119 protein-coding genes, 1 pseudogene and 1 riboswitch (2 of these 121 cut by a window edge) are annotated in these 111,821 nt (G+C 72.2%); of the genes and pseudogenes, 43 read left to right on the forward strand and 77 right to left on the reverse strand.

Annotated features, from left to right (window positions below; translation table 11 throughout):
- The 3 genes in view from ACRAKI_RS29105 to ACRAKI_RS29115 are tightly spaced (at most 30 nt apart) and all read left to right on the forward strand, a layout consistent with a single transcriptional unit that may run on beyond the window.
- Window positions 1-682 carry the 3' portion of a ParA family protein gene (locus ACRAKI_RS29105; protein WP_447003682.1) on the forward strand. It extends 155 nt beyond the left edge of the window, so only the last 682 of its 837 coding nucleotides appear in the window; its start codon lies beyond the left edge, outside the window; it ends in the stop codon at window positions 680-682.
- A 30-nt stretch (window positions 683-712) separates the two neighbouring features.
- Window positions 713-1,507, forward strand: a complete 795-nt coding sequence (locus ACRAKI_RS29110) for a DNA-formamidopyrimidine glycosylase family protein (protein ID WP_447003683.1) — start codon at window positions 713-715, stop codon at window positions 1,505-1,507.
- 9 nt (window positions 1,508-1,516) lie between these two features.
- The gene (locus ACRAKI_RS29115) at window positions 1,517-2,539 is read left to right on the forward strand and encodes a quinone-dependent dihydroorotate dehydrogenase (protein ID WP_447003684.1); all 1,023 of its coding nucleotides are present in this window, start codon (window positions 1,517-1,519) and stop codon (window positions 2,537-2,539) included.
- On the opposite strand, the gene ACRAKI_RS29120 is transcribed toward ACRAKI_RS29115, so the two are convergent.
- The 7 genes from ACRAKI_RS29120 to rimO form a co-directional block, all read right to left on the reverse strand.
- On the reverse strand, window positions 2,540-3,784 hold the full coding sequence (locus tag ACRAKI_RS29120; RefSeq protein WP_447003685.1) for a uracil-xanthine permease family protein: 1,245 nt from the start codon (window positions 3,782-3,784) through the stop codon (window positions 2,540-2,542).
- 201 nt (window positions 3,785-3,985) lie between these two features.
- Window positions 3,986-4,780 carry a phage shock envelope stress response protein PspM gene (gene pspM, locus ACRAKI_RS29125; RefSeq protein WP_447003686.1) on the reverse strand — a complete coding sequence of 265 codons (795 nt, stop codon included), beginning with the start codon at window positions 4,778-4,780 and terminating at the stop codon, window positions 3,986-3,988.
- Window positions 4,781-4,796: 16 nt separating this feature from the next.
- Window positions 4,797-5,660, reverse strand: a complete 864-nt coding sequence (locus tag ACRAKI_RS29130; RefSeq protein WP_447003687.1) for a PspA/IM30 family protein — start codon at window positions 5,658-5,660, stop codon at window positions 4,797-4,799.
- Between the two features lie 297 nt (window positions 5,661-5,957).
- A complete protein-coding gene (locus ACRAKI_RS29135) occupies window positions 5,958-6,380 on the reverse strand; it encodes a helix-turn-helix domain-containing protein (protein WP_447003688.1) in 423 nt (140 codons plus the stop codon).
- Between the two features lie 156 nt (window positions 6,381-6,536).
- Entirely contained in the window at window positions 6,537-7,010 is a 474-nt protein-coding gene (locus ACRAKI_RS29140) for a CinA family protein (RefSeq protein ID WP_447003689.1), read from the reverse strand.
- Window positions 7,007-7,540 (reverse strand): CDP-diacylglycerol--glycerol-3-phosphate 3-phosphatidyltransferase, encoded by a 534-nt coding sequence (gene pgsA, locus ACRAKI_RS29145; protein WP_447008549.1) that lies wholly within the window; start codon window positions 7,538-7,540, stop codon window positions 7,007-7,009. Before pgsA ends, ACRAKI_RS29140 begins: the two co-directional genes overlap by 4 nt.
- A gap of 47 nt (window positions 7,541-7,587) precedes the next feature.
- Entirely contained in the window at window positions 7,588-8,964 is a 1,377-nt protein-coding gene (rimO, locus tag ACRAKI_RS29150) for a 30S ribosomal protein S12 methylthiotransferase RimO (protein WP_447008550.1), read from the reverse strand.
- 578 nt (window positions 8,965-9,542) lie between these two features.
- Here rimO and ACRAKI_RS29155 point away from each other — a divergent pair.
- The 5 genes from ACRAKI_RS29155 to ACRAKI_RS29175 all read left to right on the forward strand — a co-directional run bounded on the left by ACRAKI_RS29155 (window position 9,543) and on the right by ACRAKI_RS29175 (window position 12,341).
- Complete coding sequence (locus ACRAKI_RS29155) at window positions 9,543-10,043, forward strand: amino-acid N-acetyltransferase (protein ID WP_447003690.1); 501 nt, start codon at window positions 9,543-9,545, stop codon at window positions 10,041-10,043.
- 26 nt (window positions 10,044-10,069) lie between these two features.
- On the forward strand, window positions 10,070-10,960 hold the full coding sequence (locus ACRAKI_RS29160) for a MerR family transcriptional regulator (RefSeq protein WP_447003691.1): 891 nt from the start codon (window positions 10,070-10,072) through the stop codon (window positions 10,958-10,960).
- Window positions 10,957-11,211 carry a hypothetical protein gene (locus ACRAKI_RS29165; protein ID WP_447003692.1) on the forward strand — a complete coding sequence of 85 codons (255 nt, stop codon included), beginning with the start codon at window positions 10,957-10,959 and terminating at the stop codon, window positions 11,209-11,211. Before ACRAKI_RS29160 ends, ACRAKI_RS29165 begins: the two co-directional genes overlap by 4 nt.
- Complete coding sequence (locus ACRAKI_RS29170) at window positions 11,208-11,468, forward strand: hypothetical protein (protein WP_447003693.1); 261 nt, start codon at window positions 11,208-11,210, stop codon at window positions 11,466-11,468. The genes ACRAKI_RS29165 and ACRAKI_RS29170 overlap by 4 nt, the downstream gene beginning before the upstream one ends.
- A 477-nt stretch (window positions 11,469-11,945) precedes the next feature.
- Window positions 11,946-12,341 carry a phospholipase gene (locus ACRAKI_RS29175; protein WP_447008551.1) on the forward strand — a complete coding sequence of 132 codons (396 nt, stop codon included), beginning with the start codon at window positions 11,946-11,948 and terminating at the stop codon, window positions 12,339-12,341.
- A gap of 74 nt (window positions 12,342-12,415) precedes the next feature.
- On the opposite strand, the gene ACRAKI_RS29180 is transcribed toward ACRAKI_RS29175, so the two are convergent.
- On the reverse strand, window positions 12,416-14,818 hold the full coding sequence (locus ACRAKI_RS29180) for a DNA translocase FtsK (RefSeq protein WP_447003694.1): 2,403 nt from the start codon (window positions 14,816-14,818) through the stop codon (window positions 12,416-12,418).
- Between the two features lie 131 nt (window positions 14,819-14,949).
- Between ACRAKI_RS29180 and ACRAKI_RS29185 the strand changes: the two genes are divergently transcribed.
- Window positions 14,950-15,723, forward strand: coding sequence for a lysophospholipid acyltransferase family protein (locus tag ACRAKI_RS29185; protein ID WP_447003695.1), 774 nt, complete (start codon window positions 14,950-14,952; stop codon window positions 15,721-15,723).
- A gap of 48 nt (window positions 15,724-15,771) precedes the next feature.
- Here the strand turns inward: ACRAKI_RS29185 and ACRAKI_RS29190 are convergent, their stop codons facing one another.
- From ACRAKI_RS29190 to thyX, 7 genes are all read right to left on the reverse strand, one after another.
- Window positions 15,772-16,275 carry a hypothetical protein gene (locus ACRAKI_RS29190; protein ID WP_447003696.1) on the reverse strand — a complete coding sequence of 168 codons (504 nt, stop codon included), beginning with the start codon at window positions 16,273-16,275 and terminating at the stop codon, window positions 15,772-15,774.
- A gap of 338 nt (window positions 16,276-16,613) precedes the next feature.
- Entirely contained in the window at window positions 16,614-17,183 is a 570-nt protein-coding gene (locus ACRAKI_RS29195) for a dienelactone hydrolase family protein (RefSeq protein WP_447003697.1), read from the reverse strand.
- 27 nt (window positions 17,184-17,210) lie between these two features.
- Window positions 17,211-18,893: a ribonuclease J gene (locus ACRAKI_RS29200; RefSeq protein WP_447003698.1), complete on the reverse strand. Its 1,683-nt coding sequence runs from the start codon at window positions 18,891-18,893 to the stop codon at window positions 17,211-17,213.
- Window positions 18,890-19,786, reverse strand: coding sequence for a 4-hydroxy-tetrahydrodipicolinate synthase (gene dapA, locus ACRAKI_RS29205; RefSeq protein ID WP_447003699.1), 897 nt, complete (start codon window positions 19,784-19,786; stop codon window positions 18,890-18,892). Before dapA ends, ACRAKI_RS29200 begins: the two co-directional genes overlap by 4 nt.
- A 69-nt stretch (window positions 19,787-19,855) precedes the next feature.
- Window positions 19,856-21,304 (reverse strand): serine/threonine-protein kinase, encoded by a 1,449-nt coding sequence (locus ACRAKI_RS29210; protein ID WP_447003700.1) that lies wholly within the window; start codon window positions 21,302-21,304, stop codon window positions 19,856-19,858.
- 70 nt (window positions 21,305-21,374) lie between these two features.
- Window positions 21,375-21,764, reverse strand: coding sequence for an ACT domain-containing protein (locus ACRAKI_RS29215; RefSeq protein WP_447003701.1), 390 nt, complete (start codon window positions 21,762-21,764; stop codon window positions 21,375-21,377).
- A 6-nt stretch (window positions 21,765-21,770) separates the two neighbouring features.
- The gene (thyX, locus tag ACRAKI_RS29220; RefSeq protein WP_447003702.1) at window positions 21,771-22,523 is read right to left on the reverse strand and encodes an FAD-dependent thymidylate synthase; all 753 of its coding nucleotides are present in this window, start codon (window positions 22,521-22,523) and stop codon (window positions 21,771-21,773) included.
- A gap of 199 nt (window positions 22,524-22,722) precedes the next feature.
- Here thyX and ACRAKI_RS29225 point away from each other — a divergent pair, with 199 nt between their 5' ends.
- Entirely contained in the window at window positions 22,723-23,250 is a 528-nt protein-coding gene (locus tag ACRAKI_RS29225; protein WP_447003703.1) for a toxin-antitoxin system HicB family antitoxin, read from the forward strand.
- Window positions 23,251-23,256: 6 nt separating this feature from the next.
- Complete coding sequence (locus ACRAKI_RS29230) at window positions 23,257-24,144, forward strand: DUF4097 family beta strand repeat-containing protein (RefSeq protein ID WP_447008552.1); 888 nt, start codon at window positions 23,257-23,259, stop codon at window positions 24,142-24,144.
- 45 nt (window positions 24,145-24,189) lie between these two features.
- Here the strand turns inward: ACRAKI_RS29230 and ACRAKI_RS29235 are convergent, their stop codons facing one another.
- Both ACRAKI_RS29235 and ACRAKI_RS29240 read right to left on the reverse strand, forming a co-directional pair.
- Entirely contained in the window at window positions 24,190-25,401 is a 1,212-nt protein-coding gene (locus ACRAKI_RS29235; RefSeq protein WP_447003704.1) for a winged helix-turn-helix domain-containing protein, read from the reverse strand.
- 25 nt (window positions 25,402-25,426) lie between these two features.
- Entirely contained in the window at window positions 25,427-26,323 is an 897-nt protein-coding gene (locus ACRAKI_RS29240) for an EamA family transporter (RefSeq protein ID WP_447003705.1), read from the reverse strand.
- A 28-nt stretch (window positions 26,324-26,351) separates the two neighbouring features.
- On the opposite strand from ACRAKI_RS29240, the gene ACRAKI_RS29245 reads away from it, so the two are divergent.
- Together ACRAKI_RS29245 and ACRAKI_RS29250 are read left to right on the forward strand one after the other, a co-directional pair.
- Window positions 26,352-26,903 (forward strand): N-acetyltransferase family protein, encoded by a 552-nt coding sequence (locus tag ACRAKI_RS29245; RefSeq protein ID WP_447003706.1) that lies wholly within the window; start codon window positions 26,352-26,354, stop codon window positions 26,901-26,903.
- 22 nt (window positions 26,904-26,925) lie between these two features.
- Window positions 26,926-27,423 carry a hypothetical protein gene (locus tag ACRAKI_RS29250; protein WP_447003707.1) on the forward strand — a complete coding sequence of 166 codons (498 nt, stop codon included), beginning with the start codon at window positions 26,926-26,928 and terminating at the stop codon, window positions 27,421-27,423.
- Here ACRAKI_RS29250 and ACRAKI_RS29255 read toward each other — a convergent pair.
- From ACRAKI_RS29255 to rimP, 20 genes are all read right to left on the reverse strand, one after another.
- Window positions 27,371-27,763, reverse strand: coding sequence for a hypothetical protein (locus tag ACRAKI_RS29255; protein ID WP_447003708.1), 393 nt, complete (start codon window positions 27,761-27,763; stop codon window positions 27,371-27,373). The genes ACRAKI_RS29250 and ACRAKI_RS29255 overlap by 53 nt on opposite strands.
- 78 nt (window positions 27,764-27,841) lie before the next feature.
- Complete coding sequence (locus ACRAKI_RS29260; protein WP_447003709.1) at window positions 27,842-28,279, reverse strand: hypothetical protein; 438 nt, start codon at window positions 28,277-28,279, stop codon at window positions 27,842-27,844.
- Window positions 28,280-28,323: 44 nt separating this feature from the next.
- Window positions 28,324-29,094 carry a 4-hydroxy-tetrahydrodipicolinate reductase gene (gene dapB / locus ACRAKI_RS29265; protein ID WP_447003710.1) on the reverse strand — a complete coding sequence of 257 codons (771 nt, stop codon included), beginning with the start codon at window positions 29,092-29,094 and terminating at the stop codon, window positions 28,324-28,326.
- On the reverse strand, window positions 29,091-30,398 hold the full coding sequence (locus ACRAKI_RS29270) for a M16 family metallopeptidase (protein ID WP_447003711.1): 1,308 nt from the start codon (window positions 30,396-30,398) through the stop codon (window positions 29,091-29,093). Before ACRAKI_RS29270 ends, dapB begins: the two co-directional genes overlap by 4 nt.
- Window positions 30,399-30,493: 95 nt before the next feature.
- Window positions 30,494-32,758, reverse strand: coding sequence for a polyribonucleotide nucleotidyltransferase (locus ACRAKI_RS29275; RefSeq protein ID WP_447003712.1), 2,265 nt, complete (start codon window positions 32,756-32,758; stop codon window positions 30,494-30,496).
- Between the two features lie 202 nt (window positions 32,759-32,960).
- The gene (gene rpsO, locus ACRAKI_RS29280) at window positions 32,961-33,230 is read right to left on the reverse strand and encodes a 30S ribosomal protein S15 (protein WP_447003713.1); all 270 of its coding nucleotides are present in this window, start codon (window positions 33,228-33,230) and stop codon (window positions 32,961-32,963) included.
- 121 nt (window positions 33,231-33,351) lie between these two features.
- Window positions 33,352-33,804, reverse strand: coding sequence for a 2'-5' RNA ligase family protein (locus ACRAKI_RS29285; protein ID WP_447003714.1), 453 nt, complete (start codon window positions 33,802-33,804; stop codon window positions 33,352-33,354).
- A gap of 10 nt (window positions 33,805-33,814) precedes the next feature.
- Window positions 33,815-34,300 carry a helix-turn-helix domain-containing protein gene (locus tag ACRAKI_RS29290; protein ID WP_447003715.1) on the reverse strand — a complete coding sequence of 162 codons (486 nt, stop codon included), beginning with the start codon at window positions 34,298-34,300 and terminating at the stop codon, window positions 33,815-33,817.
- Between the two features lie 90 nt (window positions 34,301-34,390).
- Window positions 34,391-35,332, reverse strand: a complete 942-nt coding sequence (locus ACRAKI_RS29295) for a bifunctional riboflavin kinase/FAD synthetase (protein ID WP_447003716.1) — start codon at window positions 35,330-35,332, stop codon at window positions 34,391-34,393.
- 10 nt (window positions 35,333-35,342) lie between these two features.
- On the reverse strand, window positions 35,343-35,672 hold the full coding sequence (locus ACRAKI_RS29300; RefSeq protein ID WP_447003717.1) for a hypothetical protein: 330 nt from the start codon (window positions 35,670-35,672) through the stop codon (window positions 35,343-35,345).
- A 17-nt stretch (window positions 35,673-35,689) separates the two neighbouring features.
- On the reverse strand, window positions 35,690-36,547 hold the full coding sequence (gene truB, locus ACRAKI_RS29305) for a tRNA pseudouridine(55) synthase TruB (protein ID WP_447003718.1): 858 nt from the start codon (window positions 36,545-36,547) through the stop codon (window positions 35,690-35,692).
- 101 nt (window positions 36,548-36,648) lie between these two features.
- Window positions 36,649-37,971 (reverse strand): MFS transporter, encoded by a 1,323-nt coding sequence (locus ACRAKI_RS29310; RefSeq protein ID WP_447003719.1) that lies wholly within the window; start codon window positions 37,969-37,971, stop codon window positions 36,649-36,651.
- A gap of 84 nt (window positions 37,972-38,055) precedes the next feature.
- Window positions 38,056-39,357, reverse strand: coding sequence for an MATE family efflux transporter (locus ACRAKI_RS29315; protein WP_447003720.1), 1,302 nt, complete (start codon window positions 39,355-39,357; stop codon window positions 38,056-38,058).
- 166 nt (window positions 39,358-39,523) lie between these two features.
- Entirely contained in the window at window positions 39,524-40,510 is a 987-nt protein-coding gene (locus ACRAKI_RS29320) for a DHH family phosphoesterase (RefSeq protein ID WP_447008553.1), read from the reverse strand.
- Window positions 40,511-40,570: 60 nt separating this feature from the next.
- Window positions 40,571-41,020 (reverse strand): 30S ribosome-binding factor RbfA, encoded by a 450-nt coding sequence (rbfA, locus tag ACRAKI_RS29325; RefSeq protein WP_447003721.1) that lies wholly within the window; start codon window positions 41,018-41,020, stop codon window positions 40,571-40,573.
- A 25-nt stretch (window positions 41,021-41,045) separates the two neighbouring features.
- On the reverse strand, window positions 41,046-41,342 hold the full coding sequence (locus ACRAKI_RS29330) for a DUF503 domain-containing protein (RefSeq protein ID WP_447003722.1): 297 nt from the start codon (window positions 41,340-41,342) through the stop codon (window positions 41,046-41,048).
- 67 nt (window positions 41,343-41,409) lie between these two features.
- Window positions 41,410-44,520, reverse strand: a complete 3,111-nt coding sequence (gene infB, locus ACRAKI_RS29335) for a translation initiation factor IF-2 (protein ID WP_447003723.1) — start codon at window positions 44,518-44,520, stop codon at window positions 41,410-41,412.
- An 88-nt stretch (window positions 44,521-44,608) separates the two neighbouring features.
- Complete coding sequence (locus tag ACRAKI_RS29340) at window positions 44,609-45,034, reverse strand: YlxR family protein (protein WP_447003724.1); 426 nt, start codon at window positions 45,032-45,034, stop codon at window positions 44,609-44,611.
- Window positions 44,976-45,998 (reverse strand): transcription termination factor NusA, encoded by a 1,023-nt coding sequence (nusA, locus tag ACRAKI_RS29345; protein ID WP_447003725.1) that lies wholly within the window; start codon window positions 45,996-45,998, stop codon window positions 44,976-44,978. The genes ACRAKI_RS29340 and nusA overlap by 59 nt, the downstream gene beginning before the upstream one ends.
- Window positions 45,995-46,519, reverse strand: a complete 525-nt coding sequence (gene rimP, locus ACRAKI_RS29350; protein WP_447003726.1) for a ribosome maturation factor RimP — start codon at window positions 46,517-46,519, stop codon at window positions 45,995-45,997. Before rimP ends, nusA begins: the two co-directional genes overlap by 4 nt.
- A gap of 148 nt (window positions 46,520-46,667) precedes the next feature.
- On the opposite strand from rimP, the gene ACRAKI_RS29355 reads away from it, so the two are divergent.
- Both ACRAKI_RS29355 and ACRAKI_RS29360 read left to right on the forward strand, forming a co-directional pair.
- Window positions 46,668-47,111, forward strand: a complete 444-nt coding sequence (locus ACRAKI_RS29355) for a hypothetical protein (protein ID WP_447003727.1) — start codon at window positions 46,668-46,670, stop codon at window positions 47,109-47,111.
- Window positions 47,108-47,542: a ferritin-like domain-containing protein gene (locus tag ACRAKI_RS29360; RefSeq protein WP_447003728.1), complete on the forward strand. Its 435-nt coding sequence runs from the start codon at window positions 47,108-47,110 to the stop codon at window positions 47,540-47,542. The genes ACRAKI_RS29355 and ACRAKI_RS29360 overlap by 4 nt, the downstream gene beginning before the upstream one ends.
- 83 nt (window positions 47,543-47,625) lie before the next feature.
- Here ACRAKI_RS29360 and ACRAKI_RS29365 read toward each other — a convergent pair whose 3' ends face one another.
- Genes ACRAKI_RS29365 through ACRAKI_RS29375 form a run of 3 tightly spaced genes read right to left on the reverse strand, consistent with a single transcriptional unit; the run spans window position 47,626 to window position 50,246 of the window.
- Complete coding sequence (locus ACRAKI_RS29365; RefSeq protein WP_447003729.1) at window positions 47,626-48,381, reverse strand: hypothetical protein; 756 nt, start codon at window positions 48,379-48,381, stop codon at window positions 47,626-47,628.
- A gap of 25 nt (window positions 48,382-48,406) precedes the next feature.
- Window positions 48,407-49,414: an aminotransferase class V-fold PLP-dependent enzyme gene (locus tag ACRAKI_RS29370; protein ID WP_447003730.1), complete on the reverse strand. Its 1,008-nt coding sequence runs from the start codon at window positions 49,412-49,414 to the stop codon at window positions 48,407-48,409.
- 46 nt (window positions 49,415-49,460) lie between these two features.
- On the reverse strand, window positions 49,461-50,246 hold the full coding sequence (locus tag ACRAKI_RS29375) for an SDR family NAD(P)-dependent oxidoreductase (RefSeq protein ID WP_447003731.1): 786 nt from the start codon (window positions 50,244-50,246) through the stop codon (window positions 49,461-49,463).
- A gap of 75 nt (window positions 50,247-50,321) precedes the next feature.
- On the opposite strand from ACRAKI_RS29375, the gene ACRAKI_RS29380 reads away from it, so the two are divergent.
- Window positions 50,322-50,729, forward strand: coding sequence for a YjbQ family protein (locus tag ACRAKI_RS29380; protein WP_447003732.1), 408 nt, complete (start codon window positions 50,322-50,324; stop codon window positions 50,727-50,729).
- On the opposite strand, the gene ACRAKI_RS29385 is transcribed toward ACRAKI_RS29380, so the two are convergent.
- Window positions 50,625-51,656 carry an ABC transporter permease gene (locus tag ACRAKI_RS29385; RefSeq protein WP_447003733.1) on the reverse strand — a complete coding sequence of 344 codons (1,032 nt, stop codon included), beginning with the start codon at window positions 51,654-51,656 and terminating at the stop codon, window positions 50,625-50,627. The two genes, ACRAKI_RS29380 and ACRAKI_RS29385, sit on opposite strands and share 105 nt — an antisense overlap.
- Window positions 51,657-51,783: 127 nt before the next feature.
- Between ACRAKI_RS29385 and ACRAKI_RS29390 the strand changes: the two genes are divergently transcribed.
- Genes ACRAKI_RS29390 through ACRAKI_RS29400 form a run of 3 tightly spaced genes read left to right on the forward strand, consistent with a single transcriptional unit; the run spans window position 51,784 to window position 54,159 of the window.
- On the forward strand, window positions 51,784-52,722 hold the full coding sequence (locus ACRAKI_RS29390; RefSeq protein ID WP_447003734.1) for a hypothetical protein: 939 nt from the start codon (window positions 51,784-51,786) through the stop codon (window positions 52,720-52,722).
- A gap of 4 nt (window positions 52,723-52,726) precedes the next feature.
- On the forward strand, window positions 52,727-53,449 hold the full coding sequence (locus ACRAKI_RS29395; protein WP_447003735.1) for a hypothetical protein: 723 nt from the start codon (window positions 52,727-52,729) through the stop codon (window positions 53,447-53,449).
- Window positions 53,446-54,159, forward strand: coding sequence for an HAD family hydrolase (locus ACRAKI_RS29400; protein ID WP_447003736.1), 714 nt, complete (start codon window positions 53,446-53,448; stop codon window positions 54,157-54,159). Before ACRAKI_RS29395 ends, ACRAKI_RS29400 begins: the two co-directional genes overlap by 4 nt.
- 25 nt (window positions 54,160-54,184) lie before the next feature.
- On the opposite strand, the gene ACRAKI_RS29405 is transcribed toward ACRAKI_RS29400, so the two are convergent.
- A complete protein-coding gene (locus ACRAKI_RS29405; protein ID WP_447003737.1) occupies window positions 54,185-55,930 on the reverse strand; it encodes a proline--tRNA ligase in 1,746 nt (581 codons plus the stop codon).
- Window positions 55,931-56,581: 651 nt separating this feature from the next.
- On the opposite strand from ACRAKI_RS29405, the gene ACRAKI_RS29410 reads away from it, so the two are divergent.
- The 5 genes and pseudogenes from ACRAKI_RS29410 (at window position 56,582) to ACRAKI_RS29430 (ending at window position 60,856) form a co-directional block, all read left to right on the forward strand.
- Window positions 56,582-56,935: a VOC family protein gene (locus ACRAKI_RS29410; protein WP_447003738.1), complete on the forward strand. Its 354-nt coding sequence runs from the start codon at window positions 56,582-56,584 to the stop codon at window positions 56,933-56,935.
- A 532-nt stretch (window positions 56,936-57,467) separates the two neighbouring features.
- The gene (gene yaaA / locus ACRAKI_RS29415) at window positions 57,468-58,211 is read left to right on the forward strand and encodes a peroxide stress protein YaaA (protein ID WP_447003739.1); all 744 of its coding nucleotides are present in this window, start codon (window positions 57,468-57,470) and stop codon (window positions 58,209-58,211) included.
- A 25-nt stretch (window positions 58,212-58,236) separates the two neighbouring features.
- A pseudogene (locus ACRAKI_RS29420) lies at window positions 58,237-58,907 on the forward strand (GlxA family transcriptional regulator); the annotation flags it as partial.
- A 52-nt stretch (window positions 58,908-58,959) separates the two neighbouring features.
- Window positions 58,960-59,481 (forward strand): hypothetical protein, encoded by a 522-nt coding sequence (locus tag ACRAKI_RS29425; RefSeq protein WP_447003740.1) that lies wholly within the window; start codon window positions 58,960-58,962, stop codon window positions 59,479-59,481.
- Window positions 59,482-59,878: 397 nt separating this feature from the next.
- Complete coding sequence (locus ACRAKI_RS29430; RefSeq protein WP_447003741.1) at window positions 59,879-60,856, forward strand: serine protein kinase RIO; 978 nt, start codon at window positions 59,879-59,881, stop codon at window positions 60,854-60,856.
- On the opposite strand, the gene ACRAKI_RS29435 is transcribed toward ACRAKI_RS29430, so the two are convergent.
- The gene (locus ACRAKI_RS29435; protein WP_447008554.1) at window positions 60,819-61,208 is read right to left on the reverse strand and encodes a TetR-like C-terminal domain-containing protein; all 390 of its coding nucleotides are present in this window, start codon (window positions 61,206-61,208) and stop codon (window positions 60,819-60,821) included. The genes ACRAKI_RS29430 and ACRAKI_RS29435 overlap by 38 nt on opposite strands.
- Before the next feature lie 28 nt (window positions 61,209-61,236).
- On the opposite strand from ACRAKI_RS29435, the gene ACRAKI_RS29440 reads away from it, so the two are divergent.
- From ACRAKI_RS29440 to ACRAKI_RS29450, 3 genes are all read left to right on the forward strand, one after another.
- Window positions 61,237-61,434: a hypothetical protein gene (locus ACRAKI_RS29440; protein ID WP_447003742.1), complete on the forward strand. Its 198-nt coding sequence runs from the start codon at window positions 61,237-61,239 to the stop codon at window positions 61,432-61,434.
- Between the two features lie 188 nt (window positions 61,435-61,622).
- The gene (locus tag ACRAKI_RS29445; protein WP_447003743.1) at window positions 61,623-63,116 is read left to right on the forward strand and encodes a DEAD/DEAH box helicase; all 1,494 of its coding nucleotides are present in this window, start codon (window positions 61,623-61,625) and stop codon (window positions 63,114-63,116) included.
- Window positions 63,117-63,637: 521 nt separating this feature from the next.
- A complete protein-coding gene (locus ACRAKI_RS29450; protein ID WP_447003744.1) occupies window positions 63,638-64,303 on the forward strand; it encodes a hypothetical protein in 666 nt (221 codons plus the stop codon).
- On the opposite strand, the gene cobA is transcribed toward ACRAKI_RS29450, so the two are convergent.
- From cobA to ACRAKI_RS29505, 11 genes are all read right to left on the reverse strand, one after another.
- Window positions 64,248-65,465 carry a uroporphyrinogen-III C-methyltransferase gene (cobA, locus tag ACRAKI_RS29455; RefSeq protein ID WP_447003745.1) on the reverse strand — a complete coding sequence of 406 codons (1,218 nt, stop codon included), beginning with the start codon at window positions 65,463-65,465 and terminating at the stop codon, window positions 64,248-64,250. The genes ACRAKI_RS29450 and cobA overlap by 56 nt on opposite strands.
- Window positions 65,466-65,510: 45 nt before the next feature.
- On the reverse strand, window positions 65,511-66,233 hold the full coding sequence (locus tag ACRAKI_RS29460; RefSeq protein WP_447003746.1) for a PIG-L deacetylase family protein: 723 nt from the start codon (window positions 66,231-66,233) through the stop codon (window positions 65,511-65,513).
- A gap of 10 nt (window positions 66,234-66,243) precedes the next feature.
- Window positions 66,244-66,591, reverse strand: a complete 348-nt coding sequence (locus tag ACRAKI_RS29465; protein WP_447003747.1) for a hypothetical protein — start codon at window positions 66,589-66,591, stop codon at window positions 66,244-66,246.
- Between the two features lie 66 nt (window positions 66,592-66,657).
- The gene (locus tag ACRAKI_RS29470) at window positions 66,658-67,446 is read right to left on the reverse strand and encodes a S1 family peptidase (RefSeq protein WP_447003748.1); all 789 of its coding nucleotides are present in this window, start codon (window positions 67,444-67,446) and stop codon (window positions 66,658-66,660) included.
- A 103-nt stretch (window positions 67,447-67,549) separates the two neighbouring features.
- The gene (locus tag ACRAKI_RS29475; RefSeq protein ID WP_447008555.1) at window positions 67,550-68,800 is read right to left on the reverse strand and encodes a cobalamin biosynthesis protein; all 1,251 of its coding nucleotides are present in this window, start codon (window positions 68,798-68,800) and stop codon (window positions 67,550-67,552) included.
- A gap of 5 nt (window positions 68,801-68,805) precedes the next feature.
- Window positions 68,806-69,648, reverse strand: a complete 843-nt coding sequence (locus tag ACRAKI_RS29480; protein WP_447003749.1) for a bifunctional cobalt-precorrin-7 (C(5))-methyltransferase/cobalt-precorrin-6B (C(15))-methyltransferase — start codon at window positions 69,646-69,648, stop codon at window positions 68,806-68,808.
- Window position 69,649: 1 nt separating this feature from the next.
- Window positions 69,650-70,909, reverse strand: a complete 1,260-nt coding sequence (locus tag ACRAKI_RS29485) for an SAM-dependent methyltransferase (RefSeq protein ID WP_447003750.1) — start codon at window positions 70,907-70,909, stop codon at window positions 69,650-69,652.
- Window positions 70,910-70,974: 65 nt separating this feature from the next.
- Complete coding sequence (locus tag ACRAKI_RS29490) at window positions 70,975-72,348, reverse strand: cobyrinate a,c-diamide synthase (RefSeq protein WP_447003751.1); 1,374 nt, start codon at window positions 72,346-72,348, stop codon at window positions 70,975-70,977.
- The gene (cobO, locus tag ACRAKI_RS29495) at window positions 72,345-72,959 is read right to left on the reverse strand and encodes a cob(I)yrinic acid a,c-diamide adenosyltransferase (RefSeq protein WP_447003752.1); all 615 of its coding nucleotides are present in this window, start codon (window positions 72,957-72,959) and stop codon (window positions 72,345-72,347) included. Before cobO ends, ACRAKI_RS29490 begins: the two co-directional genes overlap by 4 nt.
- Window positions 72,960-72,969: 10 nt before the next feature.
- Window positions 72,970-74,943 (reverse strand): putative cobaltochelatase, encoded by a 1,974-nt coding sequence (locus tag ACRAKI_RS29500; RefSeq protein ID WP_447003753.1) that lies wholly within the window; start codon window positions 74,941-74,943, stop codon window positions 72,970-72,972.
- A gap of 57 nt (window positions 74,944-75,000) precedes the next feature.
- A riboswitch (cobalamin riboswitch) is annotated at window positions 75,001-75,072 on the reverse strand.
- 11 nt (window positions 75,073-75,083) lie between these two features.
- Window positions 75,084-76,340, reverse strand: coding sequence for a cytochrome P450 (locus tag ACRAKI_RS29505; protein ID WP_447003754.1), 1,257 nt, complete (start codon window positions 76,338-76,340; stop codon window positions 75,084-75,086).
- 36 nt (window positions 76,341-76,376) lie between these two features.
- Between ACRAKI_RS29505 and ACRAKI_RS29510 the strand changes: the two genes are divergently transcribed.
- On the forward strand, window positions 76,377-77,555 hold the full coding sequence (locus ACRAKI_RS29510) for an 8-amino-7-oxononanoate synthase (RefSeq protein WP_447003755.1): 1,179 nt from the start codon (window positions 76,377-76,379) through the stop codon (window positions 77,553-77,555).
- On the opposite strand, the gene ACRAKI_RS29515 is transcribed toward ACRAKI_RS29510, so the two are convergent.
- Together ACRAKI_RS29515 and ACRAKI_RS29520 are read right to left on the reverse strand one after the other, a co-directional pair.
- Complete coding sequence (locus ACRAKI_RS29515) at window positions 77,509-77,967, reverse strand: GNAT family N-acetyltransferase (protein ID WP_447003756.1); 459 nt, start codon at window positions 77,965-77,967, stop codon at window positions 77,509-77,511. The genes ACRAKI_RS29510 and ACRAKI_RS29515 overlap by 47 nt on opposite strands.
- A gap of 19 nt (window positions 77,968-77,986) precedes the next feature.
- The gene (locus ACRAKI_RS29520) at window positions 77,987-78,709 is read right to left on the reverse strand and encodes a serine protease (RefSeq protein ID WP_447003757.1); all 723 of its coding nucleotides are present in this window, start codon (window positions 78,707-78,709) and stop codon (window positions 77,987-77,989) included.
- A gap of 178 nt (window positions 78,710-78,887) precedes the next feature.
- Between ACRAKI_RS29520 and ACRAKI_RS29525 the strand changes: the two genes are divergently transcribed.
- Window positions 78,888-79,493, forward strand: coding sequence for a LysE family translocator (locus ACRAKI_RS29525; RefSeq protein ID WP_447003758.1), 606 nt, complete (start codon window positions 78,888-78,890; stop codon window positions 79,491-79,493).
- Between the two features lie 66 nt (window positions 79,494-79,559).
- Here ACRAKI_RS29525 and ACRAKI_RS29530 read toward each other — a convergent pair whose 3' ends face one another.
- Entirely contained in the window at window positions 79,560-80,333 is a 774-nt protein-coding gene (locus tag ACRAKI_RS29530; RefSeq protein ID WP_447003759.1) for a S1 family peptidase, read from the reverse strand.
- A gap of 71 nt (window positions 80,334-80,404) precedes the next feature.
- The gene (locus ACRAKI_RS29535) at window positions 80,405-81,427 is read right to left on the reverse strand and encodes a M48 family metallopeptidase (protein ID WP_447003760.1); all 1,023 of its coding nucleotides are present in this window, start codon (window positions 81,425-81,427) and stop codon (window positions 80,405-80,407) included.
- 69 nt (window positions 81,428-81,496) lie between these two features.
- Here ACRAKI_RS29535 and ACRAKI_RS29540 point away from each other — a divergent pair, with 69 nt between their 5' ends.
- Window positions 81,497-82,426, forward strand: a complete 930-nt coding sequence (locus ACRAKI_RS29540) for an alpha/beta hydrolase (protein ID WP_447003761.1) — start codon at window positions 81,497-81,499, stop codon at window positions 82,424-82,426.
- A gap of 15 nt (window positions 82,427-82,441) precedes the next feature.
- Here ACRAKI_RS29540 and ACRAKI_RS29545 read toward each other — a convergent pair whose 3' ends face one another.
- Together ACRAKI_RS29545 and ACRAKI_RS29550 are read right to left on the reverse strand one after the other, a co-directional pair.
- A complete protein-coding gene (locus ACRAKI_RS29545) occupies window positions 82,442-83,296 on the reverse strand; it encodes a serine hydrolase (protein WP_447003762.1) in 855 nt (284 codons plus the stop codon).
- Entirely contained in the window at window positions 83,293-84,234 is a 942-nt protein-coding gene (locus ACRAKI_RS29550) for a LysR family transcriptional regulator (RefSeq protein ID WP_447003763.1), read from the reverse strand. The genes ACRAKI_RS29545 and ACRAKI_RS29550 overlap by 4 nt, the downstream gene beginning before the upstream one ends.
- Window positions 84,235-84,327: 93 nt before the next feature.
- Here ACRAKI_RS29550 and ACRAKI_RS29555 point away from each other — a divergent pair, with 93 nt between their 5' ends.
- Window positions 84,328-85,281 carry an MBL fold metallo-hydrolase gene (locus tag ACRAKI_RS29555; protein ID WP_447003764.1) on the forward strand — a complete coding sequence of 318 codons (954 nt, stop codon included), beginning with the start codon at window positions 84,328-84,330 and terminating at the stop codon, window positions 85,279-85,281.
- Window positions 85,282-85,367: 86 nt separating this feature from the next.
- Window positions 85,368-85,709: a hypothetical protein gene (locus ACRAKI_RS29560; protein ID WP_447003765.1), complete on the forward strand. Its 342-nt coding sequence runs from the start codon at window positions 85,368-85,370 to the stop codon at window positions 85,707-85,709.
- Window positions 85,710-85,715: 6 nt separating this feature from the next.
- Here ACRAKI_RS29560 and ACRAKI_RS29565 read toward each other — a convergent pair whose 3' ends face one another.
- Entirely contained in the window at window positions 85,716-86,297 is a 582-nt protein-coding gene (locus tag ACRAKI_RS29565) for a TetR/AcrR family transcriptional regulator (RefSeq protein WP_447003766.1), read from the reverse strand.
- A gap of 73 nt (window positions 86,298-86,370) precedes the next feature.
- Between ACRAKI_RS29565 and ACRAKI_RS29570 the strand changes: the two genes are divergently transcribed.
- From ACRAKI_RS29570 to ACRAKI_RS29580, 3 genes are all read left to right on the forward strand, one after another.
- Window positions 86,371-87,018 (forward strand): CatB-related O-acetyltransferase, encoded by a 648-nt coding sequence (locus ACRAKI_RS29570; RefSeq protein ID WP_447008556.1) that lies wholly within the window; start codon window positions 86,371-86,373, stop codon window positions 87,016-87,018.
- 48 nt (window positions 87,019-87,066) lie between these two features.
- Window positions 87,067-87,273, forward strand: a complete 207-nt coding sequence (locus ACRAKI_RS29575) for a hypothetical protein (RefSeq protein ID WP_447003767.1) — start codon at window positions 87,067-87,069, stop codon at window positions 87,271-87,273.
- A 182-nt stretch (window positions 87,274-87,455) separates the two neighbouring features.
- Complete coding sequence (locus ACRAKI_RS29580; RefSeq protein ID WP_447003768.1) at window positions 87,456-88,529, forward strand: DUF2332 domain-containing protein; 1,074 nt, start codon at window positions 87,456-87,458, stop codon at window positions 88,527-88,529.
- A gap of 152 nt (window positions 88,530-88,681) precedes the next feature.
- Here ACRAKI_RS29580 and ACRAKI_RS29585 read toward each other — a convergent pair whose 3' ends face one another.
- Window positions 88,682-89,047 (reverse strand): hypothetical protein, encoded by a 366-nt coding sequence (locus ACRAKI_RS29585; protein WP_447003769.1) that lies wholly within the window; start codon window positions 89,045-89,047, stop codon window positions 88,682-88,684.
- Between the two features lie 34 nt (window positions 89,048-89,081).
- Between ACRAKI_RS29585 and ACRAKI_RS29590 the strand changes: the two genes are divergently transcribed.
- Entirely contained in the window at window positions 89,082-89,318 is a 237-nt protein-coding gene (locus ACRAKI_RS29590) for a cytochrome P450 (RefSeq protein ID WP_447003770.1), read from the forward strand.
- Window positions 89,319-89,324: 6 nt separating this feature from the next.
- Here the strand turns inward: ACRAKI_RS29590 and ACRAKI_RS29595 are convergent, their stop codons facing one another.
- A complete protein-coding gene (locus tag ACRAKI_RS29595; protein ID WP_447003771.1) occupies window positions 89,325-90,125 on the reverse strand; it encodes an SAM-dependent methyltransferase in 801 nt (266 codons plus the stop codon).
- 104 nt (window positions 90,126-90,229) lie between these two features.
- The gene (locus ACRAKI_RS29600) at window positions 90,230-90,718 is read right to left on the reverse strand and encodes a hypothetical protein (protein ID WP_447003772.1); all 489 of its coding nucleotides are present in this window, start codon (window positions 90,716-90,718) and stop codon (window positions 90,230-90,232) included.
- Between the two features lie 127 nt (window positions 90,719-90,845).
- Here ACRAKI_RS29600 and lon point away from each other — a divergent pair, with 127 nt between their 5' ends.
- Window positions 90,846-93,227, forward strand: a complete 2,382-nt coding sequence (gene lon, locus ACRAKI_RS29605; RefSeq protein WP_447003773.1) for an endopeptidase La — start codon at window positions 90,846-90,848, stop codon at window positions 93,225-93,227.
- A 139-nt stretch (window positions 93,228-93,366) separates the two neighbouring features.
- Window positions 93,367-93,894 (forward strand): hypothetical protein, encoded by a 528-nt coding sequence (locus ACRAKI_RS29610; RefSeq protein WP_447003774.1) that lies wholly within the window; start codon window positions 93,367-93,369, stop codon window positions 93,892-93,894.
- Here the strand turns inward: ACRAKI_RS29610 and ACRAKI_RS29615 are convergent.
- A complete protein-coding gene (locus tag ACRAKI_RS29615; protein WP_447003775.1) occupies window positions 93,891-95,552 on the reverse strand; it encodes a PstS family phosphate ABC transporter substrate-binding protein in 1,662 nt (553 codons plus the stop codon). The genes ACRAKI_RS29610 and ACRAKI_RS29615 overlap by 4 nt on opposite strands.
- Window positions 95,553-95,685: 133 nt before the next feature.
- Entirely contained in the window at window positions 95,686-96,504 is an 819-nt protein-coding gene (locus ACRAKI_RS29620) for a polysaccharide deacetylase family protein (protein WP_447003776.1), read from the reverse strand.
- Between the two features lie 172 nt (window positions 96,505-96,676).
- Between ACRAKI_RS29620 and ACRAKI_RS29625 the strand changes: the two genes are divergently transcribed.
- On the forward strand, window positions 96,677-97,204 hold the full coding sequence (locus ACRAKI_RS29625; protein WP_447003777.1) for a YbhB/YbcL family Raf kinase inhibitor-like protein: 528 nt from the start codon (window positions 96,677-96,679) through the stop codon (window positions 97,202-97,204).
- Between the two features lie 55 nt (window positions 97,205-97,259).
- The gene (locus tag ACRAKI_RS29630; protein ID WP_447008557.1) at window positions 97,260-98,636 is read left to right on the forward strand and encodes a mycothione reductase; all 1,377 of its coding nucleotides are present in this window, start codon (window positions 97,260-97,262) and stop codon (window positions 98,634-98,636) included.
- A 103-nt stretch (window positions 98,637-98,739) separates the two neighbouring features.
- Here ACRAKI_RS29630 and ACRAKI_RS29635 read toward each other — a convergent pair whose 3' ends face one another.
- Window positions 98,740-99,921, reverse strand: coding sequence for an MFS transporter (locus ACRAKI_RS29635; protein WP_447003778.1), 1,182 nt, complete (start codon window positions 99,919-99,921; stop codon window positions 98,740-98,742).
- Window positions 99,922-100,079: 158 nt separating this feature from the next.
- Here ACRAKI_RS29635 and ACRAKI_RS29640 point away from each other — a divergent pair, with 158 nt between their 5' ends.
- The gene (locus tag ACRAKI_RS29640) at window positions 100,080-100,763 is read left to right on the forward strand and encodes a FadR/GntR family transcriptional regulator (protein WP_447003779.1); all 684 of its coding nucleotides are present in this window, start codon (window positions 100,080-100,082) and stop codon (window positions 100,761-100,763) included.
- Between the two features lie 29 nt (window positions 100,764-100,792).
- On the opposite strand, the gene ACRAKI_RS29645 is transcribed toward ACRAKI_RS29640, so the two are convergent.
- The gene (locus ACRAKI_RS29645) at window positions 100,793-101,701 is read right to left on the reverse strand and encodes a LysR family transcriptional regulator (RefSeq protein ID WP_447003780.1); all 909 of its coding nucleotides are present in this window, start codon (window positions 101,699-101,701) and stop codon (window positions 100,793-100,795) included.
- A 73-nt stretch (window positions 101,702-101,774) separates the two neighbouring features.
- Here ACRAKI_RS29645 and ACRAKI_RS29650 point away from each other — a divergent pair, with 73 nt between their 5' ends.
- Window positions 101,775-102,677: an EamA family transporter gene (locus tag ACRAKI_RS29650; protein WP_447003781.1), complete on the forward strand. Its 903-nt coding sequence runs from the start codon at window positions 101,775-101,777 to the stop codon at window positions 102,675-102,677.
- Between the two features lie 30 nt (window positions 102,678-102,707).
- Here ACRAKI_RS29650 and ACRAKI_RS29655 read toward each other — a convergent pair whose 3' ends face one another.
- Window positions 102,708-104,231 carry a cobyric acid synthase gene (locus tag ACRAKI_RS29655; protein ID WP_447003782.1) on the reverse strand — a complete coding sequence of 508 codons (1,524 nt, stop codon included), beginning with the start codon at window positions 104,229-104,231 and terminating at the stop codon, window positions 102,708-102,710.
- 66 nt (window positions 104,232-104,297) lie between these two features.
- Between ACRAKI_RS29655 and ACRAKI_RS29660 the strand changes: the two genes are divergently transcribed.
- The gene (locus ACRAKI_RS29660) at window positions 104,298-104,996 is read left to right on the forward strand and encodes an alpha/beta fold hydrolase (protein WP_447003783.1); all 699 of its coding nucleotides are present in this window, start codon (window positions 104,298-104,300) and stop codon (window positions 104,994-104,996) included.
- Here the strand turns inward: ACRAKI_RS29660 and map are convergent.
- From map to dxr, 8 genes are all read right to left on the reverse strand, one after another.
- Window positions 104,983-105,840, reverse strand: coding sequence for a type I methionyl aminopeptidase (map, locus tag ACRAKI_RS29665; protein WP_447003784.1), 858 nt, complete (start codon window positions 105,838-105,840; stop codon window positions 104,983-104,985). The two genes, ACRAKI_RS29660 and map, sit on opposite strands and share 14 nt — an antisense overlap.
- 58 nt (window positions 105,841-105,898) lie before the next feature.
- Window positions 105,899-106,294 carry a type II toxin-antitoxin system VapC family toxin gene (locus tag ACRAKI_RS29670; RefSeq protein WP_447003785.1) on the reverse strand — a complete coding sequence of 132 codons (396 nt, stop codon included), beginning with the start codon at window positions 106,292-106,294 and terminating at the stop codon, window positions 105,899-105,901.
- A complete protein-coding gene (locus tag ACRAKI_RS29675; RefSeq protein ID WP_447003786.1) occupies window positions 106,291-106,566 on the reverse strand; it encodes a type II toxin-antitoxin system Phd/YefM family antitoxin in 276 nt (91 codons plus the stop codon). The genes ACRAKI_RS29670 and ACRAKI_RS29675 overlap by 4 nt, the downstream gene beginning before the upstream one ends.
- A gap of 33 nt (window positions 106,567-106,599) precedes the next feature.
- The gene (locus ACRAKI_RS29680; RefSeq protein WP_447003787.1) at window positions 106,600-108,399 is read right to left on the reverse strand and encodes a penicillin-binding transpeptidase domain-containing protein; all 1,800 of its coding nucleotides are present in this window, start codon (window positions 108,397-108,399) and stop codon (window positions 106,600-106,602) included.
- Window positions 108,400-108,501: 102 nt separating this feature from the next.
- Window positions 108,502-109,356, reverse strand: coding sequence for a GNAT family N-acetyltransferase (locus tag ACRAKI_RS29685; RefSeq protein ID WP_447003788.1), 855 nt, complete (start codon window positions 109,354-109,356; stop codon window positions 108,502-108,504).
- A 69-nt stretch (window positions 109,357-109,425) separates the two neighbouring features.
- Entirely contained in the window at window positions 109,426-110,583 is a 1,158-nt protein-coding gene (gene ispG, locus ACRAKI_RS29690; protein ID WP_447003789.1) for a flavodoxin-dependent (E)-4-hydroxy-3-methylbut-2-enyl-diphosphate synthase, read from the reverse strand.
- Between the two features lie 13 nt (window positions 110,584-110,596).
- Entirely contained in the window at window positions 110,597-111,793 is a 1,197-nt protein-coding gene (locus tag ACRAKI_RS29695; RefSeq protein WP_447003790.1) for a M50 family metallopeptidase, read from the reverse strand.
- A 1-nt stretch (window position 111,794) separates the two neighbouring features.
- Window positions 111,795-111,821: the 3' portion of a 1-deoxy-D-xylulose-5-phosphate reductoisomerase gene (gene dxr / locus ACRAKI_RS29700; protein ID WP_447003791.1), read on the reverse strand. It continues 1,194 nt past the right edge of the window; only the last 27 of its 1,221 coding nucleotides appear in the window; the start codon falls outside the window, past its right edge; its stop codon occupies window positions 111,795-111,797.

Raw genomic sequence — 111,821 nt, forward strand, 5'->3', positions numbered from 1 at the left:
CACCGAGGCCAGTGTCTACGACGTCCTCCAGGATCCGAGTGAGGACACGCTGCGCAAGGCGATCGCACCCAGCGCATGGGGTGACGGCGTGGACGTGCTGGCCGGTTCCGAGGACGCCGAGTCGCTGAACCACCCCGACCCGGGCGAGACCAGGCTCGGCCGGCTGCGCGAGGCGCTGCGGCTGCTCCGGGACGACGAAGACCCCTACCAGCTCGTGCTGCTGGACTGCCCGCCGTCACTGGGTCAGCTGACCAGGTCCGCGCTGGTCGCGGCCGATCGGGCGCTGCTGGTGACCGAGCCGACGATGTTCGCGGTGGCGGGCGTGCAGCGGGCGTTCGAGGCGGTGCAGGCCGAGCGCGAGCACAACGCGGAACTGCAGCCGCTGGGCGTGGTGGTGAACCGGGTGCGGCCGAGGTCGCACGAGCACCAGTTCCGGATCGACGAGTTGCGCGACATCTTCGGTCCGCTGGTGATGCCGGTGGCGCTGCCGGACCGGCTGGCGGTGCAGCAGGCGCAGGGCGCGTGCATGCCGATCCACGAATGGGGCACGCCGGGCGCGCGCGAGGTGGCGCTGGCGTTCAACCTGGTGCTGGCGCGGATACTGCGGATCAGCAGGAGCAGACGCAGGGCCGTGCACCACGACTTCGACGACGAAGAGATCGAGGAGGCGGTGGACGCGTGAGCGCCGCGCCCCTTCCCGGGTCCGACCGCAGTGCCCGAGGGTGACACGGTCTTCCTGGCCGGGCACCGCCTGAACGAGGCGTTGGCCGGCCGCCGACTGCTGCGCGGCGAGTTGCGCCACCCGACGTGGGCCACGGCCGACCTGAGCGGCCGTGAGGTGCTGGAGGTGCGGTCGGTCGGCAAGCACCTGTTCACCCGCTTCTCCGGCGACCTGAGCCTGCACAGCCACTTCCGGATGGACGGCGCGTGGCACCTGTACCGGCCCGGTGACCGCTGGCGGCGGCCCGGCCACCAGGTGCGGGCGCTGCTGGAGGTGCCGGACCGGGTCGCGGTGGGGTTCGCGCTGCACGACCTCGAACTGCTGCCGACCGGCGAGGAGTCGCGGCTCGTCGGGCACCTGGGGCCGGACCTGCTGGGCGACTGGGACGACGAACGTGCGGCCGAAGCGGTCGCCAGGCTGACGGCCGACCCGGCCCGGCAGCTGGGCCTGGCGCTGCTGGACCAGCGCGTGATGGCCGGTGTGGGGAACCTGTACAAGGCCGAGGTGTGCTTCCTGCTGGGCGTGTCGCCGTGGAGCCCGGTGTCGGCGGTGGACCCGGCGGAGGTGGTGCGGCTGGCGCGCAAGCTGCTGCTCGCGAACGCCTGGCACCCGGAGCAGAGCACGACCGGGCTGATGGGGCGCGGACGTCAGCACTGGGTGTTCGAGCGGGGCGGCAAGCCGTGCCTGCGCTGCGGGACCAAAATCAAGGTCGGCGGGCAGGGCGCGGGAGTGCTGGAGCGCCCGGCGTACTGGTGCCCGCGCTGCCAGCCGGGACCGATCGCTTAGGGTTGCCGCGTGGTCTACAAGAGCGTGGTGCGCAAGGCGTTGTTCCGGATGCACGGCGGGGACGCGGAGCGGGTCCACGAGACCACCCTCGACATGTTGGAGCTGGTGAGCCCGGCGGCGAAGCTCGTGCCGCGGCAGTCGGCCTCGGAGCGAACGGTGTTCGGCGTGCGGTTCCCCGGCCCGGTCGGGCTGGCCGCCGGACTGGACAAGAACGGCCGGGCGCTGCCCGCGTGGCCCGCGCTCGGGTTCGGGTTCATCGAGGTCGGCACGGTCACCCGCCACCCCCAGCCCGGCAACCCCAAGCCGCGCCTGTTCCGGCTGCGCGAGAGCGAAGCGATCATCAACCGGATGGGCTTCAACAACGACGGCGCGCAGGAGCTGGCCAACCGGCTGGACCGCCTCGGTCCGCTCCCCGTGCCGCTGGGCATCAGCCTGGGCAAGTCCAAGGTGACGCCGGTCGAGGACGCGGTGGAGGACTACCGGACGTCCCTGCGCGCGCTGTACCGGCACGGCGACTACTTCGCGATCAACATCAGCTCGCCGAACACCCCGGGCCTGCGCAGCCTCCAGGACCGGGCCGCGCTGACCGAACTGCTGTCCGCCCTCAACGCCACCGCGGACGAGCTGGCCGGGTCCGCGCCGCGCAAGCCGATCCTGGTCAAGATCGCCCCCGACCTGACCGACGAGGCGATCGTCGAGCTGCTCGAGGTGTGCGACGCGCACGAGGTCAGCGGCCTGATCGCGACCAACACCACGCTCTCCCGCGACGGCCTGGCGCCGGCCGACCAGCACCTGGCGCGGGAGGCGGGCGGGCTGAGCGGCAGGCCGCTGACCGAACGCGCCCGCGAGGTGGTGCGGTTCGTCAGCAAGGAGACCGACGGCCGGCTGCCGATCATCGGCGTGGGCGGCATCGCGAGCGTGGACGACGCCAAGCGCATGCTCGACGCGGGCGCCAGCCTGCTCCAGATCTACACGGCGTTCATCTACGAGGGCCCCGGCCTCGTCCACGGCATCAACAAGGCCTGCGTCTGATCAGGACCTGCGGGCGGCGCGCAGCGAGCGCAGCACCGGGTGCAGGATCACGACGAGCAGCGAGCCCCAGACCAGGCCGCCCAGCTCCATGTCCCCCAGCTGCAGGGTCAGGTCGCCCACCCCGGCTACCAGCGCCGCGCCGCCGACCAGCGCGTTGCCCGGGTTTGCCAGGTCGACCCGGTTCTCCATCCACACCCGCACGCCGACGAGGCTGATCAGGCCGAACAGCACCAGGGTGGCGCCGCCGACCACGCCCGCCGGGATGGTCGCGAGCACCGCCGTCACCTTCGGCGAGAACGACATCACCACCGCCGCCACACCGGTCACCGCGTACGCGGCGGTGGAGAAGACCTTGGTCACGCCCATCACGCCGATGTTCTCGGAGTACGTCGTGGTGCCCGACCCGCCGCCGAAACCGGCCAGCGCGGTGGACACGCCGTTGGCGATGATCGAGTCGCCGACGTTGCCGTCGAGGTTGCGGCCGGTCAGCGCGCCGACCGCCTTGACGTGGCCCACGTTCTCCGCGACCAGCACGATCACCACCGGCAGCACCAGCAGGGTCACCGACGGCCGCAGCTCCGGCGCGTGGAACTCGGGCAGGCCGAACCACGCCGCCGCGCCGACCACGTCCAGGTCCACCAGGCCGAGCGAGAAGCCGAGCACCCACCCGGCGACCACCCCGATGAGCACGGAGAACCGGAAGAACGAGCCACGGCCCAGCACGCCGCACAGCAGGATGATGCCCATCGTCACGGCGGCGGGCACCGGTTGCTCGGCGAACGAGTCGGTGGCCCGGTGGGACAGGTTGAGCCCGATCAGCAGGACCACCGCGCCGGTCACCACCGGCGGCATCACGGCCTCCAGCAGCCGCACGCCCAGGGCCTTCACCGCCACCCCGATGATGATCACCAGCAGCCCGGCGGCCAGCACGCCGCCGAGTTGCGCGGCGATGCCCTCGTCGCGGGCCGCCGCCAGTGGCGCGATGAACGCGAAGGACGCGCCGAGGTAGCTGGGCACCCGGTTGCGGGTGATCAGCAGGAACAACAGGGTGCCGACGCCGGAGAACAGCAGCGTGGTGCTGACCGGGAGCCCGGTGGTGGCGGGGACGAGGATCGTGGCGCCTGCCATGGCGACCAGGTGCTGGACGCCGAAACCGATGGTGCGGGGCCAGCTCGACCGCTCCTGCGGCTCGATGGCGTCACCGTCGAGGGGACGGCCATCACCGTGCACGGTCCACAACGCCACTCGATGACCTCCCCGGCGACCAGGACGGACCACGGCGTCCGACCCAGGGATCCTGCCACGCCACGTAGTGGCTGCGGCTATATAACGGTCTGATAATCACACGATCGCAGCAGCGTACGCCAGTGCCGCGGCCGAGTCAGCGGCACACCGCTACGCAACGTGACGTAATCGAGGTTCGTGCAGATGGCCCCGTGCCGCCGTTCAGCGGGACAGCTCGCGCAGCGCGGACGCCAGCCCGGCCAGGTGGTCCGCCGCGTCGTCCAGCACTTCCCGGGGGTTGGACGCAGTGCTCTCGGCGAGCACTCGACCGGCCGCGGCGACCAGGCCGCAGTAGCCGTCCACGCCTTCGTCGAGCTGGGCGCGCAGTCTTCGCACGCCCTCGACGAGCGGGGCCCGCTCCAACGGCGGCGCGGTGTCACGCGCGCGTTCCACCGCCTGCAGCTGGTGGGACACGGCCCGGATCGCGGACGCGGCCTCGGCCCCGGTGGCGCGGGCCTGCTCGACCGAGTCGGTGGGCACGGACGTGAGCACGGTCGAGTCGAGCTGGCGCAGCAGCTCCCGCAGCGTGTCCTCGGCGTCCTCCAGCCGTTCCATCGGCTGACGGGCCGCCGAGGAACGGCCGGGCAGCGGCACGCGCACCGGTGCCGCCGCCAACTGCTGCCGCTCGGTGTCGATGCGCCGCAGCTTCAGCTTCGTGCGCACCGCCAGCACCGACGTGCCGGCGAAGCCCAGGGCCGCGCCGATCCCGACGCCCTCGACCAGCACGCCGGCGATGGTGAGCGTGCCGACCACCGCGAGCAGGGCCAGCACGATCAACCAGAAGGTCAGCACGCGGCTCGACCGGCGGTACTGCCGGTCGAGCTTCGCGCGCGGGTCGTTCCAGGCGGCGTACCGCCGCTTCACCTGGTCCGCGAGTTCTCCCTGGAGGATCTGCCCCTGCAGCTGACCGCCGATGACCTTGGCGATCTCGCCGGCCACCTTCCGCCGGGGATCCATCGCGGACACCATCCTCTCAGCCCTGGCTCGCCGGCGGGTTCTGCCGCATCTGCTGGGTCGGCTGCGCCTGCGTCTGCTGCACCCGCTGCTGGATCTCCTGCTGGATGTTCGCGCTCGCACTGGCCGGCTGACCGCTCGTCACCTCGCCGGCGACCTTGCCGCCGCCCATCGACGCGCGGATCTGCTCCAACCGGGAGTGGCCCGCCATCTCGGTGGTCGACTGCTGGACCTCCAGCATCCGGCCCTGCACCGAGTTCTGCGCCAGCTCCGCGGAACCGAGGGCGGTGGTGTACCGCTTCTCGATCTTGTCGCGGACCTCTTCCAGCGACGGCGTGTTGCCCGGCGCGGCCAGCTCGGTCATCTGGCGGAGCGAGTGCGAGACCTGCTCCTGCATCTTCGCCTGCTCCAGCTGGCTGAGCAGCTTGGTGCGCTCGGCGAGCTTGGTCTGGAGCACCATCGCGTTGCGCTCGACGGCCTGCTTCGCCTGCGTCGCCGCCTGCAACGCCTGGTCGTGCAGCGTCTTCAGGTCCTCGATGCTCTGCTCGGCGGTCACCAGCTGGGTGGCGAAGCCCTGCGCCGCGGTCTCGAACTGCGTCGCCCGCGCGTCGTCGCCCTTGCCGCGCGCCTCGTCGGCGAGCACGAGCGCCTGGCGTGCGGAGGCCTGGAGCTTTTCCACCTCGCCCAGCTGGCGGTTGAGCTTCATCTCAAGCTGGCGCTGGTTGCCGATCACCGCAGCGGCCTGCTGGGACAACGCCTGGTGCTGACGCTGAGCCTCCTCGATGGCCTGCTGGATCTGCACCTTCGGGTCGGCGTGCTCGTCGATCTTGGACGAGAACGCCGCCATGAAGTACTTCCATGCCTTCACGAAAGGGTTGGCCATCTCCTACGCCTGCCTTCTCCGCACTTCCCTGGCTCGCGCTCGTGATTGGCAACGACCCGGTGCCGGTGTTGGTTCCATCGTGTCAGTTGTCCCGCGCTGCTTCCACCGACCTGGGGAGATATCCGGGTTCACCCTGAGTCACCCCCTGACTTTCGTCGGCATGGTCATCCTGCCCGTCCGACTTCCGGCCGACGCGGCGACCCCGGTCGCGGATGCCAAGTCGTTGCACGCCCGGCGGGGAAACGCCGAAAGCCGAGCCGGTCGGGACCGGCTCGGCTCTCCACGGGTGCGCTGGGCTTACGCCGCCACCACCGCGTTGCGCGGCTTGCTGATCGAGGTGGACAGCCGGTGCGTGAGCACGGGCTGCAGCCGCAGGTCGGACAGGTCGTTGCCGATCACCGCCGGCACCATCGTGCCGCCCTCCAGACCCGCCGGCGCGGGAGCGGCCCGCTCGGCGAGCTCGGCCGGGGTGGGCACCGGCCGCTGGAGCGCGCCGATGTCCGAGGCGACCAGGTGCAGTAGTTCGGACAGGGGCAGGTCCAACGCTTCGCAGATCGCGGCCAACAGCTCGCTGGACGCCTCCTTGCGGCCACGCTCCACCTCGGAGAGGTACCCCAGGCTGACGCGGGCGGTCCTGGAGACCTCGCGCAGCGTGCGGCGTTGGGTGGTGCGGGCATGGCGGAGCCGATCACCGATCGCCTCGCGTAGCAGCACGGTCATCGCGCGCCTCCTTCCGGCCGGCCGTGCCACCACGTTACCGACCCGTTCCGTCGACGGGCAGTGACTTCCGGACACGTCCGCCAAGGGCGAACGAGTGAACTCGTGGGTAAGTTCCCGCGAGCGCCGCCGGGTGTGACGGGAAACGCCCTGTTCACGTCACTCGACAGGGATGTTCAGGTGGGCCAGCAGGAGGTCGAGGGCCGCCGCCGCGGATCCGGCGCGCACTTGGTGACGGTCACCACCGAGAGTGAGCGATTCAACCGAAGAATGGGACGAACCGGACAAACCGATGTGGACGGTGCCCGGCGCCACTCCGTCCTGCGGGTCCGGGCCGGCCACTCCGGTGAGCCCGAGACCCCACGTCGCCCCGCAGCGCTCCCGTGCGCCCTCGGCGAGCTGCCGGGCCACCTCGGGGTGCACCGCGCCGTGTTCGGCCAGCAGCGCGCCGTCCACGCCCGCGAGCGCGTGCTTGAGGTCGGTCGCGTAGACCACGAGCCCGCCGCGCACCACGGCGCTGGACCCGGGCACGGACGTCAGCTCGACCGTCACCATGCCCGCGGTCAGGGATTCGGCGGTGGCGACCGTCTCGCCGCGGGCCAGGAGCGCCCGGACGACGTCCTCGGCGCTCACGCCCCGGCCACCGCCCGCTTCCCCCTGGCGCGCAGCCGGACGGCGCGGACCACGTAGTCGACGCCGGTGACGACGGTCAGCACGACGGCCGCGCCCATGGTGATCACCGAGACCACGTCCAGCCACGCCGGCAGCGGCAGGATGTACAGGCCGATGGCGACGATCTGCACGAGCGTCTTGACCTTCCCGCCGCGGCTGGCCGGGATCACGCCGTGCCGGATGACCCAGAAGCGCAGCGCCGTCACGCCCAGCTCGCGCACCGCGATGACGATCGTCACCCACCACGGCAGCTCGCCGAGCACGCTCAGCCCGATCAGCGCGGCGCCGGTCAGCGCCTTGTCCGCGATCGGGTCGGCGATCTTGCCGAAGTCCGTGATCAGACCGTGCTTGCGGGCCAGGTTGCCATCGATGTGGTCGGTGACCGACGCGAGGGCGAACACGCCGAACGCCCACAGCCGCCACCAGTCCTGCCGACCGTCCTCGACGAAGAGGAGGTAGAGGAACACCGGCACGAGCACCAGCCGGGACATCGTCAGCACGTTGGCGATGTTCAGCACCGGCACGCGCGCGGGCTCCGTCACCTCGGCAGCACCTCGATCGCTGTGACGACCAGGTCGACGCCCTCGGACCCGTCGACCCGGCAGCGGACCAGGTCGCCGACCTTCAGGCCGTCGGCGTTCGTGACCACGCACTCGCCGTCGACCTCGGGCGCCTGGTGGGCGGCCCGGCCGAGGCAGTCGTTCTCGTCGTCCTCCTCGGTCTCGACCAGGACGACGACCTCCTCGCCCACGCGGTCCTCCGCGCGCTGCGAGATCAGCTCCTCGACCAGGTCCGAGATGCGGGAGACGCGCTCGGCGACGGTGTCCGCGTCCAGCTTGTCCGGCAGGTTCTCGGCCTCGGTGCCGTCCTCGTCGGAGTAGCCGAACACGCCCACCGCGTCCAGCCGGGCGGCGGTGAGGAAGCGCTCCAGCTCGGCCACGTCCTCCTCGGTCTCACCCGGGAAGCCGACGATGACGTTGCTGCGGATGCCGGCGCGCGGCGCGAGCGAGCGGATCTGCTCGACCAGGCCGAGGAACGACTCGGTGGACCCGAACCGCCGCATCCGGCGCAGGACGGCCTCGCTGGAGTGCTGGAAGGACATGTCGAAGTAGTCGGCCACGCCCTCGGTGGTGGCGATGGCCTTGACCAACGCGGGCTTCGTCTCGGCCGGCTGGAGGTAGGACACCCGCACCCGGTCGATGCCGGGGACCTTCGCCAACCGCTCCAGCAGCTGTTCGAGGCCGCCCAGCTCGCGCGGCAGGTCCTTGGCGTAGGAGGTGGAGTTCTCCGAGACCAGGAAGACCTCGCGGACGCCCTGCTCGGCCAGCCACATCGCCTCGGCCACCACCTCGTCCGGGTGGCGGGACACGAAGGCCCCGCGGAACGACGGGATCGCGCAGAACGAGCAGCGGCGGTCGCAACCGGAGGCGATCTTCAGCGGGGCGACCGGGCTGTCCGTCAGGCGGGTGCGCAGGACGCGCGGCCCCCAGCCGTGACCGGGGACCTGGACGTCCTCGGCGGCCTTCGGACGCTGCACGGGGGTGAGCGGGAGGAGCGTGCGCCGGTCCACCGGCTTGTGCGACTGGATGCTCTGACCTGCGAGGACGTCGTCCAGGCGGTCGGCGAGGTCGGTGTAGTGGTCGAAGCCCAGCACGGCGTTCGCCTCGGGCAGGCTGTCGGCCAGCTCGGCGCCGTACCGCTCCGCCATGCACCCGACCGCGACCACCTTCGCGCCACTGTCCGCGGCGGCGAGGAGGGTGTCCACGGAGTCCTTCTTGGCCGACTCCACGAAGCCGCACGTGTTCACCACGACCACGTCGGCCTCGTCGTCGACCAACTCCCAACCACCGGCGGTGAGGCGGCCGGCGAGCTCTTCGGAGTCGACTTCGTTGCGGGCGCACCCGAGGGTCAGCATGGCGACGCGCTTGGACGTGGTGGGGGAAGACACGGTGCTCAGCGTAACCGGCGCGGCAGCCGTCGTCGGCCGGCCGGGCACCCTCGGTGCGACGAGCGGTCCAGGTCAGGTGCGGAGGACCGTTCGCACGAGCCCTCCGACGCCTGTGGCCGGGGCTGTCCGGCCCGGGGAAGGTGGCGCGCGCCACGGCGTCCTCGCCCCCTCCCCGACCGTCGCGCGGTCGAGCTCCTGGTCGACCGCGAGCACGTCATCCTGCGCGCCGGGACAGTTCACCCCGACCGCCCCCGCGAATTCCCGCTTCGGTCAGCAGCCCTCGCTTCGCCCCGCACGGCGTTCACGAGATCGCTTTTCTGAATCTCCGCTTCCCGGTGAACCGGTGGCACACCGGAAGTGGAGCCGTGATGGCCGATTGCGCGGCAAGGCTCAGGAACGGCGGCCCTTCGCGCACAACGGCATGAGCAGGCGCTCCGGCTCATCGCGGAACGACCGGTGGTGGCCCGTCCTGGGCCGCGGAGCACCGGACACCTCCGACGCCCGCCGAATAGGAGCCGGTGGCGTCCGGCGGTTACGTTGAACACGTGAACGACCCGATCAACGTGCGTCGCGCCCGCACCGGCGACGTGCGGACGATGAAGACCCTCATCGACGCGTACGCGGGCAAGGTGTTGCTGGCCAAGCCGCTCGTGACGCTGTTCGAGGACATCCAGGAGTTCTGGGTCGCCGAGGAAGACGGCGTGGTCCTGGGGTGTGGCGCCCTGCACGTGCTGTGGGAGGACCTGGCCGAGATCCGCACGGTCGCGGTGGCGCCTACGGCGCTGGGGCGGGGCATCGGGCACCGGATCGTGCACCGGTTGATCGAGACGGCCCGCGAGCTCCAGCTCGAGCGGCTGTTCGTGCTCACCTTCGAGACGGACTTCTTCGGCAAGCACGGCTTCGTGGAGATCGACGGCACGCCGGTGTCGTCGGAGGTCTACGAGGAGATCATGCGGTCGGCCGACGAGGGCGTGGCCGAGTTCCTGGACCTCTCGTACGTGAAGCCCAACACCCTCGGCAACTCGCGCATGCTCCTGCACTTGTAACTCTTCGAACAGCAACTCGAAGAGTCTTGACTCGACGAACGAGCCACACCAAGATCGGCGTCGTGGAGCAGTTGACGGTCGACGAGTTGGCGGTCCGGGTCGGCCTGCCCGGCAGCACCATCCGCATGTACCAGACCAAAGGCGTCCTGCACGCGCCGCGCAGGCAGGGCCGCGTCGCCTACTACAACGCCTCCCACCTGGAACGCCTCGCCCTCGTCCAACGCCTCCAGTCGCGCGGCTTCTCGCTGCCCGCGATCGCCGAACTGGTGAAGGCGCGCGAGAAGGGCGCCAGCGTCGCGGCGGTGCTGGGCGTCGGCGACGCCGAAGGCCCGGACGACTGGGTCCGGATCAGGGTCCGCGACATCAGCCGCCTGGTCCCGATGGGCGACATCCGGCCCCGCGTCCTGCGCCGCGCCGTCCAGCTCGGCCTGGTCCGCTGGCGACGCGGCTGGCCTCACGTCCGCCGCTGGGCGCTCGACTCGGGCAACCGGCTCGCCGCGCTGAGCGTCCCCAGCGAGGACGTGCTGGACAAGTTCGCCAACCTGCGCACCGCCACCGACGGCATCGCGGCCGACTTCGTGTCGGTGTTCGAGCGCCACCTCTGGCCGCAACTGGCCGACAACGCGGGCCAGGAGGACCAGCTCGACCGGATGCGCGCACTCCTCGTGGAGCTGACCTACACCGCCGAGACCGTCGTGATCGGCACGCTGCGCGAGTCCATCCGCGACGCCGCCGAGGAGTTCGCCCGCCGCCACCAACTGCTCCCCGGCGACGACTTCAAGCCCGCCTGGGCCGGGGAACCGGTGCCCATCGCCGAACGTCTGACCGACACCGGCGAGGACGACGAGATCCCCGACGAGCCGACGATCCAGCGGTTCCTCGACCGGGGAGACGACCACGACGAGCCGGTCCGATGACGGCGCTCCGGCCCGTCCAGGACGACGACCCGGACCTCGTGCTCCCCGGTTCGCCCTGCGGTGACGCACGGGCGCAGGTCGGGGCGTTCGGGCCGGTGCGGTGGGGTTCGGCTCGCCCGCCCGACCGGGACCGGCTCGGCGACGCCGCCGGGGAAGACGTCCGCCGGCCGGTCCGCCGCTCCGCCACCCGCCGCTCCGCCACCCGCCGCTCCGCCACCCGCCGCTCCCCCGCCCGACGGAGAGCCGCGTGATCGCGGTCATCGGCGTGCTGGTCGGGCTGCGAGCGGGGTACTGGTACGACCGTTCGATCGGCCGGCACCCGTGGCGATCCGGGGTGAAGCGGCTGGTGTTCTGGGTGCTGCTGTTCGTCGCCGAGTACGTCGTGGTGCGGTCGGCGTCCGCCTCGCTGGACGAGGTGACGGCGTGGCCGGTGGTGTTCGCGTACGTGCTCGCGGTGTGCCTGATCGGTCCGTGGGTCTCGGAGTACTACCGCAGGCGCGCCGTCTGAGCCCGCCGTCCGAGCCCGCCGGCGCGGACAGCGAGGCAGCGAGCCGGGCAAGGCATCGGGACCTCGCCGGACTGGGTACGGCTGCGCGAAGTACCGATCGCGAACGCCGAACCGTCGTTCGTACCGGCGGACCACCCGGCGTTGGACGGTTCAGGGCAGTGCAGCGAGTTGTCCGGCCCATCCGGAACACGTTCGACGGCCCAACCACTCGGCCGCCGAATGGTCCCGCAGCGTCTCGACCGGCGACGTGCCCACCGGCTCGGCGAACGCTGAAGTGTTGGCACCACTGGGATTCCGGAACCGGCGGGTCCCGTCGACACCGGTGACCGTTCGCGGTCGGATGTTCACCCGTAATTGAGACGGAGTGAGCCGATCGGGGCTGTTGCCCGTTGATCAGCGACCGGTACAAACCCTCAAAACCGAAAACCGAGGGGAAGTACCGTGCTCGTGAAATCCCTGCGCAACACGTTCGCCGTCATGGTCGCCGCGCTCGCCCTGCTGGTCGGCGCCGGTGTCGGTCAGGCGGCGATCAACGCTCCGGCGGTGACCGACGACTACCTCTTCAGCAAGTCCCTGGCGCAGTTCGCCTCCATCCGCACGCAGCGGCCGTACAGCACCCAGCTCGACTGGTCGTCGGACGGCTGTTCCTGGTCGCCGGACAACCCGTTCGGCTTCAAGTTCCTGCCGGCCTGCCACCGGCACGACTTCGGCTACCGCAACTACAAGCGGCAGGGCCGGTTCAACGAGTCGACCCGCCTGCGGATCGACAACAACTTCAAGTCCGACATGTACCACCAGTGCGCGGGCAACTGGTCCTGCAACCGGACCGCGGACGCCTACTACAACGCGGTGCGCCAGTTCGGCGCCAGCTGACGCCGTCGTGACCGTTCCCCCGTCATCGCTCCGGCGGGGGAACATCCCATTCCGGGGAACGCGCCGCGGGGACGTCAGTCCTCATCGGCGTCGTCCGGGCCTGAACCGCCGCGGATCAGGTAGACGAGCGAGTCCAGCTCGTCCGGCTTGATCAGCACGTCGCGGGCCTTCGAGCCTTCCGACGGGCCCACGACGCCGCGCGTCTCCAGCAGGTCCATCAACCGTCCCGCCTTGGCGAAGCCCACCCGCAGCTTGCGCTGCAGCATGGACGTCGAGCCGAACTGGGACGTGACGATCAGCTCCGCCGCCTGGATGAGCAGTTCCAGGTCGTCACCGATGTCGGCGTCGATCTCCTTCTTCTCGCTCGCCTTCGCCGCCGTGACGCCGTCCGTGTACTCCGGCTGCGCCTGGGTCTTGGCGAAGTTGACGATCTCGGAGATCTCGTCGTCCCCGACGTACGCGCCCTGGACGCGCACCGGCTTCGAGGCGCCCATCGGCAGGTACAGGCCGTCGCCCATGCCGATCAGCTTCTCCGCGCCCGGCTGGTCCAGGATGACCCGCGAGTCGGTCAGCGACGACGTGGCGAACGCCAGCCGGGACGGCACGTTCGTCTTGATCAGGCCGGTCACCACGTCCACGGACGGCCGCTGCGTCGCCAGCACCAGGTGGATGCCCGCCGCGCGCGCCTTCTGCGTGATCCGCACGATCGCGTCCTCGACGTCGCGCGGCGCGGTCATCATCAGGTCGGCCAGCTCGTCCACGATCGCCATGATGTACGGGTACGGGCGGTAGACGCGCTCGCTGCCCGGCGGCGCCGCGATCTCGCCCGACTTGACCTTGCGGTTGAAGTCGTCGATGTGCCGGACCCGGTTGACCTGCATGTCCTGGTAGCGCTGCTCCATCTCCTCGACCAGCCAGGCCAGCGCGGCGGCGGCCTTCTTCGGCTGGGTGATGATGGGCGTGATCAGGTGCGGGATGCCCTCGTACGGCGTCAGCTCGACCATCTTCGGGTCGATCAGGATCATCCGCACCTCCTCCGGCGTGGCCCGCGCCAGCAGCGACACCAGCATCGAGTTCACGAAGCTGGACTTGCCGGAACCGGTGGAGCCCGCGACCAGCAGGTGCGGCATCTTGGTCAGGTTCGCGGTGACGAAGTGGCCCTCGATGTCCTTGCCCAGCCCGATCACCATCGGGTGGTTGTCGTTGACCGTGGACGGCGAGCGCAGCACGTCGCCGAGGCGCACCATCTCGCGGTCGCTGTTGGGCACCTCGATGCCCACGGCGGACTTGCCGGGGATCGGGGCCAGCAGCCGGACGTTGTCGGTGGCCACCGCGTAGGCGATGTTCTTGGTCAGCGCGGTGATCTTCTCGACCTTCACGCCCGGACCCAGCTCCACCTCGTACCGGGTGACCGTGGGGCCGCGGGTGAAGCCGGTGACCTGCGCGTCGATGGAGAACTGGTCGAGCACGCCGGTGATGGCCTCGATCATCAGGTCGTTGGCCTTGCTGCGGGCCTTCGGCGCGTCGCCGTCCTTGAGGATGGTCGGCGGCGGCAGCCGGTAGTCGCCCTCGACCGCGCGCACGGCGATCGCGGCCGGCTTGGCCGTCTCCGGGCTGGACTTGGGCTTGGGCGCGGGCTTCACGGGCGGCGGCGTCGGCTCTTCGTCCAGCGGCAGCTCGGCCTGCTCGTCCGGGACCGCGGTGGCCTGGCGGCGGCTGCGGGACGGGCGGCGCAGCTTGGGCGGCTCCGGCTCGTCCTCTTCCTCCGGCTCGAACTCGTCGACGGACTTGCCCCGGTTGAGCAGGCCGCCCAGCTTCGCGGGCACGTCGCGGATCGGCACGTGCACGAGCAGCAGCACGCCGTACCCGAAGATCAGCACCAGCAGCGGACCCGCGACCCACGGCGTCAGACCTTGGGCCAGGAAACCGCCGGCGAGGTAGCCGAGCGCGCCACCGGCGTCACGGCGTGCGAGCGGGTCCACCGGCAGGCCGCCGACGAGGTGGAACATGCCCAGGAAGCCCACCATGACCAGGAGTCCGCCGATCACCAGGCGCGGCCGGGCCTCGGGGTTCGGGTCGGTGCGCATGAGCGTGACGCCGATCGCCGGCAGCATCAGCGGCACGATCACCGCAGGGCCGCCGACGGAGCTGCGCACCGCGACGTCGACCCACTGCCCCACCGGACCGCCCGCCTGGAACCACACGCCCGCGGCGCTGATGACGCCCAGCGCGATGAGCACCAGCCCCAGGCCGTCACGGCGGTGCGCCGGGTCCAGCTCCTTGCCCCGGCCGACCGCGCGGACCACCGAACCGACACCGCGCCCGAGCAGGCCCCACACCTTGCCGATCGAGGAGCCGGACTTCTTCTTCGGCGCCGCGCGCTTGGCAGCCGGCCTGGCCGCGCGAGCACGGGGCTTCGACCCGGATCCGGTGGTGCGGGTCGAGCCCTTGCGCGAAGTCCCAGTTCGGCCGGCCATGCCCTCTACGGTAGTCCCTCGAACCCCACCAGCCCCAACGGTCACGCTCGACGTGACCTGCGCTGCCAGTCCTCCATAGTTGCCCGGGATGCGGTGCGCCGACACCTCGACACGCCGTAGCCTTTCGCGCTGTGCCCACACCACTGCTGTGGCGCGTGCTGACCGCTGTCGACCAAGGGGTCGTCGGCCTCAGCGGACGACTCGAAGTCACCGGCGACATCCCGGCGGACCTCAGGGGACGTCCCCTGCTGCTCGCGTCCAACCACATCGGCAACCTCGACCCCTTCGTGCTGATCGCGGCCTGCCGCCGGATCGGTGTCGCGCCGCGCTTCCTGCTCGCGGGCGGGCTGCTCGACGCCCCGGTCCTCGGGCCGCTGCTGCGGGGTTCCGGCCACCTGCGGGTGGACCGGGCGGCGGCGGACGTCGGCGACGCCTACCACCGCACCGTCGAGGCGTTGCAGCGCGGCGGCGACCCCATCGCGCTGTACCCGGAAGGCCGGGTCAGCCTCGATCCCGGGTTGTGGCCGGAGCGGGGCAAGACCGGCGCGGCCAGGCTGGCGCTGAGCGGCGGCATCCCGGTGGTCCCGGTCAGCCAGTGGGGCGCGCACGAGGCCGTCTACTGGGGCAACACCCACGTCGACGGGTGGCAGGACGTCAAGCCGTACCTCACGTCGTACGCGCGCGGGATGCGGCGGCGACCGACGTTCAAGGTGCACTTCGGCAAGCCGGTGGACCTGTCCGGCCTGGAGGACGGCAAGCCGGGTGACGCGCGGCGCGCGCACGAGCGGATCATGCGGGCGATCACGGCGGGCCTGGTGCCGTTGCGGATCGACGAGCCGGACCTGCCGAAGTTCCACGACCCCACGCGGCCCACCACGGGCAAGAGCCCCTGGAAGCCGGAGTAGGGCACCCCGACCGGTCCACCGAGGACGGTGGACCGGAAAGCGCGGCGATCAGATCGTGAACAACGGGCTGTGCAGCTCGGGGAACTCGGTGATCAGGCCGTCCGGCCACTCGACGGTCCCGACAGCGGCCATGAAGTAGGTCGCCCGGACGTAAGGCGACACGGAGGCGTTGGTGTTGACCTGGATCGTGGACCTGCCGTAATCGGTCGCGACGGCCACGAGGGTGTTGTTGCGGACCACGCCCACGAAGATCTCCATCTGGGGCATGACGTGGCTGCAGTTCAGCCAGCCCGGCCCCTGCACGCCGCCGCCGGAACCGCCGTACCACCGACCGGGGTTGCTCACGGTCAACGTGCACGACCACGCGCCGCGGGTGATGGTGTTCGTGGCCTGGAGGGAGATCGCCGAGCCCGTCAGGCCCGCCGTCGCCCCGGTGATCACCGACCGCGGCACGGCCGCGACGCCGGCCTCCGCCCGTGCGACCGGGCCGAGCGCCACCGCCGCCGAGGCCGCCAGCACGACGGCCGCCGCCCGGACCAGGAGGGCGCCCATTCTTCGTCCACGCGTTCCACCCATGGATTTCCTCACCGTTCGATCGTGAATCCGCGAAATCGGGTGATTCCAGCGCACACCGTAACCACGCGCGATTCACCGGGTAAATGCGGCGAACGAGTGCCGACCGATCGGCGCGCGACCGGAAGGAAAAGGGCGATCACCCATCCGTTCCCGCACCGCGGCGACCATACGCTGAACTGCCGGGAATCCCGCGCGCGAGACCGCACATCGCGGGATTCCGGCACTGCGGTGTCGCGCAGGGAATCGGGTTCCGGTCCGGCGATCGTGACGGGCCGGGAGTAATCACCCCGTTGAATCCCACCCGACGACGGGCACTAGTTCAGGAACGCGAGCACGCGCTCCATCATCACGACGGCGGCCGCCTCGTCGTAGGACGACAGGCTCTCGTCGGCGAACAGGTGCTTGTCGCCCGGGTACAGGAACAGCTCGCCATCCGCCGCGCCCGCGACCAGGGCCCGCGCCGCGTCGAGGTCGCCGTCCTCCACGAACAGCTCGTCCGCCGACATCGCGTGGACCTGCACCGGCACGCTCGCGGGCCAGGAGCCGCCGAACTCCGCCAGCGGCACGCACGCGCTGAACAGCAGCGCGCCCGCCGCACCCGGCTTGGTCTGGGCCAGCATCTGCGCCGGCAGCACGCCCAGCGAGAACCCCGCGTAGACGACGTCGGCGGGCAGTCCCTCGGCGGCGAGGAGGCCGCGTTCGGCGATCGTGCCGAACCCGACCTCCTCCGCGTAGTCGAGGCCCGCGCCCAGGTCGACGAAGATGCGCCCCTCGTACAGGTCAGGCAGGTGGACGGTGTGCCCGGCCTCCGCCAACCGCTCGGCGAAGACCTCGACACCGGGCGTCAACCCGTGCGCGTGGTGGAACAGCAGAACCTCGGCCACGTCACGTCCTCCCCGCCCTGGCGGCGGTCAGTTCACCGGGATGATGGTGGGCACGATCATCGGGCGGCGGCGGTAGGTCTCGGCGACCCAGCGGCCCACCACGCGGCGCACGGCCTGCGCGATGCGGTGCGAGTCCGTGATGCCCTCGGCCTCGGTGCGGGACAGCTCCATCTCCACCAGCGACACGGCCTGGTCGAGGGCCTTCGGGTCGTCGGAGAACCCGCGCCCGGAGACGGTCGGCGGTGCGACCGCGCGGCCGTTGGTGGAGTCCACGGCCACGGTGATGGCGATGAACCCGCCCTCGCCGAGCACCAGCCGGTCGGACAGGGTCGACTCGCCGACGTCGCCGACGGACAGCCCGTCCACGTAGACGTGCCCGACCTCGACCTTGCCGCTGATCGCGGCCTTGCCCTCGACCAGGTCGACCACCACGCCGTCCTCGGCGATGACGACCCGCTCCTCGGCCACGCCGGTCGCCACGGCCAGCGCCGCGTTCGCCCGCAGGTGCCGCCACTCGCCGTGCACCGGCATGACGTTCGACGGCCGCACCGCGTTGTACAGGAACAGCAGCTCGCCGGCGGGCGAGTGGCCGGACACGTGCACCTTGGCGTTGCCCTGGTGCACGACCGTCGCGCCGAGCCGCGCCAGGCCGTTGACCACGCCGAACACCGCGTTCTCGTTGCCCGGGATCAGCGACGACGCCAGCACGATCGTGTCCCCGGCCTTGATCGAGATCTGCCGGTGCTCGCCGCGCGCCATCCGGGACAGCGCCGACAGCGGCTCGCCCTGCGACCCGGTGGACACGAACATCACCTGGTCCTCGGGCATGTCCATGGCCTCGTTGAGGTCCACGAACAGGCCGTCCGGCACGCGCAGGTACCCCAGCTCGGACGCGATGCCCATGTTGCGCACCATCGACCGGCCGACCAGCGCGACCCGCCGGTTGTACTGCACGGCCACGTCCAGCACCTGCTGCACGCGGTGCACGTGCGAGGCGAAGCACGCCACGATCACCCGCTGGTTGGCCTTGCGGATGACGTTCTCCAGCACCGGCCCGATCTCGCGCTCCGGCACCACGAACCCCGGTACCTCGGCGTTGGTCGAGTCCACCAGGAACAGGTCGACGCCCTCGTCGCCGAGCCGGGAGAACCCGGCCAGGTCGGTCAGCCTGCCGTCCAGCGGCAGCTGGTCGAGCTTGATGTCACCGGTGTGCAGCACCAGGCCGGCGGTCGTGCGGATGGCGACCGCGACGGCGTCCGGGATGGAGTGGTTGACCGGGAAGAACTCCAGGTCGTACGGGCCGAACGAGCGCCGCTCGCCGTCGCCGATCTCGACCAGCCGCGGCGTCTGGCGGTGTTCCCGGCACTTGGCCGCGAGCAGCGCGAGCGTGAGCCGGGAACCGACCACCGGCACGTCCGGGCGCAGCTTGAGCAGGAACGGCACCGCGCCGATGTGGTCCTCGTGCCCGTGCGTCAGGACCACGGCCTCGATGTCGTCCAGCCGGTCCTCGATCGCCCGGAAGTCGGGCAGGATCAGGTCGACGCCCGGCTGGTCGTCCTCGGGGAACAGCACGCCGCAGTCCACGACGAGCAGCCGGCCGGCGTGCTCGAACACCGTCATGTTGCGGCCGATCTCGCCAATTCCGCCCAGTGCGACGAGGCGCAGAGCTCCCTCTGGCAGTGCGGGCGGGGGTGAGTTCGGGTTGATCACGCGTTGACTCCCAATTCGGCTTCGACAGCCTCGATGTCCTCGGTTGAAGCAGGTACCAGCGGCAGCCTCGGGTCGCCCACGTCGAGTCCGCGCACACGCAGCGCGGTCTTCGCGTAGGTGACGCCGGGCATCCGGCTGAAGGGCCGCAGCAGCGGCAGCAGTGACTGGTGGATCGCCCTCGCGCCGGCGACGTCCCCGGACTCGAAGGCGTTGAGCATGTCGCGCAGCTTGTCCCCGGCGAAGTGCGAGATGACGCTGACGAAGCCGACCGCGCCGACCGACAGCCAGGGCAGGTTCAGCGGGTCGTCACCGGAGTAGTAGGCCAGGTCGGTGGCGGCCATGACCTTGCTGCCCGCGTGCAGGTCGCCCTTGGCGTCCTTCACGGCCACGATCCGGGGGTGCTCGGCGAGCCGCAGCAGGGTGTCCACGTCGATGGGGATGACGGTGCGCGGCGGGATGTCGTAGAGCATCACCGGCACGCCGATCTGGTCGGCCACGGTGGTGAAGTGCGCGTACACGCCTTCCTGGGAGGGGCGCGAGTAGTACGGCGTGACCAGCAGCAGCCCGTGTGCGCCGGCCGCCTCCGCGTCCTTGGCGAGTTGGACGCTGTGCGCGGTGTCGTACGTGCCGGCGCCGCTCACCACGGTCACGCGGTCGCCGACCGCCTCCACCACGGCGCGGATGAGGTCGGCCTTCTCGGTGTTGCTCGTGGTGGGGCTCTCGCCGGTGGTGCCGTTGAGCACGAGACCGTCGCTGCCCAGCTCGACGAGGTGCTCGGCGAGCTTCTGCGCCTTGTCCAGGTCCACCGCCCCGCGGGCGTCGAACGGGGTGACCATGGCGGTGAGCACGCGGCCGAAGGGTCGGCCGGGCAAGGCGGTAGGACTTCCGGTCATAGCCGGAAATCTACCGCGTCACCCTCCGCAACCTGCGACGACAGTGCCTACTCGGGGCCGACTCCACCCCTACTCGGCGTACACCTGTTCGGACAACGCGGTCTTGTCCGCGTTCCACAGCACGCAGAACACCTCACGGCTGCCCTTGTCGTCCGAATCGCTCGGGTCGGCCTTCCACTCCTTCGCCGTCGGCACCACGGCGACGTAACGGAACTTGTCCGCCTTGTCCTCCACCGGGACGCGGTCGGACATGAAGTGCAGCGTGCAGAAGCGCTCCGCGTACTCCCTCATCCACTCGCCCTCGGGGTAGGCGCGCTTGTCCGAGGAGCCGAACGGCGAGCCGGCCGCGTAGACCTCGACCCGGTGCGGCTTCTCGCAGGAGGTGGCGTTCACCGTGATGTCCTGCTCGACGAAGTTGTCGCCGCACTGCCCCTCGCGCAGCTCGAACTGGCTCGCCGCGATGGTGCCCTCGGATCCGAAGGTGATCGACTCGGCCATCGCGGCGGGCGGGCCGTCGGTGAACATCCACCGGCCCAGGAACACGCCCGCGACCAGCAGCGCGACCGCGGCCAGCACGCCGCCGGAGATCAGCGCGTTCTTCAGCCACGGCTTCCGCACGGCGGTCGGCGCGGTGTAGTGCATGGTCGAGTTCGGCGGCACGCCGAACCCCGTCGGCGGGGTCGGCTGGGCGGCGGCGCGTTCCAGCATGGCGCGCGCCTGCGGGCCGGTGAGCCGGGCGTTCGGGTCGGGCATCAGCAGGCCCGTGATCACCGCGCCGAGCGCGCCGTGCGCCCTGGTCAGCCGGGGCATCTCGTTCATGATCGCGTGCAGGGTGGACGCGGTGGACGTGCGCTCGTACGGGTTGACGCCCTCCACGGCGTAGCAGAGGGTCGCGCCCAACGCCCACAGGTCGGAGGCGGGCGACGCCTCGTGGCCGTGGATCCGTTCCGGCGACATGTAGGCGGGCGAGCCGATGAGGCTGCCGGCGGTGGTCAGCCGCGGGTCGTCCACGGCCTGGGCGATGCCGAAATCGGTCAGCTTCACCCGGCCGGCGGGCGTGACCATCAGGTTGCCGGGCTTCACGTCCCGGTGCACGATGCCCGCCTGGTGCGCGGAGTCCAGTGCGGACAGCGCCTGGACCGCCATGGCGACGACCCGCTCCTGCGGCATCGGGCCGTGCGCGTTGATCAGCGTGGAGAGCGTGGGCGCCTCGACCAGCTCCATCACGATGTAGTTCGTGCCGTGCTCGGCGACCACGTCGAACACCGTGACCACGCCGGGGTCGTTCAGCCGGCCGGCGGTGCGCGCCTCGCGGAGCACCCGCTCCTCCAGCACCCGGCGCTCCTCGGGCGCGATGCCGTCGGGCAGGTGCAGCTCCTTGATCGCGACCTGGCGACCGATCACGTTGTCCTGGGCGCGCCAGACGACGCCCATGCCGCCGCGCCCCAGCTCGGCGAGCAGGGTGTACCTGCCCGCGATGACGCGGGGTTGGGTGCTCACACCTTGGGGACCAGTCACCGTCACTCCTCGAAACCCGACCGCGGACCGGGCGGACGCTACTTCAGACCCGCCGGAACCCGGTCCGGTTTCACGGTTTCGTGACTTCGTGCCCGGAAGCTCGCAGCGCCTGCACCGCGCGGGCCAGGTCACCAGCCTTCACCAGCAGGTGGTCCGTGTCGTATGTGGACAACGCGAACAAGCTCACACCCGCCGCGGCCAGCTCGCCCGACAGCGCGGCCATGATCCCGGTGAGCGTGAACTCCAGCGGGCCGCGCACGGTCAGCAGCCGCCAACCGGGCTGCGCGGTCTCCGCCGGCGGGGCCACCTCGCTCGGGCACACGACGGACAGCTCGTCGGGCGTCCTGGTCACGGACACGAGACCGGGCGCGTCGAGCAGCCCGGCCGGGACCGGCGCGTCCGCGGCCAGCCGGGCGACCGTGTACTCACCCGGCCGGACGTCGACGATCAGCCGCTTCACCGGTCGTCAGCCTTCGGTGACCAGCGGGCTGGAGGCGACCTCGGTGCCGTCGGACAGGGTGGAGACGGCGAAGTCGGCGAACACGTTGGCCGCCGCCTTCTGGAGCTGGCGCAGGCACTCCACGGCCAGGGCGCGGATCTCCACGTCGGCGTGCTCGGTGGCGCGCATGGCGATGAAGTGCCGCCAGGCGCGGTAGTTGCCGGTCACCACGATGCGGGTCTCGGTGGCGTTGGGCAGGATCGCGCGGGCCGCCTGACGGGCCTGCTTGCGGCGCAGGGTGGCGCTGGGGACGTCGGAGAACTTCTCCTCCAGGCCCTTCAGCAGCTCGTTGTAGGCCTCGACACTGGCCTGCGCGGCGGCGAGGAACTTCTCGTGCAGCTCGGGGTCGTTCGCGATGACGTCCGGCTCGACCATGGCGGCGTTGCGCTCGGGCACGTACCGCTGGGACAGCTGCGAGTACGAGAAGTGCCGGTGCCGGATCAGCTCGTGCGTCAGGGAGCGGGAGATGCCGGTCATGTAGAAGGTGACCGAGCCGTGCTCCAGCACCGAGAGGTGGCCGACCTCGATGATGTGCTTGATGTAGCCGGAGTTCGTGGCGGTGGCCGGGTTCGGCTTGGTCCACGACTGGTAGCAGGCGCGGCCCGCGAACTCGGCCAGCGCCTCGCCGCCGTCGGCGTCGGTGGACCACGGGACGCCGTCCGGGGGGAAGAACTCCGTCTTCGCGATCAACTGCACCTTAGGCGCCACCGTCTCAGCCATGGCCCGAACCCTAACCGAAGCCTCTCCGAAGCCGAGCCACGCGCCTCTGTTCGGCCGATCGGCGCGCGTCCATTCGCCATGCCGATCGCTGCCGCCTGCCGCGCTCGTGTCGCCACCGACGCCGTCGTGCCGCCTTGTGCCGTCATGGCGACATCACGGGTTCCTTGACGAACGTCAGTTTTGACGTCATGGTGGTGTCATGGATCTGTCGCCGTACATCGCAGCACTGCGCGAGGACCTCGCGACGGCCGCGTCCGCCGGGGATGACAACACCCGGCGCACCGCGGCCCTGCTGTCCGCAGCCTTGGAGCCCGCCGCGCGGCTCGCACTCATGAACGCGCTGTCCGACCTGGCCGCGGAGGTCACCGCGGCCCTCGACGGCCCCGTCGTCGACGTGCGGTTGGACGGACGGGACGTGCAGGTGGTCGTCACCGGCGCGTCCGCTCGGGAGGAACCCGAACCCGAGCCGCGGGAAGTTCCCCGGCCCGCCGCCGGTGACGCCACGCGCGTCACGTTGCGGCTGCTGGACGAGCTGAAGGCCAAGGCCGAACAGGCCGCCTCCGCCCAGGGCATGTCGTTGAACACGTTCGTGGCCCAGGCCGTGCAGGGCGCGGTCGGCGGGCGCAGGGGCGGTCCCGGTGGCGGTCACAAGCACTGGGGACCGCCGAAGGACCAGGGGGACGGCGGCTCGTCGTCCTCCCGCGTGCGCGGCTGGGTCCAGGGCTGAGGGGGAATCGTGGAAACGGATGTCGTGCGTCAGCAGAGCTTCGAGGTCGAAGGTGTGGCGGAGATCGACGTCGCGCTGATCGCCGGCCGGGTGCGCGTGCACCTGGTGGACGAGCCGGGCGTGCACGTCGAGGTGAAGCACGACCCGTCGCAGGGCGAGTCGTGGACGGCGGGCCTGTCCGGCCTGCTGACCTGGGTGAACGACCAGTTCGGCAACGCCGGCGCCCAGCCGGCCGGCCCGGAGGAGGCCGTGCGGGACGCTCGCGTGGAGATGTCCGGCACGCGGCTGAAGGTGCAGTCGTCCAAGGCGCTGCCGTTGCGGGCGGTGCCGTTGGGCGTCACCGTGCGGGCGCCGGTCGGGTCGCACGTGATCACCAAGGCGGGGTCGGCGGACGTGACCGTGACGGGCGCCGCCGGGCGGCTGGAGATCCAGACCGGCACGGGTGACGTCACGGTGGACCGGGCGGACGCGTCGTCGCAGGTCAACTCGGGTTCCGGCAAGGTGCGGCTCGGTCCGATGTCGGGCGGGCTGCGGGCGAAGACCGGGAGCGGCGACATCGAGGTGTCGTCCGTCGGCGGGAACACCGTGCTCCACACCGGCACCGGCCACGTGTGGCTGGGCGCCGTGCAGGACGACGTGCAGGTGCGGACGGGCAGCGGTGACGTCACGGTCGCCGACGCGGCGTCCGGCCGGATCCAGCTGGGCACCGGCTCCGGTGACGTCCGGGTGGGCGTGCGGTCCGGTGTGGCGGCGCAGGTCGACCTGGTGTCCAGCTCCGGGTCGGCGCGCAGCGAACTGGCCGTCTCGGACACCCCGCCGGAGGGCGAGGCGTCCCTCTTCATCACCGGCCGGACCGGCAGCGGCACCGCCCTGGTGACGGCGGCGACGAGCTGAGACCAGCCGCGGCGTGCGCACCCCCGACGCGCGCGCCGCGGTGCTTCAGCGAGTCACTGCCGCGAGGGCCGGCGCGAGGTCGCCGCGGGGCACGACCTCGACGGTGTCCAGCTCCAGCCAGTCGGCCATGTGGCGCAGCTCGGCCGCCAGCTCCACCGCGACCCGGCCGACGTCCGCGGTCGGCTCCGAGTACGCGCCCTGCACGCGGAGCACTCCCGCGGCCCGGTCCGCCTTCAGGTCGACCCGGCCCACCAGCTCCCCGTCCAGCAGGAACGGGAACACGTAGTAGCCGTGCACCCGCTTCGACGCCGGCACGTAGATCTCGATCCGGTAGAAGAAGTCGAAGATCCGCTCGGTCCGGGCCCGCTCCCAGATCAGCGGGTCGAACGGGCACAGCAGCGCTCGCCCCGTGATCCGGCGCGGCACGCGGGCCTCGACGTGCCGGTACGCGGGCACGCCCCAGCCCTGCACCTCGACCGGCTCCAGCACCCCCTCCTCGACCAGCTCCGCCACGGCCTGCCGACTGCGCGCGGGCTGGAGGCGGTAGTAGTCGCGCAGGTCCGGCTCGGTCGCCACGCCCAAGGCCGTGGCGGCGCGCGCCACCAGCTCCCGCGAGCCCTCCTCGGCCGAGATCGACAGCCGCCGGGCCAGCACCTCCGGCGGCAGCACCCGTTCGCTCAGGTCGTACAGCCGCTCGAAGCTGCGCCGCGACCCCGTCGTCAGCACGCCCGCGCCGAACAGGTACTCGCACACCTGCTTGACCTCGGACCAGTTCCACCCCCAGTGGTCCTTGGCCCGCTGCCCGCCGCCGGCCAGCGCCTTCTCGGTCGCACCGGCGCCGATCGGCCCCAGCTCCTTCACCACCGCCAGAATGTCGTCCAGGAGCTGCGGCGAGCGCTCGGCGACCTGGGTGTAGTTCTTCCACCAGCCGTCACGCTTGGCCCCCGAGTGGAACAGCGGCCAGTCCTCCACCGGTACCAGGCTCGCCTCGTGAGCCCACGACTCCACCAGCAGCCGCGGCCGGCGCGCGCTGTGCGACCACGCCGCCTCGTCCACCAGCGACAGCGGGTACGCCCCGAGCCGGCTGAACAACGGCATGTAGTGCGCGCGGACCGCCACGTTGACGGAGTCCAGCTGCAACAGCCGCACCCGGGACAGCACCTTCTGGAGGTGCCTGCGGGTCGGCGCGGCGGCGGGCCGGGCGTCGGCGAAACCCTGCGCGCCGAGTGCGGTGCGGCGGGCGACGTCTGCGCTCATCTTCTGCACGGCGGGATACTCCCACTCAGGTCCGACATTGTCGCTCGGCCCGCACGACCAGGACCACCGCCAGCACCACCAGCAGGCCCCCGAGCAGCTGGAACACCCCGAACCGCTCCCCGGCCAGCCACACCCCGAGCACCACCGCGATCACCGGGTTCACGTACGCGTAGGTCGCCACGGTCGACACCGGCAGCTGCCCCAGCACGTACACGTACGAGCTGAACGCCAGCAGCGACCCGAACACCACCAGGTACCCCCACGCCACCCACGAGGACGTGGTGATCGCCTCGAACGACACCCGCTCACCGGCGAGCAGGCCGACCACCGTCAACGCCGTGCCGCCGGCCAGCATCTCCACCGCCGACAGCGCGAACGGGTTCGCGGGCGTGTCCAGCCTGGAGCTGAGGAACGACCCGAGCGCCCACCCGAACGCCGCCAGCAGCACCACCCACGGCCCCCACCACGACGAGTCGCCCACGTCGTTCAGCACCAGCACGCCCAACCCGACGAGCCCGAGGGCCACGCCCGCGTACGTCACCGGAGGCGGGCGCTCCCCGGTGAACCGCCGCATCAGCACCACGTGCAGCGGCACGGACGCCACCAGCAGCGCCGCCAGCCCCGACGCCACGGACTGCTCGGCCAGCACCACCAGCCCGTTGCCCCAGGCCGGCAGCAGCAACCCCAGCAGCACCGCCGAGCCGAACTGCCGCCGCGTCATCCGCAGGCCGCCCCGCCACGCCACCAGCAGCGCCAGCACCGCCCCGGCGAGCAGGAACCGCGATCCGCCCGAGAGCAGCGGTGGCATCGACTCGATGGTGAACTTGATCGCGAGGTAGGTGGAACCCCAAACCACGTACACGATGCCCAACGCCGCCCAACGCACGTCGCTGACGCTGTCACGTGGCACCCCGCGGGACACGCGGATTTCCGCCACTAGGGTTCACGACATGGCCGATGCCACAGTGCGCACCGCGCGACCCGAAGACGTGGCGGAGATCGCCCGAATCCACCGAGACACCTGGCGGGCCGCCTACGCGGACCTCGTGCCGGGCGAAGTCCTCCAGGCGATCGACGTCGACGAGACCGCTCAGGCGTGGTCCGAGGCGGTCGAGCGCGGTCAGGTGTTCGTCGCCGCCGAGGGCGGGTGGACGGTCGGTTTCTGCACGGCCGGGAAGGCCCCCGAGGAGGAAGTGGCGCACGCGGACGGCTCCCTGCCCGCCGACGCCGGGACGACGGCGCTGGTCAGCGTGCTCGTGGAGCCCCGCTGGGGCCGGCGCGGGCACGGCGGGCGGCTGCTCGCCACGGCGACCGAACACCTGCGTGGAGCGGGTGCGACGAGGGGTGTCGCGTGGGTGCCCGAGGCGGACAAGGCCTCGATCGGCTTCTACGGCAAGGCCGAGTGGGAGCCGGACGGCACGGTGCGCACCCTGGACGCCGGCGGGCGGCCGTTGCGCGAGATAAGGGTGACTGGGGGGTTGGCACTACTACTGGCGCCCTGACGGCACGAGTAGCCTCGGCCGAGTGCTCGGGTGGTTGTGCCTCACGTTCGGAGTCGCGTTCGGCTCCGCGATGCTGCCGTTGATCAGCATCGAGATCTTCGTGATCGGTTTGGTGACCCAGCAGCCGGGCATCTCGTGGTGGTGGATCGGGCTCGTGGTGGCCTTGGGCCAGGTGCTGGGCAAGATGCTGTACTTCCTCGCCGCACGCGGTTCGCTGCACCTGCCGGCGTTCCTGAAGCGCAAGGAGAAGGCCGAGCCGTTGTCGCCGTGGCGGCAGAAGTGGAAGACGCGGATGGAGTGGGTGCGGCTGCGCTGTCAGCGGCACCCGCGCTGGATGTTCGGCACGCACGCCGTCAGCTCGGTCTTGGGCCTGCCGCCGTTCATGTTCACCACCGTGCTGGCGGGACTGGCGGGCATGTCGTCCTGGCTGTTCATCTCCACCGGCATGATCGGCCGGTTCGCCCGGTTCAGCGTGCTGGCCGCGTCACCCGCCGCGGTGGCCGGTTGGTGGCTCCAGTGACGCCGGGAGGGGTCCCGCCGCGTTCGTGGCGCACCAAGCGCTGCTCCGGCACCCTCAGCCCGTAGTGGTCGTGCAACTCCGCCTGCTCCGCCTCGGACAGCTCCGGCCCGTCGACTCGCGGCGCGTCGTCGACCTCGCGCTTCTCCACCGGCACGACGAGCCGCCGGTCGCGCACCTGGGCGCCGCGGATCGGCACCAGCGCGACCCCGCTGTCCCTGCGCACCGCGGCCCACAGCGGGCGGCCGTCGGCCAGCCACAGTCCGGCGACCGGTCCGATGGGCCGGCCGTGCCGGTCCAGCACGTCACAGTCGTAGAGGCGGTCCACCGCTGCACGGTCCATGCCCAACCGACTACCCGGCCGCCCGGATGGCCGCACCTCGAACCACCCGGACGTGTGACAAGTACCCCCAGGTGAGGCTCAGCCGTAGAGGGCGATGGCCTTCCGCATGGTGTCGCGCGCCCGGCTCCGGTCACCGGCCAGGTCGTACGCCTGGGCCAGCAGGAACCACGCCCGCCAGTCCTCCGGCCGCGACTCCACGTCGGCCCGGCGCTCCTCGAACCACGCGTCGGCGGCCTCCCGGTCCACCCGTCCGGACGGACGGCGCGGCAGCCCGGAGGTGTCCGGCAGGCCACCTTCCGCGTCGAGCTGCCGGGCCATCCGCTCGGTGGTGAAGCCGAACCTCAGGTTCGTCCAGGCGATCCACGCGCCGATCAGCGGCAGCATCAGCACACCGACGCCCAGGCCGATGCCGACCGGGTCTCCGGTGCCCAGCAGCACCACTGCGCGGCCGCCGAGCAGCACGAAGTACACCGCCAGCGCGGCGGTGATCAGGAATGCGACGGTGCGGGTCTTCATCGGGGCGGGGCCTTCATCGGGGCGGGGTCCTCATGAGCACCTGGTCAGAGGTCCATGTACTTGTCGAGGCCGACGGACAGACCGGGGTGCTCGGCGATCGACCGCACGGCCAGCAGCACGCCCGGCATGAACGACTTGCGGTCCATCGAGTCGTGCCGCAGCGTCAGCGTCTCGCCCTCCGTGCCGAACACGACCTCCTGGTGCGCGATCAGCCCGGCCACGCGCAACGAGTGCACCCGCACGTCGCCCACGAGCGTCCCGCGCGCGCCCGGCGCCTCCTGGGTCGTCGCGTCCGGCATCGGGTCGACGCCCGCCGCCTCGCGCGCCTGGGAGATGAGCCGGGCGGTGTGCGCGGCGGTGCCCGACGGCGCGTCCACCTTGCGCGGGTGGTGCAGCTCGATGACCTCGGCCGACTCGTAGTACGGGGCGGCCAGCTCGGCGAACCGCATGGACAGCACCGCGCCGATGGCGAAGTTCGGCGCGACCAGCACGCCCAGCTCCGGCTTCGGCTCCAGCCACTCGGCGACCGTGCCGAGCCGCTGCGCGTCGAACCCGGAGGTGCCGACGACGGCGTGGATGTCGTTGTCCACGCAGAACCGGATGTTGTCCATCACCACGTCGGGGCTGGTGAAGTCGACCACGACCTGGGCCCCGGCGTCGGCCAGGTTGAACAGCCAGTCGCCCGCGTCGACCATCGCGACGACTTCCATGTCCGGCGCGGCCTCGACCGCACGGCACACCTCGGCGCCCATGCGGCCACGGGCACCGATGACGCCTACGCGGAGTGGTTCGGCCGGAGTCGGCTGGGGAGTCAAGAGATCACCTCGTGCACCTGGGGCGGCAGATCGTCGGCGTGAGCGTAAGGGCCGACCACGGCGGCGGCGACGGGGCGTCGCAGCAAGTCCCGCGCCAACGCCGCGACCTCCTCCGGCGTGACCTGGTCGATGCGCGCCAGCGTCTGCTCCACGGACAGGTAGTCGCCGTAGTTCAGCTCGTTCTTGCCGATGCGCGACATCCGCGAGCTGGTGTCCTCCAGGCCCAGCACGAGCCCGCCGCGCAGCTGGCCCTTGCCGCGGGCCACCTCCGCGTCGCCGAGCCCTTCACGGGCCACTGTGGACAGCACGTCGCGGATCACGCCGGCCACGTCGCCGAGCCGGTCCGGCTGGCAGCCCGCGTACACCGACAACGTGCCCGCGTCCGCGTAGAGGCCCACGGACGAGTACACCTGGTACGCGAGACCGCGCCGTTCCCGGACTTCCTGGAACAGGCGCGAGCTCATGCCGCCGCCCAGGGCGGCGTTCAGCACGTTGAGCGCGAACCGGCGCTCGTCGTGCCGGTCCAGCCCGCGCACGCCCAGCATCAGGTGCGCCTGCTCGGTGTCGTCGGTGTGCAGCACCAGCTTGCGCGAGCCCGGGATGCGGGCCCGGCCGGCGCGCGGCGCGACGGGCGTGCCGACGCGGTCCAGCCGGTCGCCGATCTGCTTGCGCACCAGGCGCATCACGTGCGCGTGGTCGATGTTGCCCGCCACCGCGAGCACCATCCGCGGCAGCGTGTAGCGCTTCTTGTAGAAGCCGAACAGCGCGTCGCGGTCCATGTCCCCGATGGACTGCTCGGTGCCCAGCACCGGCCGCCCCAGCACGTGCTCGCCCAGCAGGGCGTCGAGGAACGCGTCGTGCAGCAGGTCTTCCGGGTCGTCGTCGCGCATGGCGATCTCTTCGAGCACCACGCCGCGCTCGGTCTCGAAGTCCCGCGGCTCGCACAGCGCGTCGAACACCACGTCGCACACCAGGTCCATCGCCAGCGGCAGGTCCTCGTCGAGGACGTGCGCGTAGTAGCAGGTGTGCTCCTTGGCGGTGAACGCGTTCAGCTCGCCGCCGACCGCGTCGATCTCCTCGGCGATCGCCGCCGCGGTGCGGTTCGCGGTGCCCTTGAACAGCAGGTGTTCCAGGTAGTGCGCGGCGCCCGCGACCTCGGTGCGCTCGTCGCGCGACCCGACCTGCACCCACAGGCCGACCGACGCGGACCGCACGCCGGGGATGCGCTCGGTGATGACCCGCAGGCCGGACGGCAGCAGGCTGCGGCGCACGGCGACGCCCGCGTCACCGCGTTCCAGCGACACCGTGCTGCCGGGCTTCTGCAGGTGCCCGAGCCTCCGCGTAAGCGGACGGCCGCGAGTGCTCGAAGCACTCGCGGCCGTCCCGTTGACGCCAGTCGTCACTGCGCGTTGGCCTCGGCCTCGGCGGGTGCGGTGTCCTGCGCGGGCGCGTCGCCGGCCGGGGCCTGCTCCGCGTCCTCGTTCACCAGCACGAGGCTGATCTTGCCGCGCTGGTCGATGTCCGCGATCTCGACGCGGAGCTTGTCGCCGACGTTGACCACGTCCTCGACCTTGTTGATGCGCTTGCCGTTGCCCAGCTTCGAGATGTGGATCAGGCCGTCCTTGCCCGGGAGCAGGGACACGAACGCGCCGAACGCCGCGGTCTTCACCACGGTGCCCAGGAAGCGCTCGCCGACCTTCGGCAGCTGCGGGTTCGCGATGGCGTTGATCATGTCGATCGCGGCCTCGGCCGACGGGCCGTCCGCCGCGCCGACGTAGATCGTGCCGTCGTCCTCGATGGAGATGTCGGCGCCGGTCTGCTCGGTGATCGAGTTGATCATCTTGCCCTTCGGGCCGATGACCTCGCCGATCTTGTCGGTCGGGATCTTGACCGACGTCACGCGCGGCGCGAACGGGCTCATCTCGTCCGGGCTGTCGATGGCCTCGGCCATGACCTCCAGGATGGTCAGCCGCGCGTCCCGCGCCTGGCCCAGGGCCGCGCCCAGGACCTCGGACGGGATGCCGTCCAGCTTGGTGTCGAGCTGGAGCGCGGTGACGAACTCCTTGGTGCCGGCGACCTTGAAGTCCATGTCACCGAACGCGTCCTCGGCGCCGAGGATGTCGGTCAGCGCGACGTACTCCGTCTTGCCGTCGACCTCGTCGGACACCAGGCCCATGGCGATGCCCGAGACCGGCGCCTTCAGCGGCACGCCGGCGTTGAGCAGCGACATCGTGGACGCGCAGACCGAGCCCATGGACGTCGAGCCGTTGGAGCTCAGCGCCTCCGACACCTGGCGGATCGCGTAGGGGAACTCCTCGCGCTTGGGCAGCACGGGCATCAGCGCCCGCTCGGCCAGCGCGCCGTGGCCGATCTCACGGCGCTTGGGCGAGCCCACGCGGCCGGTCTCACCGGTGGAGAACGGCGGGAAGTTGTAGTGGTGCAGGTAGCGCTTGTGCGTCTCCGGGGACAGCGAGTCGATCTGCTGCTCCATGCGCAGCATGTTCAGCGTGGTGACACCCAGGATCTGGGTCTCGCCGCGCTCGAACAGCGCCGAACCGTGCGCCCGCGGGATCAGCTCGACCTCGGCCGACAGCGACCGGATCTCGGTGAGGCCGCGGCCGTCGATGCGCACCTTGTCGCGCAGGATGCGCTGGCGGACGAGCTTCTTGGTCAGCGAGCGGAACGCGGCGCCGACCTCCTTCTCGCGGCCCTCGAAGCGCTCGGCCAGCTTCTCCAGCACCGACGCCTTGATCTCGTCGATGCGGGACTCGCGCTCCTGCTTGCCGCCGATGCCCATGGCCTGGGCCAGCTCGCCGGACGCGGCCTGCTCGACGGCCTCGAAGGCGTCGGGCTGGTAGGCCGGGTACGTCGGGAACTCGCCGGTGGCCTTCGCGGCGACCTGCGCCAGCTGGGCCTGCGCGTCGCACAGCGCCTTGATGAACGGCTTGGAGGCCTCCAGGCCCGCCGCCACGACCTCTTCGGTGGGCGCCGGGGCGCCCTCGCCGATCAGGTCGATGACGTTCTCGGTGGCCTCGGCCTCGACCATCATGATGGCGACGTCGTCACCGACGACACGGCCGGCGACGACCATGTCGAACACGGCCTTCTCCAGCTGCTCGTGGGTCGGGAACGCCACCCACTGGCCCTCGATGAGCGCCACCCGGACGCCGCCGATGGGGCCGGAGAACGGCAGGCCCGCGAGCTGCGTGGACGCGGACGCGGCGTTGATCGCCACCACGTCGTACAGGTCCTGCGGGTTCAGGCTCATCACCGTGATGACGACCTGGATCTCGTTGCGCAGACCGTCCACGAAGGACGGGCGCAGCGGCCGGTCGATGAGGCGACAGGTCAGGATCGCGTCGGTCGACGGGCGGCCTTCGCGGCGGAAGAACGAGCCGGGGATGCGGCCCGCCGCGTACATGCGCTCCTCGACGTCCACCGTGAGGGGGAAGAAGTCGAAGTGCTCCTTGGGGTGCTTCGACGCCGTCGTCGCCGACAGCAGCATCGTCTCGTCGTCCAGGTAGGCGACGACCGAACCCGCCGCCTGGCGGGCCAGGCGACCGGTCTCGAAGCGGATGGTGCGGGTGCCGAACCGACCGTTGTCGATCACGGCTGAAGTCTCGTGGACCTCGATGTCCATCGTCATATAGGTACTCCTCGTCATGCGGGTCACATCGCGCTCAGGGCGCGGGATCGCGGTTCGGACGAGGCCGGTCTTCGATCGAAGTCCCCTGGGTTTCGTACCAGGAGGCCACTACCGAGGACCGGCGAACTGTCGTCCCGTGCGCCGCGCGTGCTTCCCTCGTCTTTGTCGTCAATTACACCGAAGGGGAGTGACCGTGGTGGTCACTCCCCCTCGGCACGTATCACCTGCGCAGGCCGAGCCGTCCGATGAGGTCCCGGTAGCGCTGGATGTCCACCTTCGCGAGGTAGTTCAGCAGCCGGCGGCGCCGGCCGACCAGCAGGAGCAGGCCACGACGCGAGTGGTGGTCGTGCTTGTGCTTCTTGAGGTGCTCCGTCAGGTCGGCGATGCGCTTGCTCAGCAGCGCGACCTGGGCCTCGGCCGAACCGGTGTCCGTGTCGTGGACGCCGTACTCGGTGAGGATGGTCTTCTTCTGCTCGGTGGTCAGTGCCACGTGCTTGTTACTCCTTGTACTGGTGAGTGCCGTGCGGCCCCGCGAGAGCGGGGTAGTCGGTACAGGCCGCCACGGACCGCAGCCAGACCCAACTGTCGAGGTTACCAGCAGTGGTCGCGGCCTACACGTCTGACGTGCTCAAGGGCACTCGGTCGAGCACCTCGTAGCCCTCCGCCGGACGGCTGCGGACCAGCGCGACCTCCGTCGCAGTCCACTCACGACCGGTGAACTCCACGTGCGGCAGCACGGCGCCGCGGGCGACCGTCAGGTGCGGGCGCCAGTCCGGCGGGACGCGGGCCGCCTCGCCCAGCTCGGCCAGCCGACCGTCCACTCCGATCCACAGCACCTGCCGGAACGTGCCGCTGCCGCGCAGCCGCAGCACCGGCGCGGACACCCGGTCCAGGCCGGCGAGCGGGTCGACGGGCTCCGCGTCGCCGAAGAACCGGACGGTGACGTGCCAGCGGGCCGGGTGCAGCCAGCGCAACCCCGGGTGCGCCGCGCGGAACGGGCGGAGCGCGTCGTGCAGCTCCTCGACGACGTCGACGGGCGGGAAGATCGCGGAGAACAGGCTCACGTGCCGGCGCTCAGGCGTCGCGGCCCGTGCCCGCGCGGCGCAGCAGCTCCGCCAGCGCCGGGAAGTCCTCGTCCAGCACGTCGGCGGCCTGCGACAGCTCGCGGCGGTCGGCCACGCGGCGCAGGAACGGGAACACCACGGCCTCGTCGTCCGCCCCGTTGACGGTCAGCGACTCGCGGCTCACGGTCGGTTTCGACAGGCGCACGTCGTCCAGCGCGCGCTGCAACGCCTCGGGAGCGCCGCCGGCCACGTCGGGGGTGAGGACCTTGCGCTCCAGCATGATCATCCGGGCCAGCACGGAGGGGTTGCCGATCTTGGCCCGACGACCGCTCATCACCTGGCTCAGCATGGGCGCGCTGATCCCGAGCACGTCCGCGAGCTGCGCCTGGGAGACGCCGAACGCGACCACCAGCCGGCGCACCCGGTCACCGAGGGGTTCGCCGTACCACTCCCGCTGCAACGCGAGATTGCGCTGGACGATGTTGTGGTCCTCCACCTTCGCCTCTCCCTGACCCGACGGACGTGGAAGGCATACTGCCAGGTCGCCGGGTGTCGCACGGCCGGTTCCACCCAGGTGGTCCACTCGTCAGGCTTCGTCCGCGCCCGTCAGGAGTTCGCGCGTCACGGCCACGTCCCGGTGCATCTGCGCCAGCAGCGGCTCGACGCCGTCGAACTTCTCCATGTCCCGCAGCCGGTCCACGAAGTCGAGCGCCACGCGCTGGCCGTAGAAGTCCTCGTCCACGTCCAGCACGAACGCCTCCACCCGGCGTTCCCGGCCGGAGAACGTCGGGTTGGTGCCCACGCTCACGGCGGCCTTGAGGCGACGCCCGGAGCCGTGCACGAACCAGCACGCGTACACGCCGTCGGCGGGCACGGCGGCGAACCGCGGGGTGGACAGGTTCGCGGTGGGGAAGCCGAGCTCCTTGCCGCGCCCGTCGCCGCGCACCACGATCCCCTCCAGCCGGTGCGGCCGGCCGAGCGCGTGCGCGGCAGCCGCCACGTCCCCCGCGTCGATGCACGCCCGGATGTAGGTGGACGAGTACGTCACCCCGTCGTCGGTCACGAGATCCGCCCCCTCCGTGACGAAGCCGAACCGCTTGCCCAACGCGCGCAGCAGTTCCACGTTGCCCGCGGCCTTGTGGCCGAACGTGAAGTTCTCCCCCACCACCACGGCCGCGACGTGCAGCCGGTCGACCAGCACCTCGTGCGCGAACTCGTCGGCGGGCGTGCGCGCGACCTCGGCGGTGAACGGGATCACGCAGAAGACGTCCACGCCCAGGCCCTCGACCAGCTCGGCCCGCCGGTGCAGGCTGGTCAGCTGGGCCGGGTGGCTGCCCGGCCGGACCACTTCGGACGGGTGCGGGTCGAAGGTGATCAGCACGCTCGGCACGCCGCGCTCGTCGGCCAACCGCACCGCGCGGTCGATCAACGCCTGGTGGCCGCGGTGCACACCGTCGAACACACCGATGGTCACGACGCAGCGGCCCCAGCCGCCCGGTAGGTGTTCCAGTCCTCGCCAGCGTTGCACGCGGGCAAGCCTACGGGTTGCCCCGCGCGTCCCGTCCGGCCTGGGAGTCGAGGGTGATGGGACCGGCAGGGCCGGACTGCACGGCCTGCACCACGTCACCGGTCAGGTTGCCGCTGATGCTGTTGTTCACGGTGGCGTTGTCCGCGACCGTGATCGGCGCCCGCGGCGACCGGGGTTGCGCCGGTTGCAGGCGCACGGCGACGACCACGCCCAGCGCGGTGAGGACCACGACCGCCACCCAGGCCCACGGGCTCGCGCCGGCATCGGTGGCCGAGTTGACCGCCACCCCCGTGGCCGAGGTCACCACGCCGGCCGCGGCCGGCCACACCCATCGCGCCATGGCACCCACCGTAGGGCTTAACCGGCGGGGGTGAGTACCACCAACGGCTTGGCGATCGGGCCCTCGTCCTTGGCCAGCGCCACGACGTGGCCGTCCGGGCCGAAGACGCCGTACGTGCCGTCCAGCCCGCCGGCGGCCAGGCGCTGGCCGTGCGACAGCGCGACCGCCTCGCGTGGCGCGATCTCACGGCGGGGGAAGGCGGCGGACACGGCGGCGTCGAGGTCCAGCGACAGGCCGGGCGCGGCCTCCAGCTGCTCCAGGGTCTTGGCCACGCGCAGGTCGAACGGGCCGACGCGGGTGCGGCGCAGGGCCGCCAGGTGGCCGCCGACGCCGAGGTCCGCGCCCAGGTCACGGGCCAGCGCACGCACGTACGTCCCGGACGAGCACTCCACCATCACGTCCAGCTCGGTGGCGTCGCCCTCGCGGCGGACCGACAGCACGTCGAAGCGGTGCACGGTCACCGGGCGCGCCGGGATGTCCACCTCCTCGCCGGCCCGGACCCTCGCGTACGCGCGCTTGCCGTCGATCTTCACGGCGCTCACCGCGCTGGGCACCTGCTCGATCGCGCCGGTCAGCTTCGCCACCCCGGCCCGGATCGCGCCCTCGTCCACCGCGGACGCGTCGGCCGACGACAGCACCTCGCCCTCGGCGTCGTCGGTCGTGGTGGACGAGCCGAGCCGGATCGTCGACAGGTACGCCTTGCTGTCCAGCGCCAGGTGGCCCAGGAGCTTCGTGGCCCGCTCGATGCCGAGGACCAGCACGCCGGTCGCCATCGGGTCGAGCGTGCCCGCGTGCCCGACCTTGCGGGTGCCGAGGATGCGACGGACTTTGGCCACCACGTCGTGCGAGGTCATGCCGTCGGGCTTGTCGATCACGACGAGACCCGGGGGGACGATCGGCCTGGGGGCACGGGCGGGAGAAGTTGCGGACACAGGCGGGGATCCTAGGCCTCGCCGACCTGTGCCCCCGCGAAGACCTACGCCCCCGCGAACACGTCCCAGCGCCGGCGGCGCAACTGCACCGGCACGGCCTCGCCCCGCTCCTCGGCGGCGAACACCGCGGCGCGCGCCCGGCGCCACCACACGACCGTGCGCCACACCCCGACCAGCAGCACCGCGACGACGGACAGGAACGCGAGCCGGTACGCCTGCGGTGCGGCCACGAACGGCTCGACCACGTCCAGCACCACACCCACGGCGAGCGCGGTGAACGTGATCGCGGCGAACCCGCCGACGTTGGCCACACCGGTCGCCGTGCTCACCCGGTGCAGCGGGTTGTAGTCGCGCACCAGGGCGAACGCCACGCCGGACACCGGGTTGCCCACCGCCAACGTCCCGAACAGCACGTACAGCACGGGCGTCGGCAGCACACCGCCCGGCCAGCCCAGCAGCACCGTCCAGCACAGCAGCGCCACACCCAGGTACGAGCCGACGATCGGCATCCGCCACACCGGCCGCGCGCCGATCACCGTGCCCAGCACCGGCCCGGACACGATCCCGACCAGCACCAGCGTGCTCAGCACCGCGGACGCCGACGTGGACGACAGGCCCTGTGCCTCGACCAGGTACGGGAACCCCCACAGCAGGCCGAGCATCGCGGGGGCGGACATCGACGTGAAGTGCACCCAGAACCCGAGCCGCGTGCTCGGCTCGCGCCACGCGTCCTTGACCTTCCCTCCCACCGCGCGCAGCGGCACCGGTTCGACCACCGGCTGCGGCACGCCGTCCGGCGCCTCGCGCACCCGCCACGCGATCACCGCCGCGTACAGCGCCGTCACCAGGCCCGCGATCAGGAACGTCACCGTCCAGCCGACGTTGTCCAGCAGGAGCGTCAACGGCACCGTGGCGATCATGTTGCCCGCGCCGCCCAGCGCGGCCGACAGCGTCATGACCAGGGTGAACCGGCGTGGCGGGAAGTGGGCGGCGGCGAGGCGCAGCACGCTGACCCACGTCATGGCGTCGCCGATGCCGAGCACGGCGCGCGCGGCCAGGCCGACGGGGTAGGACTCGGCGAGCGCGAACAGGACCTGGCCGGTGCCCATGAGCAGGGCGGCGGCGGTCAGCACGCGGCGCGGGCCGAAGCGGTCCACCAGCAGGCCCGTGGGGATCTGCATCAGCGCGTAGAGGCCGATCTGGAGCACGGTGAACGTGCCGAGCGCGGCGGGTCCGACGGAGAAGCGGTCGCCCGCCTCCAGGCTGGCCACGCCGAGCGAGGTCCGGTGGAACAGGGCGGCGATGTAGACGGCGACTGCGGTTGACCAGATCAGCCACGCTTGCTTGGTGGCGCGATCGACCGGCAAGGCGGTTCTCCTAGGTCTTCCGTGCGGCGGCACTCCCAGTATCGAGAAACACTTGCCTATTGTTAACAATTCCCGGGGTGCCGCTCACCACACCGTGCCGACCCGCGCCCACTCGCCGGACCGGGTCCGCCCCAGCACCATGACCAGGCGCAACACCATGAACGCGGACAGCCCGCTCCAGATGCCGACCAGCCCCCAGCCGAACGCGTAGGACGCCCACACCAGCGGCAGGAACCCCAGCGCCGCCGAGGCCAGCGTCGCGGTGCGCAGGAACCTCGCGTCGCCCGCGCCGAGCAGCACGCCGTCCAGCGCGAACACCACGCCCGCGATCGGCTGCAACGCCACGAAGAACCACCAGGCGTTCGGGACCTCGTCCAGCACGGCCCGGTCGGTGGTGAACAGGAGGGGCAACGGGCCGGACAGCACCGCGAACAGCACCCCGAGCAGCACGCCGAACCACAGCCCGTACCCGGTGACCTGCCAGGCGAACCGGCGGGCCTGCTCCCGTCGTTCCGCGCCGAGCGCCGCACCGATGATCGACTGGGCGGCGATGGCGAGCGAGTCCAGCACCAGCGCGAGGAACGTCCACAGCTGCAGCACGATCTGGTGCGCGCCGAGCGCGCCGACCGACGTGCGTGCGGCCACGGAGGCGGCGGACAGGAAGCACGCCTGGAACGCGAGGCTGCGCAGCACCAGGTCACGGCCGAGGCCCAGCTGGGCCCGCATCCGGTGCCGGTCCGGCCGCAGGCTCACCCGCTCGGCGCGGAGCGCCTTGAAGAACAATCCGGCCGACAGCGCCTGCGCGATCACGTTGGCGACCGCGGAGCCCTCCAGGCCCCAGTGCGCGCCGTGGACCAGGACCGGGCACAGGACGGCCGAGATGGCGTTGCCGACGAGCACGTACCGCAGCGGGCGGCGGGTGTCCTGCACCCCGCGCATCCAGCCGTTGCCGGCCATCGTGACCAGCACGAACGGCGCGCCGAACAACGCGATCCGCAGCCAGGAGACGGCGTTGTCGGCGACGGCCCCCTCACCGGCCAGCAGCCGTGCGGCGGGTCCGGCCAGCAGTTGCCCGAGCAGGATCACGACCGCGCCGACGGCCAGCGCCAGCCACGTCGCCTGCACGCCCTCCTCCACGGCCTCCTGCCGGCGTCCCGCGCCGAACAGCCGCGCGGTGCGGGCGGTGGTGCCGTAGGACAGGAACGTCAGCTGCGTGGCGACCTGCGTGAACAGCACGCCGCCCAACGCCAGCCCGGCCAGCGGCAGCCCACCGAGGTGCCCCACCACGGCCGTGTCCACCAGCACGTACAGCGGCTCGGCCGCCAACACCACCAGCGCCGGCGCCGCCAACCCGACCACCCGCCGCGCCGGAACCCGCTCCTCCACCGAACCCCCATCCGAAGTTCCGGCCGGCAGTCTCAGCGTGCCCGACCGGCAGTGTCGCGGTGCCGGACCGGAGGACTCGCGCGACCACGCGAGTCCTCCACTCGGGCACTGCGAACTTGCCACTCGGGCAGTGTGAGATTGCCGGTCGGGCAGTGTGAGTTGCCGCTCAGGCGCGGGCGACGGTGTTCAGGGCGGCGCGCAGGTCGGCCAGGACCTCGTCGGCGGAGCCGGTGGCGGTGAAGCCGGCGGCCATGCGGTGGCCGCCGCCGCCCAGCAGCTGCGCCACCTCGCGCACGTCCACCCGGCTCACCGCGCGCAAGGACACCGACCACGCCGACGGCCGCAGCTCCTTGAGCACCGCCGCCACCTCTGCCTCGGCCGTGGTGCGCACCAGGTCGACCACGCTCTCCACCTCTTCGGGCCGCAGCCCGGAGGCGTCCTCCAACGTCACCACCGCGTGCACGAACCCCAGCCCACCGGCGGCGTCCGGCTCCAGGCACGCCCGGCCGAGCACCTTCGCCAACATGCCGAGATACCCGAACGGGTGAGAGTCCATCAGCGGCCGGGCCACCGCCTCGCCGTCCACGCCGGCCGCGAGCAGCCTCGCCGCCACCTCGTGCGTCGACGCCGACGCGTGCCGGAACGACCGGGTGTCCGTCACCAGACCCGCGTACACGCACCGCGCCACCGGCTCGTCCAGCTCCACGCCCAGCTCGTCCAGCAGCCGCAGCACCACGATCGCGGTCGCCTCGGCCCGGTCGTCCACCACGTTCACGTGCCCGAACCGGGGGTTGGACACGTGGTGGTCCACCACCACGACCACACCGGCGGTGGACACCCGATCGGCCAACGGCCCGAGCCGCCCGACACTGCCCGTGTCCAGCGCCACCAGCACGGGCGGCGCGGCGGGCACCTCGGACGCGGGCACGAGCAGGCCCGCCACGTCCAGGCCCCGCAACGTCTCGGGCACCTCGTCCGGCGCGCCGAACGACACCCGGACCACCGCCCCGCGGCGGTGCAGGGCCAACCCCAGCGCCAGCGCACTCCCCAACGCGTCCGCGTCGGGGTTCACGTGGGCCAACAGCGTGACGTCGGCGGCGGTGGACAGGACGTGGGCGGCCTCGGCGAGGTCGGCGGCCAAGTCGTCGGACAAGCTCGGGTCGTTGTGCACGACGAGAACGCTAGTCGGCCTGAACTCCGGTCCGCTCGGACGCTAGTCCTCGTCCTGGGGTTCCCGCGGCGCCTTGTACGGGTCGGGCTCGCCCGCCGGCTCCGCGCCGTGCGCGATCCGCGCCACCTCGGCGTCCAACTCACGCGCCTTGGCCAGCAGCTCGTCCATCCGACGCGCCTCCTGCGGCACGTTGTCGGTGACGAACGCCAGCGTCGGCGTGAACCGGACACCGGTCTGCTGGCCCACCATCGTGCGCAGCACGCCCTTGGCGCTCTCCAGCGCCGCCGCGGCGCCCGCGAGGTCCGGTTCGGAGTCCAGCCGCTCGCCGAGCACGGTGTAGTAGACCGTCGCGTCGTGCAGGTCGCCGGTCACCCTCGTGTCGGTGATGGTCACGCGGGCCAGCCGCGGGTCCTTCACCTCGTGCTCCAAGGCGGAAGCCACGATCTGCGAGATCCGCTTGGCGAGCTTGCGAGCCCGTGCCTGGTCGGCCACGGCGCTCCCCTCCTGTCGTCGATTGCTAGTCGTCCTCCGGCCCGACCAACCTGTGGCGGGCGGAGAGAAGTTCCAGTTCGGGCCGTCCGGCCACCAGCCGCTCGCAGGCGGCCATGACGTCCCTCACATGCTCGGCGTCGGCCGCTACGACCGCCACTCCGATCAGCGCACGGCGGTGCAGGTCCGTGTGCCCGGCCTCGGCGACCGACACCTCGAACTTGCGCCGCAACTCGGCCACGACGGGCCGCACCACGGACCGCTTCTGCTTCAACGAGTGGACGTCGCCGAGCAGGACGTCCAGCTCAAGGGCACCCACGAACACAGATGATCACCCGTGGTCAAGGGTGCGGGGCCGCCACCAGGACGGCCCCGCACCTGGCTGAAGACGATCAGGCGCGCGGCTTCTCGCGCATCTCGAACGTCTCGATGATGTCGCCGACCTTGAGGTCGCCGTAGTTGCCGAGCGTCAGACCGCACTCGAAGCCCTCGCGGACCTCGGTCGCGTCGTCCTTGAACCGCCGCAGCGAGCTGATCGGCAGGTTCTCCTGGACGACGTTGTTGTCGCGCAGCAGACGTGCCCGCGCGTTGCGGCGGATCTCGCCCGACATGACGAGGCAACCGGCGATCGTGCCGACCTTGGAGGACTTGAAGACCTCGCGAACCTCCGCGCGGCCCAGCTGTGCCTCTTCGTACTCCGGCTTGAGCATGCCCTTGAGGGCCTGCTCGATCTCGTCGATCGCCTGGTAGATCACCGTGTAGTAGCGGACGTCCACGCCCTCGCGGTTGGCGAGTTCGGTGGCCTTGCCCTCGGCCCGGACGTTGAAGCCCAGGACGATGGCGTTACCCGCGACGGCGAGGTTGATGTCGCCTTCGGTGATGCCACCGACACCGCGGTGGATGACCCGCAGCTCGACGTCGTCGCCGACCTCGATCTTCATCAGCGCGTCCTCGAGGGCCTCGACGGTACCCGAGTTGTCGCCCTTGATGATCAAGGTGAGGGCGCTCGTCTCCTTCAACGCGGCGTCGAGGTCTTCCAGGCTGACGCGCTTGCGCTTCGCGGCGTTCATCGCGTTGCGGTTGCGGGCCTGGCGGCGCTCGGCGATCTGCCGTGCCACCCGGTCCTCCTCGACCACGAGGAACGTGTCGCCCGCGCCGGGCACCGAGGTGAGGCCGATGACCTGCACCGGACGCGACGGCGTCGCCACCGTGACGTCCGCGCCGTGCTCGTCCACCATGCGGCGCACGCGACCGTAGGCGGCGCCCGCCACGATCGAGTCACCCACGCGGAGCGAACCGCGCTGCACCAGCACCGTGGCCACCGGACCGCGACCGCGGTCCAGGTGCGCCTCGATGGCGACGCCCTGCGCCTCCATCTCCGGGTTGGCCCGCAGGTCGAGCGACGCGTCGGCGGTCAGCAGGATCGCTTCCAGCAGGCCGTCGATGTTGATGCCCTGCTTCGCCGAGATGTCGACGAACATGGTCTCGCCGCCATACTCCTCGGCGACCAGCCCGTACTCGGTGAGCTGCTGACGGATCTTGGCGGGGTTGGCCCCCTCCTTGTCGATCTTGTTCACCGCGACCACGATCGGCGCGTTGGCCGCCTGGGCGTGGTTGATCGCCTCCACCGTCTGCGGCATCACGCCGTCGTCGGCCGCCACCACGATGACCGCGATGTCGGTCGAGTTCGCACCACGCGCACGCATGGCGGTGAACGCCTCGTGACCCGGGGTGTCGATGAACGTGATCAGGCGCTCGTTGCCCTCGAGCTCCGTGTTCACCTGGTAGGCGCCGATGTGCTGGGTGATGCCACCCGCTTCGCCCTCGGCCACCTTCGCGGTGCGGATGGTGTCCAGCAGTCGCGTCTTGCCGTGGTCGACGTGACCCATGACGGTCACGACCGGCGGACGGATCTGGAGGTCCTCCTCGCCGCCGGCGTCGTCGCCGTAGGTGATGTCGAACGTCTCCAGCAGCTCGCGGTCCTCCTCCTCGGGGGACACGACCTGCACGTTGTAGTTCATCTCGGAGCCCAGGAGCTCCAGGACCTCGTCGGACACCGACTGCGTCGCGGTGACCATCTCGCCGAGGTGGAACAGCACCTGCACCAGCGAGGCCGGGTTGGCGTTGATCTTGTCGGCGAAGTCGGTCAGCGAAGCGCCGCGCGGCAGGCGGATCGACTCGCCGTTGCCCTTGGGCAGACGGACACCGCCGACCGAAGGCGCCTGCATGTTGTCCATGTACTCCTGGCGCTTCTGCCGCTTCGACTTGCGGCCACGACGCGCCGGACCACCGGGACGGCCGAAGGCGCCCGCGGCGCCGCCGCGTCCACCGGGACCGCCACCACCGGGACGACCGCGGAAACCGCCGCCACCACCGGCCGGTGCGCCACCGCCGCCACCGGGACGGAAGCCACCGCCGCCACCGGCGCCGCCACCGCCGCCGCCGGGACGGAAGCCGCCACCGGCGCCGCCGCCACCACCGCCACCAGGACGGAAGCCGCCACCGGCGCCGCCGCCACCACCAGGACGACCGCCACCGCCACCGCCGCCACCAGGACCGCGACCACCGCCGCCGCCACCGGGACCGCCGGGGCCACGACCGCCGCCGCCACCGCCGCCACCAGGGCGGGGAGCGGGACGACCGGGCATCATGCCCGGGTTCGGCCGAGGCGGCATGCTGCCGGGGTTGGGACGAGGACCGCCGGGACCGCCGCCGGAGCCACCCGGACGGGGGCCGGCCGGACGCGAGTCACCGGGCTTGGGACCGGACGGGCGCTCGCCGCCGCCGGGCGTGGCCGGACGCGGGGCCTGCGGACGCGGCGCGGGAGCGCCACCGCCGACACCGAAGGGGTTGTTGCCCGGACGCGGGGGCCGCGGACCGGCAGGCTTGGGAGACTGCGGGCGCGGCGGGACCACGGACGGGGGGTTCTGCGCCGCGGCGGGCTGCTGCTGCTGCGGCGTCGCGCGGGGGCCGGGACGCGGGCCGGGGCCACTCGTCTTCGGCGCCTGCTGCTGCTGCTGCGGCGGCGGTGCTTGCTGCGGCTGCTGGGGAGCGACGGCCGGAGCGGGAGCCGGGGCCGGGGTCGGAGCCGACGCGGCGGCCGGGGCGGGCGCCTGGGGCTGCTGCTGGGGCGCAGCGGCCGGGGCGGCCGGTTCCGGCGTGGCGGCGGGCTTCGGCGCCGGCGGCTTCGGCGCCATCGGCTTGGGGCCGGGCACCGGACGCGGACCGGGCTTGCCGGCGGTGGCCGGCGGGCGCGGGGTCGCCGTCTCGCTCTTGGTGTCCGCCGAAGGCGCGGGCTTCGGCGCCGCCGGGCGTGCGCCCGCCGGCTTGGCCTTGCCGTCGCCCTTGGCGTAAGCGTCACGAAGCCGTCGGGCCACGGGGGCCTCGACGGTGCTGGACGCGGACTTCACGTATTCGCCCTGATCGGCGAGCTTGGTCAGCAGTTCTTTACTCGTGACTCCGAGCTCTTTGGCGAGCTCGTGCACGCGGGCCTTACCTGCCACTGCACTCCTCTGTGAGGGAGGCCGGCGGGCAAGTCCCGTCGACCTCGTCTTAACGTCGCGCGTTCATGTCTTCAGCTTCACGGCTGACTCATGACGGGTCGACCTGCTTCCTTGCTTCCTGCTGGTCACGGGGCGATCCCGCGACCTCCTTCCCACACTGCGCGAGGTGACCGCGCACACCTTCGACGTCGAGCGGCCCCTGGACCCTGAAGGCCCGGGGGAACGCCCGTCGCTTCTCGGCGTTGCGGAGGCAGTCCGGATCGGGGTGCAGCCATGCTCCCCTACCAGGCAACCGTCGACGCGTGTCCGGGACCACTGTCCCGTCCACGACCACCACGCGCAGCAGCTCGGAGGGCAACGTCCGAGTGCGGCACCCTATGCACGTACGAACCGGGCCGATGTGCGCGAATTCCGATCCCCGACGTTGAACCACTGAGAAGTCTATCCCCTGTTGCCTAGTCAGCCGAACCGGATGTCGATGCGCCCGCCGGAGCGGCCCCGCCGGCCTCCGCATCACTGCGGATGTCGATGCGCCAACCGGTGAGCCTGGCGGCCAGCCGGGCGTTCTGGCCCTCCTTGCCGATGGCGAGGGAGAGCTGGAAGTCCGGCACCACGACCCGGGCCGTCTTGGCGCGCTCGTCGAGCACCTTGACAGAGACAACCTTCGCCGGTGACAAGGCATTCCCGACGAACGTGGCCGGGTCGTCGGAGTGGTCGATGATGTCGATCTTCTCGCCGGCCAGCTCGCTCATCACGTTCCGCACCCGCGCGCCCATCGGGCCGATGCACGCGCCCTTGGCGTTCACGCCGGCCACCGACGTGCGGACCGCGATCTTCGAACGGTGACCTGCCTCACGTGCCACCGCGGGGATCTCGACGGTGCCGTCCGCGATCTCGGGCACCTCGAGCGCGAACAGCCTGCGCACCAGGTTCGGGTGCGTGCGCGACAGCGTGATCTGCGGGCCGCGCGTGCCGCGGGACACACCCACGACGTAGCACTTGAGCCGCGAGCCGTGCTCGTAGGTCTCACCGGGCACCTGCTCGGCGGGCGGCAGCACGCCTTCGGTGTCGCCGACCTGCACCACGACCATGCCGCGCGCGTTCGCACGGGCGTCGCGCTGCACCACGCCGCCGATGATCTCGCCCTCCTTGGCGGAGAACTCGCCGAACGTGCGCTCGTGCTCGGCGTCGCGAAGGCGCTGGAGGATGACCTGCCGGGCGGTGGTGGCGGCGATGCGGCCGAACCCCTCCGGGGTGTCGTCCCACTCCTCCAGCACCGTGCCGTCGGGGTTCAGGTCCTGCGCGAGCACGCGGACCAGGCCGCTCTTCCGGTCGATCTCCACCCGCGAGTGCGAGTGGTGGCCCTCGGTGTGCTTGTAGGCGGTCAGCAGGGCGGTCTCGATGGCTTCGAGAACCGTGTCGAAGGGGATGTCCTTGTCCCGTTCGATCGCCCTGAGAGCGGCGATGTCGACGTTCACTCCGACTCCTCCTTCAGGTGCTTGCCTTCTAGGAGCGCGAGCTCTTCGACCGGCGGCTGCTTGAACTCGACTTCGACGACGGCGCGCTCGATCGTCTCGTACTCGACGCGGCGCAGCTCGCCCTTGACCAGCAGCACGACGCCGGTGTCGTCGGCCTCGCCGACCCGGCCGAACCACTCGACCTGATCCGGCTGCTTGACCTTCACCAGGCGCAGCCGGTTCCGCTTCCAGTGGCGCGGCCTGGTCAGCGGGCGGTCCGCGCCGGGCGAGGTGACCTCGAGCGTGTACGACCCCGCGATCAGGTGCTCGTGGGCGTCGAGCGCGGCGGACACGGCGCGGCCGGTCACCGCGAGCTCGTCCGACGTGATCCCGTCGTCGCCGTCCACGACCACCTTGACCAGCCTGCGACGCCCAGCCTGGTTCACGTCGAGCAGCTCGAGGTCGAAGCCGAGAGCCTCGACCACTTCCCGCACGACGGGTGCTAGCTGCGCGGCGAGTTCTCCGCGCGGCGGGCTGGACACGTGGTTACTCCAAGTTCTCTTCGAGTGCAGAGGGCACGGCAACCCCGGCCGACGCTGCACTTCGCCGGCCGTGGTCGTTCAGACTATCTCGTTCGGCGAGGTCCCACGTGCCACGGGCGGAGGCCCGCCTCTGGCAGGATCGGCACACGTGATCGGAAGAACGGCGTTCAGCAGGCGCGGAGTGCTGCTGGCGGCGGCCACGGCGCCGCTGGCAGTCGCGTGCACCACACCCCCACCCCCGCCACCACCACCGGACCCGCTGTCGGAGCTGGTGAGGACGGCGCTGTCGGACGCCGCGCTGGCGACGGCCGTGGGCGCGTCCGAGACGGCCGAGGCGCGGGCCGAGCACGCCGCGCGGCTGCGGGCGGAGGTGGACCGCGCGACGCCCCGGGTGCCGGGGTCGTCGTCGCCGCCGTCGCCGTCGCCCTCGGTGGCGCCGCCGGTGGGCGCGACGCGGGAGGCGCTGGTGCCGGCGCTGCAGGCGGCGCAGAAGCAGGCGGGTGAGCTGGTGGCGACGACGGAGTCGTACCGGGTGGGGCTGGTCGCCTCGGTGGCGGCCGGGTGCGCGAGCCTGGTGGAGGCGCTGTCGTGAGCGTGGAGTCGATGCAGGAGGCGTTGCGCGCCGAGCACGCGGCGGTGTGGACGTACGGGCTGGTCAGCGCGTTCATCTCGGTGCCGCAGCAGGTGGCGGAGGTGGCCGACGGCGCGAACGCGCACCGGGCGCGGCGGGACGTGACGGAGCGGTGGCTGCGCGACGCCGGGGCCACCCCGCAGCCGCCGGCGGCGGCCTACCTGGCGCCGCAGCCGGTGGACAGCGCGGCGGCGGCGATCGCGGCGCTGGTCTCGGTGGAGACGGACGCGTGCGTGGCCTGGCGCGGGGTGTTGGAGCGGACCGAGGACGGGACGCTGCGGAAGTCGGCGCTGGACGCGCTGACCGTGTCGGCGGTGCGGGCGACGCGGTGGCGCAAGGCAGCCGGGCTGACGCCGGCGTCGATCGCGTTCCCGGGCGCCGGCGTCGGCTGAGGCCGCCGGGTTCCGGCGGGTCGGCGACCGGAACTCCAGGTCGGGGCGTCAGCTCGGGGTTGGTTCCGGGGTCGGTTCGGGGGTCAGGGCTTCAGGTCGGCGGCCAGGCGCATGGCGTCGTTGCTGATCCGCTTCATGAGCTGGTTGTGCCTGGTCTCGTCGGGACCGTGCACGGCCGTGTCCGACTCGATGATGATCACGTCCAGGTCGTGCTGCTCCGCCGCGAAACCGCCCTTGCCCAGCGTGGTCATGTCCGGCACCCGCACCGCGCCGTCCTTGACCAGGTCGTTGACGTTGCCGGTGCCGTCGCGGGTGGTCAGGTCCTTGAGCTTGGCGGCGTCCTCGACGGTCTTCATCCGCACCACCGACACGGACGTGTAGACCTTCACGCCGTCGGGCGTGGTGGTCGTGTACAGGCCGCGAGTGAGCTGCTGGCACGGCGTGGTGGTCAGGAACTGCTTGGTCGTCCCGTACGCGTGCGGCGCGCAGCTGCTGTCCTTCAGCGGCTCGGGCACGTCCGGCGACTTGACGAACGTGAACTCGCCCTGCGGCGAGGACGTCGGCGTGGGCGTGCCGGTCTGCTCGGCCTTCGGCATCACGACCAGCCAGACCAGGCCGGACACCACCGCGACACCGAGCAGCCCCAGCGCCTTGAGCACCAGCCCCCGGCGCGAGGGCCTGGGCGCGGGTGGCGGGGACGGTGGCGGGGGTGGTGGGGGTGAGTTCAGCAGCGAGTCCAGCCGACCGATCTCCGACCGCCACAGCGGCGCCGTGTCCGACGTCCGGATGGGCGGAATCCGCTGCGTCACCTCTTCGGGTGATTCGGGAGGAATCGACACAAAGAGTCACGGTAACGGACGAGGGTCAGTCGAGCGCCCTGAGCACCAGATCGACATCCGGCACCGCGTTGTACAGGTGAAACGCCAACCGGACCCGGCCGGCGCGCAGGCTGGACCGCACTCCGGCGGCGGCCAGCCGGTCCGCCGCGGCCGGCAGGTCCAGCGACACGATCGCGGACCCGCGCGCGGGCAGCCCGAGACCGGCCAGGAGCGTGTCGGCCAGCGCCACGTTGTGGTCCCGGATGGCCGCCAGGTCGAGCGACGCGAGGTACGTCAGCGACGCCGCGGCACCGACCTGGGCCAGCCAGCCGGGTGAGAGGTCGAGCCGCCGGGCGTCCGGCGCGAGCCGCAGCGGCAGCCCGTACACCGTGGTCCAGCGGTCGTCACCGGCGTACCAGTTCGCCGCGACCGGCACCGTTCGCTCCAACGCGGACGGCGAGCACGCAAGCCACGCGCACCCCCGCGGCGCCATCAGGAACTTGTAGCCGACCGCCACCACCCAGTCCGCCCAGCCCAGGTCGAGGGGCAGCCAGCCGACCGCCTGGGACGCGTCCAGGAGCACCGGCACGCCGGTCGAGCGGAGGCCCCCCAGGTCCACGACCCGCCCGTCGACGGACTGCACGACGCTCACCGCGACGAGGTCGTGCGACGCCGCTTCGGCGACGATCTCGTCCAGATCCACTTCGGTGACCCGCAAGCCCCGTGCGGCGAACGGGAACGTCAGGCTGGTGAACTCGCCGCGGGCCACCAGGACGGACGAGTCGGCGGGCAGGCTCGCCGCCACCAGGGACACCAGCTGGGAGCCCGACGCGCCCGTCGCCACGCGTTCCGCCGGCACGCCCACGAGTTGCCCGAACGCGGTGCGCGCCGCGGTGACGTGGGGGTCGAAGGCGGCGGGGTCGTCGAGGCCCGAGGACCACCGCCGCACGGCGTCCGCGACGGCGGAGGCGGCGGGTGCGGGCGGCACGCCGATGCCGGCGGTGTTCAGGTAGCCGCGGGGGACGTCGAAGGTCGTGCCGAAGGCTGAGCGCATGACCCCATCACAGGGGCTCTCCGGCCCACCGTCCACCGAGAGCGGCTCAGCGCAGGGTGATCACGTTCCGGGTGACCTTGGCCGCCGCGTCGGAGCACAGGAACGCCACCACGCCGGCGACGTCCTCCGGCTGCGACACGTCGTGCTGCGCGCGGACCGCGTCGTTGACCCAGCCGGTGTCGGTCACGCCCGGCTTGACCACGTTCGACGTGATGCCGTGCGGCCACAGCTCGGCCGCCGCGGACATGGCGTAGTTGTCCAGCGCCGCCTTGGCCGCGCCGTACGACACCTCGCTGGGGAACCCGAGCGGCCCACCCGACGTGAGGCCGACGATGCGGCCCCAGTTCCCGCCGCGCGCGATGTGCCGCCGGGCGAACTCGGCGATCAGCAGCGCGCCGGCCCGCGCGTCCACGGCGAACTGCGCGTCGAACGTCTGCGGCGTCACCGCGTGCAGCACCCGGCCGAACTGGTCGGTCCCGGCGGCCAGGAACGTGTCCTGGACCCAGCTGGACGCGTTGTTGACCAGGATGTCCACCGGCCCGAAGACCTTCTCGGCGGTGTCGAACAGCAGCGACGGCGCGAACGGGTCGGTGAGGTCCGCCTCGATCGCGTGCGCCTTGCCGCCCGCCTCGACGATGGCCGCGACCACGTCGTCCGCGCCCGACTCGCGGGCGGTGAAGTACTCCGGCGGCAGGCTCGGGTCCGACTGGGGCACGAAGCGCAGGAACGTGATGACGACGTTCACGCCTCGTGCCGCGAGGGCCTTGGCGGTCGCGGCGCCGATGCCCTGGTTGGCCCCGGTGACGATCGCGGTGTGGATCACGGTGCGCATCCTGCCTGATCGGGGGACGGCGTCGCAGCGCATTTCCGGGCGGCCGGGCGCACGTCGTTCGTAAGCTCTCAGGTCATGCGCAGTGAAGAGATCGAGATCCGCACGGGGTCGACCGAGGTCGTGCACGACCTGACGCGCGCCTGCGAGGACTTCCTGGCCGACGTGGACGGCGACGGGCTGCTGCACGTCTGGGTGCCGCACGCGACCGCGGGCCTGGCGGTGCTGGAGACCGGCGCGGGCAGCGACGACGACCTGCTGGCCGCGCTGCGCGAGCTGCTGCCCGGCGACGGTCGGTGGCGGCACGAGCACGGGACGCCCGGTCACGGCCGTGACCACGTGCTCCCCGCGCTGGTGCCGCCGTACGCGACGATCCCGGTGCTAGGCGGTGTGCTGGCGCTGGGCACGTGGCAGTCCGTCTGCCTGGTCGACACCAACGTCGACAACCCCGTCCGCAAGGTCCGCCTGTCCTTCCTCGCCGGGTAGGAGCAGGACCAGCAGGCCCACGGCGGCGAGCCCCACGAACACCCACACCTGGGCGGACTCCGGCGACCCGCCGTTCAGCAGCGCGCGCAGGCCCTCGGCGGAGAACCGGAACGGCGTCCAGGACCACAGCAGGGCGCGGTAGACGGGGTCGAGCAGTTCCGGCACCTGGCCCGCGACGGCGGGCGCCATCAGGTACATCGGCCCCAGCACGGCCATCGCGCGGATGCCGAGCACCCGCAGCAGCGCACCCTGGACCAGGGCGAACGCCCCGCCGAGCAGCGCGAGGTAGCCGAGCACGTCCCAGCCGAGCGGCAGCGCCGAGTCCCACAGGGCGAAGAAGCCCGCCACGACCCCGACACCCAGCACGGTCGCCGTCGCCGCGCCGACCAGCCTGCCGACCCTGTCCGGCCCGCGCGCCAGCACCGTGAACGCCGCACCGGCGACCAGACCCGTGATCCACAGCAACGCGCTCGCGGCCAGCGGCGCGGTCCGGCCGGCGGCCGACGCCGGGTTCAGCGTGACGACCTCCGCCCGCATCCCCGCGCCTTGCACGACGCCGGCGAGCACCTGCTGGGCGACCTGCGTGCCGGACGGGTTCACCGCTCCGGACAGCACCACGGTCGCACCGTCCGGCGCCAGTTCGAGCACGCCGTAGACCTCTTGGCGGGACAGCAGGTCCCGCGCCTCCTCAGGTGTGGCCACGCGCCACGTGACCTCCGCCGCGCCGGCGCCGGCCAGCTCGTCGGCGACGCCGCGCAGCTGCGGTGGCGCGTCGGGGCCGACCGCGACCGCGAGCGGCACCGCCTCCGGGTGCACCGTCGCTTGGACGCCGAACGTCACCAGGCCCAGCACGAGCGCGATCAGGGCGCCCACCACGGCGGTGGCCGCGGCGATGACCGCCGGCGGCCGGTCGTGCAGTGCGGCCATGGTCGTCCTCCTCGGTAGTTCATCAGTTGTTGAATTCGACGCTACGCCGGACCGGCGAGGGAAGTCAACGCGTGCTGAATTGTGCGGAGAGACCCGGGACGCGGAATCGGCACGGTACGGTTTCGCCGTGACTCACCCAGGTGACGGCCAGTCCGGCTGGGGCGACCGGCCCGGCCAGGGCGACTGGGGGCCGCAGGACCACGGCTATGCGCAGCAGGGCTACCCGCCGCAGGGCTACGGCGGTTCGTACGGCGGGCTCGGCGTGTTCTCCGGCGGTGACGGACCCCCGCCCGAGAACGACAGGACCAAGCTCTGGCTGGTGATCGGCGCGGTCGTGGTCGTGCTCGTCGGGGCCGGCGTGACGACGTACGCGCTGACCCGCCCGGACGACCCGACACCGGTCGCCCAGAACACGAGCAGCAGCACTGCCGCCACGACGACGACCACCGCTCCGAAGACCACCACGACGTCGAAGACGACCGCGCCGAGCGAGCCTAACGCCACCTGCGAGCCGGTCCGGACCGGCTGGAACTGCCTGCCCGTGCCGGGCCTGTCGTACAGCTACGACGTGCCCAAGGGCTGGACCCCCGCGAACGGCCACGCCGTGGTCAAGGGGATGACGGACGTGAAGCTGACCGGCCTGACCGTCATCGGCGCCTACGACTGCGAAGGTCGGAGCTTCACCCGCGGCGGCGCGGGCGGCGTCGTGGTGGCGCAGACCGACCTGGCCGAGGTGGCGACCGAGTTCGCCCAGAAGCTCGGCACCCAGTTCTACCAGTCGGCGCCCCAGTTCGACGTCGAGCTGAGCGCCCCCAAGCCGGTGAAGGTCCCCAACGAGCCGGCCGAGATCGAGGGCGTGCAGGTCGACGCCACCATCACCACGTCCGGCGACAAGTGCCTGGCCACCAAGGGCATGGTGAAGGTCCTGGTGCTGCGCGGCGACAAGGGTTTCCACGTGTTCATGGCCAACGGCGACCTCGAAGGCGGTCCCGCCGAGCCCAAGCCGCCCACGGAGGCCGACCTGCAGGGCATGGTCGACTCCGTCCGCGCGCTGAGCCGGAGCTGAGCCCGTGAGCTACTCCGGACTGGGCCTCTACCAGCAGCAACCGCCGCCGAAGCCGCCGAGCCGCGCGCCGTTGTGGATCGCGCTGGCCGTGGTCGGCGTGCTCGCCGTCGGCGGCGGCGTGACGGCCTTCGCGGTGCTGAACTCCGGGAGCGAGGCCGCCCCCGCGTCGTCCGCGACGACGCCGACGTCGACCACGCCGTCCGGGCCGGACTGGCAGCCGCTGGAGGACACCGAGTCGAACCTGGCGTACGAGCTGCCGCCGTCGTGGGAGTCCACCGGCGGCGGCGTGTCCGGACCCGTGCGGATGTCCACGTCGTACGTGTCCCGGCCGTTCCAGTGCCAGGGGCGCAGCATGATCCAGGCGCAGGCGATGGCGGGGTCGATCGCCGACGACGACCTGGAGAAGGTCGCCACCGACCTGGTGAACCGGATCGCGGCCGGCGGGTACACCGTCAACGGCGAGCCGCCCGAGATCGCCGAGCCGCGGGTGGAGTCCGGGTCCGGGGACTCCGCGGACGCCGACGTGGTCCGGGTCAGCGTCGAGGTGACGCCGAAGTCGGCCAGCGCGTGCTACGCGCCCAAGGCCACCGTCAACGCGGTGGCGCTGCGCGACGGGAACAAGACGTCGGTGTTCGTGCTGAACGTCGCCGAGGGCGGGCCGCACGTGGCCGAAGGGCCGTCCGACGACGACGTGGAGCGGATCCTGGAGAGCGTGCGGCTGTCGTGAACACGTTGGTGCTGTGGGACATCGACCTGACGCTGATCGACGCGAGAGGACTCGGGCAGGCCTGGTACCGGACCGCGTTGCGCGCGGCGGCAGGCCTGGACCTCGTGCACCTGCCCGACTTCGGCGGTCGCACCGAGCGCGCCATCACGCTGGAGATGTTGACGTCGCACGACCTGGAGCCCACCGACGAGCTGGTGACGCGGCTGCACGCGGAACTGGTCGACGTGGCCGCTCGGGAACGCCACCTCCTGCCGTCGCACGGCCGGGTGCTGCCGGGCGCCCTGGCGGCGCTGGAGGCGTTGGCGGCGCAGGAGAACGTCGTGCAGTCGCTGGTGACCGGGAACCTGGTCGAGATCGCCCGGTACAAGCTGGCCGCGTTCGGGCTGGACGAGCACGTGGACTTCGAGATCGGCGGCTACGGCACGGTGTCCGAGCACCGGCCCGCGCTGGTGCTGGAGGCGGTGCGGCTGGCATCGGCCAAGCACACCCGCGAGTTCCGGTCCGTGGTCATCGGCGACACGCCCCACGACGTGGACGCCGCGCTGCACCACGGCGCCGTCGCCATCGGGGTGGCGACGGGCCGCAGCAGCAGCGCGGAACTGCGAGAGGCCGGTGCGCACGTCGTGCTCACCGACCTCTCCGACACAACAGCCGTGCTGGCGGCCGTGTTGGGCGGCCGCCGCTCCGGGGACGGCGGCTCGGTCGCCTGAAGGCCGCTCGTCCGCGACCTCGCGTTCAGCCCCTGACCACGTCGAGCAGGTGCTGCACGGCGTCCGCGACCGGCACCTCGACCCGCTCGCCCGTGCGACGGTCCTTGACCTCGACCAGGCCGTTCACCAGACCGCGGCCGACGACCAGGATCGTCGGCACGCCGATCAGCTCGGCGTCCGCGAACTTCACGCCGGGGCTGGCCTTGCGGTCGTCCAGCAGCACCTTCAGACCCGCCGCGGACAGCTCCTCCGCGAGCTTCGTGCCGCCCGCCAGCAGCGTCTCGTCCTTGCCCGCGACGACCACGTGCACGTCCGCTGGCGCCACGTTGCGGGGCCAGATCAGGCCGCGGTCGTCGTGGCTCTGCTCGGCGATCGCCGCCACGAGGCGGGACACGCCGACGCCGTACGAGCCCATGGTGATCCGGATGGGCTTGCTGTCCGGACCCAGGGCGTCCAGCGAGAACGCGTCCGCGTACTTGCGGCCCAACTGGAAGATGTGCCCGATCTCGATGCCGCGCGCGGCGACCAGCACGCCCTTGCCGTCGGGCGATGGGTCGCCCTCGCGGACCTCCGCCACGTCGATCGTGCCGTCGGGGGTGAAGTCACGGCCGGCGACCAGGTCCACCACGTGGTGGTCGGCCTTGTCCGCGCCCGTGACCCACGCCGTGCCGCGCACCACGCGCGGGTCGACCAGGTACGTGACCCCGTTGGCCTGCAGCGCCGCCGGGCCGATGTAGCCCTTGACCAGGAAGGAGTTGCGGGCGAAGTCCGCCTCCTCCAGCATCGCGACCTCGGCCGGCTCGACCGCCGCCTCCAACCGCTTCAGGTCGACCTCGCGGTCGCCGGGCAGGCCGATGGCGAGGAGTTCCCACTCCTTCTCGCCGGGCTTGCGGGTCTTCACCAGGACGTTCTTCAGGGTGTCCGCGGCGGTGAAGGTGCGGTCGGTGTTGGCGTTGAGGAAGGTGACCAGCGACTCGATGGTCGGCGTGTTCGGCGTGTGGTGGACCTGCGCCTCGGGCTTCGTCGCCGGGTCCTGCTCGGCGGGCGCGGGCGTGGTGACGGCCTCCACGTTCGCCGCGTAGCCGGACTCCGTGCTGCGGACGAACGTGTCCTCGCCGTTCGGCGCGACCGCCAGGAACTCCTCCGACGCCGAGCCGCCCATCGCGCCCGACGTGGCCGAGACGATGACGTACTCCATGCCGAGCCGGTCGAAGATCCGGACGTAGGCGTCGCGGTGCTTCGCGTAGGACTCGGCCAGGCCCTCGTCGGTGAGGTCGAAGGAGTACGAGTCCTTCATCACGAACTCACGGCCGCGCAGGATGCCCGCGCGGGGGCGTGCCTCGTCCCGGTACTTGGTCTGGATCTGGTAGAGCGTGACCGGGTAGTCCTTGTAGGAGGAGTACTCGCCCTTCACGGTGAGCGCGAACAGCTCCTCGTGGGTGGGGCCGAGCAGGTAGTCGGCGCCCTTGCGGTCCTTGAGGCGGAACAGGTTGGGGCCGTACTCGGTCCACCGGTTCGTCGCCTCGTAGGGCTCCTTCGGCAGGAGCGCGGGGAACTGGATCTCCTGCGCGCCGAACGCGTCCATCTCCTCGCGCACGATCTGCTCGATGTTGCGCAGCACCCGCAGACCCAACGGCAACCACGAGTAGCCGCCCGGCGCGACGCGGCGCACGTAGCCGGCGCGGACCAACAGCTTGTGGCTGGGTACTTCGGCGTCGGCCGGGTCCTCGCGCAGGGTGCGCAGGAACAGCGACGACATCCTCGTGATCACGGTGGGTGCTCCTCGTGGGCGGGTTGTCCGGGAAAGGGTAGTGAACCGGCCCTGATCAGTTCCAACGGGTTCCTCCTGGGTCGGCCGTCGCGCCCGTTCCGCCGTCCGCGAACCTCCTTCGACCGACCGTGAACTCGCGCTTCCCGCGCTCGGGTCCGTGATGGCCTCGGCCCATGGACATCGTTTTCGTACATGGGGCCTGCGTGCGTGACGCGGCTTGGTGGTGGCACCGCATGGTCGAGCCGCTGGAGGCATTCGGCCTGCGGTCGGTGGCCGTGGAGCTGCCGAGCTGTGGGACCGGGGGTGATCTGGAGGCGGACGTGTCGGCGGTGGTCAAAGTCGTGACCGGGCCATCGGTGCTGGTGGGCCACTCGTACGGGGGCATGTCCGGCGCGGTCGAACGGTTGACGAGCAGCCCTGGCGGCGTTCGGCCAGCCCGTGACCGTGGGGGTGTCAGTGCCGTCGACGTACGTGGTGTGCGGAGGACCGTGCCACGTCGCCGGCTGTGCAGCGGGGGTTCGCAGCGAAGACCGATCGGGTGGTTGAGATGGCCGTGGGCCACCACCCGTTCTTGTCCCAGCCGTCGGAGTTGGCGCGGGTCATCGCTTCGTCGGCCGGAATTGTCGGTGGGCCGGTCTAGCGTGCGGCGGTATGACGTTCGAGATCGGAATGATCACCATCGACACGACGGATCCACACCGGCTGGCGGAGTTCTGGACCAAGGCGCTGGGCACGTCGGTGCAGCACGACTGGGAGGAGTTCCTGGTGCTCGCGCCGGCCGGCGGGGTGAGTGGCGTGCAGCTCGGGTTGCAGCGGGTCGACGACCCGACGCCGGGGAAGAACCGAGTCCACTTCGACGCCCACGTGGAGGACCGGGCAGCCGAAGTGGCCCGCTTGGTCGGCTTGGGCGCGACGGAGATCGGCGAACACACCGTCCCGGGTCTGACGTGGACCGTCCTCGCCGACCCGGACGGCAACAGGTTCTGCATCGGCCAACCGGGCTGAGCTGGGCCTGATCCGCTCTCTGACCTGCGGCTTGTCGATCTCGGGGCCACTCTTCCGAGCTAACCGGGGATGAATGGGCAACTTTTCGCGGGCGAGCCGCGTTGCCGGGAAAGAAGGAGGCGGCACGGCGCGGCGGGGACCGCACGGAACGAACCGCAGGGCGCAGGGCGCGGCAAGATCGGACCGCAGGGCAGATCGGACCGCAAGGCTCGACTCGGACTGGTTACTCGGATTGGCTCGCATGGCGCGGACTGGCTCGGACTGGCTCGGACTGGCTCGGACTGGCTCGGACTGCAAGCGCAACTCCGACAGCGAGGGCGACTGCGAGGACGGGGACGACTCGGGCCGCAGGGGAATGGCCGGAGCGCAGGCGGCTGATCGGAGCCCGGAGGGCTCCGCGATCGGACTGCGGAGGCGTCCGCACCGCCGGGTACACCGGCTGTACCTGCCGAGCAGACCTGGACTGTGGGCTGATCCCGTCGCGCCGTGCCGGGGACGCCCGGAACTGCGGAAGCGCCTAGGCTGGCCCGTCGTGTTGGTACTGCTCCCCCCGTCGGAGACCAAAGCCCTCGGCGGCTCCGGTGCGCCGCTAGACCTCGACCAGCTCTCGCACCCCGAACTCACCCCGGTGCGCGGCAAGCTGGTGGACGCGCTGGTCGACCTCGCCGCAGACGTTCCCGCGAGCCTCGCCGTGCTCGGTCTGTCCGAGCGCCAAGCCGGTGAGGTGGAGCGCAACGCGGATCTCCGCCGCTCCCCCACACTGCCCGCCCTCGCGCGGTACACGGGGGTGCTGTACGACGCGCTCGCCCTCGGGTCGCTCACCAAGACCGAGAAGGCCCGTGCCTTCGCTCGGCTCGCGGTGGCGTCGGCGCTGTTCGGCGTCGTCGGCGGGGGTGATCCGATTCCGGCTTACCGGCTGTCCGGCGGGAGCGTGCTGCCGGCGGTCGGGCCGCTCGGCGCGTTGTGGCGGCCGGTGTTGGAGCCGGTGCTGGCGTCGGCCGACGAGTTCGTCGTGGACTTGCGGTCCAGTCCGTACACGTCGCTCGCCCGCATCCCTGGTGCCGCCGTGGTGCGTGTGGTCACCGAGGATGTGAAGGGGCGGCGGAACGCGGTCAGCCACTTCAACAAGGCGCACAAGGGGCGGCTGGCTCGGGCGATCGTCCAGTCGCGGGCCGAGCCGGGCGACCTCAAGGGGCTCGTCAGGGTTGCGGTCAAGGCTGGGATGCGGGTTGAGATCACTGGGTCAGGCACCGCTGATCTGATTGTTGAAGACTGATCGGGCAGGTACTGAGCGGCCAGGTGGGGGCGGCGCCCTCTCCCGAGCCGACCTGGTCGCCGTCCCCGCCGCGACGATCCGCGACGACTACCCACCCGCCGTCGTGGAAGCGCTCCGCGAAGCCCACCGTCGCGGCAGCACGCTGCTCTCCGTGTGCAGCGGCGCGTTCATCCTCGGCACGGCCGGCCTGCTGGACGACCGCCGCTGCACCACGTACTGGCGCCACGTCACCGAGTTCGCCGAACGCTTCCCCCACGCCAAGATCGACCCGGACGTCCTGTTCGTGGACGACGGCGACATCGCGCGACGGCGGCCAACGCCAGTTCGTCGCACTGCCGACCCCGTCGCACCAGGCGGACAGCCTCCAGCCGGTGCTCTCTCGCCTGGCTGCACGACCGCCTCGCCGACGAGCACACCGTCTCCGGCCTGGCCGAGCAGGCGAACATGTCGGAACGGACGTTCGCCCGCCGGTTCGCCACCGAGACCGGCACGACCCCGCACCGCTGGCGCACCAACCAGCGCGTGCCGCGCGCCCGCCAACTGCTGGAGGAAACGCAGCTCACCGTGGAGGACGTGGCCCACCGCTGCGGTTTGGGCACGGCCGCGTTGCTGCGGCACCACTTCACGTCCGTGGTCGGTCTGTCACCAAAGGATTACCCACGGTCGTTTGCGCACCAGTGCCCGCCAAATGCGTGACAGAGGGCAGTGGCCTTTCACCTGTTTGTGACGATAGTGCCAGAATGACCGCGTGAGCCTCGACACACCAGGCGGCACACTCGGCGACCCGCCCGCCGAACCGATCGTTCCCGCGTTACTCAGGGGAATCACCGAAGACCTCCGCACCGACGCACTCGACGCACCGGAGGCGTTGAAGCGCGTGTGGTCCGGGCTCTGCCTCGCCCGCCTGCTCGGGCTGCGCCTCGCCCTCACGGACCGGAAGTGGCGGCAGCGGCAGGTGAACGCCGCGTCGGTGGAACACCAACTCGCCCGCGACCTCGGCACCACGGCGACGTTCGCCGACACCGTGCTGGCCCTCCCCGACGACCTCACACCCCGACCGCTCTCGGAGGATGAGGTCGAGGACGCGGTGGAGGCGTTGGTCGAGTTCAGCGCGGAGGCCCGGATCAGGATGCTCGCCACCGCGCCGCACGCCCCCGAGTGGCACGACGAACGCGTGCTGCGGCACGGCTCGCTGGTGGTCGGCGGGCTGGCCGAGGCCTGGTTGGGACGCCGTGGCAGCTATCGCGTTGATTCCCCCACAGGGCGTTGACCCACGAGGTCAGAGGGCTCCGATCGCGCCGCAACAGCACGACCGCAACAGCAGGGTCGCGACGGCAGGACTGACTCGCGAGGGCGAGGAAGCAAGGCAGGGAGCGACAGGGCGGCGGGGCGGGCAAGGCGGAGAGCGCGGGAGCGCCAGAGATCCAGGGCGACCGGGCCCGGGCGGCCGGGATAAATCGGTTGCCGCGACGCCGGGAGGCCCGGCAACCTGTTCCCGTACGCGCAGAGCGCCGGTGGTGGAGACCACGGCGGAGTCGAGGAGGTGCCAGATGGCGACAGCTGTCCGGGACGTGGCACCGACCCGTCCGCCCGCCCCGCTCTCCTGACGCGAAGGACCACACCGCGCCGGGTGGGGCGATCACTCCCCTTCACCTGGAGCACATCCAGTGCGCGAGCACGAGCAGTACGCAGATTTCGAATCCGAGTTCGACCACGCCGACGACCTCCGGTGGCAGGTCAAGAAGGCCAAGAAGGCCTCGGCGCGCACCGAGGGCGACGTCGAGCCGGGCCGTCGCGGCCGGCTCACCGAAGAGTCCAAGGACCGCCTCGCCCAGATGCGGGAGGACGCGGTCGCGGCGGACGTCCCGCCGGACGGCGACCGGTGGTCCACCTGGGGTGATGCCGACCAGGGCCCGAAGCCGCATCCGTCGTGGCTGGTCACGGACCTGTCCGCGGTGGACCGCGAGCTGGGCGTCGTGAAGACCGGCAAGGAGGCGGACGTCTTCCTGCTGGAACGCGCCATGCCGGGCACCGACCGCTCCTGCCTGATGGCGGCGAAGCGGTACCGCAGCAACGACCACCGGCTGTTCCACCGGGACGCGGGCTACCTCGAAGGCCGCCGGATGCGGCGGTCCCGGGAGATGCGCGCGATGGCGAACCGGAGCGCGTTCGGCCGGAACCTGATCGCCGAGCGGTGGGCGGTGGCCGAGTTCGCGGCGTTGACGGAGCTCTGGCAGTTGGGCGCTCCGGTGCCGTACCCGGTGCAGCGTGACGGCACGGAGCTGCTGCTGGAGTTCGTCGGCGCGGACGGTGCGGCGGCGCCGAGGTTGGCGCAGTTGCGACCGGAACCGGACGAGTTGCTGGACTTGTGGCGGCAGCTCGTGGACGCGTTGAGCGTGATGGCGTCCGCGGGTCTGGGGCACGGCGACCTGTCGGCGTTCAACCTGATGGTGCACGACGGGCGGCTGGTCGTGATCGACCTGCCGCAGGTGGTGGACCTGGTGGCGAACCCGCGCGGGCCCGAGTTCCTGGAGCGGGACGTGCGCAACGTCGCCGGGTGGTTCACCGGGCGGGGCCTGTCGCCGGAGTTGGCGGAGCCCCGGGAGGTCACCGAGGCGCTGTTGGACCTGGCGGGGTTGCGCTGACGGCCGGGCCGACGCGGAACAGGGGCCAGACGACGTCGAAGACGGTGTCCGGCGACCGTGGTTCGCCGGTCGCCAGCCAGTGGTAGACGAGCGGCCCGAACAGCAGGTCGCGCACGAGTTCCGGGTCGGCATCGGCCCGGAGCTCGCCGCGCGCCACGCCGCGCCGCACGACCCGGTCGACCAGGGCGTGCCGGTCGGCGAGGAACCCGTCGACCAGGCCGGGCACCCGTCGCGCTTCGGCGTGCACGGCGAGCACCACCCACGACAGCCCGTCGACGAGCGCGGTCGCCAGGTGGAGCAGGTCTTCGCGGGCGCTTCCGGTGTCGGGGTCCGTCGCGCGCGTGGCGTCCAGCGCGGTTTTCCGTAGTTACACGCCCGGTGTGCTCACCGCGCCGACGGTCATGGCCCCGTTCAGCCTGTGGGCGTTCCACCGGCTCGACCGCGCGGGCATCGCGGCAAAACCCTCGTCACGTGCGCTTTTGTGGTTCCCGGTGATCGTCGGCGGTGCGCGCGGGGTCGCCCGCCTGGTGCTGCGTGTGCGCGAGAACACCGCCGGGGTGCCCGATTCCGCCGAATGATCGGCTAGACTGAGTGGTGCACCGCCCGGTGGCGCCGAAAGAGCGCGCCCCAGGCCGCCAGAGTGGCCGGTGGTGCGTCCCAACCACTATCGGCGCGACCGCGCGCCGGGCCCGTCCCCGCGATCGCGCCTGCTGAAGCAGAGCAATCTCCGAGACGTGCCGTGTCCCGGAGGTTTGTTTTGCCGACAATGTCCCAAGGCCGTTCCGAGCGCCCGCAGTTCCGCACTTCCCGCAGTAACAGGCGCCCAGGCCAGGGCAACCGTCGTCCCGCTTCCGCGGTGGAGCAGGCGACGACCATTCCCGACCACGTCGAGAGCACGATGCCCGAGGGCCCGCTGCCCTCGTTCGCCGAGCTGGGTCTGTCCGACGAGCTGCTCGGCGCCCTCACCCAGGCCGGCATCATCGATCCCTTCCCGATCCAGGCCGCGACGCTGCCCGACGCGATGGCCGGCCGCGACGTCCTGGGCCGTGGCCAGACCGGCTCCGGCAAGACGCTGGCCTTCGGCCTGGCGCTGCTGTCCCGCCTCGCGGGTGGCCGGGCCAAGCCGTTGAAGCCGCGCGCACTGGTGCTGGTGCCCACCCGTGAGTTGGCGATGCAGGTCGAGGAAGCCCTCAACCCGTTCGCCCGTTCGCTGGGCCTCTGGTGCCGCACGGTCGTCGGCGGCACGTCGTTCCCGCGTCAGATCGACGCGCTGCGCCGCGGTGTCGACCTGCTGATCGCGACCCCCGGCCGGTTGTCGGACCACGTCCGGCAGGGCACCGCCGACCTGTCCGAGATCATGTTCACCGCGCTGGACGAGGCCGACCAGATGGCGGACATGGGCTTCATGCCCCAGGTCCGGGCCATCCTCGACCTCACCCCGCAGGACGGGCAGCGGCTGCTGTTCTCCGCGACGCTCGACGGCGACGTGGACAAGCTGGTCCGCCAGTACCTGCACAACCCGGTGGTCCACTCGGTCTCGCCGCCCACGGGCAGCGTCACCACGATGGAGCACCACCTGCTGTTCGTGTCCGCCGAGGACAAGCAGAACGTGGTCACCGAGGTCGCCGCTCGCGAGGGCCGCACGATCATGTTCGTGCGCACCAAGCACCACGTCGACAGGTTGACCAAGAAGCTGCGGTCGATGGGCGTGCACGCGGGTGCGTTGCACGGCGGCAAGGCCCAGAGCGCGCGTACGCGGGTGCTCAGCCAGTTCCGCGAGGGTTCGATGCCGGTGCTGATCGCCACGGACGTGGCGGCGCGCGGCATCCACGTGGACGACGTGAGCCTCGTCGTGCACGTCGACCCGCCGGCCGACCCGAAGGACTACCTGCACCGTGCCGGTCGTACCGCGCGGGCCGGGCAGTCCGGCACGGTCGTCACGCTGGTCACGCACGACCAGCGGCGCACCGTGCAGGGCCTGACCGCGCGGGCCGGCGTCCGCCCGACCTCGACCAAGGTCCGTCCCGGTGACGAGGACCTGGTCCGCATCACCGGCGCGCGGGTGCCCAGCGGCATCCCCGTGGTCGAGCCCGAGGTCCCCGTCCGCGCCCGTCGCGGTGGCGGTGGCGGCGGTCCCCGTCGTAGTGGCGGTGCCGGTGGCGGTGGTTTCCGCGGTGGCCGTTTCGACGGTGAGCGTGGCCGCGGCGGCTCGTCGGCGGGTCGTCCGCGCCGGGTGGCCAGCACCAGCACGCAGCACTAGTTCGCAGCACTGGTTCACAGCACCAGTCACAGCATTTGGTTCGCGGCACTGCTTCACGGCACCGGCCGCGGGCTCGACGGCCCGGAATTGTCGGACCGTCCTGGCAGGATGAAAGCAGGGGTTCCCTTGGCGGGGGACCTCTGCTTTCTGCTTTGCGGGATCGATCGGTGGGCGTCTCAGCAGCATCGCCAGGACGGCGACGAGATGGACACCGGTGACCGGAGCGATCACTCAAGCCGACGCCTGCCCCAGCGCGGGTGGCCTCGACAGGTGGTCTCGCTCGTCGGCCTGGTCCTCGGCCTGACGGTGTACTCGTGGTTGCACAACTCGGCGGGAACGGACCTTGGCCGGCCCCACCCCGGCCAGCCGAACCCACACCGCCACGCCGACCCCGTTCCGCCGGCCCGCCGTTCCGGACGCGGCAATAGCAATTGTCCCACCGGGGAGTGGTGGGCCGCCCTACCTCCGGGCGTCGTGCCCGCACCAGTGATCACAGCGGCGCATCGGTCGAGGCCTGTCCCATGACGAAGACGTGGCACCGGCCGACCCTCTGGTCGGCCGTGGTGATGGCGGTGGGCGCGGCGGGGTGCGCGGTGGCGCTGCTGGTCGACGGGCGGGTGCTGCGAGGGGAATCGGTGTGGGCGAAGCCGTTCGAGTTCGCGGTGTCGCCGGCGGTCTACTCGGCGACCCTGTCGTGGTTGGTGTCCCTGCCGCACAAGGGACGGCGGTGGACCTCGGGGCTCGCCACCGTGATCGCGGCGATGTTCCTGGCCAACATCGTGCTGGCGCTGGTCCTGTCGTTCCAGCGCTTCGGCCGGCCGGGAGCTCTACCTCGCGGTCCTGGGCATGTTCACCGGCTACCTGGTGGTCGGCCAGTTCGACAAGCCGGTCACGGCGGTGGACGGGGGCGGACGGCCGGTCGAGTTGGTCGGCGGGCACGGCCGCCCTGGGGGATCGTGGAACGCGTCCGCACCCGGCTGGTCGTCGTGGCCGCGCTCGGCTACCTCGGGCTGCCGGCGCTGCTCACGTGGCAGGCGTTGCGCGGCGAGTGCCTGGTCCACCCCGGCGGTGCGACGGCGGCCGCCCTGGGCGGGCCGGCCGTGGTCGTCGCCGCCGGGGCGGCCTGGGCGGTCAGGGGCGGAGCGGCAGTTCCTCCGCCAGTCCGGCAACCGGTCCCGCAACGATGATCGCGGGCGGGCGGATGCCGTGCGCGGCGATGTCGGCCGCCACCGAGTCCAGTGTGGACCGGACGACCTTCTGCGTCCGCGTGCTGCCCTCCTGGATCACCGACACCGGGGTGTCACCCGGCCGACCCTCCATCAACGCGTCCGCGAACGCCGCCGCCCGCTCCACGCCCATGAGGATCACGATCGTGCCGCTCAGCCTGGACAGCGCCGACCAGTCGACCAGCGACCGCGGGTCGTCCGGTGCGACGTGGCCGGACACGACCACCACCTCGTGCGCCACACCGCGGTGCGTGACCGGCACGTCCGCCAGCGCCGGCACCCCGAACGCGCTGGTCACGCCCGGCACGACGGTGACCGGCACGCCCGCTTCGGCGCACGCGATCAGCTCCTCGAAGCCCCGGCCGAACACGTAGGGGTCGCCGCCCTTGAGCCGGACCACGAACTTGCCCGCCTTGGCGTTCTCGACCAGCGTGGTGTTGATGAAGTCCTGGGTGGCGGCCCGCCCGTACGGGATCTTCGCCGCGTCCACGACCTCGACGTGCGGGGGCAGTTCGTCCAGCAGTTCACGCGGCGCGAGCCGGTCGGCGACCACGACGTCGGCCCTGGCCAGCAGCCGGCGACCGCGCACGGTGATCAGGTCCGGGTCGCCGGGGCCGCCGCCGACGAGGGCCACGCCCGCGGGCTGGTCGTGGTGGTCGGCGAGGGAGCCGTCGCGCAACGCCGAGAGCAGGCCGTCCCGGACGCTCGCGGAGCGGCGGTGCTGCCCGCCGGCGAGGACGCCCAGCAGCAGGCCGTCGTGCCCGCCCACGGCGGGCGTCACTGCGGTGCCCTTGACGGCCACGTCGGCGCGCACGCAGAACACGCGGCGCTCCTCGGCGTCCGCGGTGACCCTGGCGTTCACGTCGGGTGAGGACGTGCAGGCCAGCACGTACCAGGCGCCGTCCAGGTCGCCGGCGGCGTACTCGCGGGCGTGCCACGTGGCCTCGCCGCCCTCGACGATGCCCTGGACCGCCGGGGTCACCTCGGGCGAGATCACCTCGACCCTGGCGCCCGCCGCGACCAGCCTGGGCAGCCTGCGCTGCGCGACCGTGCCGCCGCCGACGACGACGACCCGCCGACCGGTCAGGTCGAGGCCCACGAGGTAGTGCTGTTCACCGTGCATGGGTAGAAGCATCCACACCGGACATGTCCTGTCCAACCCGGGTGCTCACATCACGAGAACCTCGAACCCGACGGCGAGCCTGCCGCCGAACCGCGCGCTCGCCTGCTCCGCCGCCCGGCGCAGGAAGGCTTCCGGTCGCGCCATGTCTCCGCCCAACGCCTCCAGGTAGGCCTTGTGCTCCCGCAGCGACGCCACACCCAGGTCGAACGTGTCGGTGAGGTCCACCGCGTGCCCCGCGTGCGGGGAGGCGTTGACCGCGACGAACCGCACTCCGCTCCACGGCTCCAGGGCCAGGTCGCGGAACACCCAGCGGTTGGCGGCGTCCCGGACCGCGTCGATGGCGGCCTGGCCCACGACGCGGTGGTCGGCCATGTTGAGGAACCCGCCGGGGAACGTCTCGTGGTGGTTCACGGTGATCACCACCTCGGGCCGGTGCCGGCGGATGGCGGCGGCGATGTCGCGGCGCAGCGCCAGGCCGTACTCGATCGTCCCGTCGGGGTGGTCCAGGAACTCCACCACGTCCACGCCCACGACGGCGGCGCTCGCGACCTGCTCACGCACCCGCAACGGCCCGGCCTGCTCCGGCGGCAGGCCGTCGATCCCCGCTTCACCTCGGCTGGCAAGCACGTACGCGACGTGCTTGCCCTGCGCGGTCCAGCGCGCGATCGCGCCAGCCGCCCCGTACTCCAGGTCGTCGGGGTGCGCGACCACCGCCAACGCCCGTTCCCAGTCTTCCGGCACCGGTTCCAGATCAGGCAGGTCCGACATGCCGACGACGCTACGCCGGCCCGATCGGTGACTGCTGGTCCGGCGCGGGCTCGAGCTGCGCCGACGCGGCCCGGGACGACGGGCAGTGCACGCGGACCGTGCCGCGACCGCCGGAGATGTGGCTCCACGAACTCCCGACGGTCGAGCCGTCCTCGCAGGCGGCGACCAGCCGGAACCTCCCACGCCCTTCGCACCAGCCCCGGGCCGGGTTCCCCTCGACCGACGTGCCGCACGAGTGCAGGCCAGTCGAGTTCGAACCAGTCGAGTTCAAGCCGGCCGGGTGCGGGCCGGTGGACGCGGACGCGACGCCCGGGACAGCGGACAGGACCGCCACCGCGGCGGGCAGTGGAGAGCGCATGCCGCCGATCGAGCGCACCGGACGTGCCCACGGCCGGAACCCGGTCGTGGGCACGTCCGCGCTGGATTACAGCTGTGCGGTGATCGCCGAGTAGTACGAGGCGATCCGCGCGTACACGCCGGGGTAGCCGGCGGCGGCGCAGCCGCGGCCGAACGAGGTGGCGCCGATCAGCTTGCCGCCCGCGACCAGCGGGCCGCCCGAGTCACCCTGGCAGGTGTCCGTGCCACCGTTCGGGTAGCCCGCGCACACCATCGAGGTGGGGCTGTAGTTCGAGTACGCGGTCCGGCAGGTGGCGTCGGACGTCACCGGCACGGTCGCGCCGAGCAGGTAGCGGGACGCCGAGCAGCCGGAGCAGGTGGTGCCCCAGCCGTAGATCCGGGCGCTCGTGCCCGCCGCGTACAGGGCCGTGTCGGACGGGGTGGCCAGCGGCAGGTAGGTGGACGAGATGCTGGTGCCCAGGGTCAGCACCGCGACGTCGTAGCCGGAGCTCGCCGTCCGGTAGCTGGGGTGCACCCAGATCCCGCTCACCGTGACGACGCGGCCCGCCGTGCTCTGCTTGTCGTCCCGGCCGTGCACCACGCGGGTGCTCGACGCGCTGCGCCCGCTCACGCAGTGCGCCGCGGTGACGACCTTGTTGGCGCGGACGAGGGTGCCGCCGCAGAACTGGCCGCCGGTGCTGGTGGCCAGGTACACGACCCACGGGTAGGTGCTGGTGGACACGCGGGTGCCGCCGACCACGTACGGCGACACACCGGTGTCGGAGGTGTCGGCCGAGGCGGGCGCGACGGTCATCAGGGCGATCGCGGCCACGGCCGCGGCCAATGAGGTGATCAGGCGATGCAGGGTTTTCGCCATGTCGATCCTTCCAGGGCAGGGGTGCGCCGTGTCGCGGCGCACACTCCCAGCTAGGACCAAGACGGCGGGCCCGACAAGGGCCTTTAGGCGGCTGCGGACGGCTTCACAGTTGACGAGTGACACCCGTCACGCGAATGACATCCGCGTGAACCGGCCCGGCAACAACCGGTCCGGCGCCCGCGTCCACGAACGCGACCGCCGCGCCCGCCTCGGCCAACCGCACCGCGCCGTCCGTCCGCACCCGCGTGCCGGGCCTGAGCAGGTGCCGCACCTGGGCCACGCAGTCGGCGCTGCCCACCACGACCGAGGCCCGCCGCAGCTCGGCTTCGGCACGCGGTGTGCGTTCGTCCGCGTCACCCGGACCCAGACCCACCAGCGCCAGCCGGCCGCGCGGCAGCACGCGGGCGGCGGCGACCGTCACCCCGGCGCCCTTCACCTTCTCCGCCGCGATCTCCACCCGGCCGCCGCCGGACAGCTGCACCGCGCCGCGCAGCGCCGCCGCCTCGGCCACGCTCGGGATGCCGATGGCGAGTTCGGCCGGGTTCGGCACCGGGATCACCGCCAGCTCCTCACCGGGGTAGGCGAGCAGCGGCGCGGTGGTCGAGTCGTGCCAGAAACCCCAGTCCTCCAGGGCGTCCGCGATACCGGGCTCGGCGACCTTGCGGTCCAGCGTGGCGAACGCCCGGACGGCCCGCAGGTCCAGCCCGCGCTGTTCTTCCAGCTGTGCCAGCGCCGCCGACACGGCCGACGCGGAGACCCCGGTGCTCGACCCGACGCCCACGACGAGCGTGCGCGGCACGATCCGCACCAGGCGCTCCGGCTGCGGCCCCTTGGGCACGCGGTCGTCCAGCAGGACCGTCCAGGCGGACTCGTGGGCGCCGGCGATCACGTTGTCCGGCAGGGCGGGCAGCGGGAAGCCGAGCGGGTTGGCCAGCGTCACCTGCTCGCCCGCCCGCACCGCCGCGCCGCACCCGGCGAGGTCGCCGTCGACGGTGGCGTCCAGCAGCTCCACCAGCTCGTCCAGCGGCGAGTCGGAGGAGGCGGACGTGGTCACCGGTTGCACGTCGAGCAGGTCCGCGACCCGTTCGGCCAACGCGTCCGCGCCGCCCAGCAGCGCCACGGCGAACCCGCCGTCCACGCACACCACGCCCGGGTCGGACCGCTCGTCCCGCAGCAACGGCGCGACGAGCCGCACGGTCGCCTCCGTGCCGAGGAAGAACACCGCCGACCCCAGCCGCGGCCACAGGGCGCGCAGCGCGGGGCCGACCGGCCCGTCCGGCACCACCGCGTCCGGCCCGAGGAACCCGGCCAGCTCGACCGCGGCCCGCCGCCCACGCCCGCCGGCGGCGAACACCCCGATCAAGCCTTCTTCCTTCCGTTCAGCACGGTCACCGGGTTGGTGGCCAGCAACGTGCCGCCGGTCAACCGGGCGGCGGACAGCTGGCTGCCCTCGACCTCGTAGCCGGCCTCCAGCAGCGCGTCCCGCGCCGGCACCACGCGGTCCAGGTCCGGTGTCGCCACCACGATCCGCCGGGCGCCCGACCGCACGCACCGCCGCACGACGTCCGCGCCACCGCCGCCGACGAACACCGCGTCGGGCCGGGGCAGTTCGCCCGCGTCGGCCAGGTCCGCTTCGACCACCCGCACGTCCACGCCGTGCGCGGAGGCGTTGGCGATGATCCGCACGCACTGCACCGGGTCGCGTTCCACCGCGACGACCGCCGCGCCCAGCCGCGCGCACTCGACGCCGATCGCGCCGGGGCCCGCGCCGACGTCCCAGACGAGCACGCCGGGACGCGGGGCGAGCCGGGCCAGCACCAGCGCCCGCACCTCGGCCACCGCGATCATGCCCTCGCGGTGCGCGAAATCGTCGTCCGGCAACGCCCAGCCTTCGCCCTCGGGCGTGAAGTTCTGCTCCGCCAGGCACAGGATCGCGCCCGGCTCGGACCACTGCCGCGCCACCGCGTCCGCCGGTTCCACAGTGGACACACCGGCGGCGGAGGCGACCACGAGAGTGCGCCGCCACCCGGCCAGCCCGAGGGCCAGCTCCGCCGGGTCGGCACCGGACACGACGACGGCGGGCCGTGCCCGGCACACGTTCAGCGCGTGGCGCGGGCCCACCGCCTCGGCGTCCACCACGGTCACTTCGGCCCAGGAACGACCGGCCTCGGTCACGAACCGGTGCAGCGCGACGACGTCCATGTCAGGTGGCGCGCCTGTTCTTCTTGGCCCGCGAGCCGGACGGCTTGCGGGGCGTGGTGCTCGCCCGCACGGTGGGCGGCGTGGGCTTCGCGGCGGCGGCGACCACCGGCTTCGGCCTGGGCTTCGCCTGCGCTTCGGCGGACGCCGGTTCCGCCGCCTCGGCGGGTTCCGTGCCGGCAGGCTCGATGTCCGCGGAATTGATGTCCGCGGGCCTCGTGTCGGCGGGCTTGGCGTCGGCGGGTCGAGCAGGTGCCGGCACGTCCACGAGCAGGTCCAGCACCGGCTCGCGGACCGGCTCCGGCTTCGCCTTCGACTGCCCGGGACGCTTGGTGCGCGCCGTCTCCTGCCAGTCGTGCACCGCCGACCACGCCGCCGCCGAGGGCGACTCCGGCTCCGCCGGCCGACTCTCCGCCGGCGGCCGGTCGTCCGGCGACGCCTGCTTCTCCGCCGGCGGCTGGACATCCAGGAGCGGTGGGACGTCCGCGACCGGCCGGACCCGCTTGGACCACTTCGACGGCCGTGCCCGGCGCACCGGCTCGTCGCCGTCGAGCACCGCGGATCGGCGGCGGGACGCGGACTGCGCGAGCACCTTCCCCACCAGGAACAGCGTGGTGCGGTAGAGCTTGTGCTCCTTGACGCACGCCTCCAGCTCGCCGAGCGTGGTCTGCGCGACCGTCTCGTCCGGCAGGGAAACCTTGTACGCCACCACGACCGGCGTGTCGTCGGCGTAACCGCCCGCGCGCAGCTGCTCGACCAGCAGGCCGGTGCGCGCGCCGGACGCCGAGATCGCCATCGTGGTGCCGTGCGCGGCGAACTCCCTGATGTGCTCGGCCGACTCGGGCCCGACCAGCAGCAGCGACTGGGCGATGTCCGAAGTGGTCAGCTCGCGGCCGACGGACGCCGCGGCGGCCGAAACCTGGGACACACCGGGCACCACGTCGGTCTCCAGGCCCAGCCGGCGGCACACGTCCTGCTGGTCGCGCAGACCGCCCCACAGCGCCGGGTCGCCCGCGTGCAGCCGCACCACCTTGAGCTTGCCCGCCGACGCCCGCCGGTACACCTCGGCCACTTCGGACTCGGCCACGCGGGAGAAGTCGACCAGTTCGGCGTCCGGGCGGGCGTGCTCGCGCACGCACTCGATCTCGACGACACCGGGCGACCACAGCACGACGTCGGCCTCGGCTATCCGCTTCGCGCCGCGGACGGTGATGAGATCGGCGGCGCCGGGACCGGCGCCCACGAAGGAGACCCGACCAGTCATCACAACTGCTCCCCACGACGTGTTCGGCTTGGTGGGCAAGGACCGTACCGCGCGAGCACGAACCCCTATCGAGTGGCCTCGAAGCGCACGGACTCGGTCGCGCAGGCCCGCACGAAGCGGGTCACGGCCTCCGGTGACGACGCCGGATGGGTGTGCAGGTACGACGCGTGCACGCGGCCGACCACGAATCCCTCGGCCACCGGGCGCAGGTCGTGGCCCCGCCACTGCCAGGCCGGACGCGCGCCGTGCGGGATGCTCAGCGCGGTGCGGTGGAACTCGTGCCCGGTGATCCGGGAGCCCGCGCGGGCCAGCACGGAGTCCTGCGGTGCGACGGCGTCGCGGTAGCCGAGCGTCAGGCGGGACGTCATCGCGCCGTCCGCGTCGACCACGCCGCACATCGGCACGCCGTCCAGGGACTTCGCCAGGTACAGCAGACCACCGCACTCCGCGTGCACGGGCGCGCCCGCGCGCGCGAGGGCCGTGACGGCGGCGCGCAGCTTGTCGTTCGCGGACAGCTCGGCGGCGTGCTGCTCGGGGAACCCGCCGGGCAGCACGAGACCGGCGGTCCCGTCCGGCAGGGCCTCGTCGCGCAGCGGGTCCACCACGACGACGTCCGCGCCCGCGGCGGCCAGCAGCTCCACCTGCTCCGCGTAGCCGAACGTGAAGGCGGCCCCGCCCGCGACGGCGATCGTCGGCGAGCCCGGCACCACGTCCACCTCGGCGTGCGGATCCCACGCCGCCACGGCCATGGCGGGCACTTCCGCGGCGAGCCGGCGCACCGCGCCCAGGTCGACGTGCTCGGCGACCGCGTCGGCGATGGCGTCCACGGCGGCGGTGGCGGCCGGTCCGTGCTCGGCGGCGGTGACCAGGCCCAGGTGCCGGGACGGGAGCGCGAACTTCGCGTCACGCGGCAGCACGCCGAGCACTTCCAGCCCGACCTCCGCGCACGCGCCGCGCAGCACCTGTTCGTGCCGGGCCGACCCCACCTGGTTCAGGATCACGCCGCCGAGCCGCACGGTCGGGTCGTAGCCGCGGAACCCGTGCAGCAGGGCGGCGAGGCTGCGGCTCTGGCCGCGGGCGTCGACCACGAACAGCACGGGCGCGGACAGCAGCTTGGCGACGTGCGCGGTGGACCCGATGCCCTCGGTGTCCACCCGCCCGTCGAACAGGCCCATCACACCTTCCACCACGGCCAGGTCGCAGCCGCGCGCGCCGTGCGCGAACATGCTCGCCACCCGGTGCTCGCCGACCATGACCGGGTCGAGGTTGCGGCCCGGTCGGCCGGTGGCCACCGAGTGGTAGCCGGGGTCGATGTAGTCGGGACCGACCTTGAACGGGGCGACCTTGTCGCCCGCCCGGCGCAGCGCCGCCATGAGACCAGTGGCCACGGTGGTCTTGCCGCTGCCCGACGCGGGCGCGGCGACCACCAGCCGGTTCACCACTCGATCCCCTTCTGCCCCTTCTGGCCCGCGTCCATCGGGTGCTTGACCTTGGTCATCTCCACCACCAGGTCGGCGGCGTCGACGAGCTCGTCGGGCGCGTGCCGGCCGGTGATGACGACGTGCTGGTGGCCGGGCCGGTTCCGCAGGGCCTCGACCACCTCGTCCACGTCCACCCAGCCCCAGTGCAGCGGGTAGGTGAACTCGTCCAGCACGTACATGCCGTGCCGCTCGGTGGCGAGGCGTCGGGCGATCTCCTGCCAGCCTTCGCGGGCGGCGGCGGCGTGGTCGTCCTCGGTGCCCTGCTTGCGGGTCCAGGACCAGCCCTCGCCCATCTTGTGCCACTCGACCGGGCCGCCTTCGCCGGTCTCCTCGTGCAGCCGTCCGAGCGCGCGGAAAGCCGACTCCTCGCCGACCTTCCACTTCGCCGACTTCACGAACTGGAAGACGCCGATGGACCAGCCCTGGTTCCACCCGCGCAGCGCGAGTCCGAAGGCGGCGGTCGACTTGCCCTTCATCTCGCCGGTGTGCAGCACGGTCAGCGGCCGGTTGCGGCGCTGCCGGGTGCTGAGGCCGTCGTTCGGGACGACGGACGGTTGACCCTGGGGCATTTCGACGCTCCTACGCGGCTCGTGCGGCGCGCACGACGCCGGCGACCTGGTCTGCGGACAGTTCTTCCAGGCGCAGGCACGCCGCCTCCAGCGCGCCGGCCACCCGTGCGGCCAGGCCGAGCCGGATCGGGCCGTGCTCGCAGTCGACCACGACGGACGCCACCCGGTCGGCCGCCAGCAGCCCGGCCGCGCGCACCGCGTCGCGCATCGGGTCGCCGCCCGCGCCGGTGGCCGTGGCGCGGCCGTCCGTGAGCAGCACCAGCAGCGCACGGCGGCGCGGGTCGCGGACGCGTTCGGTCTCCAGCACGCGGCGGGCGCGGAGCAGGCCGTCGGCCAGCGGGGTCCGGCCGCCGGTGCGCAGGTCGCGCAGCCGGGCCGCCGCCGCGTCCACGGAGTTCGTGGGCGGCAGGGCGACATGGGCCTCGCGGCCCCGGAACGTCACCACGCCGACCTTGTCCCGCCGCTGGTAGGCGTCACGCAGCAGGGAGATCACCGCGCCGGTCACCGCCGACATCCGCTGCCGCGCGGCCATGGAGCCGGACGCGTCGACCACGAACAGCACGAGGTTGCCCTCTTTGCCCTCGCGGACCGACAGCCGCAGGTCCGCGCCGCGCAGTTCGAGGCCGGAACCGGTGCGGCCCCGCGCGGCCTGGTGGGGCGCCGCCGCGGCGAGGGTGCCGAGCAGGTGCAGCCCAGAGCCGTCCACAGTGGACGATCGAACCACGCGGCCGGTGCGGGCACGGGCGCGCGAACGCTTGCCCGGTGCGCCCTCCCCCACGCCCGGGACCTGCAACAACCGGGCGCGGAACGCCGGGGCCGGGGCGTGCGACCGTTCGGCGGAACCGGGACCCGCACCGTCCGAAGTGGACTCCGGTGGCTCGCCGGGCAGCGAGGAGCCGCCACCGCCGTCGTCCGGGTCCTCGGGTCCTTCCGGGCCGTCCTCCGATCCCTCCGGGCCTCCCTCGGGCTCCTGGGCGGCGTCCGCGCCCTGCTGGAGGGCGTCGTTCAGCTGCTCCTCCTCCAGGCCCGGCTCGTCGAACGGGTCGCGGCGCTTGCGGTGCGGCAACGCCAGCCGGACGGCCGCCTCCACGTCCTCCTCGGCCACCTCCGGGGCGCCCCGCCACGCGGCGTGCGCGGTGGCGGTCCGGGCCACGACCAGGTCGGCGCGCATCCCGTCGACCTCGAACGCCGCGCAGATCCCGGCGATGCGGCGCAGTTCCGCGTCCGGCAGCGTCACGCCCTTCAGCCGGTCACGGGCGGCGACGATCCGCCGTGCCAGGTCCGCGTCCGCCTCGGCCCAGCGGGCGGCGAACCCCTCCGGGTCGGCCTCGTACGCCAACCGCCGCCGGACGACCTCGGTCCGGGTCGGCACGTCCCGCGAGGCCCGGACCGCGACCGTGAGGCCGAAGCGGTCCAGCAGCTGCGGGCGCAACTCGCCCTCCTCCGGGTTCATGGTGCCCACCAGGAGGAACGACGCGGCGTGCGACACGGACACGCCTTCGCGCTCGACGTGCGCGCGACCCATGGCGGCGGCGTCGAGCAGCAGGTCCACGAGGTGGTCGTGCAGCAGGTTCACCTCGTCCACGTACAGGACGCCCCGGTGCGCGGCGGCGAGCAGACCCGGCTGGTAGGCGCGGACGCCCTCGGTCAGCGCGCGCTCCAGGTCGAGGGAGCCGATCAGCCGGTCCTCGGTCGCGCCGACGGGAAGCTCGACCAGCCTGGCCGGGCGGCGTTCCGAGCCGTGGCCGTGCGGCCCGTCCGGGCAGTCGGCCGGCGCCTGCGGGTCGCAGCCGAACCGGCAACCCGGCACCACGTCCAGCTCGGGGAGCAGCGCGGCGAGCGCCCGGACCACGGTCGACTTCGCGGTCCCCTTCTCACCTCGGACGAGCACCCCGCCGATACCGGGGTGCACGGCGTTGAGCAGCAGAGCAGTGCGGAGGTCGTCATGTCCGACGACAGCGGAAAAGGGGAAACGCGCGCCCATGCGGCGGTGTCCTTCCTCGGGTGTCCACGCCCGTGTCCGGTCGACGAGTCGGGGGTCGAGTTCCTGACTCCCGGATCCCAAGGCCCGGTCACAGTGGCGGGACCGTGCCGGATTCGCACCGGCTTCCTCGCGCACCCCCTCTACAGCCTGGGCATCGTCGCACTTCGCCCGGCGTGCTCCAAGTCCCGGACCGGGGCGTCGGGGGCGAGCGTCGTCACAGTGGCCCCGGCCCGCTCCCCCAATCGGACCCGCACGCTCAACGGCGCGCGGAACGACAGCAGGCCCAGCATCGGCGGCGGTTCGGCCGAAGCGAGCCGGAGGTCCGGGAACCGGCGTGCGGTCTCCCGCACCACGACCTCCGCCTCCAACCGGGCCAGACCCGCGCCCAGGCAGAAGTGCCTGCCGTAGCCGAACGCCAGGTGCTTGCGGACGTTCGGCCGGGCGGGGCAGAACCGCTCGGGCTCCGGGAACACCTCCGGGTCCGAACCGCTGCCCGCCAGCATCAGCAGCAGCGGCGCGCCCGCCGGGAGGTCGACGCCGGAGAGCGTGACCGGTTCCGCCGCGATCCGCCGCCACGTGTTCACCGGCGCGTCCCGCCGCAGCACCTCTTCGACGCAGGCGGCGGCCACACCGGGCTCGTCGAGCCGCGACCAGACGTCGCCGTGGCGCAGGACCGCGTGGAACGCCGCGCTCAGCAGCTGGGTCGTCGTCTCCTGGCCCGCGATCAGCAGGAAGTAGCAGAGGCCGGCCGCGTCCCGGATCGGCACGCCCGCCGCCCGCAACGCGCCGAACAGGTCGTCACCGGCCAGGTCGGCGGCCTTGATCCGCGAGGTCAGCCACTGGTGGAACGCGGCGGCCGGCTTGGCAAGCTCGTACTGCCGCTCGACCGTGACGTCACCCCAGAACAGCTCCAACGACGCCGTGCTCCACGCCTTGAGCGCGTCCACGTCCACGTCGTCGATGCCCATGACCTCCATCAGCACGATCGCCGGCAGGTCGCGCGCCAGCACCGGGTGGAGGTCGACCTCGCCGCCGCTCAACCGGTCCAGCCGCTCCGCCGTCAGCCGGGCGATCCGCGGCCCCATCGCCGCGACCCTGGCGGGCGTGAGGAACCGGGCGACGAGTCGCCGCAGGTCACCGTGGGTTTCGGTGCCGTTGTTGGCCAGCGTGGGCGGCAGCGAGAACCCGGCGCGGGCGAGCACCCGCAGCACCGGGCGCGGGATCGGGGTCACCGCGGTCAGCGCGTTGTCCGGGTGGAACCGGCCCGGGTCGGCCAGCACCGCGCGCACGTCGTCGTAGCGGCTGACCACCCACAACCCGGTGCGCTCGTCCCGGTGGACCGGCGCGCTGTCCCGCAGCGAGCGCAGGTCGGCCGGCCCGGCCTGGAAGAGGTCCACGCCGGCACGGTAGCCGCCGGATGCGACACTGCCGGCGTGAGTGTGCGCACAGGTGAGTCGGTGTTCGACTGGATCGACACGCGTGCCGAAGCCCGCGCGAAAGCCGGTCTGGCCCGCCGGGTCCGGCCCCGCCCGGCCGACTCGACCGACCTCGACCTGGCGTCGAACGACTACCTCGGCCTGGCCCGCGACAAGCGGGTGACCGGCGCCGCCGCCGCGGCCACCCTGCGCTGGGGCGCGGGCTCCACCGGATCACGCCTGGTCACCGGGTCCACCGAGCTGCACACCGAACTGGAGTACGAGCTCGCGAACTTCTGCGGCGCGCAGTCCGCGCTGGTGTTCTCGTCCGGCTACCTGGCGAACCTGGCCGCCCTCACCGCGCTGTCCGGGCCGGGCACCGCGATCGTGGCCGACCAGCACATCCACGCCTCCCTGATCGACGGCACGAAGCTGTCCAAGGCCGACGTGGTCGTCGCCGGGCACTGCGATGTCCCGCAGGTGACGCACGCCCTCGCCACCCGGGGCAAGCGGCGGGCGCTGGTGGTGACCGACTCGGTGTTCTCCGTGGACGGCGACCTCGCGCCCCTCGCCGCGCTGGCCGCCGCGTGCCGCGAGCACGACTCGGCGCTGGTCGTGGACGACGCGCACGGCCTCGGCGTCGTCGGCGACGGCGGGCGCGGCGCGGTGCACGCGGCGGGCCTGGCCAAGGCGCCCGACGTGGTGACGACCGTGACGCTGTCCAAGTCGCTCGGCGCGCAGGGCGGCGCGGTGCTCGGCTCCGGCCGGGTGATCCGGCACCTGGTCGACACCGCGCGCCCGTTCATCTTCGACACCGGGCTCGCACCGGCCAGCGTGGCGGCGTCACTGGCGGCGTTGAGGATCCTGAGGGAGGAGCCGGAGCGCCCCGCGCGTGCCCTGGAGGTGGCGCAGGACCTGGCGTTCCGGTTGGAGGAGAAGGGTTTCCTGGTCAGCACGCCGACCGCGGCCGTCGTGTCGATCCAGGCGCCCTCGCCCGAGGCGGCGCTCGCCTGGTCGGAGGCGTGCCGCACCCAGGGCGTGGTCGTCGGCTGCTTCCGGCCGCCCTCGGTGCCCGACCGGATCTCCCGGCTGCGGCTGACCGCGCGGGCCGACCTGTCCGACGCCGACGTCGAGCGCGCCGTGCGGGTGATCACGGCGACCGGCGCATCCGCAGGTGCGGTATCCCGTCTTCCATGAACTCCGCGCCCTGCGGGTCGAAGCCGAACGAGCCGTAGAAGTCGGCCAGGCAGGTCTGCGCGTCCAGCACGCACCCCGCCTGCCCCACTTCGGCCAGCGCCGCCTCCATCAGACGACAGCTGTAGCCGCGGCCCCGGGCGGCGCGGGCCGTGCAGACCCGGCCGATCCGGTAGCCGCCCGCTGGTTCCTCCAGCAGGCGCAGGTAGGCCTCGGGCACGGCTGAGCCTTCGGGCTCCAGCCAGAAGTGCCGGGTGCCGGGCTCCAGGTCACGGCCGTCCAGCTCCGGGTAGGGGCAGTTCTGCTCCACCACGAACACCTCGCCGCGCAGCTTGAGCACGGCGTAGAGCTGCGCGGGCGTGAGGTCGGCCGACCACTGCCGGCGCAGCGTCGCCGGGTACGGGTGTGAGCGCACCCGCTGCGGTACCACGGTCTCAGATTCGGTCGAGGTACCGGCTCAGCCGGGTGTACACGCCGGGCTGGTCCGGGCGGGCGCAGCCACGACCGTAGGAGACGACGCCGACGAGTTCGCCCGCGACCGTGAGCGGGCCGCCGGAGTCGCCCGCGCAGGCGTCCTTGCCGCCCTCCGGGTAACCGGCGCAGAGCATCCCGCCCGGCCGGTAGCCGGGGACGTCCGCGACGCACTCGTCGTCGGTGCGGATCGGCACGTCGACCTCGTGCAGCGTCCGGCTCGGCGCGCTCAGCTCACCGGTCCGGCCCCAGCCGTAGACGGTCGCCGGTCCCGGGGTGGCGTCGGCGATCCGGATCGGCCGGTACGGCAGCGGGTCGGCCAGGGTGAGCGTCGCCACGTCGTGGCCGGCGGACACGTCGGTGTACTCGGGGTGCCGCCACACGGCGGCGACCCCGACCGCCCGACCGGCGCCGCTGTCCAGGTCGGCGCGGCCGGCGACGGCGGTCACGTCGGCCGGGAGGCGGTCGCGGACGCCGAGGGCGGTCTGCTCCACGACGCAGTGCGCGGCGGTGACGACCTTGTCCGGGCCGATCAGCGCGCCGCCGCAGAAGAAGTCGCCCGCCGCGTCGAACAACGCCACGGTCCACGGTGCGGGCCGAGCCTCCTGCCCGCCCACGATCGCGTCCGCGGGCAGCGCGGACAGGACCAGCACGAGAACGGCGAAGACCGGCGCGCTGATGCGCATGGAGCACCTCTCTACGGCGAGTGGCTGAAACGGCACCGAACGTAGCGGACCGGCTTCGGGCGCGACAGCCGGGTATCGCAACCGGAAAATCTGTTGTTAGGATGCGCTGTAGCCGAAGATTCGACGGTTTGTGGGGCAGATCACGGGGATCTGTCCGGAACATGAGGGAGGTTTTCCAATGCACCTGGACTTCACGCAGCTGCCGCCGTTCCTGATCGCGTGCGCGGTGGTCGTGCTGACCCCGGGCGTGGACGCCTTCCTCCTGCTGCGCACCTCCATGCGGTCGGGCACCCGGTCCGGGCTGCTGGCGCTGGCCGGCATCCACACCGCCGCCTTCATCCAGGTGGCACTGGTGATCTCCGGCCTCGGCGTGGTGATCGCCCGCTACCCCGCGGTGCTGACCGGGCTGCGCTGGATCGGCGCCGCGTACCTGCTCTACCTGGCCGTGTCGATCACCCGCGGGCTGCTGCGGCGCTCGGCCGGCGCGCCGGTCGCCGCCCCGCCCCGGCCGTTCCGGCAGGGGTTCCTGACCAACATCACCAACCCGAAGATGCTGCTGTTCTCGCTGGCGTTCCTGCCGCAGTTCATCGGCAGCGGCGACCCGGTGCACCAACTCGGGATGCTGGCCGCCGTGTTCCTCGGACTGGCCGCGCTGTGGGAGCTGACCATCGTGGTGGCCGCGTCGCGCGTCGCCGGATCACTGCGCCGCCCCGGCGTGACCACCGTGCTGGACGCGGTCTGCGCGGCGGTGTTCCTGACCATGTCGGTCGGACTGGTGCTCTGAGCCGACCGGCCCCGAGACCGGGCGTGCGGGCCCCCGAGGCCCGGGGGTCCGCACGCCTGCCCGGCGTCACGCGGCCAACTGCTCCTTGAGCGCGTCCGCGTAGGTGGAGATCTTGGTGTAGACGCCCGGCCTGTTCCGCCGGGCGCAGCCCTCACCCCAAGAGGTGATGCCGATCAGCTTCTCGCCGGCCACCAGCGGGCCGCCCGAGTCACCCTGGCACGTGTCCACGCCACCCTCCGGAAAACCAGCGCACGTCATCTCGGCCGGGTCGAACTGGAGGTACACCCGCGCGCAGTCGGCGTCCGCCACCAGCGGCACGGTGGCACCCATCAGGTAGCGGGACGCCGCACCCTGCTCGCTCGTCCGCCCCCAGCCCAGCACCCGGACGCGCGTGTCCGGCGCGTAGAGCGCTTCGTCCCGAGGACCCGCCAGCGGCAGCGGCCGTTCCCCCACCGCTTCCCGCAACGTCAGCACCGCGACGTCCGCGCCCTGGTCCGCGGTCAGGTACTCCGAGTGCACCCAGATGTCGGTCAACCGGACGACCCGGCCCTGACTGCTGGTCTTGTCCTCGCGGCCCACCACGACCCGCGTGCTCCGCAACGTCCTGCCGACCACGCAGTGGGCGGCGGTGACCACCTTGGTCGGTGCGACCAGCGTGCCGCCGCAGAACTGGAAGCCGCCGGAGTCCGCCAGGTACACCACCCACGGGTGGTCCACGATGGACACCCGCTCACCACCCACCACACGGTCGTTCACCACCCGGCTCTCCACGGTGTCCTCCGCCGTGGCGGTGCCCGCGAGAGCCATCAACATCGTCATCAACAACGCGGCAAGTCGCATCGCCCCTCCTCCTGATCAAAAGCGTCAGGAGGAGATTAGCCAGAAAGGACCATCCCACTGGGCCAACAGGCCTAGTCCGCCCCGGTGAACTTCCCGCGCACCTTGCCCGCCGCACCCGACAGCACGTCGCCGAACTCGTTGAACACCTTCATCAGCGGGTCCTCGGACTGGGCCGCCGACTCCTTGTAGGACCGGGCCGCCGACTTGATGTCCTCGGTGAACGAGCTCGTCGGCCGGTCGTCCTCGCGGCGCGTGTACTCGCCCGTCAGGATGGCGCGGTACTCCTCGCCCGCCGCCCACCGCTGGAGCTCCGCGGCGCGGATCACGGCCAGCGGGTGGGTCAGCGGCCACGTCCGGATGAGCTTGAGCACGCTGTCCCGCACGTCCTCGACCTGCTCGTACTCCTTGGCCTGCTTCAGGAACTCGGTGGTGTCCACCTGGCCGAGGTCCATGCCGCCCGCCATCGCCACGTGCACGCGCAGCGCGGCGGCCGGGTCCTGCACGCACAGCAGGCCGGCGCGGTCGCACGTCAGCTCCGTCTTGCGGTACCACTCGCACAGCGCCGCGATGACCGCGCGGATCGCCCAGTAGCCGACGGGCATCCAGCCCAGGCCGTACTGCAGCTGCATGAGCCGCTGGAGGATCGTCTGGTAGAGCGCGTGGCCGGACAGCACGTGGCCCATCTCGTGGCCGATGGCGAACCGCAGGCCGTCCGCGTCCAGCAGTTCGACCAGGCCCGTGGTGAGCACGATGAACGGCTTGTCGATGCCCAGCGTCATGGCGTTCGGCACCGGGTCGCGCTTGACGAAGAGCTCCGGCACCGGGTCGACGTCCAGCGTCGCCGCCGTCTCCAGCCGGAGCCGGTCCAGCTCCGGGTACTGCTTCGGACCCACCCTGACGCTCGACGCCAGGTAACCCAGGCGCTCACCCCGTTCGGTGAACGCGCCCGCCACCGCCTGCAACACCGGGCCGATGCCCGGCACCGCGCGCAAGACCGCCAACGCCCCCCGGTCGACCGGGTGCTCGTACGCCCGCGGGCTGATGCCGGGGAAGCGGACCCGAGCGGTCGACCGTTCGATCTCCTCGCTGCTCATCACTCCACAGTGCCACGACCCGGTACCGGCCTCTCCCCGAACGGACGAATCGGCGTGCACACTGGCCCGGTGAACGCAGACGTGCTCGGCGCCGACTACGAAACCCGCACCCTGCCCCTGGGCGGCGACACGACCGCCACCCTGGTCAGCCGGCGCGCGCGCCCCGCCGACCGGGGCGCGGTGCTGTACGTGCACGGTTTCGCGGACTACTTCTTCCAGCGGCACGTCGCCGAGCACTTCACCGCGCGCGGTTTCGACTTCTACGCCATCGACCTGCGCGCGTACGGGCGGTCGCTGCGGCCCGGACAGGTGGCGAACTACGTGACCGACCTGACCGAGCACTTCGAGGAGATCGACGCGGCGGTGCGGGTGATCCGCGAGGAGGACGGCCACCGGCGGCTCGTGGTGATCGGCCACTCGACGGGCGGGCTGATCACGAGCCTGTGGGCGCACGAGCGGCGGTCGGACGACGTGCTCGACGCGTTGGTGCTCAACAGCCCGTGGCTGGACCTGGCCGAGCCGTGGTTGCTGCGGACCGTGGGGACGGCGTTGATCCGCGGTGTCGGCCGGTTCGCGCCGCGGCTCGTGCTGAAGCCGGGCATGGGCCCGGTGTACGGCGAGAGCATCCACCGCGACCACCAGGGCGAGTGGGACTTCGACACGACGTGGAAGCCGATCGAGGCGTTCCCGATCCACGCCGGGTGGCTGCGCGCGATCCGCCGCGCCCACGCCCGGCTCCACCGCGGGTTGGACGTGCAGGCGCCCGTGCTGCTGCTCCGGTCCGAACGCAGCCTGCTGCACGCGAAGCGGTGGACGCCGGAGACCATGACGGCGGACACGGTGCTGGACGTGGAGCACATGGTGCGGTGGGGGCCGAGGATCGGGCGGCGGGTGACGATCGTGCCGGTCGACGGCGGGATGCACGACCTGTTCCTGTCCGCGGAGCCGGTGCGGCTGCGGGCCTTGGCCGAGGTGGAAGAATTCCTGGACCAGCTCTGACCCGCCCGCCACGCGTCACGGGTGGCGCAGGTGCTCGACCGCCAGCCGCGCCGCCGTCCCGATGACCGCGTCCGCCGCCGGCAGCGTGAACGCCGTGCTCGCGCTGCGGGTGAACACCGCCACCGCGTAGCGCCCGCCGTCCGGGTACTCGACCACGCCGATCTCGTTGCGCACGGTCGGCAGCGTGCCGGTCTTGCCCGCCACCCGCACGTCGTCGAACGGGAACCCGGACGCCAGTCGGTGCGGCCACACCTGCAACGCCATGACCCGCCGGATCGGCGCGCACCCGTCGTGCCGCCACACGTGCCGCAGCAGGGTGGTCAGGTCGCGCGGTGTGCCGCGGTTGGTCTGGGTCGGGTCGAGGGCGCGGAGTCGTGACAGCACAACGGGATCGGTCAGCGCGCGGGGCAGTTCGGCGGGTGCGGCGTCCTCGGCCATGGTGCGGGTGAAGTCCCGGGCCCGGTGGACCACCGAGGTCCTTTCCAGGGTCAGCTCGCGGAGGGTGCGGTTCACCTCCTCCAGGCCGACCAGGTCGACCAGGGCGTCCGCGGCGGCGTTGTCGGACACGGTGACGGCGAGGTAGGCCAGGTCGCGCAGCGACACCGTGACCGGGTCGAGCATGCCGCCGACGCCCGTGGGGCCGGTGCTGCGGTCCTGGTCGAGGGTGATCCGGCGGGTCAGGTCCAGGCCGCTGTGGTGCAGTGCGACGACGAGCGGGATCTTGAACACGCTCGCCAGCACCACCGGGTCGTCCGCGCCCACGGACACCTCGCGTTCGGGCCGGTCGAGGTCGACGGCGTGCAGGCGTCCGGTGACCCCGGCGTCGGCGAACGCGGCGCGCACCTTGGCGGCGGCTCGTGCGGCGGTCATGCCAGGTACTCCGCGGCCGGGCGCGGGTAGCGCGGCAACGTGCCCTCGGCGTGGCGCATCCCCTGTGCGGTGAGGACTTCGGTGACGGCGTCGGCGAACGCGATCACAGCGGGTGTCTGCCGTCCACGCGGCCACGCGGCCGATGTCCGCCACAGCAGCGGGGTGCCGCGCAACGGCCGCCACACCGCGTCCGCCGGCGGTGCGACACCGTCGTGCAACGCCACCGCGCCGCCCGCCAGCACCAGGCCCAGCCCGAACTCCGGGTTGCCCGCCTGGTGCACCTCGGCGGGCGTGTAGCCGTGGCGGGCGCACGTGGTCAGCACCTCGTCGTGCAGCGCGGGTGCGGTGGCGCGCGGGAACAGCACCAGCGCCAGGCCGTTCAGGTCGGCCAGCCGGACGTCCGCGGCGGCGGTCAGCGGGTGGTCGGGGGGCAGCAGGACGCCGAGCGGGCTGGTCAGCACCGGTCCCAGGCTCAGCCACGACACGTCGAACGGGAACCGCAGCACACCGACGTCGAGGCTCCGGTCGGCGAGCGCGCGCAACTGCTCGGCGGTGCCGATCTCCTTCACCTTCAGCTCCACGGGGCTGCGGCGGCGGAACGCGGGCAGCAGCGCGGCCACCGCCCGTCCACCCAGGTCCGGCGGCACGCCCGCGCGCAGCGACCCGGCTTCGCCGTTGCGGAAGCGGCCGGCCAGCGCGCGCAGCCGGTCCTCCCCCGCCAGCATGCCGCGGGCCTCGGTGAGGATCCGGCGCCCGGCGTCGGTGAGCGCGACGTGCCGGGCGTCGCGGTCGAACAGCCGGACGCCGAGTTCCCGTTCCAGGCGCTGGATGCTCTGCGACAGCGGCGGCTGGGACATGTGCAGCCGGGCCGCGGCACGCCCGAAGTGCAGCTCCTCGGCCACCGCCAGGAAGTACCGCAGGTGCCGCAGCAGGTCCACGAGCAGCGATGATAGTGGTTCGGCTATCGCTGCCAGGGTGATATCGGACTTGGACACGTGCCGTGCGCCGCTGGTCTTGTTGGTGGCATGTGCGTGAGCAGACGACAGGTGTTGACGGGTTCGGCGGCCCTCGCGGTGGCGGGCGTCGGACTGCCGGCGTTCGCGTCGGAGGTCCCGGCGCCCGAGTCGGCGGTGCCGGCGTTCGCGTCGGGGCGCAGCGGGGTGAGCCTGCGCTGGTTGGGCGTCGCGGGGTGGGAGTTGCTGTTCGACGGGCGGCGGGTGCTGATCGACCCGTACCTGAGCCGGCTGCCGGTGTTCGACGAGGAGGGGAGGTTCATCGCCGACCACCCGTTGGCGGTTCGGAAGGAGTTGGTGGACCTGCACCTGGGCGCGCGGCCGGAGTTGGTCCTGGCGACGCACGGGCACTACGACCACCTGCTGGAGATTCCGTACGTGGTGGAGAAGCACGGTTCGCGGGTGATCGGCACCGAGACGCACCGGCACCTGTTGACGGCGCAGGGCGTGCCCGCGGACGACGTGGTCGTGGCGTCCGGTGGTGAGCACCTGGACTTCCACGGGTTCACCCTGCAGGTGTTCCGGAGCCTGCACAGCCAGTTCGGCTCGTACGGGTACTTCGCCCCCGGCTCCCTGACCGCGCCGCCGCCACCGCCGGCGACGATCAGCGACCTGGTGGAGGGTGGCTCGCTGGCGTACATGATCACCGTGCGGGGCTTCTCGATCCTGTTCCTGTCGGGTACGGCGAACTACGTCGAGCGCGAGGTCACGGGCTTGCGACCGGATGTCCTGGTGCTCGGCATGAGCGGCCACGCCAACGTTCACGAGTACACCGCGCGGGCGTTGCGGGCGACCCGGCCCAAGCTGCTCCTGCCCAGCCACCACGACGACATGGTGACGCAGTTGGACGACCCGGCGTTGCCCACGCGCGGAAACCCGGCCGCTGCGGCCGAACTGGCGGAGACCGCGCGGCGGATCGGGCTCGCGGCACGGGTGCTGGACCCGGAGATCCTGCACTGGTACGAGCTGTAGTTCCGCTCCTGGAGAAACCCGGATGCGCTCTTCACGGTGACGGCACAGATCCCCGGCACCTGATCGGCCGACGACTGGAGCGCGTGGTGGCGGCCTGGTACCGGCCGGTCTCGGAGGCTCCGATCGGCCCGCTGGACGTGTGGCTGGGCGACAGCGGGGGAGGCTGGACCCACATCACAACCGGTTCGGACTGGTGCCTGACCGCGGAGGCGTCGCCCCCTCACTCGGACTACGACATGCAGGAGTCGTGCCAGGTCGAGGTGAGGCCGGTGACCGATGGGACGCCGTTCGCCCGCCACCTCGGGGAGGTGGTCCTGGCCGTTCGGGAAGAGCATCACCCGCACGCCGGGCGGCAGGCCCTCGACATCGTGTTCACCTCGGGGCGTGTCCGGTGCCAGAGCTTCGAGGGGGATCTCCTGCTGTCTTGAGGTGGCTCAGAGGAGGCCGGCGCGGGCGGCGGCGAGGGCGGCTCGGGCGGCGCGTTCGGCGGTGGCCCGGTCCACGGGTTCGCCGGAGATGAAGATCCGGTAGTGGAGGGGGGCGCAGGTGAGGCGGATCAGTTCCACCGGATCGGTGTGCGGGGGCAGTTCGCCGCGTTCCACCGCCCTGGTCACCACCCTTGCCGCCGCGGTCTGGCGGGCTGCGTAGAAGGCCTGCTTCGCCCGCAGTGCGCGGGTGGAGTGGAGGGCGGCGGCGACGATCGCCATCGGCACGCGCCGGCGTTCGGGGTCGGTGAAGGTGTCGGCGACCTCGGTGGCGATGGCGATCAGGTCGCCCTCGACCGTGCCGGTGTCGGGCACCGGCCAGTCGGCCTCCCGGGTGTGGTCGAGGGCGTCGGCGATCAGCACGTCGACGGTGCCCCACCGGCGGTACACGGTGGTCTTGTGGACTCCCGCGCGGTCGGCGACGTTCTCCACCGTCATGGCCGGGTAGCCGCGGTGGACCAGTTCGGCGTGCACGGCGTCGAGCACGGCTTCCCGGACACGGGCCGAGCGGCCACCAGGTCTTGCCGTCACAATGCGACTCCAGTTGCGTTAGTGCGGTCAGTCGTGCCACCCCAACGCAACACGGATCGCGTTAGGAGCCCTGCTGTTGATCCCCGACCCCACCGTCCTCCACCCGCTGCCGCACGCCGACCGCGTCGTCCAGCTCAAGCCGTTGGTGACGTCGCCGACGATCGAGGTCGGGGAGTACACGTACTACGACGACCCGGAGCACGCGCTGGAGTTCGAGACCCGCAACGTCCTCTACGGGTACGGCACGGAGAAGCTGGTCATCGGCAAGTTCTGCGCGCTGGCGACCGGCACCAGGTTCATCATGGCCGGCGCGAACCACCTCACCACCGGCGTGTCGACGTTCCCCTTCACGATCTTCGGCGGCACGTGGGCCGAGCAGACCCTGGACCTGATCACCGGCATGGAGACGCGCGGTGACACGGTCGTCGGCAACGACGTCTGGTTCGGCTACGACTCGCTCGTGATGCCCGGTGTGATGATCGGGGACGGCGCGATCATCGCGACCGGCGCCGTGGTGACGTCCGACGTGCCGCCCTACACGGTGGTGGGCGGCAACCCCGCCAAGCCGGTGAAGCAGCGCTACGCCGACGAGGACGTCGCCCGCCTGCTGCGCGCCAAGTGGTGGGACTGGCCGGTCGAACTGCTCACCGAGCACGTCCGCACGATCATGTCCGGCACCCCCGCCGACATCGAGCGCATCGCGCACTCCCGGCGGCTGTGAGGTGGACAACCGATTGGTCCGGAGCCAGGCGGCGGTGGCAGCGAGACCATGGGGCCGGGAGGTTCGCCATGGCCGAGCACTACCGGGCCGGGACAGGGCGGGTTCCGGAAGCTCAAGGAGGTCATCGACTGGTTCACCACGCCACCGGACACCGACCCGAACGCGCGTGAGATCGGGCTCACGCCGGACGCGCTGGGCGCCGTGCCCCGCGACCCGTTCGACGGCGAGCCACCCGTCGACCCGGACTGCGCCTGACCCCGCCGGAGTGATCCAGCCGGTGTGGCGCCACCGGTCGCGTTCCTGGCAGGGCCGGCGACGGTGAGGGCTGCCGATGGCGAGGGCGGGGGTTCCCGATGTCCAGGGCCGGCGATGGCCTGGGCCGCCGTTGTCTAGAATTCTCGGGATGCCGAGGCCGACCGCAGGAAAACGCCGCGCCCGTGGGTAGAGCCCGCACCCTCGCCCAGGTGTACCGGCACTTCGCCGAGGTCGACGCCGCCGGCACGTCGCCGCTGTACGAGCGCGTCGCCGTCGCCCTGAGCGAGTCCGACGAGGCACTGCGGGCCGTCGAGGCGGCACCGGCGCGCAAGCGGCACCCCGCGGTGATCCTCGCCGCGCTGCACGACCTCGCCCTCGCCGGACGTGCCCCGGAGCTCGCCGCCGCCTATGCCGCCGGGGATGGCGACGCCGCCGCCGGCGCGGCGATCGGCACGCTGCTGCGGATGACCGACGCGGTGGTGGCCACCGCCGTGCGGCGGCAGACGCGGACCAACGAGACCGGACGCTGCGCCGTGCTGTACCCCGCCATCGCCGAGGCGGCGCACCGGGTGGGCGCGACGGCGGTCGGGCTGATCGACGTGGGGTGTTCGGCGGGGCTCAACCTCAACGTCGACCGCGTCGCCATCACGTACGGCAGCAGGCGATCGCTGGGCGACCCGTCGTCCCCCGTGCGGCTGTCGGCTTCGATCGTGGGAGACCTGCCCGTCCCGACGCGGGCCATGCCGGAGGTCGTCGCCCGGGTCGGCGTCGACCTCGAACCGCTCGACGTGACCGACCCGGATGACGCCCGGTGGTTGCGCGCCTGCCTGTGGCCCGACCAGCCGGACCGGCCGGAGCGGGTCGGGAGGCTCGACGCGGAGATGGCGTTGGCGGCGACGGACCCCCCGCTGCTGCTGCGAGGTGACGCCGTCGAGGTGCTGCCCGACGCCTTCGCCCGGGTGCCGGCGGACGCCCTGCCGGTCGTCACCACGACGTGGGCGCTGTCGCGGTTCTCGCTCGAGAACCGCTTGCGCTTCCTGCACCGCCTGGACGAGGCGGCGGCCGGGCGGGCGGTGGCGTGGGTGTCGGCGGAGGGTGTCGGTGTCGCGCCGACGATCCCGACCCTCGGCGATCGCCGCGCCTCCGGCCACAGCATCATCGGCCTGACCGTGTTCGACGGGTCGACCCTGCGCGCCGAGGCCATCGGCCGCACCTGGTCACAGGGCCGCCTGCTGTCGTGGTTCGCGGACTCCTAGGCTCGATCGGCTCGGCCAGCGTGCGGATCACCACGTCGTCCACCGTCACGGCGGCGGCGCCGATGTGTGGCTGCCGGGTTCGGCCGGGTCGCCGCCGGGCCAGCGCGTCGATCGTGGCCCGCCGACCGGCCGCGCGCCGCACCACCCGCAGTTCAGCGGCCATCGAGCCACGCCCGGACGTCGAAGTACAGCGCGGAGTCGTCGCGCCGGCTGACCGTGCCGCACTCCGGGCAGCCCGGTACCGGCAGCACCTGGTTGACGGTGGTCTCCCACGTCGGCAGGTACAGGGCGAGCACCTTGCCCGCCGTGAACGCCGGGCCGGTGTGCGCGTCGTTGACCACCTCCAGCGCCAGGTACGACGTGAGGAGACCGGTCAACGCCGGCAGCAACGGCATCCGACCGCCGGACACCGCGGCGGCGGCCGCCAGCGCGCGCTGGTAGCGCAGGTAGGCGTCCGCCCCGGCAGGAACGTCGGACCGACGTGCAGGAACGGCCCGTCGACGGCGCCGTGGACCCACGGCGCCGTCGAGGACGCCAAACCACGACCCGTCGGTGTTCCCCGACGCCGACCGGCTCGACGTGACGCGCGAGGACTGCCGGCACCTGTCGTCCGGCCCCGGCCGGCACCACTGCTTCGGCGCGCACCTGGCCCGGATGGAGCTGCGGGTCGCGCTGGGAGCGCTGGTGCGCCGCTTCCCCGACCTGCGCCTCGCCGTGCCCCCGGACGAGCTGCGCCACCGCCCCGGCGTCAAGTTCCGCGAGCTGGAGGCCCTTCCGGTGCGCCGGTGAGCGGCCCTACGCCTTGCGCCCCACCCCGGCGTACGCGTTGATGAAGGCGTCCTCCGAGTCCCGCCGCCAGTCCGACAGCGGCACGACACCGGGTTCCACGACGTCCAGCCCGGCGAAGAAGGCGGCGACCTCGGCACCCGAGCGCAGCACCAGCGGGCTGTCGGTGCGCTGGTAGATGGCGTTCACCTTCTCGCCGCTCTTCTGCTCCTCCTGCGACACGCCGTCCCAGCTGCCGTGCGAGATGGCCACGAAGCTCCCGGGCGCCAGCGCGTCGCGGTACCGGGCGATCGCCCGGTGCGGCTCGTCCGCGTCCGGCACGAAGTGCAGCACGGCGACCATGAGCAGGCCGATGGGCCGGTCGAAGTCGAGCATCGCGTGGACTTGTTCGTTGCCCAGCACGGAGTCCGGGTCGCGCAGGTCGGCCTGGATGGCCGTGGCGAGCGGGTTGCCCGCGAGCAGCGCGGTGCTGTGGGCGACCGCGACGGGTTCCACGTCGGCGTACACGACCCGCGCGTCCGGGTTGGACTGCTGGGCGATCTCGTGCACGTTGCCCACGGTCGGGATGCCCGACCCGAGGTCCAGGAACTGGTCGATGCCCTGGGACAGCAGGTACCGCACGGCGCGGCGGAGGAACGAGCGGTTGGCCCGTGCCGCGCCGGACATGCCGGGGAAGATCTGCTCGACCGACTTGGCCGCCTCGCGGTCCACCGCGAAGTTGTGCGACCCGCCCAGGAAGTAGTCGTACATCCGGGCCGCGCTCGGCCGGTCCAGGTCCACGGATGACGGAACCCAGCTCGCCTGCTCCATGCGCACACATCTCCTCGTCAGTCGACTGCGTGATCGTTCCGGCGACGCGCACGCGGCGCAACCACCGAATGGACTCCCGTGCCCGGCTCACGGCCGCGCGGACGTCAGCGGGGTGGCCACAAGCCGTCCGCCGGGCACTCCTCCACCTCCGGCTCGTCCGCCGGCGGGACGAACGGCTCGATCCTCGTGGCCGCCGGGTACAGGGTGCGGAAGTCGGCGGCCAGCGCGGTCACGTCCACGCCCGCTTCCGGCAGCACCTGCGCCACCGCGGGCATGATCTCCACCCTGGCGAGCTCCGCCTTCTCCGGCTGCTCGGCGTACGCCTCCTGGAAGAAGGCGAAAGCCTCTTCCTTGGTCTGCGTGTACACGCCGCGGAGCCGGTCCGTGGACGCCAGGGCGGCGACACCGGCGCGCATGTCGTCGTCCGTCTTGAAGTACACCACCACGTGGTCATCGCACAGCATGTGGTCGCCCCGCGGCTCGACGATCGTCGACGTGACCGGCCCGGCCTGCGGCGACGACTCCTGGGCCGTGCACGCCGTCGACAAGAACATCGCCACCAGAACGCCGACCGCGCTCCACCGCTTCTTCATGGGCCGAATGCTGACATCCGGCACGGGGCCGAAACGGAACGGGGGTGCTCGCTCAGGGCGAACACCATCCGGAAACAATCCCGCGCTCACCTTGGTTGAGCCAAGCAGACTCAACTTTGGAGGGATCATGGGCGAGACGTTGGCGCTGCCGGTGCTGCCGCTGGACGACGTGGTCGTGCTGCCGGGCATGGTCGTGCCGATCCGCCTCAGCGGCTCGGACGCCACCGCCGAGGCCCGCGCCGCGATCGAGGCCGCGACGGCCGCCGGTGAGGCGGCCGGAGGTGGGACCCCGGGCGGTCGGTCGCAGGTGCTGCTGGTGCCCCGGCTCGACGGCAAGTACGCGAAGGTCGGCACGCTGGCCGTGATCGAGCAGGTCGGCCGGCTGTCCGGCGGCGAGCGCGCGGCCGTGGTGCGCGGCACGGAGCGGGTCCGCATCGGCACCGGCACGACCGGGCCGGGCGCGGCGCTGTGGGTGGAGGCGACGGTGGCGGACGAGCCGCCGGCGGACGACCACACCCGTGAGCTGGCCCGCGAGTACCGGGCGCTGGTCACCACGATCCTCCAGCAGCGCGGCGCGTGGCAGGTGGTCGACTCGGTGCAGCAGGTGGACGACCCGTCCGCGCTGGCCGACCTCGCCGGGTACGCCTCGTACCTGGGCGAGGACCGGAAAATCTGGCTGCTGGAGACCAGCGACGTCACGCAGCGGCTGGAGAAGCTGCTGGAGTGGGGCCGCGAGTACCTGACCGAGCTGGACGTGGCCGAGACGATCCGCAAGGACGTCAAGGAGGGTGTGGAGAACCAGCAGCGGGAGTTCCTGCTGCGCCGGCAGCTGGCCGCGATCCGCAAGGAGCTGGCCGAGCTGGACGGCAAGCCCGCCACCGAGGAGCAGGACTACCGGGCCCGGGTCGAGGGCGCGGACCTGCCGGAGAACGTGCGCAAGGCGGCGCTGGCCGAGGTCGACAAGCTGGAGCGGACGTCCGAGCAGTCGCCCGAGGTCGGCTGGATCAGGACGTGGCTGGACACGGTGCTGGAGCTGCCGTGGAACGAGCGCACCGAGGAGTCGTACGACATCGCGGGCGCGCGGGCCGTGCTGGACGCCGACCACGCCGGCCTGGACGACGTGAAGGAGCGCATCACCGAGTACCTGGCGGTGCGGCGCCGGCGGGCCGACCGGGGCCTCGGTGTCGTGGGCGGACGGCGTTCCGGCGCGGTGCTCGCGCTGGTCGGGCCGCCCGGCGTGGGCAAGACGTCGCTCGGCGAGTCGGTCGCGCGGGCCATGGGCCGCGAGTTCGTCCGGGTCGCGCTGGGCGGTGTGCGGGACGAGGCGGAGATCCGCGGCCACCGGCGCACGTACGTCGGCGCGCTGCCCGGCCGGATCGTGCGGGCCATCTCCGAGGCCGGTTCGATGAACCCGGTGGTGCTGCTGGACGAGATCGACAAGGTCGGCGCGGACTACCGGGGCGACCCGACCGCGGCGCTGCTGGAGGTGCTCGACCCGGCGCAGAACCACACGTTCCGCGACCACTACCTGGAGGTCGAGCTGGACCTGTCGGACGTGGTGTTCCTGGCCACGGCCAACGTGCTGGAGTCCATCCCCGGCCCGCTGCTGGACCGGATGGAACTGGTCCGGCTGGACGGGTACACCGAGGACGAGAAGGTCGTCATCGGCCGCGACCACCTGCTGCCGCGCCAGGTCGAACGGGCGGGCCTCACCTCCGACGACGTCACGGTGACCGAGGAGTCGTTGCGGAAGCTGGCGGGCGAGTACACGCGGGAGGCGGGCGTGCGGCAGTTGGAGCGCTCGCTGGCACGGGTCCTGCGGAAGGTGACGGCGCGGGTCGCGCTGGGCGAGGCCGAGTTGCCGGTGACGGTGGACGTGCCGGACCTGCGCGGCTACCTGGGCTCGCCCAAGCACACGCCCGAATCGGCCGAGCGGACGTCGGTGCCGGGCGTGGCGACGGGCCTGGCGGTCACCGGCGCGGGCGGTGACGTGCTGTTCGTGGAGGCGTCGCTGGCCTCGTCGGGCACGGGGGCGGCCGGCGTCACGCTGACCGGCCAGCTCGGTGACGTGATGAAGGAGTCGGCGCAGATCGCGTTGTCGTACCTGCGGTCCAACGACGACCGCGCCGAGGCGTTGGCGGAGCGCGGCGTGCACATCCACGTGCCGGCGGGCGCGGTGCCGAAGGACGGGCCGTCGGCGGGCGTGACCATGACGACGGCGTTGGCGTCGCTGCTGTCCGGGCGTCCCGTGCGGGCGGACGTGGCGATGACCGGCGAGGTGTCGCTGACCGGGCGGGTCCTGCCGATCGGCGGGGTCAAGCAGAAGCTGCTGGCCGCGCACCGGGCGGGCATCACGACCGTGCTGCTGCCGCGGCGCAACGAGCCCGACCTGGACGAGGTGCCGGCGTCGGTGCTGGCGGAGCTGACCGTGCACCTGGTCGGCGACGTGCGCGAGGTGCTGGAGCTGGCGTTGGAACCGGCCGAGGCGACCGCCGCCGTGGCCGCCTGACGTCCGCGGGCGGAGCCCTCGGACGACCACGTGCCGGCCGAGGGCTCTGCCGTTGGGCCGATCGGGCGACGTCGGAAACGGATCGGTCCGGCCGGGCGACAGGGGGACCATGAGCCGCCGGACCGCAGGGAACAACGAGATGAAGCCGCAGCGCGCCGGAGCGCCCCCGGAAGCCGCCGTCCTGGCGGCCGGTGTCGTGGGGCTGATCCTCACCATCGCCCTGGGGCCCGGCGGGTTCGTCCTGGGCTCGATCCTGGTCGTGGTGGTGGCTTTCGTCCTGGTCAAGCGGCACAAGGCGAAAGCGGCCGAGCCGACCCCCGTCGCGGCGGCGGCCGGACCCAGGACGTTGCCGGCGGAGCACTCGGTCACCGTGACCGGCGAGGAGCGGTACCAGGACGTGCTGGCCCTGCTGGCGCCCACGCCGCCCCGGAACGTCGTCGCCGAACTCCGGGAGTGCGTGATCGCCAGGGGCGCGCACCAGGGCGAGACCACCCTCGAAGTGCTGGTGAACGGGCGGCCGGTCGGTCGCCTCACGCACGCGATGGGCCGCCGCTACGGCCACGCCGTGGAGGAGTGGCGGGCCCGCACCGGGCAGGCGCTGTGCGAGGCCGTCGTCACCCACGAAGGCACCCGGGGCTTCCAGATCACCGTGCGCCTGCCCCGCTAGCGCAGGTTGCACAGGTCCAGCGGCGCGCCGTCGGCCGTCAGGCACGGCAGGTACCCGGCGTCCTTCATCCGCACGCGCGCGCCGTCGTGCTCGCGCACGTACGCGAGGAAGCGACCGGCCAACGAGTCCGCCGCCGGCTCCGACCGCGCGTACAGGTACTCCACCGTCCAGAACGGGTAGCCCGCCTCCACGCCCACCGCCGCGTCGAACACCTTGCCGTCCAACGACAACGCGGTCAGCGCGTTCGTCTTGCGCGCCTCCGCCACGGACGGCGCGTCGGCGTACCCGATCGCGCCCTCCACCGACCCGATCTCCCGCACCACGTCGGCGTTCTCGTCGCGCTCGCACCGGATCACCGGCGCGTCCGGCGCGCGGTCCTTCGCGCGGCAGTCGTTGGAGGACAACGCGCTCTCGCTCGTGCCCAGTACCCGGCGCTCGAACAGCTCCCGCGTCCCCGACTCGCCGCCCCGGCCGACGATCCGGATGGGCAGCGGCGCACCTCCGCGCAACTGGCTCCAGTCCGTGTAGGCGCCCGCGTAGATGCCGCGCAGCTGGTCCACCGTGACGGTGTCCAGCCCGACCGAGCTGTGCACGACCACGTGGTACACCACGATCGCGAGCTGCTGCGTGAACACGCCCTCGACGTCCTGCTTGCCGTCCGACAGCGCCACCGTGCGCTCCTTGCCGCCGACGACGTCGCGCACGCCCTGGATGCTGCCGGTCGCGGACGTGGTGACGGTCGCGTCGGGGCACGCCTGCTCGTACTGGTCGGCGATGGCGGCCATGGTCGGCATGAACACGCTCGACCCCTCCACCCGCAGCGTGCCCGACGCGCACGCCACCGTCGCGTCGGTCGAGTCCAACGGCCACGCCAGCACCAGCACCAGGACGGCCGCGAGCAGCGCGGCGAGGCCACCGGTCAGCCGAGGCAGGGTGAGCCGCCGTTCCGGGCGCTCGTCGTGCACGATGCCCGCGCCGGCGAGGTCGCCGACGACCTTCACGTCCTTGCCCAGCTCGCCCGTCCGGTTGCCGTCCGGCTCGCGCAGCACCACCAGCAGCTTGAACTTCTGCTTGCGCCGCAACGTCAGGTTCTCCAGCCGCACGCCGTGCCACACCGGCTCGCCCGGCGGGTCCGCGGCCACCGCCAGCCCACCCCACCGGGCCACCGCCTGCGCCATCCGCGCCCGCACCGTCGGCAGTGACGCCCGCGCGGAAGCCGGTTCCTTCGAGCCGGGTTCCCGGGGGTCGGCATCGGTGCCGAAGAACTGGAGGCTGCGCCGGACCTCGTCCTTCAGCTCGTCCGACCCGGCCTCGGACACCCTGGCGTTCCACACGATCCGGTCGCCGAAGGTGAACGTCAGCGGCTTGGCGAAGTCCTCGCCGTCGATGTCGTAGGTGCCCGTGTTGCGGATCCGGACCACCACGATGCTCATCCGGTCCAGCACCCGCACCAGCTCGCGCAACTGCGGCGAGTTCGGATCGGTGCCGTCGTGCAGCTGGTCCGGCCCGAGACCGATCTTGGAGTTGTAGAGCACGCGGAACCCGAGCCGCTTGCGGCGCACGAAGAGCCGGTCGATGACCGGTGCCGCGAACAGCAAGCCGATCGCGAGCAGCACCGGGCCCGGTCCACCGAGGAAGTCCAACGCGGATCTCAGCACCTGCACACCGAATTCTCGATCGGCGGACCGCCCGCGGATCGGGTGGGCACCGGACGTTCACCACGACTTCACGCCGTGGCAAGGCGGTCCGGGGAGGCGTCACGTCGGGGGAGGTGTCGCGTCCGGGGAGGTGTCACGCGGTCGCGTCGGGGTCGGCCAGGAAGTCCTCCAGCACGACCGGGGTGACGCCGTCGAGCTTGCAGCGTTCGAGGAAGGCCAGGAAGTCCTCCACGAACGTGTGCCGGAAGTGCATGAGCACGATGTCGCCGGCGTTCAGCCGCCCGCCCGCCTGGAACTGCACGACACCGTCGTTGACCGCCGCCGTCCACATGACCAGCGCGGTGAACCCGCAGTCGGCCGCGGCCCGGCGGGTGGTGTGGTCGAAGTTCCCGAACGGCGGGCGGAACAGCGTCGGCTGCGCACCCAGCCGCGCCCGCAGGAGGTCGGCGTTGCCGCAGATCTCCTGGCGCTGGAAGTCGTACGGGGTGCCGGTGAGGTCGGGGTGGGTCGAGGTGTGCGCGTGGACCCGTGCGGCCCCCTGGAAGGCCTTGAAGTAGTCGGTGTGGCCTTCGACGTGCTTGGAGTTGAGGAACAGCGTGGGTTCGACGCCGCTCTTGCGCATCAGCTCCAGCGCGGCGGGGTGCCGGACCGCCCCGTCGTCGATGGTGATGAACACGTACGGCCGGTCGGTCTCGATCCGGCGGACCACCGGCACCAGGCCGTCGGTGGTCGGCGGCACGGGCTGTTGCGGTGTCCCGAAGGCGTACGGACGGGGGAAGACGGGGACCGCGGTGCCGCCCGGACCCGGCAAGGCCGTCGGGGGCGTTGTGGTCGTGGTGGTGGTCGCCGTCGCCGTCGTGGTCGTGGTCGTCGCCGGCGGCTGCGCCTCCGGCTGTGGTGCGCACGCCACCGCGACGACCGCGGCCGCGACCGCCACGCCCATGCGTCTCATCCGTCTTCCCCTCACGTGCGCGATGTCGCCCGATCAGGGACGCTCACGGGACATGGGACGCCACGACGACCACTCGGGTTGCCCTGCGACTTCCCCTGCGCCTCCCCCTGCGGCACCACTGTGCCGCAGATAGGGTCCTCCGGGTCCAGCGAGATCACGAGTGGAGGACTTGATGAGCCTTGAGCGCCCCACCGCTCCCGACCCGTACTCGCTGCTTCCGCAGGTGGCGTCGTTCGCGGTCGACTCGACCGACGTGGCCGACGGCCAGGCCCTGCCGGAAGCGCACGTGTTCGAGGGCGGCAACACCTCGCCCCAGCTGAGCTGGAACGGGTTCCCGGACGGGACCAAGAGCTTCGTGGTGACCTGCTTCGACCCCGACGCCCCGATCCCGTCCGGGTTCTGGCACTGGGTCGCGGTGAACATCCCGGCGTCGGTGACGTCGTTGGAGACCGGCGCGGGCGCCTCGGACGACACCCTGCCCGACGGCGCGTTCCACGTCCGCAACGACTTCGGCGTGCGGGCCTACGGGGGCGCCGCGCCGCCGCCCGGCGACCAGGTGCACCGGTACTGCTTCGTGGTGCACGCGGTGGACGTGGAGGAGCTGGAGGTGGACAGCGACTCGTCACCGGCGGTAGTCGGTTTCAACCTGGCGTTCCACACGCTGGCCCGCGCCGTCCTGGTCCCGACGTACGCGCACTGAAGCTGCTGCCGGCGGATCGGGAATGATCGCCTCACGTCGTGGGTTGCAGCACGACGTGAGGCACTTCGACCTGGTCATCATCGGCACCGGTTCCGGCAACTCCATCGCGGACGAGCGGTTCGCCGGCTGGAACATCGCGATCGTCGAGAAAGGCGTGTTCGGCGGCACGTGCCTGAACGTCGGGTGCATCCCCACCAAGATGTTCGTGCACACCGCCGACGTCGCCGCCGCACCCGCTTCGGGCGCGCGGCTCGGCGTGGACGCGCACCTCGACGGCGTCCGCTGGACCGACGTGCGCGATCGGATCTTCGGGCGCATCGACCCCATCTCCGAAGGCGGGCGCCGCTGGCGGGCCGAGGAGAACGCGAACGTCACCGTGTACGCGGGCACCGCGCGGTTCACCGGCCCCAAGACCCTGGACACCGGCACCGGCGAGGTGATCACCGGGGACCGGTTCGTGCTGGCCGCGGGCAGCCGCCCGAGCGTGCCGGACGTGGCGGACCTCGACTCGGTCGGCTACCACACCAGCGACACGATCATGCGCCTCGACGCCCTGCCCGCCCGGATCACCATCCTGGGCAGCGGGTTCGTGGCGGCCGAGTTCGCGCACGTGTTCTCGTCGTTCGGGGTGGCGGTGACCGTGATCGCCCGGTCCGACCTGGTGCTGCGGCACGAGGACCGCGAGGTCGCCACCCGGTTCACGCAGGTGGCGTCCGGGAAGTGGGACGTGCGGCTGAAGCGCAAGGCGGTGCGGGCCGAGCGGGTGGACGGCGTGGTCCGGCTGCACCTGGAGGGTCCGAACGGCGCCGAGGTCGTGGAGTCCGAGGAACTGCTCGTCGCGGTCGGCCGGACGCCGAACTCGGACCTGCTCGACCTGGCCGCGACCGGGGTGGACGTGCGCCCGGACGGCCGGATCGCCGTGGACGAGTACCAGCGCACGTCGGTCGAGGGCGTCTACGCGATGGGTGACATCAGCTCCGAGTACCAGCTCAAGCACGTGGCCAACCACGAGGCGCGGGTCGTGCAGCACAACCTGCTGCACCCGGACGCGCCGATCGCCTCGGACCACCGCTTCGTGCCCGCCGCGGTCTTCTCGTCACCCCAGGTGGCGTCGATCGGGTTGACCGAGGAGCAGGCCGTCGAGCGCGGTGTGCGGTACGTGGCGGCGTCGCAGGCCTACGCGTCCATCGCGTACGGCTGGGCGATGGAGGACGACACGGGTTTCGCGAAGGTCCTGGCCGACCCGGACACCGGGCTCATCCTGGGCGCGCACGTCATCGGCCCGCAGGCGTCGAGCGTCATCCAGCCGGTGATCCAGGCGATGAGCTTCGGCCTGGACGCGAGGACTGTGGCGCGCGGCCAGTACTGGATCCACCCGGCCATGCCCGAGGTGATCGAGAACGCCCTGCTCAACCTGCCGCTGAACGACTGAGCCGCGGAGTCGACGGGAGCCCCGGCCGTACCCCTCGTGCGGCCGGAGCTCCCGTACATGTCCGTAACCGACACATCGCTGTCGGAAGACGAGGCGTTATCACCTACACCGTGCGCGGGCGGCCGGCGATCCAGCCGAGGGCGGTCAGGGCGGCCAGCAGGCCCGCGAGGACGAGCATCGACAGGGTCCAGGTGCCCGTCGCGCCGCGCAGGACCCCGAACGCGAACGGTCCGGTGGCCGAGATCAGGTAGCCGATGCTCTGCGCCATCGCGGACAGCCGGGCGGTGTCGGCGCCGGACGTCGTGCGCAGCGAGATCATCACCAGCGCCAGCGGGAACATGCCCATCCCCAGGCCGATCAGCACGACCCAGAGGCCAGGCGCGGCGGCCGGTGCGAAGGCCAGGCCGAGGACGCCGAGCATCGCCGGCACACCGAGGACCAGCACCAGGCCCGACTGGCTCGCACGTCGTGCGGCCAGCGGCGGGACGATCAGGCTCACCGGCACACCGAGCACCATCGTGACCGCGAGCAGCAGGCCGGCGGTCGTGCGGTCCACGCCCGCGTCACCGAGGATCTGCGGCAGCCAGCCCATCACCGTGTAGGCGAGCAGCGACTGCAGGCCGAAGAACACCGTGATCACCCACGCCAGAGGACTGCGGAACAGCGACCGGACGGCGACGGGACGGTGCGCGACCGGTCGGGCGGTGAAGCCGTGCCGCGCGGCGGCCAGCCACAGCACCAGCGCCGCCAGGGACAGGAACGCCCAGGCGCCCACGGCCAGTCGCCACGACCCGAGAGCGGACTCCAGGCCCGGCGTGAACGCGGCGCCGAGGGCGGCGCCGGCAGCCAGGGCGGCGGTGTAGACACCGGTCACCAGACCGACCCGACCGGGGAACGACTCCTTCACGACCACCGGGATCAGCACGTTGCACACCGCGATGCCCGCGCACGCGATGAACGTGCCGCCGAGCACCGCCGCCGGCCCGTCCACGACCCGCAGCACCAAGCCGACCGTCAACACGAGCAACGACAACGCGACAGCGCGCGCCATGCCCAAACGCCGGCCCATCCACGGCGCGAGGAACGCCGCGAACCCGAAGCACACCGTGGGCACGGCCGTCAGCAGGCTCGTCCACGCCGTCGAGACGCCCAGGGACACGCGCACGTCGCCCAGCACCGAGGCGAGGCTCGTGACGGCAGGGCGGAGGTTGGCGGCGGCCAGCGCTACGCCGATCGCCAACAAGGTGCTGCCGACCAGGGCAACTTGGCGGTCCCGGTGCGCCACACCGGTCGCGGTACCGCCACGATGGGCCTCGGTCGTCGCGGCGGGACCACGATCAGTGGCACTGTGGTCAGTCGAAGGTGACCGGTCTGACCGGATCTGCTGGATCGCCACCCGGCTATTCTCTCAGACATGGGATGTCCGGATGAAAGGATGATGCTGTGCCGTTGGCCACTACTCGGCGGGCAGGGCTCGTCGACCAGGTGATCGACCAGATGCGCGGTGCGATCGCCGCCGGTGAATGGCCGGTCGGCCGCCGGATCCCACCCGAACCGGAGCTGGTGACCGCCCTGGGCGTGGGCCGCAACACCGTGCGGGAGGCGGTGCGCGCGCTGTCCCACGCCGGGCTGCTCGAAGTCCGCCAGGGCGACGGCACGTTCGTCCGCGCGACCAGTGAGCTGTCCGGCGCGGTCCGCCGGATGTGCGGCACCGAGCTGCGCGAGGTCCTCCAGGTCCGCCGCACGCTGGAGGTCGAGGGCGCACGGCTCGCCGCGTCCCACCGCACCGACGAGGAACTGCTCAGGCTCGAAGCGCTCCTCGCCGAACGGGACGAGGCGCTGGCCGGCAAGGACTGGAGCCGACTGGTCGAACGGGACGCCGCGTTCCACGTGATGCTCGTCCAGTGCTCGCACAACACCCTGCTGGCCGAGTTGTACCAGGGGCTCACCGAGGCGGTCCGGGCCAGCATCACGGCCACCGTGGACACCGACCACGAGGACGACCACGTGTCCCACACGGGCCTGCTCGACGCCGTGCGCCACCGCGACCCGGCCCGTGCCGCCGCCGAAGCGGGCGCCTTCCTGGAGGACCTGCTGGAGCGCCACACGGAGCGCCACGCGGACTGAGACGCCACGCCGTCACGCGGACTGAGGCCTCACGCCGTCTCGCGCAGGTCCCAACAGGCTTGCAGCGCGGTGAGGGTGGCCGTCACGGCGGGACGGCGGGTCGCCTGCGTCCGCCACACCGCGAACACCCGGCGGGTCGGCGTCGGCCGGAACGGCACCGCGCGCACCGAGTCCGGCAGCTCGCCGCGACCGAGCCTGGGCAGCAGGGCCACGCCGATCCCCTTGGCCAGCAACGCGAGCTGCGTCTCGTACTCGGCGATCCGGTACGCCAGGTCGGGTTCCATGCCCGCCCCGCGGAACGTGTTCACCAGCCAGTCGTGGCAGATCGTGCCCTCCGGCTGGCAGATCCACCGTTCAGCGGCCAGGTCGTCCGGCACGACCGAGTCCCGGTGCGCCAACGGGTGGCCGACGGGCAGCAGCACGTCCGCCACGTCCTCCCCCAGCCGCACCCGGGACACCGGTTCCGGCACGGCCAGCGGCGCGTTGACCCAGTCGTGCGTGACGGCCAGGTCCAGCTCGCCGCGCGCCACCAGCTCCAGGCAGTCCGGCGGGTCCAGCTCGACCAGCCGCACGTCGAGCTGCGGGTGGTGGTCGGCCAGCCGGACGAGCGTCGCGGGCATCAGGCCCCGGGTGGCGGTGGCGAACGCGCCGACGCGCAGCTCGCCGACCGCCTCACCGCGCTGCTCCTCCAACGCCACCTCGGCGTGCTCGACCAGCGCCAGCACCTCGTGGGCGGTGGCGGCCAGGAGATGGGCCGCGTCGGTCAGCACGACACCGCGCCCACGGCGTTCCAGCAGCGTGGTGCGGGTCTCGCGTTCCAGCTTGGCGATCTGCTGGGACACCGCCGAGGGCGTGTAGCCCAACGCCGTCGCCGCCGCGCCCACCGAGCCGTGCCGCGCGACCGCGTGGAGGGCGCGGAGGCGCCCGAGATCCAACATGTAGCAATTCTAAACTGAAATCTTCAGAACTCGTCGCTAGTGCTAAACGATCTCGGCACTGAGACTCGGGGACGTGAAACCACGCCACGTCGCGATCGCGGTGCTCGTCGCCACCGTCTGGGGGGTCAACTTCGTCGTCATCAAGGTCGGCCTGCGCGATTTTCCGCCGCTGTTCTTCACCGGGCTGCGGTTCCTGGCCGCCGCCGTGCCCGCGCTGTGGTTCGTCGGCCGGCCGAAGGTGGCGTGGAAGTGGGTCGTCGCGGTCGCGCTGGCGCTGGGCGTGGCGAAGTTCGGACTGCTGTTCGTGGGCATGGCCGCCGGGATGCCCGCCGGGTTGTCGTCCCTGGTGCTGCAGAGCCAGGTGTTCTTCACCGTGCTGTTCGCGGCCGTGCTGCTGCGCGAACGGCCGCGTCCGGTGCAGCTGCTCGGGATGGGAGTGGCGGCGACGGGGATCGTGGTGATCGCGTTCGACTACGGCGTGAGCAGCCCGATCTCGGCGTTCCTGCTGGTGGTGCTGGGTGCGGGGGCGTGGGGGCTGGCGAACGTGGCCACCCGCTACGCCCGGCCGCCGGACCCGCTCAACTTCATCGTGTGGGTCAGCGCGGTGGCCGTGCTGCCGCTGTTCGCGCTGTCGCTGGTGTTCGAGGGGCCGACGGCGGACCTCGCGGCGTTGCGGGGGCTGAGCTGGACGGGCGTGGGCTCGATCCTGTTCATCGCCTGGGTGTCGACGCTGCTCGGCTTCGGGCTGTGGAACCTGCTGCTGCGGACCTACGAGGCGAGCGCGGTCGTGCCGTTCGCGCTGCTGGTGCCGGTGGCGGGGATGCTGTCCGGCTGGCTCCTGCTGGACGAGGTCATCACCCCGGTCCGCCTCGGCGCCGCCGCCCTGGTGGTCGTGGGCATGGCCGCGGCCACCGTGAAACGGCGTGAGCCGCGGGTCGACGCGCCGGTGGCCGAGGTCCCGGTGGCGGTCCGATGAGCCGCACCTCGTCCTCCGGTCAGGACGCCGTCAGTCGACCGGCGGAGCGCCGGCGGGCGGGATGACCGGGAGTCCCGGCGGAGCGCCCTTCTCCAGCAACCCCCACACCGCGTCGGTGTCGAGGTGGTCCGCGACCAGGTCGCCGAGAAGGTCGAGCTGCGCGCTCCGCCGTCCGGCGAAGTCGACGTCCGGCGCGGGGGTGAAGCCGTCGCGGCCCGCGTGGCCGGCGGCCCAGCGCAGGAACGCGCGGCGGAACGCGTCGTTCTCCAGCAGCCCGTGCCAGTGCGTGCCCGCGACCCGGCCGCGCAGCGCGCCTTCCGGCGTGCCGTCGGACAGGGTGACCAGGCCCTGCTCGGCGTTGCGGGTGACCACGCCGTGGTGGATCTCGTAGCCCGTCACGGGCTCGCCCAACGCGTCGCCGTGCGGCTGTTGCAAGGTCTTGTCGGGATCGAACCGCACGTCCACGTCGAGCAGGCCCAGCCCGGCCGCGGCGCCCGCGCGGGACTCGACCGCGTCCTCGATGGTCCGCCCGAGCATCTGGAACCCGCCGCAGATGCCGAGCACCGGACCGTCGTGCGCGGTGATCGCGTCGGCCAGGCCGGTGGCGCGCAGCCAGCGCAGGTCCTCGACGGTGGCCTTGGAGCCGGGCACGACGACGAGGTCCGCGTCGGCCAACCGGGACGGCTCGGTGACGAACCGCACCGACACACCGGGCTCGCACGCCAACGCCTCCACGTCGGTGGCGTTGGAGATCCGGGGCAGGCGCACCACGGCCACCCGCAGCCATTGGTCGCCGCGCGGCGGCTCCGGCCGGCCGATCACGCCGTCCGCCGCGTAGGACAGCGAGTCCTCCGCGTCCAGCCACAGGTCCTCCCGCCACGGCAGCACGCCGAGCACGGGACGTCCGGTCAGCGCGGTGAGCTGCCGCAGGCCGGGTTCGAGCAACGCCGGGTCGCCGCGGAACTTGTTCACCACGAACCCGCAGACCAGCGCCTGGTCCGCCGGGTCGAGCAGGGCCAGCGTGCCGAAGAGGTGCGCGAACACCCCGCCGCGGTCGATGTCGCCGACCACGAGCACCGGCAGGTCGGCCGCCCGCGCCAGCCCCATGTTCGCGATGTCGTTCGCCCTCAGGTTGATCTCGGCGGGCGACCCCGCGCCCTCGCAGACGACCACCTCGAAGTCGTCCCGCAGGCCGTCCAAGGTGGCCAGGACGGTGGTGAACAGCTCGGCCTTGCGCTCGCGGTAGGACAACGCGGACACCTCGCCCACCGCCCTGCCCAGCACCACGACCTGCGAGCTCCGGTCACCGCCCGGCTTGAGCAGCACCGGGTTGAACCGCACGCTCGGCTCCAGCCCGCACGCGGCGGCCTGCAACGCCTGCGCCCGGCCGATCTCGCCGCCGTCCCGCGTCACGACCGAGTTGTTGGACATGTTCTGCGCCTTGAACGGAGCCGTCCGCACACCGCGCCGGGTGAGCCACCGGCACAGGCCTGCGGTCAGGACGCTCTTCCCCGCGTCCGACGTCGTGCCGGCCACGAGCAACGCACTCCGCACCCTGTCCCCCACCTCTGCCGAGCCGGCTGTCGTACTTTGTCGGTCCCGGCTGACATCATCCACACCATGGTCGACGCCCCCGCCACCGCAGTCCTGGTGCACAGCCCCTACCTCGGGCCGGCGAGCCTGCGCCCGCTCGCCGGGGCGCTCGCCGCGCTCGGTCACCCGGTGGTGCTGCTCGACGTGCGGGTCACGGTCAACGCCGCGCCCGTCCACCAGCGGCTGATCGGCGGGTTCGCGGACGCCATGGAGGACGCGCTGGTGGAGGGCGACCTGGTGCTCGTCGGGCACAGCGCCGCCGGTCCGCTGCTGCCCGCGTTCGCCGACGCCCTGGAGGCGCCCGTGCGCGGGCTGGTGTTCCTCGACGCCAACCTGCCCACACCGGGGCGGAGCTGGCGGGACGACGCGCCGCCCGAGCGGATGGCGCACCTCAAGGCCATCTCGCGGGACGGGCTGATGCCGCGCTGGGACCTGTGGTTCGCGCCCGAGGTGCTGTCCGCGATGGTGCCGGACGTGCGGGTGCTGGAGGAGATCGAGGCCGAGGCGCCCGAGGTGCCGCTGGCGTTCCTGAAGGAGCCCCGGCCCACCGTGGCGTGGACCGGGCCGTGCTCGTACTTGCAGCTCAGCCCCGCGTACGCGGCTGCCGCCGCGGCGGCGCGCGAGCTGGGCTGGCCGGTGGTGGAGTTGGACAGCCACCACCTGGGCGCGGTGACGGCGCCCGACGAGGTGGCCGCCGCCCTCGTGCCGCTGATCAGCAGACGGTGAGGATCTCGGCGCCGTCGTCGGTGACCACGATCGTGTGCTCGAACTGGGCGGTCCAGCTCTTGTCGCGGGTGGTGACCGTCCAGCCGTCGTCCCAGACGTCGTGCTCTATGCCGCCGAGGGTGATCATCGGCTCGATGGTGAACGTCATGCCGGTCTCGATGACCGTGGGGACGTGCGGGGCGTCGTAGTGCAGCACGATCAGGCCGCTGTGGAAGGTGCGGCCGATGCCGTGGCCGGTGAAGTCGCGCACCACGCCGTAGCCGAAGCGGTTGGCGTAGGCCTCGATGACGCGGCCCACCACGTTCAGCTGCCGGCCCGGCTTCACCGCCTTGATGGCGCGCATGGTGGCCTCGTGGGTGCGTTCGACCAGGAGGCGGACCTCCTCGCTCACGTCGCCGGCGAGGAAGGTGGCGTTCGTGTCGCCGTGCACGCCGCCGATGTAGGCGGTGACGTCGACGTTGACGATGTCACCGTCCTCGACCACGGTCGAGTCGGGGATGCCGTGGCAGATGACCTCGTTCAGCGAGGTGCAGCAGGACTTGGGGAAACCGCGGTAGCCGAGCGTGGACGGGTAGGCGCCGTTGTCGCACAGGAACTCGTGCGCGACCGCGTCGATCTCGTCCGTGGTCACCCCGGGCACGATGACCTTGCCCGCTTCCTGCAACGCCTGGGCCGCCAGCCGGCCCGCGACCCTCATGGCCTCGATCACCTCGGGCGGCTGCACCCACGGATCGGTGTTGCGCTTGGGTTCCGGCCGATCGACGTACTCCGGCCGCACGATCTGGGCGGGCACCGGACGGCGCGGGGACTGAACACCTGGCTGGAGGACGGCACGCACGGACATGCCCCCAGATTACGGCTCAGCGTGATGGCCCATGCGCCGCGTGTCCCTTTGCCGTCGATCAGACCGCGCCGGGCGAGGCCGTGGGCAGCCCCATCTCGTCGGCTGCGGTCAGGAGCCGCTTGTCATAAGCCACGAACGTGTCGAGGTGGGTCCGGATGCGCAGGGCGGACGCGAGGTGGATCGCATCCAGCGACCTCAACGGGAAGGCCAGCGCCCCGGCCGCGTCCAACAGATCGGTGGTCATCGGCATCTCGTCGAGTTCGACCAGGATCAAGGTGGCCTGCCTGATCGCCGCGTCGCCCTCGGCCCGGACAGCTCGGACCAACTCGACCCTGGCCAACGAGCTGCTGATCCGCGGCACCTCGCTTCGAGCGTTCACCCACGCGTTCAGCGCGAGGGTCTCGGGCTCGGACAGGACCAACTTCACCAGGGCCGAGGTGTCGAGGTAGATCACCAGCGCTCGTCTTCACGCATCTGGCGCAGCACCTCGGAGATCGGCGTGCCCGTGGTGGCGGGCAGGGGCGGGGGGAACGGTCGCCCTCGCCCTCGGAGCAGCACGCCCTTGGCGGCCAACTGATCCCGCACTGGCAGCGCGTCCTCGCCGGGAGGACCGATTTCGGCGACCACCCGACCGTGGTCGGTCACCGCGATCCTCTCCCCGGCCTCGGCCCGCCGCACGTACTCGCCCGCGTGGTGGCGAAGTTCGCGAAGTCCGATCCGATCCATGTATAACACGGTATCACATTGATGTTGACCCATTCAGCCCAGCGCGGCCAGGAAGCGGGCTGACGCGTCGACCGCCGGGCCGGAGCTGTTGGTGCCCAGCAGCAGCGTGGCGAACGCCACGTCGCCCCGGTACCCCACGAACCAGCCGTGCGAGTTCGTGCCGTCCCCGAACTGCGCCGTCCCCGTCTTCCCCCGCACGTCCCCGTACGGCCGCAGCTGCGGCGCGGTGCCGGTCTCGACGACCTCGCGCATCATCGCCCGCAGCGGCTCCAGCACGGCCGGAGCCGGGGGCGTCGGGATGTGGTCGGCCTTGGTCTCCCGGCCCTTCAGCAGCGTCGGGACGGGCATCTTGCCGGACGCCACCGTCGCGGCCACCACGGCCATCCCGAACGGGCTCGCCAGCAGCTTCCCCTGGCCGAAGCCGTCCTCCGCCCGCTCCACCACGTCGGTGGCGGGCGGCACGGAACCGGTGACCGTGGTGATCGCCGGGATCTCGAAGTCGACGCCCAGCCCGAACGAGTCCGCCGCCTCGGTCAGCGCGTCCGCCGGCATCTCCGCCGCCAGCCGCGCGAACGTGGTGTTGCACGAGAACGCGAACGCCGAGTGCAGCGGGATGGTGCCCTTGTCGAACTCGTGGTCGTTCGGCACGATCCGGCGCCCGTCGATGGTCGTCTTCCCGGGGCACGGCAACGGGCTGTCCGCGGTCGCCTGCCCGGACGACAGGGCCGCCGCCGCCGTCACGATCTTGAACGTGGACCCCGGCGGGTAGCGGCCGGTCAGCGCCATCGGACCCTCGGCGTCGGCCGGGTCGTTCTGCGCCACCGCCAGCAGCTCGCCGGTCGACGCCTGCAACGCCACCAGCATCGCCGCCTGCGGCACCGACTCCAGCGCGTCCTCGGCCGCCGTCTGCACGCTCCGGCTCAACGCCGTGGACACCGCCTGCGCCGGCTCCGGCGGCTCCTCGTGCAGGGTCTCCACCTCGTCACCGGCCGCGTTGGCCGTGTAGACGCGCAGCCCCGCCCGCCCGGCGACCTCCTCCTCCACCGCCTTGCGCACCGCCGGCAGCACCTGCGACCCGAACGTGCGCGACGGTGCGAGCAGGCTCGTCCGGGTGGTGAACCGCACCCCCGGCAGCTCGTAGATCGCGGGCTTCACGGTCTGGTAGTCCGCGTCGCGCAGCGCGGCCACCTGGTACACCTGCCCGGCGGGGACCTTCGCCACCCCGTCCACGATCGACTGCTGGGTGATGTCGGCGTCGATCGGCGTCAGCGCCGCGGCCAGCGCACCGGCCACCGCGCCCACGTCACCGGCCTCCTTCGCGTCGAGCAGGACCGACACGACCTGCTCGGGCGACAGCAGCGGCGTCCCGTCCCGGTCCAGCACGGGCGCCAACGCGGGCCGCACCTCGGCGACACCCAGCGTCTGCTGCGCGGCGAGCTTCGGGTGCACGGCCGAAGGCGCCCAGTGCACCTTCCAGTCGTCCTCCTCGCGGCGCAGGTCGAACTCGGTCTCGTAGCTCCACGCGTGGTCGTGCCCGAGGTCCCAGTCGAGCAGCGCGGTCACGCCGGCGGAGGACGACTCGTCGGACGAGCGCACCTCCCGGACCTCGGTTCTCAGCCCGTCGGGCTTCAGCGCCTCCCGGAACTCGCCCAGCACCTCTTTGGCACTGCCCGGGTCGTCGGTCACACCGGCGGCGCCGTCGACGTCACCGGCGGCCAGCTTGGTCAGGAAGTCGGCGGCCACCTGGTCGGGACCGGGACGGGAGGAGAACAGGCCGCAGCCGCTGACGAGCAGCAGGACGACCCCGAACAGGGCCAGCGTGCGCGCGATCACGACGCCGAGTATGCCCGTTCCGGCCGCTCAGGCGGCGGGCCGCCCGACGTGACGCCCTCCGGAACCACGTCCGCGGCGGGCCCGGACGACATCGGGACGACGTCAGAACAACACGGTCGCGTACTGGCCGACCTGGGAGAACCCGATCCTGCGGTACGCCGCCCTGGCCACGTCGTTGTACGAGTTCACGTAGAGCGACGCCGTCCGGCCCAGGCCTCTGACCAGGCGTTCGGCCACCGCCGCGGTGCCCGCCGTGCCGATGCCGCAGCCACGCCGATCGGGCCGCACCCACACGCCCTGGATCTGGCCGACCTTCGTCGACATGGCGCCGATCTCGGCCTTGAACACCACGTCGCCGCCCTCGAACCGGGCGAACGCCCGCCCGCCCGCGATGAGTTCGGCCACCCGCGCCCGGTAGGACGCGCCGCCGTCCTCCGCGCACGGGTCGACGCCGACCTCCTCGATGAACATGGCGATCGCCGCCGGCAGGTACCGGTCCAACTCGTCCGGCCGCACCGGGCGGACCAGCGGGTCCATCGGGATGGACGGGCTGCCGCCCAGCGCCATCAACGGCTGGTCCGCGCGCACCTCGCGGGCGGGGCCCCAGTCCGGGGCCAGTTCCTCCCACAACCCGAGCACCTGCTCGGACGGCCCGACCAGCGAGGAGCACATCCGGCCTCGCCGGCGGGCGCGGTCGGCGAAGCTGCGCAGCGCGGGCGTGTCACCGCACAGCGGGATGAGGTTCGGCCCGGCGAAGCACAGCGCGTCGACCCGGCCGCCGCGCAGCGAGCGGTGGTCGTACGCCCACACCTCGCCGCCCAGCCGCCACGGGTCCAGGCCCGCGACCTCGACCCGGGCGGCCACCATGCAGGACGCCACCGGGTCGGCCGCGAGCAACGCCAGGACCTCGGTCAGGTCCCGCTCGTCGAGCAGGCGCGCGCCAGCCAACCTCAGCACGTCTCAAGCCTGCCAGATGGACCACGTGGTCCGCGCGTCCGCCACCCGCTCAGCCGACACCCCGGCCCGTCAGCCGACCGTCACGACCGGTTCGCCGCCTTCGACGGCCTCGCCCATCTCCTCGGCGATGCGCATGGCCTCCTCGATGAGGGTCTCCACGATCTGGTGCTCGGGCACGGTCTTCACGACCTTGCCCTTGACGAAGATCTGGCCCTTGCCGTTGCCCGACGCCACACCCAGATCAGCCTCACGAGCCTCACCCGGCCCGTTCACCACGCACCCCATCACCGCCACCCGCAACGGCACCTCCAGGCCCTCAAGACCCGCCGTGACCTGCTCCGCGAGCGTGTACACGTCCACCTGCGCCCGACCGCACGACGGGCACGACACGATCTCCAGCTTCCGCGGCCGAAGGTTCAACGACTGCAGGATCTGGTGGCCGACCTTCACCTCCTCCACCGGAGGAGCCGACAGCGACACCCGGATCGTGTCCCCGATGCCCTGCCGCAGCAGCGCGCCGAACGCGACGGCGGACTTGATCGTCCCCTGGAACGCCGGACCCGCCTCGGTCACGCCCAGGTGCAGCGGGTAGTCGCACTGCTCCGCCAGCAGTTCGTAGGCCCGAACCATCACCACCGGGTCGTTGTGCTTCACCGAGATCTTCAGATCGTGGAAGTCGTGCTCGGCGAACAACGACGCCTCCCACAACGCCGACTCCGCCAACGCCTCCGGCGTCGCCTTCCCGTACTTCTCCATCAACCGCGGATCCAACGACCCCGCGTTCACGCCGATCCGGATCGGCGTCCCGCGCTCCCGCGCCGCCGCCGCGATCTCCCGCACCTTGTCGTCGAACTTCTTGATGTTCCCCGGGTTCACCCGCACCGCCGCGCACCCGGCGTCGATCGCCGCGAACACGTACTTCGGCTGGAAGTGGATGTCCGCGATCACCGGGATCTGCGACTTCCGCGCGATCTCCGCCAACGCGTCCGCGTCGTCCTGCGACGGACACGCCACCCGCACGATGTCGCACCCCGCCGCGGTCAACTCCGCGATCTGCTGCAACGTCGCGTTCACATCAGCCGTGACCGTCGTCGTCATCGACTGCACCGACACCGGGAACTCACTGCCGACACCCACCGAACCCACCATCAACTGGCGGGTCTTGCGCCGTTCCGACAACACCGGCGGCGGCATCGCCGGGATACCGAGCATGACGCCGTTGCTCATGGACTAGCACCTCTCACTGGAAGAGCTTGATGGGGTTGACGATGTCCGCGGTGATCGTCAGCAAGGTGACCGACCCGCCGACGAAGATCACGAAATAGGTGAGCGGCAACAGCCGCAGGTAGTTGACCGGGGCGCCGTCCGGCAGGCCACGCAGCTTCCGGATCCAGTTTCGCACCCGCTCGTACAGGTTGACGGCGATGTGACCGCCGTCAAGCGGCAGCAGCGGCAGGAGGTTGAACACACCGACGAAGAAGTTCAGCCCCGCCAGCATCAGCCAGAACAGCTGCCACAGGCCACGGTCGACCGCCTCGCCGCCGAGCCGGCTCGCGCCGACCACGCTGACCGGGCTGTCGATGTCGCGCTCGCCGCCGCCGATCGCCTCGACCACGGCCGGGATCTTCTGCGGGAACCGGAGCAGGCCCTTCCAGGTGTTCTCGAACATCGTGCCGGTGAACGAGGTGGCGCCCCCGATGGCCGTCAGCGCGTTGTACTCGAAGTTGCGCTGGTGCATGATCCCGATCGCGCCGACCTCGGACTTGTAGGTGCTGCCGTCCTTGCGCCGCATCTCGCGGTCGACCCGCGCGACGTCGGCGGTGAGGGTGACCTCCTGGCCGTCGCGGAGCACCTTGAAGTCGGTCGGCCCGGACTGCAGGCGCGTCTTCTCCAGCACGTCGCTCCACGTGGGGGTGGACGCGCCGGCCACGGCCACGATCTCGTCGCCGACCTGGAAGCCCGCGTCCTTGGCCGGTGACGGCGCGTCGGGCGCGCAGTCCGCCTCCGTGCTGCTCTGCACGCAGGGCGTGACCTCGGCGACCAGGGGCGTGTCCCGGAGGTTCGGGATGCCCATGGTGAAGGCCATGAAGTACAGGATGATGAAGCCGACGATGAAGTGGGTGATGGAGCCCGCGGACAGCACGACGACGCGCTTCCAGGTCTTCTGCCGGTTGAACGCCCGGTGCCGGTCCGCCGGCGCGACCTCGTCCAGCGCGGTCATGCCCACGATCTCGCAGAAACCGCCAGCCGGGATGGCCTTGATGCCGTACTCGGTCTCACCGCGGCGGAACGACCAGATGCGCGGGCCGAACCCGATGAAGTACCGGGTCACCTTCATCCCGAACATCTTCGCGGTGGCCAGGTGGCCGAGTTCGTGCAGTGCGATCGAGACGCCGATCAGCAGCGCGAACAGCAGAATGCCCAGAAAAACGAGCACGTCAGTCCTTTCCAGACCCCACCGAAGT

It is taken from the genome of Saccharothrix isguenensis (assembly GCF_052936305.1).

Bases quoted from the DNA above. Each gene is read 5' to 3' on its own strand.
- ACRAKI_RS29450 (WP_447003744.1), top strand. From the start codon at position 63,638: ATGACGAAGACGTGGCACCGGCCGACCCTCTGGTCGGCCGTGGTGATG.
- ACRAKI_RS29530 (WP_447003759.1), bottom strand. From the start codon at position 80,333: ATGCGACTTGCCGCGTTGTTGATGACGATGTTGATGGCTCTCGCGGGC.
- ACRAKI_RS29385 (WP_447003733.1), bottom strand. From the start codon at position 51,656: ATGGCCGCACTGCACGACCGGCCGCCGGCGGTCATCGCCGCGGCCACC.
- ACRAKI_RS29485 (WP_447003750.1), bottom strand. From the start codon at position 70,909: ATGACTGGTCGGGTCTCCTTCGTGGGCGCCGGTCCCGGCGCCGCCGAT.
- pspM (WP_447003686.1), bottom strand. From the start codon at position 4,780: ATGGATCCCCGGCGGAAGGTGGCCGGCGAGATCGCCAAGGTCATCGGC.
- ACRAKI_RS29180 (WP_447003694.1), bottom strand. From the start codon at position 14,818: ATGGCCGGCCGAACTGGGACTTCGCGCAAGGGCTCGACCCGCACCACC.
- ACRAKI_RS29275 (WP_447003712.1), bottom strand. From the start codon at position 32,758: ATGACGAGGAGTACCTATATGACGATGGACATCGAGGTCCACGAGACT.
- ACRAKI_RS29480 (WP_447003749.1), bottom strand. From the start codon at position 69,648: ATGGACGTCGTCGCGCTGCACCGGTTCGTGACCGAGGCCGGTCGTTCC.
- rimO (WP_447008550.1), bottom strand. From the start codon at position 8,964: ATGCTGACCCTCGGGTGCGCCCGCAACGAAGTCGACTCCGAAGAGCTC.
- ACRAKI_RS29610 (WP_447003774.1), top strand. From the start codon at position 93,367: ATGAAGCCGCAGCGCGCCGGAGCGCCCCCGGAAGCCGCCGTCCTGGCG.
- ACRAKI_RS29575 (WP_447003767.1), top strand. From the start codon at position 87,067: ATGGGGCCGGGAGGTTCGCCATGGCCGAGCACTACCGGGCCGGGACAG.
- ACRAKI_RS29625 (WP_447003777.1), top strand. From the start codon at position 96,677: ATGAGCCTTGAGCGCCCCACCGCTCCCGACCCGTACTCGCTGCTTCCG.
- ACRAKI_RS29520 (WP_447003757.1), bottom strand. From the start codon at position 78,709: ATGCGCATCAGCGCGCCGGTCTTCGCCGTTCTCGTGCTGGTCCTGTCC.
- ACRAKI_RS29595 (WP_447003771.1), bottom strand. From the start codon at position 90,125: ATGGAGCAGGCGAGCTGGGTTCCGTCATCCGTGGACCTGGACCGGCCG.
- ACRAKI_RS29255 (WP_447003708.1), bottom strand. From the start codon at position 27,763: ATGGACCGTGCAGCGGTGGACCGCCTCTACGACTGTGACGTGCTGGAC.
- ACRAKI_RS29130 (WP_447003687.1), bottom strand. From the start codon at position 5,660: ATGGCCAACCCTTTCGTGAAGGCATGGAAGTACTTCATGGCGGCGTTC.
- ACRAKI_RS29545 (WP_447003762.1), bottom strand. From the start codon at position 83,296: ATGACCGCCGCACGAGCCGCCGCCAAGGTGCGCGCCGCGTTCGCCGAC.
- ACRAKI_RS29660 (WP_447003783.1), top strand. From the start codon at position 104,298: ATGGTCGACGCCCCCGCCACCGCAGTCCTGGTGCACAGCCCCTACCTC.
- map (WP_447003784.1), bottom strand. From the start codon at position 105,840: ATGTCCGTGCGTGCCGTCCTCCAGCCAGGTGTTCAGTCCCCGCGCCGT.
- cobO (WP_447003752.1), bottom strand. From the start codon at position 72,959: ATGCCCCAGGGTCAACCGTCCGTCGTCCCGAACGACGGCCTCAGCACC.
- ACRAKI_RS29620 (WP_447003776.1), bottom strand. From the start codon at position 96,504: ATGAGACGCATGGGCGTGGCGGTCGCGGCCGCGGTCGTCGCGGTGGCG.
- ACRAKI_RS29465 (WP_447003747.1), bottom strand. From the start codon at position 66,591: ATGCGCTCTCCACTGCCCGCCGCGGTGGCGGTCCTGTCCGCTGTCCCG.
- ACRAKI_RS29675 (WP_447003786.1), bottom strand. From the start codon at position 106,566: ATGGATCGGATCGGACTTCGCGAACTTCGCCACCACGCGGGCGAGTAC.
- ACRAKI_RS29445 (WP_447003743.1), top strand. From the start codon at position 61,623: ATGTCCCAAGGCCGTTCCGAGCGCCCGCAGTTCCGCACTTCCCGCAGT.
- dapA (WP_447003699.1), bottom strand. From the start codon at position 19,786: ATGACCGGAAGTCCTACCGCCTTGCCCGGCCGACCCTTCGGCCGCGTG.
- ACRAKI_RS29645 (WP_447003780.1), bottom strand. From the start codon at position 101,701: ATGTTGGATCTCGGGCGCCTCCGCGCCCTCCACGCGGTCGCGCGGCAC.
- ACRAKI_RS29370 (WP_447003730.1), bottom strand. From the start codon at position 49,414: ATGCGCTCAGCCTTCGGCACGACCTTCGACGTCCCCCGCGGCTACCTG.
- ACRAKI_RS29190 (WP_447003696.1), bottom strand. From the start codon at position 16,275: ATGGGCGCCCTCCTGGTCCGGGCGGCGGCCGTCGTGCTGGCGGCCTCG.
- ACRAKI_RS29535 (WP_447003760.1), bottom strand. From the start codon at position 81,427: ATGAGCAGCGAGGAGATCGAACGGTCGACCGCTCGGGTCCGCTTCCCC.
- ispG (WP_447003789.1), bottom strand. From the start codon at position 110,583: ATGAGCAACGGCGTCATGCTCGGTATCCCGGCGATGCCGCCGCCGGTG.
- ACRAKI_RS29340 (WP_447003724.1), bottom strand. From the start codon at position 45,034: ATGCGGAGGCCGGCGGGGCCGCTCCGGCGGGCGCATCGACATCCGGTT.
- ACRAKI_RS29525 (WP_447003758.1), top strand. From the start codon at position 78,888: ATGCACCTGGACTTCACGCAGCTGCCGCCGTTCCTGATCGCGTGCGCG.
- ACRAKI_RS29300 (WP_447003717.1), bottom strand. From the start codon at position 35,672: ATGGCGCGATGGGTGTGGCCGGCCGCGGCCGGCGTGGTGACCTCGGCC.
- thyX (WP_447003702.1), bottom strand. From the start codon at position 22,523: ATGGCTGAGACGGTGGCGCCTAAGGTGCAGTTGATCGCGAAGACGGAG.
- ACRAKI_RS29410 (WP_447003738.1), top strand. From the start codon at position 56,582: ATGACGTTCGAGATCGGAATGATCACCATCGACACGACGGATCCACAC.
- ACRAKI_RS29235 (WP_447003704.1), bottom strand. From the start codon at position 25,401: ATGAGCGCAGACGTCGCCCGCCGCACCGCACTCGGCGCGCAGGGTTTC.
- ACRAKI_RS29375 (WP_447003731.1), bottom strand. From the start codon at position 50,246: ATGCGCACCGTGATCCACACCGCGATCGTCACCGGGGCCAACCAGGGC.
- ACRAKI_RS29380 (WP_447003732.1), top strand. From the start codon at position 50,322: ATGCGCAGTGAAGAGATCGAGATCCGCACGGGGTCGACCGAGGTCGTG.
- ACRAKI_RS29460 (WP_447003746.1), bottom strand. From the start codon at position 66,233: ATGTCGGACCTGCCTGATCTGGAACCGGTGCCGGAAGACTGGGAACGG.
- lon (WP_447003773.1), top strand. From the start codon at position 90,846: ATGGGCGAGACGTTGGCGCTGCCGGTGCTGCCGCTGGACGACGTGGTC.
- pgsA (WP_447008549.1), bottom strand. From the start codon at position 7,540: ATGTCCCGGCTGGTGCTCGTGCCGGTGTTCCTCTACCTCCTCTTCGTC.
- cobA (WP_447003745.1), bottom strand. From the start codon at position 65,465: ATGCACGGTGAACAGCACTACCTCGTGGGCCTCGACCTGACCGGTCGG.
- ACRAKI_RS29260 (WP_447003709.1), bottom strand. From the start codon at position 28,279: ATGAAGACCCGCACCGTCGCATTCCTGATCACCGCCGCGCTGGCGGTG.
- ACRAKI_RS29225 (WP_447003703.1), top strand. From the start codon at position 22,723: ATGGATCTGTCGCCGTACATCGCAGCACTGCGCGAGGACCTCGCGACG.
- ACRAKI_RS29600 (WP_447003772.1), bottom strand. From the start codon at position 90,718: ATGAAGAAGCGGTGGAGCGCGGTCGGCGTTCTGGTGGCGATGTTCTTG.
- ACRAKI_RS29175 (WP_447008551.1), top strand. From the start codon at position 11,946: ATGGTCGCCGCGCTCGCCCTGCTGGTCGGCGCCGGTGTCGGTCAGGCG.
- ACRAKI_RS29245 (WP_447003706.1), top strand. From the start codon at position 26,352: ATGGCCGATGCCACAGTGCGCACCGCGCGACCCGAAGACGTGGCGGAG.
- ACRAKI_RS29500 (WP_447003753.1), bottom strand. From the start codon at position 74,943: ATGGGCGCGCGTTTCCCCTTTTCCGCTGTCGTCGGACATGACGACCTC.
- ACRAKI_RS29165 (WP_447003692.1), top strand. From the start codon at position 10,957: ATGACGGCGCTCCGGCCCGTCCAGGACGACGACCCGGACCTCGTGCTC.
- ACRAKI_RS29135 (WP_447003688.1), bottom strand. From the start codon at position 6,380: ATGACCGTGCTGCTACGCGAGGCGATCGGTGATCGGCTCCGCCATGCC.
- ACRAKI_RS29470 (WP_447003748.1), bottom strand. From the start codon at position 67,446: ATGGCGAAAACCCTGCATCGCCTGATCACCTCATTGGCCGCGGCCGTG.